The sequence below is a fragment of the Bacillus sp. 103mf genome, assembly GCF_900116295.1.
GTDB lineage: Bacteria > Bacillota > Bacilli > Bacillales > Bacillaceae_G > Bacillus_A > Bacillus_A bruguierae.
Map to the genome: position 1 here is coordinate 1 of NZ_FPAF01000011.1, position 115,343 is coordinate 115,343.

General features: G+C 34.9%; 112 protein-coding genes, 11 pseudogenes and 1 other annotated feature (1 of these 124 running past the window's edge). Of the genes and pseudogenes, 39 read left to right on the top strand and 84 right to left on the bottom strand.

The window, feature by feature from the left end; translation table 11 throughout:
• Window positions 1–1,082: amidohydrolase family protein (locus BM350_RS19310; protein WP_139207605.1), on the top strand; the 1,082-nt coding region annotated here is incomplete at its 5' end.
• Window positions 1,083–1,248: 166 nt separating this feature from the next.
• On the opposite strand, the pseudogene BM350_RS27690 reads toward BM350_RS19310, so the two are convergent.
• Window positions 1,249–1,329: pseudogene (locus BM350_RS27690) on the bottom strand (IS6 family transposase); the annotation flags it as partial.
• A 194-nt stretch (window positions 1,330–1,523) separates the two neighbouring features.
• On the opposite strand from BM350_RS27690, the pseudogene BM350_RS19315 reads away from it, so the two are divergent.
• Window positions 1,524–2,613, top strand: a pseudogene (locus BM350_RS19315) (low temperature requirement protein A).
• Window positions 2,614–2,717: 104 nt separating this feature from the next.
• Here BM350_RS19315 and BM350_RS19320 read toward each other — a convergent pair.
• From BM350_RS19320 to BM350_RS27045, 6 genes and pseudogenes are all read right to left on the bottom strand, one after another.
• Window positions 2,718–3,148 (bottom strand): annotated as a pseudogene (locus tag BM350_RS19320) (IS6 family transposase); the annotation flags it as partial.
• 52 nt (window positions 3,149–3,200) lie between these two features.
• Window positions 3,201–3,508 (bottom strand): annotated as a pseudogene (locus BM350_RS27695) (DDE-type integrase/transposase/recombinase); the annotation flags it as partial.
• A gap of 58 nt (window positions 3,509–3,566) precedes the next feature.
• Window positions 3,567–4,445, bottom strand: a complete 879-nt coding sequence (locus BM350_RS19335) for a LysR family transcriptional regulator (RefSeq protein WP_090913671.1) — start codon at window positions 4,443–4,445, stop codon at window positions 3,567–3,569.
• Window positions 4,446–4,676: 231 nt separating this feature from the next.
• Entirely contained in the window at window positions 4,677–5,120 is a 444-nt protein-coding gene (locus BM350_RS19340; RefSeq protein ID WP_090913669.1) for a MarR family winged helix-turn-helix transcriptional regulator, read from the bottom strand.
• Window positions 5,121–5,626: 506 nt separating this feature from the next.
• Window positions 5,627–6,817 carry an MFS transporter gene (locus tag BM350_RS19345; protein WP_090913667.1) on the bottom strand — a complete coding sequence of 397 codons (1,191 nt, stop codon included), beginning with the start codon at window positions 6,815–6,817 and terminating at the stop codon, window positions 5,627–5,629.
• The gene (locus tag BM350_RS27045; protein WP_170857739.1) at window positions 6,810–6,953 is read right to left on the bottom strand and encodes a hypothetical protein; all 144 of its coding nucleotides are present in this window, start codon (window positions 6,951–6,953) and stop codon (window positions 6,810–6,812) included. The genes BM350_RS19345 and BM350_RS27045 overlap by 8 nt, the downstream gene beginning before the upstream one ends.
• Before the next feature lie 233 nt (window positions 6,954–7,186).
• Between BM350_RS27045 and BM350_RS19350 the strand changes: the two genes are divergently transcribed.
• Both BM350_RS19350 and BM350_RS26435 read left to right on the top strand, forming a co-directional pair.
• A complete protein-coding gene (locus tag BM350_RS19350; RefSeq protein WP_170857743.1) occupies window positions 7,187–7,765 on the top strand; it encodes a TetR/AcrR family transcriptional regulator in 579 nt (192 codons plus the stop codon).
• 267 nt (window positions 7,766–8,032) lie between these two features.
• A pseudogene (locus BM350_RS26435) lies at window positions 8,033–8,119 on the top strand (recombinase family protein); the annotation flags it as partial.
• 508 nt (window positions 8,120–8,627) lie between these two features.
• Here the strand turns inward: BM350_RS26435 and BM350_RS19355 are convergent.
• The 4 genes from BM350_RS19355 to BM350_RS19370 form a co-directional block, all read right to left on the bottom strand.
• Entirely contained in the window at window positions 8,628–8,966 is a 339-nt protein-coding gene (locus tag BM350_RS19355) for a hypothetical protein (RefSeq protein WP_211482634.1), read from the bottom strand.
• 284 nt (window positions 8,967–9,250) lie between these two features.
• Window positions 9,251–9,895 (bottom strand): hypothetical protein, encoded by a 645-nt coding sequence (locus tag BM350_RS19360; protein ID WP_090913664.1) that lies wholly within the window; start codon window positions 9,893–9,895, stop codon window positions 9,251–9,253.
• Window positions 9,896–10,261: 366 nt separating this feature from the next.
• Window positions 10,262–12,358, bottom strand: a complete 2,097-nt coding sequence (locus tag BM350_RS19365) for a chitobiase/beta-hexosaminidase C-terminal domain-containing protein (protein WP_090913662.1) — start codon at window positions 12,356–12,358, stop codon at window positions 10,262–10,264.
• A gap of 355 nt (window positions 12,359–12,713) precedes the next feature.
• A complete protein-coding gene (locus tag BM350_RS19370; protein WP_090913660.1) occupies window positions 12,714–13,619 on the bottom strand; it encodes a winged helix-turn-helix domain-containing protein in 906 nt (301 codons plus the stop codon).
• A gap of 178 nt (window positions 13,620–13,797) precedes the next feature.
• Between BM350_RS19370 and BM350_RS19375 the strand changes: the two genes are divergently transcribed.
• Complete coding sequence (locus BM350_RS19375; protein ID WP_090913657.1) at window positions 13,798–15,567, top strand: M3 family metallopeptidase; 1,770 nt, start codon at window positions 13,798–13,800, stop codon at window positions 15,565–15,567.
• 414 nt (window positions 15,568–15,981) lie between these two features.
• Here the strand turns inward: BM350_RS19375 and BM350_RS19380 are convergent, their stop codons facing one another.
• On the bottom strand, window positions 15,982–16,221 hold the full coding sequence (locus tag BM350_RS19380; protein WP_090913655.1) for a DUF3977 family protein: 240 nt from the start codon (window positions 16,219–16,221) through the stop codon (window positions 15,982–15,984).
• 302 nt (window positions 16,222–16,523) lie between these two features.
• Between BM350_RS19380 and BM350_RS19385 the strand changes: the two genes are divergently transcribed.
• Window positions 16,524–17,006: a hypothetical protein gene (locus BM350_RS19385; RefSeq protein ID WP_090913653.1), complete on the top strand. Its 483-nt coding sequence runs from the start codon at window positions 16,524–16,526 to the stop codon at window positions 17,004–17,006.
• 511 nt (window positions 17,007–17,517) lie between these two features.
• Here the strand turns inward: BM350_RS19385 and BM350_RS19390 are convergent.
• The 4 genes from BM350_RS19390 to lysS all read right to left on the bottom strand — a co-directional run bounded on the left by BM350_RS19390 (window position 17,518) and on the right by lysS (window position 20,145).
• Entirely contained in the window at window positions 17,518–17,712 is a 195-nt protein-coding gene (locus BM350_RS19390) for a hypothetical protein (protein ID WP_244548046.1), read from the bottom strand.
• 15 nt (window positions 17,713–17,727) lie between these two features.
• Entirely contained in the window at window positions 17,728–18,159 is a 432-nt protein-coding gene (locus tag BM350_RS19395; protein WP_090913651.1) for a hypothetical protein, read from the bottom strand.
• Window positions 18,156–18,362 carry a helix-turn-helix transcriptional regulator gene (locus tag BM350_RS19400; RefSeq protein ID WP_090913649.1) on the bottom strand — a complete coding sequence of 69 codons (207 nt, stop codon included), beginning with the start codon at window positions 18,360–18,362 and terminating at the stop codon, window positions 18,156–18,158. The genes BM350_RS19395 and BM350_RS19400 overlap by 4 nt, the downstream gene beginning before the upstream one ends.
• A 229-nt stretch (window positions 18,363–18,591) precedes the next feature.
• Window positions 18,592–20,145 carry a lysine--tRNA ligase gene (gene lysS, locus BM350_RS19405; protein ID WP_090913647.1) on the bottom strand — a complete coding sequence of 518 codons (1,554 nt, stop codon included), beginning with the start codon at window positions 20,143–20,145 and terminating at the stop codon, window positions 18,592–18,594.
• A gap of 83 nt (window positions 20,146–20,228) precedes the next feature.
• Window positions 20,229–20,484 (bottom strand) — a binding site (T-box leader).
• Window positions 20,485–20,768: 284 nt separating this feature from the next.
• On the opposite strand from lysS, the gene BM350_RS19410 reads away from it, so the two are divergent.
• Window positions 20,769–21,335, top strand: coding sequence for a PadR family transcriptional regulator (locus BM350_RS19410; protein ID WP_090913645.1), 567 nt, complete (start codon window positions 20,769–20,771; stop codon window positions 21,333–21,335).
• Window positions 21,332–22,513 (top strand): MFS transporter, encoded by a 1,182-nt coding sequence (locus BM350_RS19415; RefSeq protein WP_244548047.1) that lies wholly within the window; start codon window positions 21,332–21,334, stop codon window positions 22,511–22,513. The genes BM350_RS19410 and BM350_RS19415 overlap by 4 nt, the downstream gene beginning before the upstream one ends.
• 501 nt (window positions 22,514–23,014) lie before the next feature.
• Here the strand turns inward: BM350_RS19415 and BM350_RS19420 are convergent.
• The gene (locus BM350_RS19420; RefSeq protein ID WP_090913642.1) at window positions 23,015–23,617 is read right to left on the bottom strand and encodes a DUF6241 domain-containing protein; all 603 of its coding nucleotides are present in this window, start codon (window positions 23,615–23,617) and stop codon (window positions 23,015–23,017) included.
• A 201-nt stretch (window positions 23,618–23,818) separates the two neighbouring features.
• Window positions 23,819–24,244, bottom strand: a complete 426-nt coding sequence (locus BM350_RS19425) for a hypothetical protein (protein WP_090913640.1) — start codon at window positions 24,242–24,244, stop codon at window positions 23,819–23,821.
• Between the two features lie 260 nt (window positions 24,245–24,504).
• On the opposite strand from BM350_RS19425, the gene BM350_RS19430 reads away from it, so the two are divergent.
• On the top strand, window positions 24,505–25,179 hold the full coding sequence (locus tag BM350_RS19430) for a recombinase family protein (RefSeq protein ID WP_090913638.1): 675 nt from the start codon (window positions 24,505–24,507) through the stop codon (window positions 25,177–25,179).
• Window positions 25,180–25,451: 272 nt separating this feature from the next.
• On the opposite strand, the gene BM350_RS19435 is transcribed toward BM350_RS19430, so the two are convergent.
• From BM350_RS19435 to BM350_RS19445, 3 genes are all read right to left on the bottom strand, one after another.
• Complete coding sequence (locus tag BM350_RS19435) at window positions 25,452–26,009, bottom strand: hypothetical protein (RefSeq protein WP_348272210.1); 558 nt, start codon at window positions 26,007–26,009, stop codon at window positions 25,452–25,454.
• Between the two features lie 474 nt (window positions 26,010–26,483).
• Window positions 26,484–26,843 carry a YolD-like family protein gene (locus BM350_RS19440; protein WP_090913634.1) on the bottom strand — a complete coding sequence of 120 codons (360 nt, stop codon included), beginning with the start codon at window positions 26,841–26,843 and terminating at the stop codon, window positions 26,484–26,486.
• On the bottom strand, window positions 26,840–28,105 hold the full coding sequence (locus tag BM350_RS19445; protein ID WP_090913633.1) for a Y-family DNA polymerase: 1,266 nt from the start codon (window positions 28,103–28,105) through the stop codon (window positions 26,840–26,842). Before BM350_RS19445 ends, BM350_RS19440 begins: the two co-directional genes overlap by 4 nt.
• 220 nt (window positions 28,106–28,325) lie before the next feature.
• Between BM350_RS19445 and BM350_RS19450 the strand changes: the two genes are divergently transcribed.
• The 3 genes and pseudogenes from BM350_RS19450 (at window position 28,326) to BM350_RS19460 (ending at window position 31,233) form a co-directional block, all read left to right on the top strand.
• Window positions 28,326–28,502, top strand: a complete 177-nt coding sequence (locus BM350_RS19450; protein WP_170857740.1) for a hypothetical protein — start codon at window positions 28,326–28,328, stop codon at window positions 28,500–28,502.
• 287 nt (window positions 28,503–28,789) lie between these two features.
• Window positions 28,790–29,704 (top strand): alpha/beta hydrolase, encoded by a 915-nt coding sequence (locus tag BM350_RS19455; protein ID WP_090913630.1) that lies wholly within the window; start codon window positions 28,790–28,792, stop codon window positions 29,702–29,704.
• 97 nt (window positions 29,705–29,801) lie between these two features.
• Window positions 29,802–31,233: pseudogene (locus BM350_RS19460) on the top strand (IS4 family transposase).
• Between the two features lie 260 nt (window positions 31,234–31,493).
• On the opposite strand, the gene BM350_RS19465 reads toward BM350_RS19460, so the two are convergent.
• On the bottom strand, window positions 31,494–32,663 hold the full coding sequence (locus BM350_RS19465; protein WP_090913628.1) for a serine hydrolase domain-containing protein: 1,170 nt from the start codon (window positions 32,661–32,663) through the stop codon (window positions 31,494–31,496).
• A 637-nt stretch (window positions 32,664–33,300) separates the two neighbouring features.
• Here BM350_RS19465 and BM350_RS19470 point away from each other — a divergent pair.
• Together BM350_RS19470 and BM350_RS19475 are read left to right on the top strand one after the other, a co-directional pair.
• A complete protein-coding gene (locus tag BM350_RS19470) occupies window positions 33,301–33,630 on the top strand; it encodes a PadR family transcriptional regulator (protein WP_002161817.1) in 330 nt (109 codons plus the stop codon).
• Entirely contained in the window at window positions 33,627–34,355 is a 729-nt protein-coding gene (locus BM350_RS19475; protein WP_090913626.1) for a VanZ family protein, read from the top strand. Before BM350_RS19470 ends, BM350_RS19475 begins: the two co-directional genes overlap by 4 nt.
• A gap of 346 nt (window positions 34,356–34,701) precedes the next feature.
• On the opposite strand, the gene BM350_RS19480 is transcribed toward BM350_RS19475, so the two are convergent.
• From BM350_RS19480 to BM350_RS19495, 4 genes are read right to left on the bottom strand one after another with little or no spacing between them, the layout of a single operon-like run.
• A complete protein-coding gene (locus tag BM350_RS19480; protein ID WP_090913624.1) occupies window positions 34,702–35,427 on the bottom strand; it encodes an ABC transporter permease in 726 nt (241 codons plus the stop codon).
• Window positions 35,428–35,429: 2 nt separating this feature from the next.
• On the bottom strand, window positions 35,430–36,152 hold the full coding sequence (locus BM350_RS19485; RefSeq protein ID WP_090913623.1) for an ABC transporter ATP-binding protein: 723 nt from the start codon (window positions 36,150–36,152) through the stop codon (window positions 35,430–35,432).
• Window positions 36,153–36,623 (bottom strand): DUF3021 domain-containing protein, encoded by a 471-nt coding sequence (locus BM350_RS19490; protein ID WP_090913621.1) that lies wholly within the window; start codon window positions 36,621–36,623, stop codon window positions 36,153–36,155.
• Between the two features lie 12 nt (window positions 36,624–36,635).
• Window positions 36,636–37,076, bottom strand: a complete 441-nt coding sequence (locus BM350_RS19495; RefSeq protein ID WP_090913619.1) for a LytTR family DNA-binding domain-containing protein — start codon at window positions 37,074–37,076, stop codon at window positions 36,636–36,638.
• A gap of 651 nt (window positions 37,077–37,727) precedes the next feature.
• Here BM350_RS19495 and BM350_RS19500 point away from each other — a divergent pair.
• Window positions 37,728–39,158: an IS4 family transposase gene (locus BM350_RS19500; protein WP_090913616.1), complete on the top strand. Its 1,431-nt coding sequence runs from the start codon at window positions 37,728–37,730 to the stop codon at window positions 39,156–39,158.
• A gap of 168 nt (window positions 39,159–39,326) precedes the next feature.
• Window positions 39,327–39,716, top strand: a pseudogene (locus BM350_RS19505) (DUF6262 family protein); the annotation flags it as partial.
• Window positions 39,717–39,812: 96 nt separating this feature from the next.
• Here BM350_RS19505 and BM350_RS19510 read toward each other — a convergent pair.
• The 3 genes and pseudogenes from BM350_RS19510 to BM350_RS19520 all read right to left on the bottom strand — a co-directional run bounded on the left by BM350_RS19510 (window position 39,813) and on the right by BM350_RS19520 (window position 42,156).
• On the bottom strand, window positions 39,813–40,481 hold the full coding sequence (locus BM350_RS19510; RefSeq protein ID WP_139207604.1) for a protein kinase family protein: 669 nt from the start codon (window positions 40,479–40,481) through the stop codon (window positions 39,813–39,815).
• Between the two features lie 63 nt (window positions 40,482–40,544).
• Window positions 40,545–41,158: pseudogene (locus BM350_RS19515) on the bottom strand (recombinase family protein).
• Between the two features lie 491 nt (window positions 41,159–41,649).
• On the bottom strand, window positions 41,650–42,156 hold the full coding sequence (locus BM350_RS19520) for a GNAT family N-acetyltransferase (RefSeq protein ID WP_006097033.1): 507 nt from the start codon (window positions 42,154–42,156) through the stop codon (window positions 41,650–41,652).
• Between the two features lie 599 nt (window positions 42,157–42,755).
• Here BM350_RS19520 and BM350_RS27050 point away from each other — a divergent pair.
• The gene (locus BM350_RS27050) at window positions 42,756–42,944 is read left to right on the top strand and encodes a hypothetical protein (RefSeq protein ID WP_090913612.1); all 189 of its coding nucleotides are present in this window, start codon (window positions 42,756–42,758) and stop codon (window positions 42,942–42,944) included.
• Window positions 42,945–43,314: 370 nt separating this feature from the next.
• Entirely contained in the window at window positions 43,315–43,782 is a 468-nt protein-coding gene (locus tag BM350_RS27700; RefSeq protein ID WP_244548048.1) for a hypothetical protein, read from the top strand.
• Window positions 43,783–43,827: 45 nt separating this feature from the next.
• Here BM350_RS27700 and BM350_RS27895 read toward each other — a convergent pair whose 3' ends face one another.
• Complete coding sequence (locus BM350_RS27895; RefSeq protein WP_348272211.1) at window positions 43,828–43,983, bottom strand: DUF3937 family protein; 156 nt, start codon at window positions 43,981–43,983, stop codon at window positions 43,828–43,830.
• Between the two features lie 257 nt (window positions 43,984–44,240).
• Window positions 44,241–44,365 (bottom strand): annotated as a pseudogene (locus BM350_RS19535) (IS6 family transposase); the annotation flags it as partial.
• 243 nt (window positions 44,366–44,608) lie between these two features.
• On the opposite strand from BM350_RS19535, the gene BM350_RS19540 reads away from it, so the two are divergent.
• Window positions 44,609–44,959 (top strand): ASCH domain-containing protein, encoded by a 351-nt coding sequence (locus BM350_RS19540; RefSeq protein WP_090913610.1) that lies wholly within the window; start codon window positions 44,609–44,611, stop codon window positions 44,957–44,959.
• A gap of 18 nt (window positions 44,960–44,977) precedes the next feature.
• Entirely contained in the window at window positions 44,978–45,418 is a 441-nt protein-coding gene (locus BM350_RS19545) for a hypothetical protein (RefSeq protein ID WP_090913608.1), read from the top strand.
• A gap of 392 nt (window positions 45,419–45,810) precedes the next feature.
• On the opposite strand, the gene pssA is transcribed toward BM350_RS19545, so the two are convergent.
• Together pssA and yeiL are read right to left on the bottom strand one after the other, a co-directional pair.
• A complete protein-coding gene (pssA, locus tag BM350_RS19550; RefSeq protein WP_090913607.1) occupies window positions 45,811–46,302 on the bottom strand; it encodes a CDP-diacylglycerol--serine O-phosphatidyltransferase in 492 nt (163 codons plus the stop codon).
• Between the two features lie 269 nt (window positions 46,303–46,571).
• On the bottom strand, window positions 46,572–47,270 hold the full coding sequence (yeiL, locus tag BM350_RS19555) for a transcriptional regulator YeiL (RefSeq protein WP_090913605.1): 699 nt from the start codon (window positions 47,268–47,270) through the stop codon (window positions 46,572–46,574).
• Between the two features lie 96 nt (window positions 47,271–47,366).
• Here yeiL and BM350_RS19560 point away from each other — a divergent pair, with 96 nt between their 5' ends.
• Window positions 47,367–47,789: a DMT family transporter gene (locus tag BM350_RS19560; protein ID WP_090913603.1), complete on the top strand. Its 423-nt coding sequence runs from the start codon at window positions 47,367–47,369 to the stop codon at window positions 47,787–47,789.
• A gap of 13 nt (window positions 47,790–47,802) precedes the next feature.
• Window positions 47,803–48,267 (top strand): DMT family transporter, encoded by a 465-nt coding sequence (locus BM350_RS19565; RefSeq protein WP_090913601.1) that lies wholly within the window; start codon window positions 47,803–47,805, stop codon window positions 48,265–48,267.
• A 10-nt stretch (window positions 48,268–48,277) separates the two neighbouring features.
• On the opposite strand, the gene BM350_RS27900 is transcribed toward BM350_RS19565, so the two are convergent.
• The gene (locus BM350_RS27900) at window positions 48,278–48,409 is read right to left on the bottom strand and encodes a hypothetical protein (RefSeq protein WP_280141401.1); all 132 of its coding nucleotides are present in this window, start codon (window positions 48,407–48,409) and stop codon (window positions 48,278–48,280) included.
• A 203-nt stretch (window positions 48,410–48,612) separates the two neighbouring features.
• Here BM350_RS27900 and BM350_RS19570 point away from each other — a divergent pair, with 203 nt between their 5' ends.
• Window positions 48,613–49,347 carry an alpha/beta fold hydrolase gene (locus BM350_RS19570; protein WP_090913599.1) on the top strand — a complete coding sequence of 245 codons (735 nt, stop codon included), beginning with the start codon at window positions 48,613–48,615 and terminating at the stop codon, window positions 49,345–49,347.
• A gap of 130 nt (window positions 49,348–49,477) precedes the next feature.
• Here BM350_RS19570 and BM350_RS19575 read toward each other — a convergent pair whose 3' ends face one another.
• The 5 genes from BM350_RS19575 to BM350_RS19600 all read right to left on the bottom strand — a co-directional run bounded on the left by BM350_RS19575 (window position 49,478) and on the right by BM350_RS19600 (window position 53,463).
• On the bottom strand, window positions 49,478–50,677 hold the full coding sequence (locus BM350_RS19575; protein WP_090913597.1) for an MFS transporter: 1,200 nt from the start codon (window positions 50,675–50,677) through the stop codon (window positions 49,478–49,480).
• Window positions 50,678–50,994: 317 nt separating this feature from the next.
• The gene (locus tag BM350_RS19580; protein ID WP_090913595.1) at window positions 50,995–51,432 is read right to left on the bottom strand and encodes a MarR family winged helix-turn-helix transcriptional regulator; all 438 of its coding nucleotides are present in this window, start codon (window positions 51,430–51,432) and stop codon (window positions 50,995–50,997) included.
• Window positions 51,433–51,720: 288 nt separating this feature from the next.
• On the bottom strand, window positions 51,721–52,350 hold the full coding sequence (locus BM350_RS19585) for a LysE family translocator (RefSeq protein WP_090913592.1): 630 nt from the start codon (window positions 52,348–52,350) through the stop codon (window positions 51,721–51,723).
• A 152-nt stretch (window positions 52,351–52,502) separates the two neighbouring features.
• On the bottom strand, window positions 52,503–52,793 hold the full coding sequence (locus BM350_RS19590; protein ID WP_244548052.1) for a VOC family protein: 291 nt from the start codon (window positions 52,791–52,793) through the stop codon (window positions 52,503–52,505).
• Window positions 52,794–53,127: 334 nt separating this feature from the next.
• A complete protein-coding gene (locus tag BM350_RS19600; RefSeq protein ID WP_090913586.1) occupies window positions 53,128–53,463 on the bottom strand; it encodes a helix-turn-helix domain-containing protein in 336 nt (111 codons plus the stop codon).
• Between the two features lie 381 nt (window positions 53,464–53,844).
• Here BM350_RS19600 and BM350_RS19605 point away from each other — a divergent pair, with 381 nt between their 5' ends.
• The 5 genes from BM350_RS19605 (at window position 53,845) to BM350_RS27710 (ending at window position 56,651) form a co-directional block, all read left to right on the top strand.
• Entirely contained in the window at window positions 53,845–54,222 is a 378-nt protein-coding gene (locus BM350_RS19605; RefSeq protein WP_090913584.1) for a GntR family transcriptional regulator, read from the top strand.
• Complete coding sequence (locus tag BM350_RS19610) at window positions 54,219–55,091, top strand: ATP-binding cassette domain-containing protein (protein ID WP_090913582.1); 873 nt, start codon at window positions 54,219–54,221, stop codon at window positions 55,089–55,091. The genes BM350_RS19605 and BM350_RS19610 overlap by 4 nt, the downstream gene beginning before the upstream one ends.
• Window positions 55,091–55,690, top strand: a complete 600-nt coding sequence (locus BM350_RS19615; RefSeq protein ID WP_090913580.1) for a hypothetical protein — start codon at window positions 55,091–55,093, stop codon at window positions 55,688–55,690. Before BM350_RS19610 ends, BM350_RS19615 begins: the two co-directional genes overlap by 1 nt.
• A 453-nt stretch (window positions 55,691–56,143) precedes the next feature.
• The gene (locus BM350_RS27705; protein WP_244548049.1) at window positions 56,144–56,404 is read left to right on the top strand and encodes a transposase; all 261 of its coding nucleotides are present in this window, start codon (window positions 56,144–56,146) and stop codon (window positions 56,402–56,404) included.
• Between the two features lie 91 nt (window positions 56,405–56,495).
• Window positions 56,496–56,651, top strand: a complete 156-nt coding sequence (locus BM350_RS27710) for a hypothetical protein (protein WP_244548050.1) — start codon at window positions 56,496–56,498, stop codon at window positions 56,649–56,651.
• Window positions 56,652–56,759: 108 nt separating this feature from the next.
• Here BM350_RS27710 and BM350_RS19625 read toward each other — a convergent pair.
• The 5 genes and pseudogenes from BM350_RS19625 to BM350_RS19645 all read right to left on the bottom strand — a co-directional run.
• Window positions 56,760–56,945 (bottom strand): annotated as a pseudogene (locus tag BM350_RS19625) (AraC family transcriptional regulator); the annotation flags it as partial.
• A gap of 166 nt (window positions 56,946–57,111) precedes the next feature.
• Window positions 57,112–57,948, bottom strand: a complete 837-nt coding sequence (locus tag BM350_RS19630; RefSeq protein WP_090913578.1) for an endonuclease I family protein — start codon at window positions 57,946–57,948, stop codon at window positions 57,112–57,114.
• 400 nt (window positions 57,949–58,348) lie between these two features.
• Entirely contained in the window at window positions 58,349–59,167 is an 819-nt protein-coding gene (locus BM350_RS19635; RefSeq protein ID WP_170857744.1) for an energy-coupling factor transporter transmembrane component T family protein, read from the bottom strand.
• 5 nt (window positions 59,168–59,172) lie between these two features.
• Window positions 59,173–60,867, bottom strand: coding sequence for an energy-coupling factor transporter ATPase (locus BM350_RS19640; RefSeq protein WP_090913576.1), 1,695 nt, complete (start codon window positions 60,865–60,867; stop codon window positions 59,173–59,175).
• 10 nt (window positions 60,868–60,877) lie between these two features.
• Window positions 60,878–61,429, bottom strand: a complete 552-nt coding sequence (locus BM350_RS19645) for an ECF-type riboflavin transporter substrate-binding protein (protein ID WP_090913574.1) — start codon at window positions 61,427–61,429, stop codon at window positions 60,878–60,880.
• A 401-nt stretch (window positions 61,430–61,830) separates the two neighbouring features.
• Between BM350_RS19645 and BM350_RS19650 the strand changes: the two genes are divergently transcribed.
• On the top strand, window positions 61,831–63,492 hold the full coding sequence (locus BM350_RS19650) for a M4 family metallopeptidase (RefSeq protein ID WP_090913714.1): 1,662 nt from the start codon (window positions 61,831–61,833) through the stop codon (window positions 63,490–63,492).
• 208 nt (window positions 63,493–63,700) lie between these two features.
• Here the strand turns inward: BM350_RS19650 and BM350_RS19655 are convergent, their stop codons facing one another.
• Window positions 63,701–64,924, bottom strand: coding sequence for a phospholipase D-like domain-containing protein (locus tag BM350_RS19655; protein ID WP_090913571.1), 1,224 nt, complete (start codon window positions 64,922–64,924; stop codon window positions 63,701–63,703).
• A gap of 337 nt (window positions 64,925–65,261) precedes the next feature.
• On the opposite strand from BM350_RS19655, the gene BM350_RS19660 reads away from it, so the two are divergent.
• Window positions 65,262–65,462, top strand: coding sequence for a DUF1657 domain-containing protein (locus tag BM350_RS19660; RefSeq protein WP_003198197.1), 201 nt, complete (start codon window positions 65,262–65,264; stop codon window positions 65,460–65,462).
• A gap of 200 nt (window positions 65,463–65,662) precedes the next feature.
• Here the strand turns inward: BM350_RS19660 and BM350_RS19665 are convergent, their stop codons facing one another.
• From BM350_RS19665 to BM350_RS27055, 5 genes are all read right to left on the bottom strand, one after another.
• Window positions 65,663–65,869: a hypothetical protein gene (locus BM350_RS19665; RefSeq protein ID WP_090913569.1), complete on the bottom strand. Its 207-nt coding sequence runs from the start codon at window positions 65,867–65,869 to the stop codon at window positions 65,663–65,665.
• Between the two features lie 48 nt (window positions 65,870–65,917).
• Window positions 65,918–66,343: an NUDIX hydrolase gene (locus BM350_RS19670; protein ID WP_348272212.1), complete on the bottom strand. Its 426-nt coding sequence runs from the start codon at window positions 66,341–66,343 to the stop codon at window positions 65,918–65,920.
• Between the two features lie 250 nt (window positions 66,344–66,593).
• Window positions 66,594–66,917 carry a hypothetical protein gene (locus tag BM350_RS19675; protein WP_090913565.1) on the bottom strand — a complete coding sequence of 108 codons (324 nt, stop codon included), beginning with the start codon at window positions 66,915–66,917 and terminating at the stop codon, window positions 66,594–66,596.
• Window positions 66,914–67,120: a helix-turn-helix transcriptional regulator gene (locus BM350_RS19680; protein ID WP_090913563.1), complete on the bottom strand. Its 207-nt coding sequence runs from the start codon at window positions 67,118–67,120 to the stop codon at window positions 66,914–66,916. The genes BM350_RS19675 and BM350_RS19680 overlap by 4 nt, the downstream gene beginning before the upstream one ends.
• A 133-nt stretch (window positions 67,121–67,253) precedes the next feature.
• A complete protein-coding gene (locus BM350_RS27055; RefSeq protein WP_170857741.1) occupies window positions 67,254–67,391 on the bottom strand; it encodes a hypothetical protein in 138 nt (45 codons plus the stop codon).
• A gap of 140 nt (window positions 67,392–67,531) precedes the next feature.
• Between BM350_RS27055 and fabZ the strand changes: the two are divergent.
• Window positions 67,532–67,969, top strand: a pseudogene (gene fabZ, locus BM350_RS19685) (3-hydroxyacyl-ACP dehydratase FabZ).
• A gap of 199 nt (window positions 67,970–68,168) precedes the next feature.
• On the opposite strand, the gene BM350_RS19690 reads toward fabZ, so the two are convergent.
• The 3 genes from BM350_RS19690 to BM350_RS19700 all read right to left on the bottom strand — a co-directional run bounded on the left by BM350_RS19690 (window position 68,169) and on the right by BM350_RS19700 (window position 69,598).
• The gene (locus BM350_RS19690; protein ID WP_090913561.1) at window positions 68,169–68,429 is read right to left on the bottom strand and encodes a YuzF family protein; all 261 of its coding nucleotides are present in this window, start codon (window positions 68,427–68,429) and stop codon (window positions 68,169–68,171) included.
• Between the two features lie 149 nt (window positions 68,430–68,578).
• Window positions 68,579–69,235, bottom strand: coding sequence for a bacillithiol biosynthesis deacetylase BshB2 (gene bshB2 / locus BM350_RS19695; RefSeq protein ID WP_090913559.1), 657 nt, complete (start codon window positions 69,233–69,235; stop codon window positions 68,579–68,581).
• Between the two features lie 12 nt (window positions 69,236–69,247).
• Window positions 69,248–69,598 (bottom strand): YojF family protein, encoded by a 351-nt coding sequence (locus tag BM350_RS19700; RefSeq protein ID WP_090913557.1) that lies wholly within the window; start codon window positions 69,596–69,598, stop codon window positions 69,248–69,250.
• A 252-nt stretch (window positions 69,599–69,850) separates the two neighbouring features.
• Between BM350_RS19700 and BM350_RS19705 the strand changes: the two genes are divergently transcribed.
• The gene (locus BM350_RS19705) at window positions 69,851–71,176 is read left to right on the top strand and encodes an ArsB/NhaD family transporter (protein ID WP_090913555.1); all 1,326 of its coding nucleotides are present in this window, start codon (window positions 69,851–69,853) and stop codon (window positions 71,174–71,176) included.
• A 35-nt stretch (window positions 71,177–71,211) separates the two neighbouring features.
• Here the strand turns inward: BM350_RS19705 and BM350_RS19710 are convergent, their stop codons facing one another.
• The 5 genes from BM350_RS19710 to BM350_RS19730 all read right to left on the bottom strand — a co-directional run bounded on the left by BM350_RS19710 (window position 71,212) and on the right by BM350_RS19730 (window position 77,156).
• Window positions 71,212–71,439 carry a hypothetical protein gene (locus BM350_RS19710; protein WP_090913553.1) on the bottom strand — a complete coding sequence of 76 codons (228 nt, stop codon included), beginning with the start codon at window positions 71,437–71,439 and terminating at the stop codon, window positions 71,212–71,214.
• Window positions 71,440–71,453: 14 nt separating this feature from the next.
• Window positions 71,454–72,713 carry a threonine ammonia-lyase IlvA gene (ilvA, locus tag BM350_RS19715; RefSeq protein WP_090913552.1) on the bottom strand — a complete coding sequence of 420 codons (1,260 nt, stop codon included), beginning with the start codon at window positions 72,711–72,713 and terminating at the stop codon, window positions 71,454–71,456.
• Window positions 72,714–72,914: 201 nt separating this feature from the next.
• Complete coding sequence (locus BM350_RS19720; protein ID WP_090913713.1) at window positions 72,915–74,120, bottom strand: multidrug effflux MFS transporter; 1,206 nt, start codon at window positions 74,118–74,120, stop codon at window positions 72,915–72,917.
• A 326-nt stretch (window positions 74,121–74,446) separates the two neighbouring features.
• Entirely contained in the window at window positions 74,447–75,895 is a 1,449-nt protein-coding gene (locus tag BM350_RS19725; protein ID WP_090913711.1) for a M36 family metallopeptidase, read from the bottom strand.
• 352 nt (window positions 75,896–76,247) lie between these two features.
• Entirely contained in the window at window positions 76,248–77,156 is a 909-nt protein-coding gene (locus tag BM350_RS19730; RefSeq protein ID WP_090913550.1) for a VanW family protein, read from the bottom strand.
• Window positions 77,157–78,214: 1,058 nt separating this feature from the next.
• On the opposite strand from BM350_RS19730, the gene BM350_RS19735 reads away from it, so the two are divergent.
• Entirely contained in the window at window positions 78,215–79,306 is a 1,092-nt protein-coding gene (locus BM350_RS19735) for a DUF3900 domain-containing protein (RefSeq protein WP_090913548.1), read from the top strand.
• Between the two features lie 420 nt (window positions 79,307–79,726).
• Here BM350_RS19735 and BM350_RS19740 read toward each other — a convergent pair whose 3' ends face one another.
• From BM350_RS19740 to BM350_RS19765, 6 genes are all read right to left on the bottom strand, one after another.
• Complete coding sequence (locus tag BM350_RS19740; RefSeq protein WP_090913546.1) at window positions 79,727–81,055, bottom strand: glycosyltransferase family 4 protein; 1,329 nt, start codon at window positions 81,053–81,055, stop codon at window positions 79,727–79,729.
• A 37-nt stretch (window positions 81,056–81,092) separates the two neighbouring features.
• On the bottom strand, window positions 81,093–82,148 hold the full coding sequence (locus BM350_RS19745; RefSeq protein ID WP_170857742.1) for a phosphotransferase: 1,056 nt from the start codon (window positions 82,146–82,148) through the stop codon (window positions 81,093–81,095).
• A gap of 5 nt (window positions 82,149–82,153) precedes the next feature.
• Window positions 82,154–83,329 carry a carboxylate--amine ligase gene (locus BM350_RS19750; RefSeq protein WP_090913542.1) on the bottom strand — a complete coding sequence of 392 codons (1,176 nt, stop codon included), beginning with the start codon at window positions 83,327–83,329 and terminating at the stop codon, window positions 82,154–82,156.
• Entirely contained in the window at window positions 83,319–84,644 is a 1,326-nt protein-coding gene (locus BM350_RS19755) for a glycosyltransferase family 4 protein (protein ID WP_090913540.1), read from the bottom strand. The genes BM350_RS19750 and BM350_RS19755 overlap by 11 nt, the downstream gene beginning before the upstream one ends.
• The gene (locus tag BM350_RS19760; RefSeq protein WP_090913538.1) at window positions 84,641–85,297 is read right to left on the bottom strand and encodes a PIG-L deacetylase family protein; all 657 of its coding nucleotides are present in this window, start codon (window positions 85,295–85,297) and stop codon (window positions 84,641–84,643) included. Before BM350_RS19760 ends, BM350_RS19755 begins: the two co-directional genes overlap by 4 nt.
• 291 nt (window positions 85,298–85,588) lie before the next feature.
• Window positions 85,589–86,140 carry a serine/threonine-protein kinase gene (locus BM350_RS19765; protein ID WP_090913536.1) on the bottom strand — a complete coding sequence of 184 codons (552 nt, stop codon included), beginning with the start codon at window positions 86,138–86,140 and terminating at the stop codon, window positions 85,589–85,591.
• A gap of 130 nt (window positions 86,141–86,270) precedes the next feature.
• Here BM350_RS19765 and BM350_RS27060 point away from each other — a divergent pair, with 130 nt between their 5' ends.
• On the top strand, window positions 86,271–86,468 hold the full coding sequence (locus BM350_RS27060; RefSeq protein ID WP_090913535.1) for a hypothetical protein: 198 nt from the start codon (window positions 86,271–86,273) through the stop codon (window positions 86,466–86,468).
• Between the two features lie 413 nt (window positions 86,469–86,881).
• Here the strand turns inward: BM350_RS27060 and BM350_RS19785 are convergent, their stop codons facing one another.
• Together BM350_RS19785 and cspD are read right to left on the bottom strand one after the other, a co-directional pair.
• Window positions 86,882–87,718, bottom strand: coding sequence for an exonuclease (locus BM350_RS19785; RefSeq protein WP_090913529.1), 837 nt, complete (start codon window positions 87,716–87,718; stop codon window positions 86,882–86,884).
• Between the two features lie 120 nt (window positions 87,719–87,838).
• Complete coding sequence (gene cspD / locus BM350_RS19790; protein WP_020062101.1) at window positions 87,839–88,039, bottom strand: cold-shock protein CspD; 201 nt, start codon at window positions 88,037–88,039, stop codon at window positions 87,839–87,841.
• Between the two features lie 518 nt (window positions 88,040–88,557).
• Here cspD and BM350_RS19795 point away from each other — a divergent pair.
• Entirely contained in the window at window positions 88,558–89,670 is a 1,113-nt protein-coding gene (locus tag BM350_RS19795) for a phosphodiester glycosidase family protein (protein ID WP_090913528.1), read from the top strand.
• Between the two features lie 53 nt (window positions 89,671–89,723).
• Here BM350_RS19795 and BM350_RS19800 read toward each other — a convergent pair whose 3' ends face one another.
• The 3 genes from BM350_RS19800 to BM350_RS19810 all read right to left on the bottom strand — a co-directional run bounded on the left by BM350_RS19800 (window position 89,724) and on the right by BM350_RS19810 (window position 91,462).
• The gene (locus BM350_RS19800; RefSeq protein ID WP_090913709.1) at window positions 89,724–90,344 is read right to left on the bottom strand and encodes an acetate uptake transporter; all 621 of its coding nucleotides are present in this window, start codon (window positions 90,342–90,344) and stop codon (window positions 89,724–89,726) included.
• 82 nt (window positions 90,345–90,426) lie between these two features.
• Window positions 90,427–90,828, bottom strand: a complete 402-nt coding sequence (locus BM350_RS19805) for an NUDIX hydrolase (protein ID WP_090913526.1) — start codon at window positions 90,826–90,828, stop codon at window positions 90,427–90,429.
• 178 nt (window positions 90,829–91,006) lie between these two features.
• Window positions 91,007–91,462 carry a ferritin family protein gene (locus tag BM350_RS19810; protein ID WP_090913524.1) on the bottom strand — a complete coding sequence of 152 codons (456 nt, stop codon included), beginning with the start codon at window positions 91,460–91,462 and terminating at the stop codon, window positions 91,007–91,009.
• A 129-nt stretch (window positions 91,463–91,591) separates the two neighbouring features.
• Here BM350_RS19810 and BM350_RS19815 point away from each other — a divergent pair, with 129 nt between their 5' ends.
• Window positions 91,592–92,344, top strand: coding sequence for a (S)-benzoin forming benzil reductase (locus BM350_RS19815; protein ID WP_090913522.1), 753 nt, complete (start codon window positions 91,592–91,594; stop codon window positions 92,342–92,344).
• Between the two features lie 128 nt (window positions 92,345–92,472).
• Here the strand turns inward: BM350_RS19815 and argH are convergent, their stop codons facing one another.
• From argH to BM350_RS19845, 6 genes are all read right to left on the bottom strand, one after another.
• On the bottom strand, window positions 92,473–93,981 hold the full coding sequence (argH, locus tag BM350_RS19820) for an argininosuccinate lyase (protein ID WP_090913520.1): 1,509 nt from the start codon (window positions 93,979–93,981) through the stop codon (window positions 92,473–92,475).
• 101 nt (window positions 93,982–94,082) lie between these two features.
• Window positions 94,083–95,162: a serine hydrolase gene (locus BM350_RS19825; RefSeq protein WP_170857745.1), complete on the bottom strand. Its 1,080-nt coding sequence runs from the start codon at window positions 95,160–95,162 to the stop codon at window positions 94,083–94,085.
• Window positions 95,163–95,310: 148 nt separating this feature from the next.
• Complete coding sequence (locus tag BM350_RS19830; RefSeq protein ID WP_090913516.1) at window positions 95,311–96,258, bottom strand: nucleoside hydrolase; 948 nt, start codon at window positions 96,256–96,258, stop codon at window positions 95,311–95,313.
• 108 nt (window positions 96,259–96,366) lie between these two features.
• Entirely contained in the window at window positions 96,367–96,654 is a 288-nt protein-coding gene (locus BM350_RS19835) for a hypothetical protein (protein WP_090913514.1), read from the bottom strand.
• A gap of 719 nt (window positions 96,655–97,373) precedes the next feature.
• Window positions 97,374–98,816: a sodium/pantothenate symporter gene (gene panF / locus BM350_RS19840; RefSeq protein ID WP_090913707.1), complete on the bottom strand. Its 1,443-nt coding sequence runs from the start codon at window positions 98,814–98,816 to the stop codon at window positions 97,374–97,376.
• 2 nt (window positions 98,817–98,818) lie between these two features.
• A complete protein-coding gene (locus BM350_RS19845; protein WP_090913512.1) occupies window positions 98,819–99,097 on the bottom strand; it encodes a YhdT family protein in 279 nt (92 codons plus the stop codon).
• 282 nt (window positions 99,098–99,379) lie between these two features.
• Here BM350_RS19845 and BM350_RS19850 point away from each other — a divergent pair, with 282 nt between their 5' ends.
• Window positions 99,380–100,864: an aldehyde dehydrogenase family protein gene (locus BM350_RS19850; RefSeq protein ID WP_090913510.1), complete on the top strand. Its 1,485-nt coding sequence runs from the start codon at window positions 99,380–99,382 to the stop codon at window positions 100,862–100,864.
• Window positions 100,865–100,961: 97 nt separating this feature from the next.
• Here BM350_RS19850 and fabG read toward each other — a convergent pair whose 3' ends face one another.
• Window positions 100,962–101,702 (bottom strand): 3-oxoacyl-ACP reductase FabG, encoded by a 741-nt coding sequence (gene fabG / locus BM350_RS19855; RefSeq protein ID WP_090913509.1) that lies wholly within the window; start codon window positions 101,700–101,702, stop codon window positions 100,962–100,964.
• Between the two features lie 123 nt (window positions 101,703–101,825).
• Between fabG and BM350_RS19860 the strand changes: the two genes are divergently transcribed.
• Window positions 101,826–101,984: a YfhD family protein gene (locus tag BM350_RS19860; RefSeq protein WP_302847794.1), complete on the top strand. Its 159-nt coding sequence runs from the start codon at window positions 101,826–101,828 to the stop codon at window positions 101,982–101,984.
• Between the two features lie 19 nt (window positions 101,985–102,003).
• On the opposite strand, the gene shc is transcribed toward BM350_RS19860, so the two are convergent.
• From shc to BM350_RS19890, 6 genes are all read right to left on the bottom strand, one after another.
• Window positions 102,004–103,863 carry a squalene--hopene cyclase gene (shc, locus tag BM350_RS19865; RefSeq protein ID WP_090913505.1) on the bottom strand — a complete coding sequence of 620 codons (1,860 nt, stop codon included), beginning with the start codon at window positions 103,861–103,863 and terminating at the stop codon, window positions 102,004–102,006.
• A gap of 102 nt (window positions 103,864–103,965) precedes the next feature.
• The gene (locus tag BM350_RS19870) at window positions 103,966–104,391 is read right to left on the bottom strand and encodes a divergent PAP2 family protein (RefSeq protein ID WP_090913503.1); all 426 of its coding nucleotides are present in this window, start codon (window positions 104,389–104,391) and stop codon (window positions 103,966–103,968) included.
• 78 nt (window positions 104,392–104,469) lie between these two features.
• Entirely contained in the window at window positions 104,470–105,399 is a 930-nt protein-coding gene (gene rarD, locus BM350_RS19875; RefSeq protein ID WP_090913501.1) for an EamA family transporter RarD, read from the bottom strand.
• Window positions 105,400–105,539: 140 nt separating this feature from the next.
• Window positions 105,540–106,310 (bottom strand): CPBP family intramembrane glutamic endopeptidase, encoded by a 771-nt coding sequence (locus BM350_RS19880; RefSeq protein WP_090913499.1) that lies wholly within the window; start codon window positions 106,308–106,310, stop codon window positions 105,540–105,542.
• Window positions 106,311–106,584: 274 nt separating this feature from the next.
• Window positions 106,585–106,827, bottom strand: a complete 243-nt coding sequence (locus BM350_RS19885) for a DUF1294 domain-containing protein (protein WP_090913705.1) — start codon at window positions 106,825–106,827, stop codon at window positions 106,585–106,587.
• 506 nt (window positions 106,828–107,333) lie between these two features.
• The gene (locus tag BM350_RS19890) at window positions 107,334–110,357 is read right to left on the bottom strand and encodes an efflux RND transporter permease subunit (RefSeq protein ID WP_090913497.1); all 3,024 of its coding nucleotides are present in this window, start codon (window positions 110,355–110,357) and stop codon (window positions 107,334–107,336) included.
• Between the two features lie 812 nt (window positions 110,358–111,169).
• Between BM350_RS19890 and BM350_RS19900 the strand changes: the two genes are divergently transcribed.
• Complete coding sequence (locus BM350_RS19900) at window positions 111,170–111,661, top strand: CarD family transcriptional regulator (protein ID WP_090913495.1); 492 nt, start codon at window positions 111,170–111,172, stop codon at window positions 111,659–111,661.
• A 661-nt stretch (window positions 111,662–112,322) separates the two neighbouring features.
• On the opposite strand, the gene BM350_RS19905 is transcribed toward BM350_RS19900, so the two are convergent.
• Both BM350_RS19905 and BM350_RS19910 read right to left on the bottom strand, forming a co-directional pair.
• Window positions 112,323–112,463 carry a phosphonate ABC transporter permease gene (locus BM350_RS19905; RefSeq protein ID WP_090913493.1) on the bottom strand — a complete coding sequence of 47 codons (141 nt, stop codon included), beginning with the start codon at window positions 112,461–112,463 and terminating at the stop codon, window positions 112,323–112,325.
• A 56-nt stretch (window positions 112,464–112,519) separates the two neighbouring features.
• Window positions 112,520–115,343: the 3' portion of a tubulin-like doman-containing protein gene (locus BM350_RS19910; RefSeq protein WP_090913491.1), read on the bottom strand. Its footprint extends 539 nt past the window's final position; the window shows 2,824 of its 3,363 coding nt (coding positions 540–3,363); its start codon lies beyond the right edge, outside the window; its stop codon occupies window positions 112,520–112,522.

Genomic DNA, 115,343 nt, shown 5'->3' on the forward strand with positions numbered 1-115,343 from the left:
ATCAATTAACTTTGCGTATTGCGTATAATCTATTTACGCAAAATCCAAATCATGAATATGAAGACTTTGCTTCATGGGCAAAAATTGTTTCTCCGGGTCAAGGAAATGATAAGTATAAAATGAATGGTGCCGGAGAAATGTTAGTATTCTCGGCAGCCGATTTTGAAAAATTTCAAATGCCGCGGCCCGAACTAGCTACGGTGATGGAAGCTGACTTAAAGAAAGTAATTTCTCTATTGGTGGAAAACCGTTGGCCATTCCGTTTACATGCAACTTATGACGAATCAATAACACGTTTCTTAAATGTTTTTGAGGAAGTCAACAGAGAAATTCCTTTTAATGGTCTACGCTGGTGGTTTGACCATGCAGAAACAATCTCAGATCGTAGTATGGAACGTGTTAAGGCTTTAAATGGCGGTATTGCCATCCAAGACCGCATGGCTTTCCAAGGTGAATACTTTGTTGATTTATACGGAAAGGAAGCTGCAAAACGTACTCCTCCGATTTATCGTATGCTAGACCTGGGTATACCTGTTGGCGCCGGTAGTGATGCAACCAGGGTTTCCAGCTATAACCCTTGGGTTGCTCTTTACTGGATGGTTGCCGGAAAAACCATTGGTGGTCTTTCGATATACGATGAAAAGAATAGACTTGACAGAAAAGTAGCCCTAGAACTATATTCCAAAGGAAGTGCGTGGTTCTCTGGTGATGAAGGTAAAAAGGGAACCCTTGCAGTAGGTCAGTTTGCTGATATTGCTGTATTGTCTGCTGACTACTTTACTGTGTCAGAAGAAGAAATCAAGGACCTTGAATCATTACTCACCATTATGGGCGGGCAGGTTGTTTATGGAAATGATGAATTTAAAAATTTATCACCTGAATTGCCGCCAGCATCACCTGACTGGGCACCGACGGGAGTTTATGGTTATGGTGGTGCCAACCTAGCCCACAATATACTTTCTCACGATGCTCATGATCACAAGTTACATAGTTGCAGTAACCCTCTCCATCAACATACTCATACCGTAATAAGAAAAGATGGAACTAAATGGGGTATTGGTTGTACTTGCTTTGCTTTCTAAGTCAGAACCACCGGTCTAATGCCGGTGGTTTTCTTTCTACAATAAGGGTTTGGGGCCGAGGACGGACCCAAATAGCAATGGTATTAAGATCATAATGGTAATATGGGTTTTGGTGCAAATAATATGTAGATCCGAAATAGCAGTGTATCCCTAACGGAATCTATTACTATGCGGTAAGACCGAAGAGTTGATTGATTAACTTGATTTGTTTTTTGACAGACTTCTCTCCTTGCAAAGTCTGTCCTTTTTATATCCACTATCTTAATCGCCTATTTTATACCAAGGGATGCAAATAAGAAACCTGAAGGATCTGTTTTCTCTTGTTTTATTAAAATTGGAGTAATATTTAATAAAAAAGACTTACCTATTTGCTATATTATTCCCTCTTCCAATCACCATATATTTCTAGTGTACTATTAACTATAAGGAGGGAGTGCAGAAATGGAAGAAAAGAAAGTGACGTGGTTAGAACTCTTTTATGATTTGTTATTTGTGGCGGGGGTGGCGGCGACTCATGTTTTACTTCATGTTGAAGATGGTCATATCCATGCAGAGTATTTAGTAAAGTTTGTCTTAATTTTTATTCCGATCTGGTGGGCTTGGGTAGGGCAAACCATCTTTGTTAACCGGTTTGGAAAGGATTTATTTCATCAACGAATCTTTTTGATCCTGCAAATGTTTTTTGTCCTAATAATGACATCAAGCTTATCAGCTGATTTTGATCCTTATTATCTTTCTTTTTTAATTGGCTATATTGGCTTAAGGGCCGTGACTGCAATCCAATATCTTGTTGTCCAGCGTATAGAAGAGGGAGCTCGAAAAAAAGCAGCACTCTTTTTAGGAAGATATTTTTGGATTGGAGTCGTTATTTCATTATTATCCGTCTTTTTTGATTCTTGGATTCGATATGCTGCGTTGTATTTGGGAATTCTTATCGATATTATTGTCCCACTGCTTGGAAGAAAGTGTTTAGAAAAGGTTCCGACAAATACAGCCCACTTGTTAGAGAGATTTGGTCTATTTTCCATTATTCTCTTTGGGGAAGCTCTTATAAGCACTCTTGTGGTCATTCAACCCAAACAAGGAAATTGGGATTCAATAAGCTTTGCGATCATTTCATTTATCCTCATTATTTCGATGTGGTGGCAATATTTCGATAACATGGAGAAGAAACTCGACAAGTCTAGACAAACTTCCGGTCAAATTATTATTTACGGTCATCTGTTTATTTTAATGTCTTTGAGTATGGTTGCAGCATCCATTAGACTATTATTTTTACATGAGGTCTATTATTCTTTTATCCTATATTTTGTTTTTGGTTCTGTATTGCTCTATTTCCTGTCAACTACAATTGTTTTTCATCAATACAGGTTTGAACAACACCGTTTGAAAATTTATCATTTATGCTTGTTTTTAGGGATTTTAGCAGTCTTTTTTGTTATTAATTTGATTGTAGTAGTACCAAATATTGTGATAATAGGACAATTAACCCCTATTTTTTATCATCTATGCTAAATTAACAACTACATAAATGGTTCTGGTGCAAAGATAAAATAAAAGAGAATATAGTTTATATATTTCTAGCTGAATTCTATTTTATGCTGTAAGCCCAAACAATCGATGGATGAATTTTTTCTAGTTTTGAACAGACTGATGCCGTAAATCCATCTGTTCTTTTTTAATCATATGCATAGCTTCCACTCCTGCAAGAATGGATGTAGCTGTGCCAAAAGACTTGGACCTTAACATAGAACGAACACGTTTCTTAATAAAACGATGATCTTGCTCTACTATGTTATTCAAGTACTTTTGTTGTCTAAGTTGCATACCATCAGGTATGCTTTTTCTTTTTTTAGCTGTTCAATTGCTATAGGATAAGCTGGATTCTTATCGACTGTTATAACACGAGGCTTTGAAACATGAAAAGACCGTAAAGCTTTCTTGAAAAAGCGCTTTGCAGCCTTCTGGTCTCTTATTTTGCTTAGGAAAAAATCGATTGTGTTTCCTCTCGAATCAACAGCACGATACAGGTACATCCATTGACCTTTTACTTTAATATATGTTTTAGCGACCCCGCCCCCCTAAAAGGGATTGTACTTTATGCTGAAACCCCAACAATTAATGGATGAATGCTTTCTGATTTTGAACAGACTGATCTCGTAAATTAATCTGTTCTTTTTTGATCATATGCATGACTGCTAATCTCAAAATAATAGATGTAGCCGTGTCAAAAGACTTGAACCTTAACATTGGAAGGGCTCAGCTCTTAATAGAATGAGGAACAGGTGCATATGAAAAGATACTTGGCTGATTTGATTTTTCCATTTTTCCTTAAATAAAAAGTCAATGGTATTCCCTTTTGAATCGACTACACCACACATATAAATCCACTGCCCTTTGACTTTAATATAGGCCTCATCCCAAGACTTATAGATTATTTTCAATTTTCCTGAAATTTTTACACTAGAATCATTATTGTTTCTATTATACTGATACTTTTTCAAGATCATTTAACTTCTGCATAAAGATACGTGCTGCAAAACTTAAAAATTTATCATCAAAGTGAATAAGATTAATATCTTGACTTGGTGTTGGATCAACAATACGAACTATGCTCAAGGAATCATTATTAACAAAATCAACCAGTGAGAGTGGTATTATGGCAACCCCATGTCCATTGCATACAAGACTCAATAGAGAAATAGAAGATTTTGTTTCTATATTTGCTACAGATAAAGATAACCCTAAATTTTCACAATATATCTTAATTGATTCACGACAACTGCTTGAAGTCATTATTCTACTCAGCCCTACTAATTCTCGAAAAGAAACAAATGATTTTTTATTCAAAGGATGATTTTTTGGAATCACAAGGACGAGCTCTTCGCTATACAAAAAAGTGCTTGTTAATGTGTCTGGAGTTTGAAAACTACGTGTGATCCCTATATCAATATTATTTTCAACGATTTGATTTACAGTAACTTCTGATTCTATGATTTTTACTAAGATGTTGGGATAATGTTGTTGAAATTGCATAATATAAGGTGTTAAATAGGTGAGGTCCTCTAATAACCCTCCTATAGTAATCACGCCTCTTTTCACACCCTTTAATTCAAAGATCTCATTATGAACCTCATCAAATAGCTGCATGATAAATTTACCTTTATCCAATAGTAACTTACCTGCTTCTGTAATTTTGATACCCCTTCCAACTCGATGAAATAAAGGTGTATCAATTTCACCTTCTAACACACGTATTTGTTGACTTAAAGTCGGCTGTGAAATACCTAGAACTTCCGCAGCTTTAGTAAAACTACCATTATTACAAACTTGAATAAAATACTCTAAATGACGTAGTTCCATTCTTAATACCCACCTTCCGCTTTATGAAAGATTCACACTTAAAAGAACACTATGTATGCGTTGGCATAACAACTATCTTTCTTTCTTATACTAATTGTAATCCCATGATTTCTTCATTTTGGAAACCAATAAATGTACTACATTTATTGGTTTCCCCCCTCCTGTTTATTTACTTTTCTTTAATTTATATTTAAGTAGGATATTACTAATTCGAGATATATGTTCAAAAATTTATAGTTCTTGCGCATAATAGCCTAATTTTTTCAACTGTTCGATCATCACTTTTTTCTCACCAGAGTCCAAACCACCAAATATTTGTCGAATCGCCTGTTTATGCTTAGGGAAAATAGTATCCATCAATTCAATACCTTCTGGAGTAATTGACGCATACGTGACACGGCGGTCTTTAGGACATGGTTTTCGTATTAATAACCTCTTCTTTTCCAACTTATCAACTACATACGTGATACTGCTACTTGCAAGTAATATTTTGTCTCCAATTTTTTGTATAGGCTGATCGCCTTTATTGTATAGTAACTCAAGAACTGCAAATTCAGTTGGATTAAGTCCATAACTTTTTATATCTTCTTCAATACGCTTTGTGATTGACTGTGCTGCTCGTGATAATATAACAAATAACTTTAAAGATAAATTCTCATTATTAATCAAACCCACAATTACCAATCCTTTACAAAATATCTCGAATTCAAGATTTATTATATGATTATCAAAATATTATGTCAATAATTCAGTTTAGTTCTATCAAACCACTTATAATTTATTTCTCAACATGAGACGTACGGAGGCGTAATAAAGTGAAACTTTAATCAGTGGGGGTTTTCTTCATCCCCCACTGATTATTAGTTGAACCAATCGGGCTTTTACGGGCAGTTTATCTCCCACCTAACTTCTTTGCTTTCGCCGAATTTTGAGGTGGGAGTATTACTGCCCGTTAATGCGGGATAAATCAATTGGTAATATATAGACATCTCAATTGCGTTATTTCTTTTAAAGAGAGTTTGTTTTCTGACACAAGCTCTTTTTTTATCATATCCTACATAGAATTCAGAAACATTTTACCTGGTGAGTTTTGTACCCTTACAGCGATAGAGACCAAAAATCTGGTTCTGGTGCAAAACCTCAAAACAATTGCAATTAATCTCTAAAGTTTGATTAAAGAACTATTTTTCTGTAGCAAAATAAAGCAGTGCTATGACCGGAAAAGCGATTCCCATCCATAATGCTACACTCCATCCACCTGAGGCGTATGCCCATCCTCCGATAGAGGATCCAATAGCACCACCCAAAAAGAAAATAGCCATGAATAACCCGTTTAATCGACTACGAATTTCTGGCTCCAAAGAAAAAATCAAACGTTGACTAAGCACAAGGTTTGCGGACACTCCCATGTCCAATAGAATAGCTGCAACTACTAGAACAGCTATTCCGACGGGCGAATTACTCCGAATCATGAGTGGTAGTAATAAAGAAGCGATGACAACAGCGAGAGCTATCCCAGTGGCAATTCGAGTCCATCCACGATCAGCTAGACGTCCTCCTACTGGCGCAGCTATCGCACCCGCAATCCCGACAAGTGCATATAGTGCTATAGCTTTCTGAGAAAAATGAAAAGTAGGGCTAGACAATAATAACGGAACAGTAGTCCAGAATAAGCTGAAAGTCCCGAATACACACGCATGATAAATCGCGCGACGGCGTAAGATCGGGGTAGTTCGCAGTAATTGCCACATTGAACCGAGTAAAGCGGTATAATTTGTGTTTGCCATTGGCCTCCTAGTAGGAAGTACTTTTAATAATATGATCGCTAAGGGAACAATTACTGCCGCAGACAAGGCAAATATTGCATTCCATCCCCAGATGTCAGCTACTAGGCTTGATATCGGACGAGAAAGCATGATACCAAGTAACAGACCACTCATGACATTGCCAACAACGCGGCCACGTGTAGCTTCTGACGCAAGGTATGATGCAAAAGGTACGAGCACTTGTGCTGCGACCGATCCCAACCCGATGAAGAATGAAGTCACTAAGAACAGTATTCCGTGTTTCACAAATACTATGGCAGTCAGGGCGACTGCACTTAGAAGTAACGATATAACTACCAGCTTTCGGTTTTCAACAATATCTCCTAAAGGTACAAGAAATAGTAAACCGACAACATATCCAATCTGGGTTAGCGTTACAATCAACCCAGCACTACTAGTAGAAAGCCCAATTGCAGAGCTAATTAACCCAACCAAGGGCTGTGCATAGTAAAGATTAGCTACAATGATACCACATGCAGTTGCGAGAAGTATGGTTAACCCTGCTGAAATATCTTTATCAATTGTTTGATTTTTTAAATTAGACATAGTTAACTCCTCCTATACCATTATCCCGAAGTTCTTGAATTATCTTGACAAATGTTGCAGCGGCATCAGTGGCCATTGTACTAAATTGAGTCTGAACTGCATCCCACTCTTCTTTCAAGACTTTCAATTGTGCCATCTCTTTCTTCTCCTTTTCCATGTATTTTTAGTAATAAGTTCTTGTGGAGTCTTAGGCTTAGTTGCATCAGTTAACATTGCAAGATTTCTTAACAATTAAATACTAAACGTTTAGTTCATTAATTAAAACAAATAATATACTAAACGTTCAGTTTTGTAAATGGGTTATTTTATTTTTTATTCAAATTAAGTATACTAAACGTATAGTTTATATTTTTGGAAGGAATGATTAATGTGCAAAGTAAAAGAGGTCGGCCGCGTAATGTCGAAACGCATAAGTCTATCCTTTCCGCATCCTATGAGTTATTGCTGGAAAAGGGCTTTAAAGCGGTCACGGTCGATAAAATTGCAGATCGTGCTAAGGTTAGCAAGGCCACGATTTATAAATGGTGGCCTAACAAGGCAGCCGTGGTAATGGATGGTTTTCTTTCTGTTGCCGCTGCCAAATTACCTGTGCCTGATACGGGCTCGGCATTGAATGATATTCTAATTCACGCCACGAGTTTAGCCAGTTTTTTGACAAGTCGGGAAGGGACCATTATTACAGAGTTAATAGGCGAAGGGCAGTTTGATTCAAAATTGGCGAAGGAATATCGTACCCGATATTTTCAGCCCCGTCGACTCCAAGCTAAGCATCTTCTGGAGAAGGGAATTCAGAGAGGAGAATTGAAAGAAACTCTCGATATTGAATTAAGCATCGATCTCATTTACGGGCCGATTTTCTATCGTTTGCTCGTAACTGGCGAAAAGTTGGATGATTCCTATGTGCATCATTTAGTGATGAGCGCATTTGAAGGAATCCGATTGACCTGAATAACATTCGAACAAAAATTTATTTACCACGAAATTGCCGATTCTCCACTCTCCTGATATAATGCGTCATGACCTTTCATCGCTTTAATATCGCTGAGCGATATCGACCACCGGAGAATCGAAGAGCACTTTTTGAATCTATACCTGACTGATAAACTGGGTTTCCAACCATATTAATGGATTGGATGGTGTGTGAATTTAGAGAGTATTGAAGAGCATTATACGGATACAAATTTATCTTAAGTTGATGGGCATGGGACGGTACCCCTATTAGAAAATCACTCTTATAAGCAAGTTGAGGAGATAACAGGAATTAGCGAGGGCACATTGATTCGAGCGAAAAGAAAAGCGTAGATATAAATAATGTATGTTATTGTATCCCTTGTATGTTAGGAAGAACAGTTGATGAAAAAAGAAAAACACAAAATCATATTTCATGAGAATATATACACTAAGGGACCCAGAGTACCAAATCCATTAAAGTTGAGTCTTAGCGAACAATAAGAGATGAAATGAAGGTACTTGAAATCAAAGAAATTGATATTTTTCAGATACGTGTATAACTAAGTCATAGTCATACATCATTTACCAGTAAGTTTTTGTAATTAACTCTGCATAGGATAAAGAAAAAACACAAAGAATCTAGTTTTATTAAAAATCAAGAGAATAGTTAGAATCATATTCATCAATACATTTTTATTTAATGTCACTCATTATAAAGCATAAAAAAGATGGATAGATGAACAATATAAAAATCTGTTCAATCTATCCTTTTTTGTACTACAAATGAGCTATTTACCACAACAAAGAACTTGTATTTTGTTGTACTAAAGCACTCATTAGCTTGATAAGAAGCTTTCTTTTATTGATATTTAAATGGGAAGTTCTTTATTAATTCATTGAATTTATTTTCCCATTGTAAAAAATCTGAAATAGGCAATTCCCCCCAAAACTGTAGTCCTGACATTTCAAATGAAACTGATATAAAGTATGTATCTCCTTTTTCCTCATCACCAAACCAGCAGGGAGAAGTGGTTTGATTTCCCATATAAGATGGCAATATTTCATACACCTTCCCTAAAGCTTCATACGTTTTATTATTAAATTTATCTTCATCAATCATATAGACTCTTTCAAACTCTATTATGTCGTTAACAACAACATAACTGTTATTATAATAATGTTCGTCTTCTACAACCATATCCGCAAAATATACCCTCCTTTGATTAACTTATACAAGTTTTTTTCCCTCCATATTCCACCACATGTGTCACAAATTTCTTTAGCAAATATATTAATACCTGTGTAAACGTATGAAAAAGGACGAATAAGATTGTCTGTGTCCAAATGATGGGGGCTAATCCGGTAGCATTTCGACCATACAGAGTAAATCTTTTACTTTTAACATCGAGATTTACTTCTCGCTACATGTTAAATTGTTTTGCTATATAATCACCATTTTTATTGTCACCAGTCTATTTAGGATTAACAATTATGCGTAACTTCTAGCTCATTATTGGCATATATTGTTCCGTAAGTAGCACAAAGTAACATACCACCACAAACCTCGCTACTCACTTGAAAGTTAATGTTATCTTCATATGTATCTATGCTATCAGCTCTAATTGTATCTACAAGTTTTTTAAAATCAAGAACTGGTAAATATTTCGCTATAATTTCATAGCTTGATAAATTATCTTCATTATTATATGCGTTATATTCCTGAATTTCTTTATAAATCGGACTTGGACTATACGGATCATGTTTCAATTGTCCATTTTCATCTTCGAACTTTTTTATTTCTTCTTTCACTATATAATCTGGATAATCTTCACTGCCTTCATCTTCATCACAAAATTCCCAAAATGGATATTCTATATCACATAAGTGCGTTATAATCCACATTAGAAATTGCTCATTTATAAAACCCGCATTTACTTCTAACTCCTTGAATCTATTACCATAATATTTTGTAACTTTGTCTATCTTCTCTTCTTGGGACATATCATCCGTCGCCCCTGTTATATCGCATCCATCTAAATTTATAAAAATGCTATTGAACTTACCTAAAACACCTAAATCAACGGTTTCACTCCAATAGGCTTCACCATCTCTATCGATTTTTATCATAATATCCTCCATTCTGCTGCTATCGCCTCAAACTCACGTTTCCAATTAGCTTTCTTTCTTCGTACTCTCTTACAATATCTGTACGTGATTTGCCATTCACATAAAGCTGAACCATCTGCCGTTTGAACTCATCTGTAAATGCTCGATGCTCACGTTTGCCCATAACGTTCTCTAATGATTTGTTTTTCTAGAACTTAATAACTGTCCAATCCAGTGTAGCCTATTCAAATCAACCATATCAAGTCTTTGCATCCTGCCAGAAGGAAAAAAAGCTTATAGATATAGAGCCAATAGGGCCTTGTCTATAAGCTTTTTTACTTTATCTAACCAAAATAAACATCACTTTTTAAACAGGAATCATTCTACTTATTTTACAAGAGTTTGGACTAAAACAGGGTCGTGGTCGCTTGCACGGCCATGCTTTTCCATAAATCCTGAATTAATATGGACAATGTCCACCTGCGTATTCGCCGCCATATTATTTGATACAAGAATATGATCAAGCACCTGTGCATTTCCCTGATAGTTCTTGGTATAACGCTCTTCTGCTGGAATCTTCTCAATCATATTGGTTAATACATTTCCTTTTAATGCTTTTAAAGGCTCGGAGAACTCAAAATCATTAAAATCCCCTAATAAAACAATATTGGCATCTTCCTTCTTTGAATGAATATCCTTCACAAAGCTATTGACGACATTAGCCATTTTTATTCGCTGCTCTTCACTATGAAATACCGGAGGCTGTATTTTTCCAAATAACGGATAGTCTCCAAGCTTTGAGTTAAAATGGTTAGCAACTACAATAACGTCTTTCTCATTAAATTTGAACTGTGCTGCTAATGGTTTTCGACTTGAACAGAAGGCTGGATTGATTGGGTCGATGCGGCCAGGATTTAGAGTCAGCTTATTGTTTTGAAAGTGGACTGCTTGTGTCGCTGTTCCTTTTGTGCCTTTTATAAGTGATACACGATCCGGATTATACATAAATCCTACACGAATATTTCCTCCAGGCTCACCACCATCCGCTTTGTCTTCTGGTGCAATATCAGTATAAGTGTAACTAGGTCCACCTAGAGACTTAATTTTAGTAATCAATACTGCTGCACTCTTGTTTGCATCAGTCGTGCCGCTGTCTGTTGGTCCATCATTATCCTGTACTTCCATCAGTCCGATAATGTCCGGTTGTTTCATGTTCTTTACAATTGCTTCTGCTAGTCTTGTGACTTTTGTATCATCCGTTTGAGTTGAAAAATTTTCTATATTATAAGAAGCAATGGTTAATTTTTTTCGATTAGGAGTGATAGTCGTTGTTTCGCGTTCATTTGAACCTTGTACAAGCTTTGGTAATTCTTCTCTTTTACTCAGTACTTTAAAGTTACTGTAGCTATAGCTAATAACCCCTTTTATCGACCCTTCAAAGCGATCGCCCATTTTAGTTATAAAGCTTTTGTCATTAATATCGATGAAGATTCTTTCGGGGTTAAAGTCATTTTCAGATATACGCAGACCCCCCGCCTTTGTATTTGTATTCATTGTTCCCGGAATAACAACAATTTCACCGGAATTCTGTGGCGCAACAATTTTTGCATTTTCTATTTGGACAAGCATCCCCTCTAAGCTCTCATAGAAGTCAATTCCATCTTCCTCAGGATCAAAAACAGAAAAGCTGTCATTATCGATTACCTCTGCAGGCGGGATACGGTCTTTACCGATAACAACCGGTGCTGGGAGCTTCTGATTGCTTGCGGTAACTTGAATGGAGCTTGCATTAATTTCTGTTACAGGCAGGTCGGTTTTAAGTTTATCCTCGTAGCCCTCTAATACCCATTCCTTAACTTGGCCGCTGACTTTTACGACATCTCCAACTTTTACTCCATGAGGCATTTTATAAACTAATATACCTTCAGCTGTTTTATCATTTTTATCAGGCGTTAATTCCTGCATATAGAAGTTATTGTTATTTGCTACAAAGTTTACGATCCCAACAATATTTGTTACATTTTGCCCCTGATACGGAGAGTAATGCCCCTCCCCCTGAATGTCATGAATGCTGATAACATTCTTTTTAATGGTGTAATGAAAAGAAGCTATCTCACTATTCTCTAGGCCCGTTTTTACAGCGATGGCTTTAATTTGTACTGCCTCTTTTATAGTTATTGGACCGGTATATTTTGTACTTGATTCCGTTGGAGTACTGCCATCAGTTGTATAATAGATGGTGGTATTAGGAGCCTCAGTTGATAATGTCACTTCCGTCCCGGGTTTCACTGTTCCTGGAGCAGGAGAGGCTTTTATATCCTGAACCCTTTCCCTCGTTAAGATTCCGCTATTATTAGCAATGGTATCTGTAACCGAAATAATTTGTGCCGCATTCGAAACGTTTGAATTAGATAGAGTAAAAAAACCAAAGGTCATTACCAGAATGAGTAACAAGCTGAATGTTTTTTTTCGTTGTTTTTCCATCTTCTTTTATCTCTCCTAATACTATTTTTCATGTTAATCATTACTTTTGGATTAATTATTAAGAATATGCTCTATTCTTTTATCTCACCTTAATCCTGGTTTACAATTCCCTATTAAGTGTCTGTTTATCCTCTTCTCACTCTGGAATTTTCTGTACTTATCTTATTTAGGAGTACTTTATTTCCCCTCTAATACTATTACAAGTTATATTCTCCTTACTTTTAACTTAATGCATGAAATACACCTGTTTTTCAGAAAAAAATAACCTCTTACGGATATCACATCCGAAGAGGTTATTTTTTAATTAAACTTTATTTCAAATCTACATATTTAGCACTTGGTTTCACAGACAATACTATACATCAGCATATTGAATAAAATCTATCATTTTCTCCTTTAGTTCAGAAACAAATTCTGTACGTGTACTGAGATAAAATTGATTATTACTAGATAGATGTACACGTATAAGGTTTGCTGATCGCAATATCATCAGGTGATGATGGAGGTTTCCTTTAGCTCCGCCTATATAATTTAATATATCCGTAAATTTATATTTATTTCTTGAAAGGAGCTGAAGTATATCTAAACGTTTTTGATCTGCAAGGGCTTTTGAAATGTTAAATATTTTTTCTCTTGGTTCTTCAAAACTTACAGGATACCACACAAACATTTTTTCTTTAAAAATACTAAAAGTATGGAGCGGACAAAAGTGAAGAGAAGGAATTAGAACAACATGCTTAATTGTTGGAATTTCTATTTTAAGGCCAGTCGCAAACTCTTCTACCAACTCTTCTGGTGAATATGTTTCGGCTTTTTCACTAAATTTTGAAGCCTCATTAATTATTTCTTTCTCTGTATTCTCAAATTTAAAGTACTGGTTATACCACTCCGACAGGAAATAAAAATAATTTTTTTTTTGATTTTCTAGATTAAGTAAAAGGTGAGAATCTTCTTTTTTTAAGTGTGGTGCTAGTAATTCATACAATGTGGTTATTGATACTTTCTGGAACCAATTTAAAAATGAATGAATATCACCTTTTTGAGGACACCCTTCAATTATTAAGCATAGCACATCCCCAAACGATACATCTTCAAATTGTTCAAGTTTACTTTTATATTGGTCAGTTAGTTTAGCGTTAACTTTTTCAATCCAACTAGTACCTTTATACAAATATTTTAGATTTTTCCTTCTTTTATATAATAAAAAACTTAAAAGTAATTCATAAACTATTGAATCATCCACTGCTACACGATATGACATTACTTACCTCCCTCTCCTATTAGGATATTAATTATAGAATATCAAAATATGCAACATTCGAACAAGAATAATCATTCTAAATTTATTTTCATTTTTATATTTTTCTGATAATATTGAACTTGTAATTTAGTTCTTAATTTGAAGAACTAATACGATAATACTATTGGAGGTTGTATTTATGAATCAAATTCCTCATAATCCTACACGCTGGGACTTACAAAGATTATATCCAAATGAATGTGATCAAACTTTATCTAATGAATTAAACGAAATTAAAATTTTAATTCATTATTTAAAAGAAGAGACTTATTCAAAATTTAACAGTGAAAGTTTTATTGATAAAAAAATGCTGCAGAGCTTCTCCGATGTCCGCAGCAGGCTTGAAAAAGCAGAATACTATTGTTACTGTCTTACTTCTGAATCAAAAGATCATTCTATTCCTACTTCATTGCATAACAAAATAACTTCCCTCAAAGATGAAGCTCATTCTTTATTGTCAGATTGGCAAAAATATATAAGCAAACTTCCTGCTGAAACCCAAAAGGAATGGTATAGCCTTCCTTTTATGCAACCCTTTATTTCTGATTTATCTACTAACATTTATACTGGTATTGAAGAACAAATTATAAATTTTACAAGAAATGAATTAAATCATTGGAAAGATATGTACACTCAGCTTAAAAATAAATTAGAGATTGAATTTATTTCTGATGATAATAAAAAAGTAGTTTCTTTTAGTGAAGTGAATGATTTAGCTATGAATCATGATGACCCTATCAAAAGAATGAAAGCGTTTGAGCTTCTAACAAGTAAATTGGATAAGGAAAAGGATCTTTTTGGTGCCGTTTTTAATAACTTTGCACGATTACGGTTGTCTCAAAACTGCGCCCTACAAAAAGACGATATATTATCAGATTCTCTTCATTTGAATGGAATTTCTCAAAAATCACTCTTTACAATGTGGGAGACAATAGATAAGAATTTTAAAAATTTAACTCGTTTTCTAGACTTTAAAAAGAATAATGTGGAAAAGTTAACATGGCATCAATTAATGACTTCTCAACAAAATAAACAAAGAAAAATGTCTTTTTCAAAAGCTGTAGAAGAAATATTCAATTCATTTAAAATTATTGATGATGAAATTGCTCACTTTGCACTTCATGTAATAACAGATGGTTGGGTAGATGCAGAACCAAGAACGAATAAACCTCCTGGAGGTTTTTGTGCGCCCTTTCTAAGTGAGGGAGAATCTAGAATTTCTTTACGATATAACGGAACTATAGAAAGTGCAAGGATACTAGCACATGAAATAGGACATGCATGGCATTTTAAACAGTTAAAAGATGCTCCCTCTCTTTCTTTTTTAGAAGAACATTTTCCAATGAGTATCGCAGAGTGTTCATCTATTTTATTTGAATTAATTTTTGTGGATCATTTAATTACCGTTACGAGTGATTTGGAAGTTAAACAATCTTTGCTTAACTATAAAATACAAAGTAGCTTAAATTATTTAATGGCAGTTCGAGGATCATTTATATTTGAACAACTTTTCTATGAAGAAAGTAAAGATGGTCCATTAAGTTCCATTCAAATAGAGGAGTTATCAATCGAATCTCAGAAAAGAGCCTATGGTGATAGCTTAGAACAGTATCAACCTTTTGTTTGGATAAAATATGGGCATTTTTATGAACCTAACATTCCTTTTTATAATTATCCTTATACTTTTGGCTATCTATTAAGTTTAGGTCTGTTAGCCATTGCAAAACAGGATGGTAGTGAATTTAATTCGAAATATAAAAGGTTCTTAAGTGAAACTGGAAAAAGGCCAGTTGAAGAATTAGTATACCATTACTTTAATATTGATCTTTCTAATCCAAAATTTTGGCAGCAATCTATTAATCAAATTATTAAGGATATAGAAGAATATATTCATCTTTCAAATAGTTAACTTAATCCAGTTCATTTCAAAGGTAGAATAATTTTTTCGTACCCAAGATAGTAAATTTTCAAGTTCCATAAACGGTCGTTTATGGAACTTGATTTATTTCTACTCAAACAGAGCCAAATACTATTCAAATCTAGAAACCCCTAGGACCTGCTAACCAGTTTATTGCTAAATTGTTTTTTGTCTTCCTTTGTTTTTAAATATAAGTAAAATCCATAATCAGTCATAACGGAAGCATATTTCCATTCTTAAACCCTCACATACTAACAAATCAAATTCTGTTTTATGTAGTACTCCCCTCATAGATAGTTTTCTCATTTTAATTTATTTTTTACTATTTTCCCCAACAACAACATTGATTCTTCCTCATTTGGAATGTGAAGCAAATTATTTTTAATAAAATCTCTCGCTCTCTACTTATCTCCTACTTACAATCCCAAAAATAAATTTGAATTCATTACGGTTCTTTTTTATTTTCTTAAAACCTTCTTTTGTATCTATAATGAAACAAGTTTCCCTTACCCAACATCTCATATATGCCGATTCAAAATGAATTGGCTTCACAATACCACGCTGCTCCGTCTCAGTTCCGTCATCATATTCTATTTCTGTCCTAACAAGCCACTTATTTCCGATTCCAAATTCAATATATTTCAATTGTAATTCTCCTTATCAAAATACTTATCAGTTTCCACATTAACATAATTATATTATGTTAACTTCTGTTTCTTATATTGATTTTCTCTTTTGGCCATACTATTTGTTCTATGAATGGAATATAGAATCCTTCTTTTATTGCTCATTAACAAACCATAGTCATTCCATTTGGGACACTGACTATCATCAAAACTAGCAAAGCATTGTCATAAGAAGCATTTTATGAAAAGATATAAATGACCAAAAATACAGAATAATCATTTTTTAAAGTTAACTTCAAATATTTTAAGGAGGTAAAAATTATGCAGCACTCTATCACTGAAGACATACTAAAAGACCTTGAAAATAAAGGAATTATTGAACCTTTCGGCTACTATAAAAGCCTAAATGGCGGAAGCAGCAGTACAGTTGGCGTTATTACATATGACGATACTCCCTTATATGTAGTGAAAATGAACAAGCCTAATGTCTTACAAGCTGAATCACTGTTTTTGAATCGCTACCGAGACCAGCATTTATTTCCGCAACTCATGTATATGGATCCTAATGACAACTACATAGTTTATAAATATATGACCGGTTCAACGAATAATCGCAAAAGTAATAAACGTACTGTACTAACTTTCCTTTCATCACATATAATAAACTCTTATCATCCAATGTGTGATGAAAACAAATGGGGATGGGTAGATGCGCCAGAATCAACATGGGGATTATTTCTACATACTCGCATTACCGAAGCTTACGAAACCATTCAATCCCACTTAAATACTGAAGATCATTAACTCATTCGGAACATCGTAACGAATCGGCTGAAAAGAAATAAGAATGATACACCTTATCTAATACACGGGGACTTTGGTTTTCATAATTTCCTTTTTAGCGATGAACAATTAGTTGGTGTTATTGATCCTACTCCAATTGCAGGGCCTCCCATTTACGACCTTGTATATGCATTTTGTTCAACGCCAAACAATTTAGAATTGCATGTTATCCAACCAGCTGTTTCTCTTCTAAACAATTGGCAGCCTCAAAATGAAATAGATTTATATGAGGAAATATTACTAGGTTTATATTGTCGCATCGCTACTTCCATTCGACATCATCCAGAGGATTTACCACGATACATTGTAGCGTGGAATAGATGGAAGGTTGATACTGGTTTGAAATAAAGTCAAATATTAATTGAACGTGCATTTACTGTAAATAAAAGGAATCCATTTTGAAAAAAGGTTCAAAATGGATTCCTTATTAAAGCATCTGACATTTTAGAATACGCTATCTTCAAATGCTTCCTTAATTTTTACTTTGTTGATAACATTGTTTACACAAAATTTCTTTCGCATGTTTTACTAATACTTTATCTAACACCCCAACTGGCATTAACGATTTAGTTGGTAGATTCAACCGAGCAACAAATTCTTCTCCTTCAATAATTTCCTTAGAACAAATATAACAAACTAGCTTTTTTTCTTTAAAAAATGACAACAATTATATCACTACCTTCTACTCATCTTCTAACTCCTGTACTTGCTTCACTCTTAATTTATACGCATAAACAATTGGTATAAAACCACAGATAAATATAATAGCTCCTATTAATAAACCATCTCCCCAGCCAAAGTTGAGTGTAATTGAAGTAAGATAAGCAAAAACTGCCACAATAACAGTTAATACGACCATGCCAATAATAAATGATTTCTTAGGGTCTTTTATTTCTTTTTCATGTTCTACACCGATACTCATCGATAAATAACCAGCTACAACAGTGGTTAACATAAATACCATCCAAAGAGGATTCTCACGCATCCTCTCCATTCCCCCTTGAATAAAATCGTAGCCAAGAATACATAAAACCCCCATTGTTTGGACAATATAAGCGATTTTAATATTTTGTAAATTTCTTAAAACGAGTCTTTCATCTGTAATTTTTTTCATTCAAAATCCTCCTGATCCACCCAAAATATTTCATCTAATGTTGCATTTACGGCATAGCAAATTTGTAAACATAACTTTAATGACGGATTATATTTCCCTTTTTCAATCAGGCTAACCGTTTGTCTTGTAATACCGACCGCATCAGCAAGCTGTTGTTGTGTCAAATCAACTTTTACGCGAGCAACCTTTACATGATTTTTCATATAACACCCTCCACTTAAAATGTAATATATATATTCCTTTATGTAAAGTATAATTTACATAAAAATAACAGTTCCTCCGTATCTCAAGGTAGGAGGAACTATCATTTTGAAAGGTATCTTCAATTTATAAAATTTCTTTCAAAAAAATAAGAAATAATTTTTAACAAACATTATAAAATAAAAAATATTGTTTATGGATACAACCTTATCTATTCACATGCTATTTTTATTAAAAATCTAACAAAGAAACCATTCGCTCAATCCCTACTGCCTGAATGAATAGCGGCAATCGCGGACCAACTGAACTATTCAAAACAAGCATATATACCATATGAAATAATAATTTTTGATTGGCTCTCATGATTTTCTTATCCTCATCATGACAAATTGCATATATTTTCTCCATTAATTGATCTATCTGCTGACTATTACGAAGTATGTCACAAAATTCTTTTAACCACTTTTTCTGAATCTCATCTAATGTTTCATAGTATTCGATATCTTTCTTATCATTTATACGAATCATTTTTTGTGGATTCCAATTTTTAATCCAATATTCTACCCGATCGCTTATTTTCTTAATATCTGTTACGGTATATTCCTCATCTGTTTTACTAAGCACACTTTGTAATGCCTGCACATGAAAGTTTACTAATGGTAAGACACCTGCTACTTGGTTAAATTTCGGAAACACTTCATTTTCACCATTAACTTTTGATAATTCAAGTGAAGAACATATATCTTTATCTTGTAACGTTCCATTTCGGTAATTCTCTTGAAACCTTTCATATTCAGAATAATTTCTAATCACATCTTCATCTAGACCAATGTTAAAAGATGCATTTGGTTTATACTTCGAAAACATAAAGAGGATAATTTCAGGCAAATATATATTTAGTAGTTCGTTTGGCGTTATAATATTTCCAGCTGAGCTAGACATTTTTTTATGATCGCCTTTTATTCCTATAAATTCATAAGCTACATAACTAGGAGCTTCATAGTTAAAAATCCTCCTGGCGATTTCTTTTGATACGTTATAACTCCCTGTTTCTGATGAGTGATCTCTTCCTCCAGGTTCGAAAATGACATCTTCAACCATCCATCTCATTGGCCAATCTATTTTCCAATTCAGTTTCATATTATTTGCACTCATCACTGATAATATTGAATGGTTTCCACAACTACAAACATATTCAATCGTTTTATTTTCTTCATCAAACTTTTTTATTTCTGTATGATCTTTTCCACAATTCTCACAATATAGTGCAATTGGGTAGAAAGCATTTTTCTCTTCTTCTGAAATATCACTCGTCTTAAATTTCATGACTATATCATATATTTCTTTTCTTTGTTGTAATGCATGAAGAATGTGCTTGTTATATCTACCAGTTCTATATTCCTTACTCTGATATAGAAACTCCACTTCAATCCCAAAGGCTGCTAGAGACTTTTCAAATTCTTTTTCAAAGTGTTCTGCATACGACGTATGACACCCAAAAGGATCCGGAATATCTGAATACGGCAAACCAATATATTTTTCAAAAGATGGATCAACATTTTTAGGAACTTTTCTAAAACGATCATAATCGTCCCAAGAGAAAATAAAACGTGTTTTCTTCCCTAAGTCTTGTAGCGCTTTTATTACAAAATGTGTTGTTACAATCTCTCGAAAGTTCCCTATATGAACTGATCCCGAAGGACTAATTCCTGACGCGCACACAAAAGTATCTTTATTTGGATACGTATTAATTAATTCATTTGCTATTTTATATGCCCAGTGCATACCATCACCTCTTCATAAAATCATTTCAATTCTTTTTTGCCTTTTTCCCAAATAAAAAAACTCCCACCCCCAAGATTATAAATCTTGAGGACGAGAGTTATGCTCATCGTGGTACCACCTCAGTTTATTGATATGTCACCATATCAACCTCTTCGGGTACGGCAAATTGCGTATACCCTATCTCTATAACGGGAGAACCCGTCGCATTACCCCTAATCATCTTAGTTCCATACGAAGCTCCAAGTCTTTTTTCATTAAGAACGCTATCCCCCCTTCTCAGCTACCGGAGTTCTCTGTCACATAACATTTCTTAATTACTCTTCTCTTCATCGCTGCTAATATTTTCAATTTTTTAATTGCATTAATAATAATCAGAAAAATAATTATTGTCAATCATTTCTTCTGATTATTATTTGTATCAGGTTGCACCGCTTCACTAGTAGTGCACTTAAGTTAAACATTGAACTACCCCCACCTACCGTTTCGTGCTTGAGGTGGCGGTCTTCTCGCCAGATATGATAAATTACGTACCAAATCTTGACAAAACAGAAATTATTCAATAAGCTTACATTAATACTAAACGTTTAGTATTAAATGTTTTCTATCTTAACGGAGGGATAATGATGACAAGATTAATGGTACTTGGTTTATTAATGCAGTATGGCCCTATGTCTGGCTACGAATTACAGCAAGCCATGCAATCTGCGCAAACTGATACATGGGCAGGTGTTTTCCCTGCTTCTATTTACCACGCTTTAAAAAAAATGGACAAAGAAGGGTTAGTAGAACTAGATACTGTTGAAAAAACAGGAAATCGTTCCAAAGCAATATATAGTATCACACCAGCTGGAAAAGAAGAATTTCACAGGTTAATGATTGAATCTTTTCAGCAATCTTCGGTAATTTTTCCAACTCATCTATATACAGCACTAACTTTTTTCACAGCTGATGCAGTTTCTATCGAGAAAATTACAGTTGCTTTGCGAGAACAAAAAAAAGAAATTATAAACATGTTCGAAAATATGAAAGCAGGACAATCGATTAAAGAGAAAATGATTGACGTTCCTGAGCATGTAACTCTTATCTTTGAAAATATTTATGAACAATGTGAGATGCAGCTTCGTTTTATCGAAAAGCTAGAAAAGAAGTTATCTATATTAGAAGAAAAGACCAGAAAGGAGGAAAAATGATGGAATCTCAAGTAAAAATGTCTCGACTGCAAAAAGCTGCTTTATGGGTTGTAGCAGTAGCTGTCTTTACTGACATGCTTATTTATGGAATGATCGTGCCGATCATTCCAAGCTACGCAAAAACACTTGGGGCCACGCAAGCTGAGATTGGCTTTTTATTCGGCAGCTATGCCATTACGTTACTTCTCGCAACCCCAATTTTAGGAGTGCTCTCTGATAAAGTAGGAAGAAGACTCCCTATGATTCTAGGTTTATTTGGATTAGCAGCTGCAACTATATTATTTGGATTTGCGAACAGTTTTTGGTTATTGATTGTAGCACGAATGCTACAAGGTATATCTGCAGCTGCAACATGGACAGCTGGGTTAGCCCTTCTTGCAGATGTATTCCCTCTGCAAGAACGCGGGAAAGCAATGGGGATCGCTCTATCCGGCCAAGCAATTGGGATGCTTTTAGGACCAACTATCGGCGGCTTTCTTTACCAATGGGGCGGCTATCACTTACCATTTATATTCGCAGCAGCAATCGCACTTATTGATGGGATATTACGAATCACATTGCTTCATGATGAACCGAAACAAGATACAGAGCAACGCGTTTCTTATCGTTCCATCTTAAAGATGCACTCTTTATTTATGATTATCGGAATTATTATAATTGGAGCTGCCTTGCCTAGCGCTTTAGAACCGACTCTTCCTTTATATTTACATAATGTTTTACACGTAAGTTCAGGAACAATTGGACTTTTATTTGCTGTTCCTACTCTCGCCTATGGGTTTACTGCTCCAGTAATTGGGACACTGTCAAATAAGCTTGGCAGAAATCAAACAATGATTATTGGACTTATTATTGCTGCTCTATGTTTTCCATTCGTAACACTCGTTCCTAATATGATCACTGAAATATTTGTTCTTGCTGTGCTAGGAATTAGCTTCAGTTTCTTACTAGCACCCGCCCTGCCAGAACTGACATACCTCGCAGACAAAAATGGAATTCGTGCATACGGTACACTCTTTGCTATCTATAACACAGCATACTCTATTGGCATGTTCTGCGGTCCAACCTTAAGCGGCAGCCTATCAGATTTATTCGGATTAACAAATGCATTGTACACTTTTAGTCTTATTCTTCTATGTTATCTTGGTCTGTTTTTTTTGAAAATCAAAAAACAAACGTGACTATCCTATAACGTATTTTTAAAAGATTTAACGTTAGATTAAAAATGTAGCCAAGATATTATCTTTTCTTCTTTGTTCATTCTAGTATATTTAAGTGTCATTTTGAGTGTACTACGATTCAGTATTTCTTATAACATGGCTACATCTTTTGTTTGCTTCTCGGGATCCTGCCACATCACCATCAAGCTAAAGGAACGAGTTATCCCCAAACAATAAATACGAGCAAAATGCAAAAAATTTTCGTTCTGGGGGTGGTATGAGAGTTTAAGTTGATGGGCATGGGGTGGGACCCCATCGCCATCAACTTAAGAAATTGATTGTTCCCCAAAACGAAAAAAATGAGCCAAATTCTTATAAATAGCTGTAAAAAGGTAAAATTCTCGTTATGGGGGTGTCTTAAAATCTTAGCTTGATGGGCATGTGGTGCTACCCCAAAAGGAAATACCGTAATACGGAGTTAAAACATTTTACTTCCTAGTGGAGTGAAATTTGGTTTCATTTCTACAACTTTCCCTGTTTCCACTCTTTATTATGAATATCTAATCCTTCTTGACCAAAGAAATGGAGAATAAACTCTTTTTCATCGCTATCAGTTTTTTGGGCTAGGTTAGATCCCTCCGCACTTTGCTTTTTTCCAAAACGTAAATAAAGAATTTCTCTATAGTCTTCAACTGCAGATTCGAAATTTCCATCGTACCATTTGTTCAGAATAGATTCATATTTTGGTCTTTCATCATTATTGATAACATTTAAGTTGTTTTTTAAGTATTGAATGTTTTCTTTGGTCATTTGAAATCGACCTACATTACGGGTACCAGGAATATGAAGATTATTCCCATTGAATGTGAGTTTTTGGAAAGACATATGTATCATCATGTCATTTATAGTTTGCTCGTTTTGGATTTCTCCAATAGACTGAGCTGCTTTAGATAAATCATCATTGCTAACTACATAACTATCTTTTTGTTGCTTTTGAATGGTTTGAACTTTAGGTTTTTCCTGAACTTTTTCTTCTACTTTTTTATTATTATATGTTAGAGTGATGTACGTTCCTACTGATAAAGTTACTAAAACAATTACACTATAAGTAATTTTCTTTTTCATAATAAATCCTCCTGCGAATATCTTTAAAAACTGATTTCTTACTCTAATGTGATGAAGGGCCGCTAATCCTAATCAGATTAACTAAATCTTCTTCGAATTCTTTCACTAAAGATTTAGGATAATTTATTAAACTTTAGTAATTTTTAGGCGGGTATTTAGTCCGTATTAATTCGTGAGAGACACTTCTCTAATATTCCCTTATTATGAATATATAATATTACTTATTTCATCTGCTAAACGATAATCAATTTTCAACTGAAAGCCAAAAATCCTTAAAATTTCTTCACTGTGTTTTTTCATTTTTTCATCTTGGAATAAATTATTTTCAAATTGCCATGCATGACGAATCTCATGATACAGATTACCAATTAAATTAATGACTTCTGTAGGATTCCTTTTTAAGTCTTGAAAAAGGAATAAAAAAATTTTAATTTTGCCCTCTTCACAAATAGTTAAGCCCGCCGTTTCTATTTCACCATTTAATATTTGTTCATAATGCTCTCTCTTTAAATTAGGCTTATTATCACGCTCTCTTTGAAGTTTTTCTCGGGTCTCATAAAAGTATATAGTGAAATTAAAAGACATATATTCTTCACCTAATAGCGCAATACATTTTTTTATTTTCATTTCTAAACTCTTATTTAATTGTCGTATATTTACCTCACAACCATTCCTTTCCAATTATTCTGATTATAACAAATAGTGTTCTGTTATGCTTTTTTATGTACAAATATTTCTTGAGACTTACCTGTTTGTAAAGGTATACCTTTATAAACGATTAAAGAGCATCTATGAAACATTGAAATATCAAGTTTGTAAAGGTGAAAAAATCATTTTATAAACGTTTATTTTCGGTTAACACCTTTATAGACAAAAGTGGTATAATTGTGATAACAAATGTAAGGAGAATATCAAACATGGCGAATATTTATGGATATATACGTGTAAGTACAAAAGATCAAAATGAACAACGCCAATTACATAAGATGATGGAACGGGGGGTGGAAGCTCGACGTATTTTTGTCGATAAAGCAAGTGGCAGACATTTTGATCGTCCTCAGTATCAACTACTACGAAAAGTATTAAGTACAGGTGATATTGTTTACATAGATGCTTTAGATCGTATGGGACGTAACTATGATGAAGTAATTTCGGAGTGGAAATACATAACAAGGGAATTACAAGCTGATATTGTTGTTTTAGAAAACGAAACTTTGTTTGATAGTCGTAAATTTCGTGATATGGGTGATATGGGAAGATTAATGGAAGACCAATTTTTATCTTTGCTTTCATATGTTGCAGATCAAGAACGTAAGAAAATTCATCAGAGACAGGCTGAGGGGATTGCGGTAGCTAAATCACAAGGTAAACATTTAGGTCGTCCTCAGTTTAACCTTTCAACACTAAACCAAAAGCAATTACTTATAATAGAAGAAACATATCCAAAATGGAAAAACAAAGAAATAACTGGAATTCAATTTATGAAACTGTTAGAACTGAAGAAAAACACTTTTTATAAGATACTGAAAGAGTATGAAGAAAACAAATTACAAACTAAATAAAGAAAATGAGCCGAATATTCCTTAGAGTAGGAAATTCGGCTCATTTTATGTCGAAATTTGCTTAGCGTATATTTTCGTTAAAATGTGGGCGGTACCCCATGTCCATCAAGCTAATATTTTAGAGTATCCCCAAAACGAAAATTGTATCTCTTCATAGTTGTTCATGAAAATCCAGTTCATTTTTTTCATTTTGTGGAACAATTAGTCTCTTAAGTTGATTGGCATGTATGGTGACCCCATTTACTAAATATATAATTGTGCTCTTTTTATTTCTAATTTGATTTTACGGTAGCCGATGAGGCTTCGTCATTCCATATTCTTTCCCCATCACCCATAGAGCTACTTAAATTATAAAGAGCTCCTGTATTCGCTAGTCCAATCGCTCGACCATTCCCATCAAAATCTTCATATATAATTGTATAATCTCCATGGGCATGTGTACGAACAGAAGAAATAGAATCATTAGAATCCCCAGTGAAATTAAAAATTTTCACAGGATTTTTACTTGCAGGTATATTTATAGTAGCCCCGTTACCATCAGCATCTTTATAAAAAGTCGAATGTATGGCCGTTCTATTTATCACTAAGCTACTATTATTCGGGTTATTTCGATTAACAGGATGTTCTTTTAAGTAGTCTTCAAAATCGGCTTTGTTTTTAAAATCAATTGACATTTGTGGTCCAATCATTCCTTTAATCATTACTTGATAAGGTGCAACAGATTTTGGTAGAGAAGCTGCAGAGGCCTCTGAATTAGATACACCTAGCACTAGAGTTCCAGCTAATAATGCTGTAGAAAGTACGCCAACTATACGTTTCAATATCAACACTCCTTTAAGGTTTATAATACATATTCTATACGTAACATCATAATTTTTAGAAGTAGTGATATTAAATTCACCTAGTTACATTTTAGAAAGTTTCTTTGTCTACAAGGGGTCACCTTATCAAAAAAAGAAAATTGTACGTTAAGCGTAAGGATAATTAAATAAGTTAATATGAGCCGAGGTTAAAATGTCGTTTTGTTAACCACAAAATCAAATTTCCTCATTTTGCGAAACTGGTGAATCAGTAGTAAGATGTACTCGACTACTACTCATTTTGGCCTTTCCTTATTTTAGCTCCGCATTTGCGGGGCTTCTTTTTAATAACGGATACGCTGCCATCAGTTCCCGGATTTTATAATTTAAGACAAAATGAATAACTTCACTCAGTTAAAGTGAAGTTGTTTTTTATATAAATATCACTTGGCCATAGAATAACCACTAATGCTTATACCATAAAAAAGTTCCATTATTGGGTTTCTAATCACTATTTTTCACTCCTTGCACATCAACAATGTCAATAAACTTAAAAGTAAATTTATTATAAAATGCGTCTGTACATACTACAGATTTGTTCAAAGGATCTATGTCAATTACAGTAATATAGCTTGTAAGTAGATGCCCATCCTCGTAATAAGTAATTATTATTTCTTCTTCTGAAAGTAATGAGCATAATAGCCTATTTTCAATTATCTCTTTAGCATCTTTGGTTAATACTGGCCGTGATACTTTCATTTTTTCCTCAATGATTTTACTAATACCAACAAACTGTTCTGGTAATGCAGAAAACGGACTCCATTTCACCATTCTCCTACCCTTTGGCATATTTGCGTTATTCATGCTTTATGTCCTCCTAATAATGTGTTTTTGTATCTTGTAGTAGCGCTGTTTGTATAAGAAATTCCTCTTAAAATACTGTTTTTCCCAAACTTTGTACGTATTTCATCCATTACTTTCGTTAATTTCATTTCTTTTTCACGTTGTATTACATTATCAAAAAGCGAGAGTTGTTCTTCTCCCTCATTCACTAAATTTGTTAAAGAAAGACTTATTGATCTAATTGGTTCACCAGTGTATAGGTCATGTGAAAAATATGTACAAATACGGTAAATATCCATTGTTAGATTGGTTGGTCGGCTTAAAGTGTGAGTTTTTTTGATACCACTACCATAAATTTTGCTGTAACCAACTGAAAAATGAAGTGTTTGAGCGAGTTTGTTCAATTTTCTTAATCGATAACAGAATTCTTCAATATGTTCTAAAAGAACAATTGGAAATTCTTCTATTGAGTAATCCCTCATTAAAATTTGACTCTTACCAACAGAAGTTTTCGTTGGTACATATTTTTCAGAAATACGACTAAAATCAATCCCATTGCTATGAAGATGCATCTCTTCACCAATGACACCAAAACTTTGTTTTAAGTATTTAAGAGGATAGTTAGCTAAATCTCCAATCGTATGTATTCCTTTTCGGTTTAATTTTAATTCTGTCTTATGCGAAATTCCCCAAAACTTATGAAGGGGACGTATTGGCCACAATTTTATAGGCACATCTTCGTACTTCCAGTATGCAATACAGTCTTTGTTCTTCTTTGCTTCTATATCGAGAGCGACCTTGCTCATTAAAGGGTTAGGTCCAATTCCTATTGTGCATTCAATCCTAGTCCGTTCATAAATTTCACTTTTGAATTTTAGTGCAAATTCATACGGATCATTAGCAAACAAATGAATACTGTCTGTAATATCCATAAAAAATTCGTCAATTGAATACTGATGAAAATCCTCAATAGGAACATATTGTAAAGCTAATTCAGTTATGTAATTTGAACATTTGATATAAGTTCCCATCATCGGATTGACTACGAGGATGTCTTTTTGACGTGGTAGTTCATATAGTCGAGCCATCTTCTTGATTCCTAATGCCTTTAATGGTGGAGTCGCAGCAAGGACAATTGAACCTTGTCTATTTACATCACCAACTACAGCAAGTTTAGTATACAAAGGATCTAATCCCATTTTGATGCATGATACACTTGCATAAAAACTACGAAGATCTACACAAAAAATAATTCGATTAGGTAATAGCGAATAATCATACAAGGTAATTTCTCCAAATAACAAGAACGTTTGTGCTTATTGTACACGAACCTATGTTCTTTTATAAAGGTTTTTTTTCATAAAAAAAGAGCAAGATCTTTTGATTTAGCTCAATTAATAATTGGAGGATTTTTACTGAGTACATGCATATATTTTAATTGTAAGCCATGGAAAGAGGAGTGATGGCACAGCGATATATCAATATGAATTTGATTTTTCTGTGATGTATAGCGACAGAGTAACAACTGTACAATTCACAACAGTTCCAGCACATTCATTAGAATTTGCAAAAGAAAAATTAAAAACAGAAATTAAACGAAGAATAGATAATTGTGAAATTATGATTCATTCCGCAAGCTTGCAAGTTTCAGAAGACGAAAAGTATAATATTGTGATCTAAATCCTTTGAGAACCACCCAAGGGATTTTTTTATCCTTTATGTATTTAGTGTGGGTAGGACCCCATACCCATCAAGCTAATATTTTGAAGTATCCCCAAAACGAAAAAATGAACTGTCATAGACAACAGTAGCAACATAGATTTTTCGCTTTTAAATAAGGAATCTACTGAATTCTCTAAAAGTATGGAAAAATTCTAGATATGTAAGAGATCAGAGGCTACTCTCTAGACATACTTTAAACTCTCAAGAATAATGAAGATGTACCTAAAAAGTGGGAGGCATCATATATGATAAATTTAAATGATTTGGAACCTGGCATTCGGACCTTGGTCGCTCAATTCATAGAGGCTGATCGACCTTCGGCAAGACAGCAGAGCTTTCATGAACGCCGACAAGGATATTTGAATACAATTGATCTTGCCGGAGAAGCCATGCCTGTATGGAATATTATTGATCAAACAATTGACGGCTTACCGCTTCGTATTTATAAATCGTCGGATCAACTCAATCTTCCTATTCTGATTTATTATCACGGTGGCTGTTTTGTCAGCGGCGATTTCGAAACTCATGATCGTCAAATGCGTCGGTTAGCTAACTTGAGTAAATCCCTCGTTATTGCCGTCGGTTACCGATTGGCACCGGAGCACGTTTATCCAGCCGCACACGACGATGCGGTTAAAGCTACATATATTGTCCGTCAGTATGCTTCGGCTTGGGGGGGAAATCCAGACAATATTACTCTCGCAGGTGACAGCGCAGGCGGACATCTTACTCTAGTTACTTGCCTTCGCCTTAAAACGGAAGGCAAGTGGCTTCCCCAGCGACAAATTCTTATTTATCCGATGCTGGACGCGAACGGTTTAAGCAATAGTTATAAGGAATTTGGAGACGATTATTTGATTACTCGAGATATGTTGCTTAGTGGTTTTGAAGCCTATTTATCTAATCTGCCTTCCAATCATCCAGAAGCTAGTCCATTATATCGAGAAGATTTTACCGGTCTTCCAGAAACTCACATTTTAACAGCAGAATTTGATCCTCTTGTCGATGAAGGTGAGATGTTGTATCGCCGTTTACTAGAAGCAGGCGTAAAAGTACAATGCCGTCGGTACCTCGGAGTAAACCACGGATTCTTTCAATTGGCTGGTATCAGTCCAGCTGGTAAGAAAGCGATTGAGGATGTTGCATCTATTGTCAGGTAGGTACTATTTATTAAATTAAGGAATGAGATAACTCCTTAAAGCAAAAAAATACGCTATTCTTTTTGTAGAAATATACCGAAAGGATGGCGTTTTTAATATGAATTTATCGATTTCTGATGAACTACAATTATTTTCTAAAGAATTACAACGACATATGTCACCTGATGCTTTAGAGAAATTAGCTAGAGAAATAGGATTTGTTCAACGAAAAAGTAAATATCGAGCACAAGATTTAGTGGCTCTTTGTGTTTGGCTAAGTCAGAACGTAGCGTATACTTCACTTACGCAATTATGTAGTTCGATTAGAAGCTAACACCGGTATTTCTATGAGTCCAGAAGGACTCAATCAACGTTTTAATTCTCAAGCTGTTCAGTTTTTACAACAGCTCTTAGCACATTTACTTCATCAACAATTTTGTTCTTCTAGCAAGATTCCAATTTTGTATACAAATTATTTTCGGCGTATTCGTATATTGGATTCTACCCACTTTCAAGTTCCAGATAAATTCTCTTCTACATACCAAGGTGCAGGAGGAAGTGGTCAAAATGCTGGTGTAAAAATTCAATTAGAGTATGATTTACTAAGTGGTCAGTTTCTACATGTTCATGTAGGCTCAGGAAAACACAATGATAAAACGTATGGATCTACTTGTTTAACATCTCTTCAATCGAACGATGTATGTATACGGGATTTAGGATACTTCGACTTAAAAGACCTATATACTATAGAAAAGTGTAATGCTTATTTTATTTCGAGATTAAAGCTCAATACACGTATATATCAGAAGAATAAAGAGCCTGAATACTTTCAAAATGGAACAATAAAAAAACACTCTGAGTACACCCAATTAGATATGGAGCAATTCATTGACCAATTACAGTCAGGTGAAACATATGAAATTCCTGAAATTTACATTGGAATGTATCAAAAGCTTCCTGCAAGACTAATTCTGTATAAATTAACTGAAACGCAAATGAAACGTAGACAAAAGGATTTAGCCTCTAAAGAGCATAAGAAGCAAATTACCTATAAAGAACGCAGTAAGAGGCTTAGTGCAATTAACTTTTACATTACAAATATTCCTTTGGAATATCTCCCAAAGGAACAAGTATACGATTTTTACTCCTTACGCTGGCAAATTGAACTTATCTTTAAAACATGGAAATCATTTTTTCGTATTCATCACTGTAATTCTGTAAAATTAGAACGACTAGAATGTCACCTATACGGACAGTTAATAAGTATCCTTCTTTGTTCCTCCACCATGTTTCAAATGCGCCAATTACTCCTCATCAAGAAGAAGCGAGAATTAAGTGAGTATAAAGCAATTTATATCATAAAAGATTATTTTCAACCTATTTATCAATCCTTACAAAAAGGCACCCAAGAATTAACAAAGATCCTCTTTCGTCTGTTCAATCTCTTACAGAAAAACGGACGAAAATCCCATAGGTATGAGAAGAAAACAGTCTTTGATATCTTGGGTGTCGTATACAACTTTTCTATGTCTCACAATCATGTAGCATAATCCAAAAAATTGAAACCCGATAGGGTTTATTTGGTATGCAAATCTTTAAAGAACTTACACTGGATCTTTAGAAAAAAGAAAAATCACATGTGAAATTAAACTTATATAAGCTTAGCTTGATGGCGATGGGGTCCCACCCCATAGCTATCAAGCTAATATTTTGAAGTGTCCCCAAATTTTTCTTGAAAATAAGTTGGGGCTTTTGAAACAGAAAAGTATATTTTTAACTATGAAAACTACGATGAATTTTTCCTTTTTTCCTACTTGCTAAATTCAGCAAGTAAAATATTTTTAAAAGGATTAGGACTGTCAGTTCTACCCAAACTATTCCAATTGACGACCAACGTATGCTTGCCTCCAAGTTTACCTCCAACAAGAGTAGTAAACCCTAGAATGCCACCTGTGTGTCCCCATATCGAGACACCGCTTGGAAGCTTAGTTTCATAGATTCCAAGACCATATCCATCGATTCCTTCTTTTCCTGTAGGAACTGTAGTAAGCATTTGTTTTAGTTGCTGTTCTTTCAGTAATTTGCCACCGAGCAAGTAAGAGAAGAATTTGTTTAAGTCGTCAGCAGTAGAAATCATATCTCCAGCAGAGCTACCTGCACTTGGGTTATAATAAGTAACGTCTTTTAGCTCACTTGCTCCGTCTGGTTGGACATATCCACGGGCATGGTTAGTGCCTGGAATAACACTTGAGTTGCCTGGTAGGAATGTATTCGACAATTCAAGTGGTTCAATAATCCGATTTTCAATCTCTTCCGCATAGCTGTTTCTGGTTACTTTTTCAATAAGAATGCCCAGTAATACGTATCCTGTGTTTGAATAAGACCAGCCATCTCCTGGGGCAAAGTCTGGAGGCAGAGAAACCCCCATCTTCACTAACTCTTCAGCCGTATACGATTTTTTTGTATCCGTAAAATCAGCGTCTTTTGACCTTGAGTATTCAGCGATACCACTTGTATGGTTCAATATCTGCCGGATAGTAATCTTGTTACCATCATATCCATTTCCTTGAATGACACCAGGCAACCAGTTTTCGATGTAGTCGTCTAGATTCAGGCGATTCTCTCCAGCTAATTGAAGTACAACTGTTGCGGTGAACGTCTTCGTCACACTCCCAATGCGAAAGCGAAAATCTGTTTTCATTGGTTTCTTGGTTCTCAGATCCGCTATCCCAGCGGCATACCCCCACGTTTTTCCACCCTCAGAAGTTTTAGCAAGTATCCCCGGGTATCCAAGTTGCAATGTATCCCGCATTGCTTGCTTGACGGAAGTATGATCTCGTTGAGTATTTGTTTGTAACGAACTAGATACATTTTGAGTGGGCTCTGCTTTTACAATTGAGGTTGGTGTTGTATATAACAGGGAACTTCCAGCTATTAAAAGGGCCAGACTTGCACATGTAATTTGACTACGTATTTTCATATGGCATTCCTCTCCTCTATTCATATTGTATAAGTGTTTGCTTACTGTTCCTTACTTCCTGACAAGACTTAGGGAAAGGCCCTCACGCATATAGATTAAAGCCCCAGTACAAAGGTATCTATCAATACCAACAATTTGAGCCAGTTAAATCTCCATCCCTTCTATAACAAAATTATTCAAAGGTATGAAAGCATATTATGTACCCTTAGTTATTGTTAGGATTAACACAACATGAGACATAGCCCCAACCCATATTTTACTTTATTTATCCATGATATGTATTGAGAAAGAATATAAATTCGAATCCTTTCCGTACCCCAACTATTGATCGTTTTTTTCACCTATTATAATTAGTTATTTAGAATTTCATAATAAAAAACTGTAAAAAAATAACGAGTCCCTTAACGAACAGGAAGTGGTTTAAAAATATGTCTAAACGCACAATTATCTTTTTTTGATATGGTGACCCCATCGCCATCAAGCTAAGATAAGTGTATATACCCAAAACAAGTAAAAAGAAAATTTCATGCAATTAAGCGCTTATTAGCATCTTTCATACTGAAAGATGTTATTTTCTATTTTGTTATGTTGTTTTACGACATATGTCGTGTTACGATATTGTTCAGGGGGTGAAAAAATGGATAAAGAGATGATGAAAGGAAGTATTGATATACTTGTGCTCTCTATAATTTCTCACCATGATACTTATGGTTATGAAATTATTCAAAAACTTAAAGAACAAAGCAATGACGTTTACCATATGAGTCAAGGTACACTATATCCAGCACTCAAACGAATGGAACAAAAGAAGTTGATTGAATCTTACTGGGGAGAATCAGAAACAGGAATGAAGAGAAAATTTTACTCGATTACTGTGGCTGGCAAGCAGGAACTAGAGAAGAAATTGGATTATTGGGGACAAATCACTGCACTTATTCAAGCTTGCAGGAAAGGGGACTTCGCATGAAAGATTTTGAAAATTACATAGAATGTATTGTGGAAAATACTAATCTAGATAGGTCATCCCGAGACGAGCTGGCTTTAGAATTACTTGATCATCTCACTAGTTTAAAAGAAGAATATATTAAAAAAGGGATGTCTATTGAGCAAGCAAAACAAATGGCGATACAACATTTTGGAGAACCAAATTCTATTGGAGGGGAGCTTCAAAAATCTATTTTTCCATATGAAAAATTCATAAAGCGTTCTGTATGGTCTTTATTTGTTGCTTATATATTGTTCTTTATTTGGTATCAGTACTTAGGAAATGGCTTTGGGCGTGAATGGTTTTTTGGGATTATTGAACAATTTTCAAGAAATCATGATGTAATGTGGTTGCTTCGCACTTTTATTGATATTACACCTTTCTATATGCTTTTTCTTCATAACAACATACCTGGTTATTGGATAGTTCATGCAGTTAAACCAATTATCTTATTGATTCCATTGGGATTTTTAATTCCTATTCTATTTCATAGGTTCCGTTCTTCTAAAGCAGCTTTTATGCTCTTTGTTAAATTAACTTTAATCATTGAGTTGTTGTATATTGTCATGTTAGTAGGTACTTTTGACACTACTAGTATTATTTGTCATTTGGTTGGCCTCTTAGTTGGATTTATGGGATGGAAATTACTACAAAAACTGCAGGTTAAAAAATTCCTTACACCATCTAATATGAACTATGTGAAGTAAAAATTTTATTGTGATTAATTCACAGAGGATCTTGGAACCAAATAAAAAATGTACAAGAATTTAATAATGGTTTGTCTTTATTATTCAGGTAGCATCACCTCTTTAGAAAACAGAAAAAATCTAGTTGAACGGACTTTTACTTAATCTTAGGTTGATGGGCATGGGGTCCCACCCCATGCCCATCAACCTAATGTTTTAGATCACCCCCAAAACGAGAATTCTATTCATTTTTGACTACTGATAAGTGGGGGATGTTAACTACAAAACCCCTGACTGGAGTAGCGCCCCTATAATACGGATTTACAACGTTAAGTTGTTTATAGTATTAAATATGAATGAAATTTAGTTAGCTTTTCATTTTTCTCTTAAAGCCCCAAACAGCAATTAAGAAGATAATTATCGTATAGCCAACTACCCATAATAATGGTACAACAATATCTCTGTACTCACCAGATAAAGCAAATCGTGTAGCATCAACTGCATGAGCAAATGGTAATGCATAACCGATTGTTTTAAAAGTACCACCAATTATATCTAACTTAAACCAAGTTCCACTTAACCACGTTGTAAGATTTACGAATATCGCAAAAATCCCACCGACCTGTTTGTCAGTGAAGAACGTTCCGAGTAGTAAACCAAATCCAATGTAAAGCGTTGCAATGATAACAAGCAGAAAACTAGCAAATATTACATTCGTACTAATAGATAAACCTAAGAAAAATGCAGAAATAAAACAAATAACAATTTGAAGAAATACAACAGGTAATAGAGGGAGAGTATACCCAGCAATATAATCTGTCGCAGTCATAGGGGAAGCGAAAATTCTCATTAAAAACGAACTACTTTTATCCTTTCCAATCAGCATCCCTGAAAATAACGTAGCGAACGAAAAACTGAAAACAATCACTCCTGGTGTTAAGTTTTCTATGCTATAAAGTTCAAATGGCATATTTTTCTGCATGATTGAAAAAAGACACATGATAATAATCGGAAGTACAATCCCAAATACAAGTGTCAAAGGGTCTCGTAAAATCTCTTTACGATTACGCGTAGCAAATGCTAAAGTTCTCATAGTCAAGCCCCCTCTTCAGTTAGCTTAAGGAATATATCCTCTAAGTAAGATTCTCCCGTACTCTCTTTTAACTCATCAATCGTTCCAAGTGCACGCAACTTACCATCGTGCATGATCCCAATACGATCAGCAAGTGCTTCTACTTCTTCTAGATAATGTGTCGTTAAAATAGTTGTGATTTTCCCCTTTAACTCAAGAAGTGTTTTCCATAAATCATGTCTCGCACGAATATCCAGCCCTAGTGTTGGCTCATCTAGGAAAATAATTTCAGGTGACGAAATAAGTGCCATCGATATGCTTAATCGGCGCTGCAACCCACCTGATAATGTTTTAGCTTTATTTTCTGCTCGCTCCAAAAGTCCAAACTTCCTCATCATTTCCACCGCTTTTTGCGTAGCGTCTTGCTTCTTGCTTCCATATATACTTGCGATAAATTCTAAATTTTCTTTTACAGAAAGATTCGGAGCTACCGCAGTTTCCTGTGGCGAAATATTTATTTTTTGTTTTACTGCCGTTGGGTTCTCGACAATACTATCCCCTAACATCAGAGCGTCTCCACTTGTAGGTGTAAGCAAGCAGCTAAGCATTTTAATCGTCGTTGTTTTCCCGGCAGCATTTTGTCCTAGAAGTGCAAAAAATTCTCCCTTCTCAATCGTCAGTGAAAGATTATCGACAGCTGTATGCTCTTTATAATTTTTTGTTAAATTCTTTATAGCAATGGCCATTTATTCATCACCTCTCCCTTCTAATTGTTTCGATTGAATCGCAGCATTAATTCGTTTGATATCATTCTTTGAAATCATGTATTGAATAACCCACGTGACAACATACGTACCTAAAAAACTAATAAAAAAAATCATTGTGCTTGTGAATGTTTTTGGCATCCAAAGCAGTGTCACTATTGGTACCCATACCAATGCTGTTATGCAAAAGTGAACGATGTACTGTTTCAATAGACTCCACTTCGCTATTTCAAAAACAAGAGAACTTGTAGCGAACGTGACTCCAATGATCCCTGTTAACATTATTTGTACAATGACAGCGGTCATCTCACTAACAAAGAAAGAGCGAAAGTGATCCACAACTGATATATATTCTCCATGTCCTAATTTGAGTGAAATAAGGATTTGTACGACTTGTCCTATAATCACGCCGATGACAAAACCACCAAAAACTCGATTTATTAAATTTTTCACGATGTTTTCACCTCATATTCCGAACAATTTCTTAATTTTTGAAACATAGCGTCGAGAAGCATACGTTTTGATATTACCTGCTAATAAAACGCCAATTGTTCCTGTTATACTAATATCCATATTCGTAATCATTTTAATGTTAACAATCTCTGAGTTTGAAATACGAACGAAAAATTGACTATTTAGTTTCGCTTCTAGTTCATATAACCTTGAACGAACCGTATAGATACCAGCAACAGTTTGGAGAAATACCTTCTGTTTCTCCGCATAGATTCTGACGATATCTTTACATTCGACTATTTCAACACCTCTTTCTGAAAATACAGCCAATGAATCCATACGAGCCTCTGAGAGCCGTTTCATAATATCAGATATCTCATCTGTCATTTTATCTGTAAGAATGATAATTTTCGGTTCTTTATAAGATGGGTCTATCGAAACTTCAAACTTCACTTCACCACTTCCCTTTCGCTCGCTCTAAATATAAAAGCTATTTAAGTTACTGTAAATGGATTTTCGATAATCGGTCGTTTTCACACGATAACTGGTCAAAATACGAATATAGCAATTCTTTTTAGATGCTTCAGGAACACATTCTCCTTATTTACAATAAAAAAGTGCACGAAGACAGGCACTCTGTGTACTAATCCAATATATGTATTTCTTAATAAAAATCGTTTTTGAAAATTTTTCCATATAGGTAAATAGCCTGTATGAAAGGCTTTATAATATTCAAAAAACTATATCTTTATGAAAAGCTTTACCCTATTAATAAAATGAACTTTTTTATATTTCTATTATACATGAATAAAAAAACGGCACTTTATTTTGTGGCGTGTGGCTCTAACTAAATAATTTTATTGTTTTTTAAGGGACTTTATTATTTATGAACATTATATTTTCTTAAGTGAATTATATTTATATCTGTTAGTAAAGACTATGTGAACGAAGAAACCCTTCAGAAAATCTGAAGGGTTTCTAGATGCATTAAATACTAATAGGGATATCATCCCATCGCTATCAAATTGAGATAAATTTGTATCTAAATATTATGAAAAACGCTATTATTTATTTAGAAATATATAGAAAGGATGGCGTTTTCATATGAATCTATCAACTTCTGATGAACTACAATTATTTTCTAAAGAATTACAGAGATATATGTCACCACATGCTTTGAATGAGTTAGCTAGAAAAGTAGGATTTGTTCAACGAAAAAGTAAATACCGCGCACAAGATTTAGTATCCTTATGTGTTTGGTTAAGCCAAAATGTAGCTCATACATCATTAACACAATTATGTAGTCGATTAGAAGTAAACACAGGCATTTCTATGAGTCCAGAAGGACTCAATCAACGTTTTAATTCTCAAGCTGTCCAGTTTTTACAACAACTCCTAGCACGTTTACTTCACCAACAATTTTGTTCTTCTAGCAAAATTCCAACTCTATATATAAACTTTTTTCGTCGTATTCGTGTATTAGATTCTACACATTTTCAGGTTCCAGATAAATTCGCTTCTACATATCAAGGTTCAGGAGGTAGTGGGCATAGTGCTGGTGTAAAAATACAATTAGAATACGATTTACTAAGTGGTCAGTTTTTATATGTTCATGTAGGTTCGGGAAAACATAATGATAAAACGTATGGTTCTACTTGCTTAACATCTCTTCAATCACATGATGTATGTATACGAGATTTAGGATACTTCGATTTAAAGGATCTACATACGATAGACAAGTGTGGTGCGTATTTCATTTCACGATTAAAGCTTAACACTCGTATATATCAGAAAAATAAAGAGCCTGAATACTTTCAAAATGGAACAATAAAAAAGCACTCTGAGTACGTCCAATTAGATATGGAGCAATTCATTGACCAATTACAGTCAGGTGAAACATATGAAATTCCTGAGATTTATATTGGAATGTATCAAAAGCTCCCTGCAAGACTAATTATGTATAAATTAACTGAAACGCAAATGAAACGGAGACAAAAGGATTTAGCATCTAAAGAATATAAGAAACAAATTACCTATAAAGAACGTAGTAAGCGACTTAGTGCTATTAACTTTTACATTACAAATATTCCTTCAGAATATCTCCCGAAAGAACAAGTATACGATTTTTATTCCTTACGATGGCAAATTGAACTTATCTTTAAAACATGGAAATCGGTCTTTCGTATTCATCACTGTAATTCTGTAAAATTAGAACGACTAGAATGTCACTTATATGGACAATTAATAAGCATCCTTCTTTGTTCCTCCACCATGTTTCAAATGCGCCAATTACTCCTCATCAAGAAGAAACGGGAATTAAGCGAATATAAATCGATTTATATCATAAAAGATTATTTTTCACTTATTTATCAATCCTTACAAAAAGACACCCAAGAATTAACAAAGATATTGTTTCGTCTGTTCAATCTTTTACAGAAAAATGGACGAAAATCTCATAGGTATGAGAAGAAAACTGTCTTTGATATCTTAAGTGTCGTATACAACTTTTCTATGTCTCACAATCATGTAGCGTAATTAAAAAATTTGAAACCCGATAGGGTTTATTTGGTATGCAAATCTTTAAAAAACTTACACTGGATCTTTAGAAAAAAGAAAAAGTCTCACGTGAAATTAAATTAAAACAGGCTTAACTTGATGGGCATGGGGTCCCACCCACATTTTAACGAAAACATACGCTAAGCAAATTTCGACCGTGAAGAGCAACTAAGGCAGCTACACGAAAAAAGGAAACAGACAACTATAGCTAAGGTTGAGGAAGCTATAAAACGTCTAACCAAGAGCTCTAAAGCAATTAACTTCAATAGTGTGGCAGAAGAAGCCGGAGTGAGTAAAGCCACACTGTATAACCATACAGAGCTCAAAGAACGCATCAATTTCTTGCGAAATCAACAAGAAAAAGCATTTGTGGACTCTAGGATTAAATGGGACGAGAACAATCAAAATGCCGTCATCGCTTCTCTTAAAAGAAGAATTGAAACGTTAGAGAAAAAGAATAAAGAGCTTGAAGAAGAAAATAAGCAATTGCGTGAAAAAGAAAATGAAAAGCTTACTGATTACTTCATGAAGTTATAAAATTAGGACCGTACATATTAGACATATCTAAAATGTACGGTCCTTTTGTTTACTAGTGGTTCACTTATCTAACCTAAAGATAAGTATGTGGTCCTTTTACAATTTGAATTTCTTTTTAAGCTTCTTATATTTTCTATATGAACGTCTAACAATGTTTAACATGAAATACGGTATTTTAACAGGGAAAGGCAATTTATAAATGAAAGGCAAGTAAAATGTAAAATATGCCTTTTCTAGGTCTCTCCACTTACTATCTTCTTTTGTTTTTAAGAAATCAGATACATCGACTACATATCCCCTTCCGTTTTCCATCATCACATTTTTCCCGTGAACATCACAAGGAGTTAATCCTTGTTTCCTTGCATACTCTAAAGCTTCATTGATATCAAGGATTACCTGCTTAGGAATTTTAATCCCCTTATGAATAGCATCGTATAAGGTAATTTCTTTTAAACGTTTCAATACTATGAAATTTTCTCCTTTATATATAAGCTTCGAATAAGAAGGATGATTTCCGATTCTTCGGTATACTTCTGACTCTTTTTCAATTCCTTCTCCTTCTCGCGCGTAAACTTTCACTACCCAATCTTTGTATTCTTTGTGCATAAATACTGCGGCATAATTACCTGTCCCTAAACACTTCCAAAGTCTAGGAATATCTTTAACTACTACAGGCTCGAATTCATCCTCACTTCTTATGCCTACCTCTTTTAATAATTCGTCCTTTATCAATCTCACAAAACTATTTATACTCATCATTTCCACTCCGGTTTTGTTAAAAGGGGTCCCATCTACATTTTAAAATGAATATGTCAAAACATATACATTTTAATTTTCCTCATACTGTTTGGCAAGTTTATAAAATGAAGAACGTTTGATTCTATATTTTTCCATAGCTCCTACGGCTGTAATTGAACCGGATTTCCATTCCTTATAAGCATCCGTAAATTCTTCTGTTATTTCGATAGGCGGACGCCCTAAACGTTTACCTTGTTTTCTGGCAAGAGCAATTCCTTCAGCTTGACGTGGTTTAATATCAATGCGCTCTTTTTCTGCAAAGGCAGATAATATTGTAAGTGTTGCTTTTTTTGAATTGCGCTCTGAATAACACCATTTGTACTTTCTCCAGTGTAATTGACGTTAATATAGGGTTCCTTTATAAATTGTAAATTTACTCTATGCTTTTCATAGTACCTAAATTCTTCTAATGCATCATTCATATTTCTCCCAAGTCTTGTTAAGGAATCAAATACAATGGTATCTTCCGCACGAACAAGACGTTTTAGCATTTGATAGTTCTCTCGCTCCATATTTTTTCCAGATTCTTTATCAATGAAAATATCCCGATCTTCTATCCCTAAATCCTTCATATTCTGAATTTGTCGTTCTTCGTTTTGATCTTTACTTGAAACTCGTACATAACCAAATTTTTTATGTTTCATATACTACACCTCACTGGTAATTTTACCAATTATGTCTGTAAAAGTGTATAAAATAAATAGATGTCTGTAAAGTTCGAAACAGACATTTATAGACGTGGTTTTTTATAGTTTTCTATTTATCTGTAAAGGTATACTTTTACAGATAACTCAAGGGACTAACTTAACACCAAATACATGAAAGTAAAAAGTGTATCTAAAGGTGTGCCTTTTGAAGCGCGTAGAAAAAGGAACCCGTTGTGGATTCCTTTTTGTTTTGTAATGCTTTTATGAAACAGCTTACTTTCTTAAAAAGTATTTTTCAACTTGTTTAAAATATGGAATTAATTATTGAAATTGATTTGAAGACTGTAATTTTTCTTTTATCAATAAAGAAAAAATCTCACATGAAATTAAAATTATATAAGCTTAGCTTGATGGGCATGGCGTACCGCCCACATTTTAACGATTTTATAAGCCAAGAGATTCTGATTTAAATGATGCGTTCTGAGACACTATTCTTCTTCTAAAATAGAGTAATAATACTCATCCCACCATTCATTACCATGTGGTATACACTTCCTGAAATAGCCTTCTCTTCTCATTCCAATCTTCTCCATCACTCGATATGATGGGGTATTCTGTGGCTGACATGTAGCTATAATTCTATGTAATTTCATTTCCTTAAACCCATATTTCAATGTAGCTTGTGCTGCTTCAGAAGCATATCCTTTATTGAAATATTTAGGATTGAACACCCAACCAATCTCATAAGTATGTTCACCAAAATATTTATGAAAAACAATATGACCAATTAGGATATTGTCATCTATTAATACCACAGGAAAGTTCTTAGCATTTTCACCAATGTTTTCATTAACAAAGTTTCTTGTATCTTCTTCAGTAAAAACCCCTTCGGGTATGTATTTCATCACATTGATATCTGATGTATACTCATGGACAGCTTGCCAATCTTTGAACTCAAATTTTCGTATCAATAATCGTTCTGTCTTTACAAACATTTACTTTTCCTCCTCAAAAAATCGTAACTTTATTTCAAATCCACATTTAACCCCAAAAACAAATAGAACTTGTAGGAATCCCTACAAGTTCTATTTAGTCTCAGGTGAATATAAGGGACAAACAAACCATCTTACAGATTCATCATAGAAACTACAGGGGTAATGCTTTGACAAGTTTATTATATAACAAATATTAACATCCATAGATTTTAATTTTGAAAATTATGTGAATTAAGAAAACAAAATGGTATATCATTTTCTCTACCTAAAAAATTTAAAGTTATTTTGTTTAAATAACTTTAAATTAATATATAAATCATAATAAATTAGTGAAATTATAAATATAGGTAAATAAAGAAGAATATAGTATTCTTACCTAACTACCTATATTTATATTTAGGTTTAATTAACTATAATAAAACTAATTTCATGTTATAGATAAGTATAATTTTTCAACACATACACAGTACGACCATTTCTATCATTTATTTTGGGAAAAGTTTAATTTATATATTTTTCACAAAAACAAGATATAATTCTTATTGAAGAGCAATTTGTAAGTCACATTGAAATATGTGATAACTTACGTGGGCTAAGGAATGTATATTCAAAAAGAGATAATGCAGGTAATTAAAGTGTTCTTATCTCTTTTTTACTTATATAATGAAGAAATTTATTTGGAAAAAGTAAACAAACAATTATTTGAAGAATATGATGTACTATTCTTTCAGACTGATATTTTATTCCTTACAGTATCAAAAGAAGGTACTTTATCAAAAGCTAGCTAGTGGTATTGGAATATTTAATTAATGTCTACTTTATTGAATTTCATTTTTATTGTGTAGTTTCTATATAACAGAGAAAAATGCACCCTATTTGGATGCTTACATGATTGTTTAGGTTCTGTTGCGATGCGGTGGCTTGGAGAAGGTTGAGAGTAGTCTTGACCTTGAATTGATTCATTTCGAAATTCCCCTTTCGTGAATGTTTCTCCCATCCCCTTTATAAAGCTCGATTACTTCGAAGGCTCAAGTTCCACTAGGGTTATTAGTAGGAGTAATGGGGATTTTTTACTAATATACCGGAATTTAGTGTACAATTCAAAATTAGGATAGTATAATATTTGATGTGTAAAATATATTAAGGGGAGGATTAATTATGAAAAAAATTATGGTAGCAATATTATCTATAGTTTTTGTTTTTAATGCTTTTATTACTACTACTACTGTTTCTGCTGCTGGGTTTTTGAAATATTACGCAGGTAAAGATGGTTACTGGGAACAACATTCATCAGGTAATTGGCAGTTTATCAATAAAAATACTCGGATTCCAATACTATATGGTTGGGTAAAAGGTCAGGACGGCTATTGGTATTTCATTAATTATCATAGCATGATTTACGCTGGTGATGGTATTACGTCAAAAGATGGTTGGAAGATGCTAGATGATAGATGGTATTTGTTTGCTGGCGATGGAAAACTAGTTCAGAAATCTGGTTGGGAATGGTCGGCTAATGCCGAAAAGTGGATGTACTGGGTTCCTGGAGATTACGGTATAGCGACATCTGAAACTCTTGTGATTGATGGGAAAGAATATTCTTTTGATAGATTCGGTTATTTGAAATAAAGGTGAAAGCATCCATAAAGGGTGCTTTTCTTTGTTATATTGAAATTACACATTAAACGTGAATATGAATGAAATGGACAACTGGATTACAGATAAAGAGACAAATAACCACAAACCAAGTCGAATTCCTTTTTTATTTTTAAACATATAACACCTCTTTAAATTAAATAAACATAATATTAAAATCATTATATTAAACATCCATTTTTCTGTCAATTATATTTGTAACTTGTCTAATTAGCGTACCATCCCATCATTATCAAGCTAAAAAGAACGGGTTACTTCAAAACAATAAAAACGAGCATAATGCACAAAATTTTCGTAGACAACTATAGAGAGATAAAGTGAAACTTCCATTTTGGGGATACTCCAAAATATTAGCTTGATAGTGATGTGTTGTGACTCCGTTTAGTAAAATAAACTTATCACACAATCTTTCACTTAAATGTATTGTTAACTCGTTCCTCCATCATTTCCACCAAATCACGAAAACTGAGGTTGTACCGTGTAGATACCATCTCACGGTTAGTAAAATAATACCAGGCAGATAATGCTTCCATTTGAACAAATTTTGATTTTCCATACCGATTACATCCCTTTTTTTTGAGTACTAGTATCAATATGTCCAAGATTCAGAGATTAATTGCTATTATCTCGAGGTTTTCGCACCAAAACCAAGGGCTGCTTTTTCCCATTATTGGCGTTTATCATATAAACATTGTACAAAAGTTTGTTATCCCTATTAAGTAGAAACTTGCTATATAGAATAATTTTTTTATATGATAAAGTGGGCTTATGCTTAAATGAAAAAAGGAGAGTGACCCAGATGACAAACCAAAATGAAACGAACGCTTTACCACCAAAAACATGTACGATTGAACGTCTCATCACGATTCAGGAGGACATTGAAAAAGTGCTTGCAGGACATAAAACAGCTACTCGCCGCAACGGGAGATATGCGGATGTCGGGGAAGTAATGGAGCTTCAAGGTCACCGGTATGTTGTGGAGAAGGTCTATTCGCAGTCACTTGGCGAATTGACTGATGAGCATGCCCGTCAAGAAGGCTATACGAATGTGGAGGAATATAAGCACTCTATCCTGTCTCTTCACCCTGGCATGCCATGGCTGCCAAATATGAGAGTTTGGGTTCATGAATTCCGTCCCATCGAAGGTTAATGTGATATAAGGATGGACATGTTGTATCGACTGCTTCTGTATGTACATATTTTCAGTGTAATCTTATCCATCGGCCCATTTTTTGTATTGCTTCCGCTCATCAAAAAATTGCGGGCTTCAGAGGCCGGAACACAGCAGGCTTATCTGGATATATTCCGATTTTCGGTAAGGCTGGCCAAGCATGCCGGGCATGTGCTGGTTGCATCCGGGGTTCTGCTTGTACTGGCGGGCCCTTGGACTTGGAAGACCCCTTGGATAGTGATGACCCTTATTCTCATGGCGAGTTCATTATTTTTCCTGGCCCGCGCCTTTTCGCCGACCATTCGGAAATTCGGCGAAAAGGGCCAAGACAAGGACGCCTTGATTCAATTGTTGCGGCGTTCTGTTTGGATTTACATTGTTCTTTTAATGGCGATGTTATGGTTCATGGTGACAAAGCCTGCGTTGTGGCAGGGATGATAGATCTAGGGCGAATAGCGGCTTGGTGTGATTGCCGTTTGAATTCGCCGGGCGGCATGGAACAAGGACAAGCCAAAACTGGCTTGTCCTTATTGTAATTACGCTTTGAAGAGGTGATGGAATAGCCTTTTACGATCTGGGCCTACTATCTCATCACTATCAAGTTAAGAAATACATTCTTCCTCAAAACGAAAAAAATGAACTAAATTTCTATGGACAACTATGAAAGGATGAAGTTTTCGTTTTGGGGATACTTCAAAATCTTAGGTTGATGGGCATAAGGTCCTGCCACATTGCCATCAACCTAAAAAAACGAGTTACCCATAGGGAAATATTCTCGTTCGGGGGTATTAAAAGATCTTAACTTAATGGGCAAGAGACGGTACCTCCCCTTAAAGTTTTTTAAACCTAATTGGACTTACCATTAAGAGAGCGAGGATTAAGGTAATCCATGCATTGCTATATGAAAACAACCCCATACCAGCCAATGGTAATCCAGCAGCTGGAATAGGTAATCCCTTAAAATATCCAATGGTTGGTTTAACACTAAATTTAGCTAATCTTAATGCACCCATTGTTGGAAAAAGGATAAATGCCAAAGAAGTTAAAATAGATGGTGCCGCTATCGAATGAAATAGAAGTGCAGGAGCAACGCCAAAACTAACAATATCAGCTAAGGAATCCAATTCTACGCCAAACTCGCTATTCACTTTTAATTTTCTTGCAATCCTTCCATCAAAAAAATCTAAAACAGCCGAAAAGAAAATAAATATGGAGGCCGCTTCCAAAAAGCCGCTCATATTTAAGCTGATTGAAAAAACACCGCATAATAAATTTCCAATCGTAAATAAATTAGGTACAGATTTTACTATCCAATTGAACAAAGTTGTCCCCCCTAAGTTGATTAAACTTCCTATTTATGTAGCATTTTCTATATATTCTTCCGTTATTCTTAAAAATACATGACCAGTGTACGCTAAGCAAATTTCGACAAGAAAAAAGCCGATTTTCTGTATGTTAAGGAAAATCGGACCAATTGCCATTAAAGCAGAATTGCCTAAAGGAAGATCGAACTTATTTCATTTTTTATCGTATTTTCATCATTAATGAAAATCATCTTACTCTACTCACAACTTCACTTACAAACATATATTTAATTTTGTTTATAAACATCTGCCGCTAACTCTTGCAATAAGGACTCGTCTATTACTTTGAAATAACTCTCCTTCTTCTCTAACAATCCTTTATCACAAAGAATATTTAATGTTCGCAGTAAATGCCGATAGCTCGTTCCTAATAACTCCGATATTTCCGTTAAATTCCCTTGAAATATCATTGTTTTTTCTTCCTCTCCTACCCTCTCACCTGTCGCAAGAATGTAACTCGCTAATCGATTCTCAAGTGGATAAAGTAAATTAATGGAACTATTTTGTGCAAGTCTAGCGAGTTTATGGGCTAACGAATCACAAATAAAACTTAAAAAGGTTGCATCATGAAGTAAACGCGTTCTAATTTTTTCTAAGGGAATTCCAATGCAATATGAGTCCTCTATCACTTGAACATTGGAAAACGTTTTTTGAGAACGAACTAATTCTACATCTCCCATGACTTCAAACCCATTATAAAAAGTTAATAATAACGATTTACCGTTACTTAAAGTCGTATACACCTTTGCTTTTCCCTCTACAAAAAAGTAAAGATAATGAAGTGTTTCATTTTCTCTACATATATATTCATTCTTTTTAAATAACAACAACTCCATTACAGACTTTATGTCATGACTAAAAAAATCTTCAATATTATTCTTTTGAATATACACATCTAACTTCTTCGAATCATATATTTTTTTCATAAATTCTCCAAATCCCCTCTTTACTATGACATATGTCATAATACACGATACTTCAATCATGGTAAATTAACTTTAAAAATGCAAGGGGGAAACACTATGTATAAATTGCTTTCCGCACTTATCGGTGCTCTCATCGCACTGATGATTCCACTAAACGGCATCTTAGCAGAAGTTATAGGAAATTATAACGCTAGCGTTCTTATTCATATTGTTGGATTAATTGCGGTTATTATCATTTTAATAGTAGGGAAATTTAAAATTAAGATTCATAAAGAAATTCCGCTGTACTTATATAGTGCAGGAGCTATCGGGGTGTTCACCGTACTCTTTACTAATGTTAGCTTTTCAACACTCGGTGTATCTTTAACAATCGCTTTAGGTTTACTCGGTCAGTCGATCACTTCTATTATCATCGATCATTTCGGATTATTAGGAATGCAAGTTGTGAAGTTTGAAAAAAAGAAAATGGTCGGCTTATTACTGATTGCTTCTGGAATTGTTGTTATGAATATTTTCTAATGGAGGAGAAATGATGTTATATATATGTATTGCCATTTTAGCTGGCTGTTCCATCGTAATCGCAAGGGTGATTAATGCAAATTTAGCAACGCAAATTGGAATTTTCCAAGGAACTTTTTTCAACTATATTACTGGTCTCGCTTTTTCGTTGCTATTTTTAGTTTTTAGTAATGAATCTTTTAACATGTCCTACACAACATTGCAATCCATACCGCTTCTTGCTTATTTAGGTGGATTAGTAGGTGTTATAGTAATTGGGTTATCGAACTATATTATTCCTAAAATATCTTCCTTCTATTTGACATTACTCATTTTTATTGGTCAGTTAAGCATGGGAATTATCATTGATTTTTTCAATTCACATGAACTATCAATCGGTAAGATAGTAGGTGGTTTGTTAGTATTAATGGGACTCACATATAATTTAATCATTGATCGGACCGATATACCTGTTCAAGATAAGAAACAAGCTTATTAACGCTTGTTTCTTATTCAATTATGTGCATAATATTTTCTAAATCTAAACTGGATAATACCAACTGACCGTTTTCCAATTTCTCTGTCCTCAATCGTTCTAAATTAAAATAATAACGAAGAGAACATTCAGCAATTCCAGTCACCTTATAAACCTCCTCCCCTTTCAAACAGTTTAATTTCCCCAAATGACTTTAACAATAATTGTTAAAGGAAAATTAAACCAGTATAAAAACTAACATCTTTTTTTACATATGCTAGAATTCTATTTAGAGATTCTAGTCAAATGCATTTATTTTCAGTACCGTTTCAGAAGGAAAAATATACTTTTAATTATAGGAGGACTACTATGAAACGTAGAGAGAAAGAGCAGTTTGTACAAATCAGTGGTTTCAAATTATTTACAAAGTTGTATGGAGAGCAAACAGACAAACCTACCATTATAATGGATGCTGGATATGGAGACTATTCTAAAGCTTGGAGTTCAATAATTACTGAAATCTCTATGCTAACGGAAGTGTTTGTCTATGATAGAGCTGGATTAGGAAAAAGCGAAAAAAGTCCTAATCCTAGAACGAGCCAAGAGATGGTAGAAGAATTGAACCAACTTCTAATAAAAATGAAGATACAACCCCCATACATATTAGTAGGTCATTCTTTTGGTGGAGTAAACATGAGGATATATGCTACAAAGTATCCTGACAACGTCGCTGCATTACTTTTGATTGATTCTACACCAGAAGATTATAAAGAAAGATTTCTTCCCACAATGTCAAAAGAATTTCAACAAGCATATAACAACCAATTTATTTATGAAAGTACATACGATGAATTCACTGCAAGTCTAAAGCAACTAAAACAAACAAAACAACAATTAAATGTTCCCTTGATTGTTTTATCAGCAGGAAAAAAAGATTATTATTCTAAAAAATCTCAAGAATTATGGAATGAAATGCAAAAAGAGATTCTTGAGATATCTACAAAAAGTGAGCTTATAATTGTAGAAGATAGTGCCCACTATATACAAAACGATGAACCATTTGTAGTAATTGATGCAATAAAGCGTTTAATTAATAACTTCTAAATTGAATTAATTATATTTTTTGTTAATCCCTTAGACTCTTTAGTTTAGTAAAAGGAGAGCATATTGTATACATGACTAATATGCGCTCTCCTTTCTTCTTTCTAACAAAGAAAAACTTACTCTTTCTTATTTAATAACTTCTTTTCCTCATAATCGAATTTTCTATTATTAAGAAATGAATAATTGGCAGTACTAAGAAACTAGCAATTGCACACAATATACCAATAGCTAAAAATGTTTGTCCGCCTACCAATAACCAGGAAGCACCGGCAGAGGCAAACATCATTCCCATATACATTGCTGAGCTATTCAGAGCCATTACGGTCCCCCTTACTTTGGGGCTTAATTCTGAAATTAAGGCTGTTAATGAAGATTGACCAAATCCAATTGATGTACTCCATAGTACATGTACAATCATTGCAAATATTACATGTTCAGTTAACAAAGAGAAACTAATAACTCCAATTGCAGCGATAATAGTAGCAATTGAACCAACTGCTTTTTTACCGATTTGATCTGCTAATTTACCACCTATGACGTTGCCTATAATACTACCGGCTCCTGCCAAAAAAATTACCATTCCTGTTTTTTCTACACTAAAATCAAAATTCTCTTTATAGTAAACTCCAATATAAGAAAATATACCTTGTAAACTAACAGTCCACAAAAAAGTAGATAATAATGCAAAGAACACAGATGTATTGGTAAAGGCTGTCTTTATTGCAGAAATCATTGCTACTGATGCAGAAACTGGAATTTCATTTGTTGGTGGCGTTTTAGGCAAGATGCCCATTATAATAAATGCAACCAACATTGCTAAAACCCCTATACTATAAAAAGTCCATTGCCAATTACCAACAGAAGTTAAAAAAGCCCCAATTGGTACACCTAACACAGTAGAGCCAACCATAGCCCCCATCATCATTCCCATTGCTGTGCCTCTCATATTATAAGGTACTTTATCACCTATTAACGCAAAAATACTTGGCATCACCATAGCCCCTGATAAGCCTGTTAATGCACGAAAACCCAAAATTGTATGAAAATCTTGTGATAGTCCTGTACAAAAAGTTCCAATTGAAAATATGATCATTCCTGTCACAATCATTTGTTTGCGCCCAAATTTATCAGAAATCGGGCCAAAAAATGGAGCAGTTAATCCATAGAATAATGCATAAGAGGTAATTAACCACCCTCCCCTTTCCATTGGTACTGCGGTAGCTTTAGCAATATCAGGAATTAAAGGTGATACCACTAAAGAATCCATCCCAATAAAAAATGCTACAATTGCTAGTAGAATTAACATAGGTTTCATTCCATTATCACTCACTTAAATCTCTCCCTTAGTTTCTGATTTTATTTCACATATGAAATAAATACCCAAAAATATACTTCATATATGAAATATTTATGTAAACAAAAATGCAACTATTATATTATATAAATCCATTTTGATTTTTCGACATATACATTGCTGCTATGCAGAAAAAAAGGAACCTACACTTGCTCTTTCTCCCTTTGTGTTCACTTCACATGTGGCAGAAAAAGACCCTGACCGCTTCTATGCACGGTCAGATGCTCTCGTCCACCTAAAAAGAATGGTTTTATGGCGTTTTTTAAATTTGGATTTATATAGTTACACTTTTGTTATTTCTTTTCAACGTTTAATAAATGAAGTTTATAGTCTTCAAGAATTTCTGATAATGTTATAAATTTTTCTTCACCAAAATAAGAAAAATTTTCTTTAAGGAATGCTTTGTATTGAACATTTACTTTTTCTTTCGTTTCTTTACCTTTTTCAGTTAAATATACGAATGTTTCTCTTTGATCAGCTGGGTTTTTAGTAGTTGTTACAAAGCCATCTCTTTTCATTCGTTGAACCATAGTAGTAACATTACTAGGAGCACAACCAATTTTTTGTTTTAATTCAGACATCGAAGTTTTTTCTGATTCTGATAACACTTGTATAACTCCAAATTGAACTACACTAATATCGAATTGTTTCAATTGATTCTCGAGATTATTTTGTAATTGATGATATACATCTCTAATTAAAGCATATAATTCCCTTGCCGTTATTTGCATAGAAAACACCCTTTCTTCAGAGAATAAAGTCTACACTAAACAAGTCAAATATAAATAATTATATTCCCAAACATTTATCTGGAGTTTTACAACTATTTCTATGTATCTTCCACATTTCTCTAAAAGTTAACATATAATTCATATATGAATTATATGTTAACAATACATAACTGTCAACGATTCGCAATATCGTAATAATTTAATATATCACTTTGCAAACTTAGCTATCTTTAAACTAACTCATATATTATAGCAAAAACAAGAAACAGTAGCTTAAAACCTCTTATTTTATGTAAAAAAGCCCTTCATTAAATTGTACATAGACCATAAACCAAACATTAATATAATGAATCCAGAAATACGATTCACAATATTTAACGGGAAATTTTTCATTCGATTCATCAATATTCCTGTTACACTGCTAAGAATTAGCCACCATAATGTAGAACCCAAAAATACTCCTAATACTACGACTAAGCTAGTTATTGTATCATTATTCGAATTAGACATTCCAAGTCCAGAAAAAATGGCTAGGAAAGATAATATAGTTACTGGATTTGTAATAGTTAAAAGAAAGGTTGAAGCATATGCTCCAAAAACATTATTACCATTGGCTTTAGCTGATATTTTGGATGGTTTTGAAACAAAAATTTTCAATCCTATATATAATAAAAACACACTACCAATGAAGTGAATCCATCCTTGTTGTTCAACTAAAAAATTAGTTATAAATGTTAAACCGAGTCCAGCAATCAGCCCATACAGCCCATCAGCTGTTGCTGCACCTAAGCCTGACATAAAACCAATACATTTTCCGTACTCCAATGTGCGTCGTATACATAAAATCCCAATAGGTCCAACAGGAGCAGCTATACTAAGCCCAATGATTAATCCTTTGATAAACAATTCAATGACCAACTTATTCTCCCTCCGATATTAATACTATCCTTTTATGTGTCTTATTCTCATTTGCGCTAGTATCGTACCACCAAACAAAGTGGAATTTTTTCTATTTTGTGAAATGCTAAAAAACTGAAAGTAGTGAAAGAGACCGTTATCAACGGTCTCTTTCATTGACATTGTACTTCACTCATTAAAGCATGAGTATTACTTTCTGTATCTTTAAAGAATGTCATCCATGTTTCTATTTGTCCCATTTTCGATACAATATGCGGTTCATCAATAAAAACAATTTCTTTACTTAATAGATCTCCATAAGTCTTTTTAATTTTTTCAACTTGAAAATAAATGACTGAACTAGATTGAGCAAATTCCTCTTTTTCTGGGAGACTTAAAAAGAGGCGTAACCCGTTACATTCAAAGAATGCCATACTATCAGTTTTAAATAGAATGATTTGCATTAACTTATGAAATTGTTCTTCATAACCAACTGGATTATTCTCAAGAATAGGTAATTTCAAATTTTGTTATTCCAGCTAGTAAAGTTTTACTTGTATCATAAGTTTTTTCAAAGAATTCGATACAACTCTTATCCTTAAAAGGATCGCTACGAAGTCTATTGTTTGCTTCTCTTAATGAGTTTAAAATTTCCTCTGCAAATCCATCTTTTCCGAAATAATTGAACCTGAAAAGATTGTTATCCACCATCTGGGGCCAATACATGAATTTTTACTAACCATTACATTTGCTGAGAAAGAAGGCAAAACCGAACTTATATGGCAAATGCTCCACAAATCAGTTAAAGAATGCGAAAAAGAATCTCATTTTTGCGTCATTATAAACAAAAGAATCATTACTTTTATCTAAGTAATCATATTTGGCCGTGATCGTTGTATAATTTGGAACTTTATAACGAATACATCCACTTTCAAAACCGATAGATTCTAAATATTCATACAAACCAGAGACATATTCGTTATACACTTTTCGTTCACATCCAAACGATTTTTCTAATTTCGTTACTTGTTCAGGTGTGGGAAAAATAGCGTATCGAAATGCATAGGTAGACCATCCATCCGGTAACGACTTTTTTGTTCCTTTTATATGCACACCCTCTTTTGTGGTTGCCATATACATTCTCCTTTCTTTCGTATTTTCATATTTATTATATCGCATAGTCTCAAAAGTACATACAAAGAACATATGTAGGCGATCGCCTACCGAAAATTCATCCCCCACCTACTCGCTGGGCTACGCCTTTCTCGCTCCTTGAGGAAGGGGACTTCTTTTCGGAAAGTATGTTAAAAGGATGATTCAATTGAATTTAGAAAAAGCGTGTTTTGATCAATCTTTTTTCAAAACACGCTTTTTCTATTTGTTCCTTTATCAAGGTTTATTAAGTTAATTTAATCAAACTTTATTTTAAATATACACTTGAAATATTTCCCAAGAGGTATTATACTCTTATATAACACCAGTATACAATAACACTATAAATGAAAGGAGGACGTCATGAAGTCAGCTCTGGATAGTAACCGTCCCATTTATCTACAAATCAAAGAGGCCATTGAGGAGGATATTCTTAACGGGCGGTTGGCACCTGAAGAACAGATACCCTCAAACAGCCAGCTTGTCAGCCATTACAACATAAATCCCGTCACTGTACTGAAAGGGATTAACCTTCTGGTGGATGAGGGAATAATTTTTAAAAAGCGCGGGCTAGGAATGTATGTGAGCCCCGATGCACCTGAAAAGCTTAAAAGACGCTTTTCAGGTGCATTTTTCCAGGAACATGTAGAGCCTCTTACGGCCCTGGCAAAGCCCCTGGGCTTTACCCTTCGGGAGATTCATGAAATGATCGATAGTGCGTGGAAAGGAGAAAAAAAATGATTAATATTGAAAATGTATCGCTTAAATACGGAAATACCCTTGCACTCAATAATATAAGTTTAAACCTTCCCGAGCAGGCAATCTGCGGGCTGATTGGCAGGAACGGTGCAGGAAAAACCTCACTTTTGTCGCTGCTCAGCGCCTACCGCAGACCATCCTCAGGAACAATAACCATATCCGGCGAAAATCCTTATGAAAACAGGACCATAATGCCACAAATCGCCTATATCTATGACAATCAGAATGAAACAGAAAATGCCTTACATGTAAAAGACTTGTTTAAAATAACGGCTGCGCTCCGTCCTAACTGGGATGCCGCCTATGCAGAAAAACTTATGAAGCTGTTTGAAATACCGATGAAGAAAACAATGGGAGCCTTAAGTCACGGTATGCGTTCAGCGGTACATGTGATTATCGGGCTAGCTGGACAGACGCCGATTACCATTTATGACGAAGCATATCTCGGCATGGATGCCGCCGTACGCAAGCTGTTTATCAGCGAACTTTTATCAGACTATACGCAGAGGCCAAAGCTTATTTTGTTTTCAACACATTTTATCAATGAGATGGAGGGGCTTTTCAGCGAAGCTATAATTATTAATAAGGGACAGGTAATTGCCCACGACGACTGTGATACCCTGCGTTCAAAAGGAACAGCCGTAACAGGATTTAGCGAAGCCGTAGACAGCTTCGTTAACGGTCGTGAAAGCTTGTTGCAGCGAACCTTAGGCCGGCAGAAAGAGGCTGTATTGTTCGGGGAGTTGTCAGAACAGGACCGCCTTGACGCCGCAAAAGCAGGTCTTGAATTCTCTCAGCCCTCGCTGCAGGATTTATTCATCTACATGACCGAAAAAGGAGGAAAAGAGTAATGATGAAAAAAGCTTTGAAGCTTCTGCTATCAACACAGGCTAAGGCCACATGTTGGTTTATAGGCATCTATGCCTTGACAATGGCTATTCTTATAGTGTTTTCTAATGTAATAATAGATGATACTTTATTGATACGAAATTCCATCATATATGCTCCTAAAATATACCTTCTGGTAATGGGAATTGTATATCCACTGGTTGCAACAAAACTATATGTGTCACGGGGCCTGACCAGAAAACAGTTCTTTTGGGCCTATACTGGAGCAATGAGCATTGTATCACTGTTTCTGCTCATACCGATTTTAGCTTCAATCATTTACTTTGATAACATTTCACTGTTGTCTGTAATTACACATTATCTGCATATGCCGCTGTTTTTTCTCATAGGCTGGAGTTCTGTGGTGGGTTTTCAACTCCGAAAATGGCACATGGCGATATTTGGGGTTTTAGGTGCTGTAGTGATGTTTCATGCCATGACTACTTTACCTGGAATTCTTGCTTTATCGGAACTGGCAGTATTAGGCTCTGTGTTACTGTTATTAGCTGCAGTGTTACTAATTCTGCCGCGCATCATTTCTCAAATTCCGTTGAAGGTCTGAGCGGTCTTGGGTCCGCCATATAATTCAGAATATAATGAGACTGAAGATGCCTTCCGCCTCGTTGAAACGTGGCAAAAAAAAACGCTAACGTTCGCCGCTTCGCATTGAACGTTTAGGTGTCTGCCCATACTCATATTGTATGCCGTGGGCACCCCTGTATTTTCAGGGCTTTTGTGTCACTCGTCAGTTGAACAAGAATTAAGTGATGTTAGGATTAAGATCATATTTTCATTATTCCATTAAAGGCGCGATTGTGGAAAAGAAGTAAAAGATCAATACATATTAGTAATGTCTAATATGTATCGATCTTTATTTTTTTGACTTTTTACGATTAAGGTCTTGATAAAAAGATTTTTCAAAATGAATTCTTCTTATTTACCGTAAAATACAGGTTTGTGAGGTATTTTTGATCAAACTTTATTTCAAAGCAACATATTGTACTCTTTTCCTTTTATGAGCGATAACTGGACTTGTACTCTTATCGGAGCGATTGGTGATGTTGAACGATTTAGTACATACAAAGAGTTCAAAAAGTATCTCGATGTTTCGGCTGAAAATAAACAATCAGGAACATCAGTAAAGGGGACAAGAATGACCTTTAATGGTGTTCGAGATGCACGTCGTGTACTCTTTCAAATGGCGATGATTATCATTGCGATGAAAAAACAACCAATCCGTATTCAGTTCCTATTATCATCGTCTAGTAGAGCGTAATATGAATGGGAAAACAGCAATTGGACAATATGTGTGGCAAAATTGCCAAAATCCTTTATATGATGTTTAAAACAGGGCAAAAATATGACCTTTGAAACACGCACAAGCAACAGGTATTCCTTGTAATTCTGTTTATGATAAAAGAAAAAAGGGTATCAACACGGAGAAATTTTATCAAGAAGCATCAGAGCTTGCCGGGGATTCAATATTTGGCGATGTTGAATTAATTGAAACAGAGGAAGAATAAGATTAGCCTGTAAGTGTTTTAAAAAGTAAAAAACAGCTGTTTTCTGCACAAAAATAGTGCTATTTCCAAGAAGAATTTTTTATTTTCTTCTTGGAAAGCACTACACTACATTGTATAAGACCCTTCATTAAGAAGTAAATATCTACTTTCCTCGACAGCAAAAAAACCTTTACTAGTCCTGTAATGTGCTTTTCCATTAGAAAATGTTTTAATAGATAATTGGCCATTCCCTTCCCAATAAAACTGCTTACTTTTTGCATGTAAAACAAAATTAGTAGAATCCATATAATTCATAATAACGTCTCCGTAAGTATGTGATTATAATTTTCAGATAACTCGATTATACATAATAATGGAAGTTTAGCCACAAACCTTTTACTTTCCTAATGAAGAGAGAGGAGTGGTCATAAGGACCACTCCTTTCTCATGTTTATATTTTTCAAACTATAATTTTACTTATTTATTTCCAAATTTCATTTGCCCATTCAGGATGATCAATAAATGGATTCCGGTTATGTTGATACTTTGTATAGATTATTTCATTACGATTTCGCTCAAAATCATCAACAGGATCTTGTTCATTCCATTTTAGTAAAACAGATAGCTTTCCCATATAAGGAGCTTTGTTATTGTTTACTTTATCATTTAGTTCCAAATCTACTTCACGGTTATCCCCTTCATAACGAACAGCCATGTAAAATAACATTCTAGCAATATCACCTTTTACACTATCACGAGGCTCCCAGGAATCACTATCATATTTACATTCTGTTGCTTCTGGATGATTCACACCACCGTTATCAAAATCCAAATTTCCACGTGAACTATTTACAGATACATCTGTAGCTCTTAAATGATGAAGATCCGTTCCAGGCCCTGCAGCCGTCCCAAACTCACCGTGAGATTTCGCCCAAACATGCTCTCGGTTCCAATTATCGACTCCTGAACCACTTGTAAATTTCCCTTGCGAACGCCCTGTATATAAGAGAAGTACATTATTTTTATTATTTGGATCTTCATCAGTATCTCTTAGCGCTTCCCAAACTGCACTGTATGATATCTTTGTATGATTATCAATAATATTATGAAGTTCCTTTTTTAACTCTAAGCCCGTTTTCCCCTTCATGCTATTATAATATGTATCATCATAATTAGTTGAAGTTACCCCTTGATTTATTTTTGAAGACGAAGAAACTCCTTCACCATACACGGTATCTGTAAATGATAAGGATGAAGAACCTAAAATAAAAAATGAAGAAATAGTAAAGATAGCAAGTTTTGTATTTCGGAACACCATATACACAAATCCCCCTTTAAATTTAATTTTTACTCATTAGCAAAAACAATTCTTTAAAAATATACTTTAATAATAACCTATATTTTTCAATTTATTTATGCAATTATGCATATTTAGTTACTAATTAAGAACCTACAAAGAAAACTACACAACAAAATGTTTGGCATCTAGAACCGAAATAACAATCAGACTTTTTTATAATTTATCGAACTTTATTTCAAAGCCATAGCTGATAATAAAGCCGTTCATTTTTACTGTCTAAAATACAAGAGCCTACAGTCATAGAATTCATTATAGGCCATTAAAGAATAGAGAAATTAGATACATCAATTAATTGTAGTTATAGTTATCGTTTATATTCTAGAGCCTATTTACAAATTTGCTAATATACAGTTACTATTCATAAAGGATACCAAAACGAATGAAAAATTGTAACTTTTAAATAAATAGCGATAATCAAAACACAAATCCCAATAAGAATCGTCATATAATCAAGAGACTGCATTTCCGTTCTATAGTACCAAGTTCGTTTCTCCTTTTTTCCAAAACCTCGTAAATCCATAGCATTCGAAACGGTATCAATTCGATCCAATGAATTGATTACAAGTGGCCAAAAAATCGTCACTCGATTTTTAATGCGTTGAAATAGAGTTGCTTCTCCTTTATGAAATGGAATCCCCCTTGCTTCCTGCGCATGTTTAATGAGTTCATATTCTGTTTGTATGTTCGGAATATAGCGCAGTGCAATATTAACTGCATAGGCAATTTTATAATGCAGTCCAATTTTGTTTAAGCTGCTAGCAAATTGACTTGGATGTGTTGTGTAAATAAAAATAAGTGTAAACGGTAATAAGGTAAAATATTTTAATGATAGTGTCATTGCATAAAAAAGAGTTTCTATTGTAATAGTCGCATAACCAATGTGGAGAAGTGGCGTATATGTACCAGTTAGCTCCGATCCATGTGTTGGGGTAATCAATAAAATCATGATGGAATTCAGAATACTAAATGTGAAAATAACACTAAAAATAAGTAATATACTACGCGTTGGGATTTTTGCGATACCTAACAGTGTGCAGCCGATTAGAAATAAGAATAATAAAATACGAAAATCAAAAAATAGGAATGTAAGAATCATCCATATAATAAATAGGATGAGCTTTACAGCACCATCCATACGATGGAAATAGGATTCACCTTCTATGTATAATGTCCCCATCTTACTCATGAACGGTTCCTCCTTCTTGCTTCCATATAAGATTGAACAAATTGCTGCGGAATTGGCATGTTCCCATGTTTCGCTAGACGGGTAAGTGAGCTCACGCGAAGGTTTGCACGTTTTAAAACACACTCATTCGCCAACACGGTAGTTACTGCATCATCTGCAATAACTTCTCCATTATGTAGCACAATCGCGCGATTTGCGTATTCTATCGCTAAGTTCATATCATGTGTAATCAATAAAAAAGCAAGTCCACGTTTTGCTAATTTTTGTATAAACATCATAAACTCTTTGTAGTGAAAATAATCTTGTCCTGCAGTGGGTTCGTCTAAAATAATAAGTTTGGGACTTGTAACAAGAATCGAGGCTATCGTTAGACGCTTTTTTTGTCCATAACTTAATGCTTGTACTGGCCATTTTCGAAATGGATACAAACCGCAAATTTGTAATGCATGTTCTACTTTTTTATGCATTTCTTCTGAAGCATTCTTCAGTTTTAAAGCAAACGCAGCTTCTTCCCAAACCGTTGCTTGTGTAATCATGTGATTCGGGTTTTGCATCACATAAGCGACGACCTCTCCCCGCTTTCGGATTGACCATCTTGTCATATCCGTTCCTTCTAAAAGAATTTTACCTTGATGAGTTTTTTTTATTCCCGTCATAATATGAGCAAGTGTTGATTTTCCAGCACCGTTGTTTCCTAAAAGAGCGCGTACTTCTCCTTTGTATATAGACATAGATACATCCTTCAATGCAAAATTTCTATTTGGATATGCAAATGATATATTCTCTATTTTACATAGACATTCTTTTTCGAGTATTACTGTATGTATCGGATTTTGTAACATCCATTTTGATAGCGTTTCGTGTAATGTATGAGAATTAACATTTTCTATCGGATAAACTTCTTCGGTCGAGAGTGGATATTCCAATGTTTTTAATGCTTCTATGTATACAGGCTCCCTTAGCCCTGCTTTTTGTAAAACATTTGTCCGTAATATTTCAAGCGGTGCTTCGATTGCAATAATACGGCCATTTTCCAAAATAATAATTTTATCTAAATCAAGATCGAGTATTTCTTCAATGCGATGCTCAATAATGATTATTGTTTTATTCGTTTGTCTATGAATCTTTTTCATAAGTTGAATTGCTTTTTCGCTGCTTACAGGATCTAAATTCGCTAAAGGTTCATCAAACAGCAAAATCTCGGCATTTGTAGCTAGTACGCCTGCAAGAGAAACGGACTGTTTTTGTCCTCCTGATAAATCGTGAGGGCTATGTGAATAAAACTTAATCATGTCTACCTCTTCAAGTGAACGTTCTACAATTTGCTTCATTTCCCTTTGCCCCGTACAGTCATTTTCCATCGCAAACGCAACGTCTTCTTCAACCGTTAATCCGATAAATTGAGAATCTTGATCTTGCAGAATCGTTCCTACATGTTCACTTAACTCAAATATACTCGTATGTCTAGGATCTATACCACATACAGAAAGGCTCCCTGTACTTGTCCCTTCATAAGAAAAAGGAATGAGCCCATTAATACAATGAGCTAATGTAGATTTTCCCGACCCGCTTCGCCCAGCGATTAACACTTTTTCTCCAGGATAAATATGAAAGGTAATATCCTGCAAAGTCGGTTCAGCTACGCTTTTATATTGAAATGTGAATTCTTCAAAAGAAACAATCGGTTTCATATGCATCTTCCTACTTCTCGGCCTTTAATTGTGTATTTTTTTTATTCGCCTTCGCAAGTCCTAACACGATTGGTAAACCGAGGATAAAGAACACGAGAACATCTGCGATAATCGCACCACCTACTTGAATAGCAATTTTATCAAACGGTTCGCCCATAATGAAAATGTCAAATATACCAGCAAAGACGATTCCTAAAAGAATACCAATTACACCCGTAATAGAAAGGTAAACGATATCTCCCTTACTATACGTTCCATTTTTCACACTAAATGCAGGGCGCTTTTGGACAAACCCCATAAATAAACCAATGATTCCTGAACTTAATACCCAGCCCCACCAAATGCCCCAACCAGCAATAGCATCTGTAATTGTATGACCGATAAGTCCAATTAATAAAGCTGCAATGGGTCCAAAGATAGCACCGAAAATCGTTAATAAAGCAAGTGCTGGTTTAATAAAAGTATTCGGCGCAATGGAGAATCCCCATAATCCTAATACACCATATATGGCTGAACCAATTCCAATTGCAACAACTAGCTTTGTAGAAAGTTTTTGATTCATTCATATTCCCCCTCTCATTATATAAACTTACTCTGAATAACTTCTATCATTTATATAGATGCTATCACTTTTATATGCTGAAGCGACGTGAATTATGCTTATATGTATCGTTTTAAAAATACCCTCTTTGCATTACGTAGGGCAAAATACTGTCCCCTACGATTTGCACATTTACTTGTGAATAATGTTTAATAACAACTATAGTCTAAAACACTCAATCGCTTTGCACGTTTTCTAGAGTTGCAATTTCTTCTTTTGAAAATCTAAATTTTTAAATTGTTTATCAAAACGCAAGAAAACTTGAGAAAAAAATTATTTGAATTTTCAGTATTTTAATAATAGAAATTTAATGTTACTATAAATCTACTCTTTTAAAAATTTTTGTTAGGGGGCAAAAAATGATGAAGAAAAAGAGTTTAGCGTTTGTGTTAGCAGCGGGAATGGCAGTGACAACGTTCGGGGGGACAAGCTCTGCGTTTGCAGATTCAAAGAATGTACTCTCTACAAAGAAATACAATGAGACTGTCCAGTCTCCAGAGTTTGTAGCAGGTGATTTAACAAGTGCGTCTGGGAAAAAAGCAGAATCGGTTGTATTTGATTATTTAAACGCTGCGAAAAAAGATTATAAACTAGGCGAAAAAAGTGCAGAAGAATCTTTTAAAGTACAAAAGGTTGTAAAAGATCCTGTAGGAGAAGCAACAGTTGTCCGTTTACAGCAAATGTATGAAGGTGTGCCGGTATGGGGTTCTACTCAAGTAGCTCATATTGGGAAAGACGGTGTATTAAAAGTTGTATCAGGAACTGTTGCACCTGATTTAGATAAGAAAGAGAAGCTAAAAAATAAAAATAAAATTGACGGAAAACAAGCAATTGCAACTGCACAAAAAGATTTGGGGCTGAATCCAAAATATGAAGTAGAGCCGTCGGCGGACTTATTTGTATATCAAAATGGTGAGGAAACAATATACGCATATGTTGTGAAACTAAATTTCTTAGATCCAGAGCCAGGAAACTATTATTATTTCATTGAAGCTGATAATGGGAAAGTACTAAATAAATACAATACAATTCATAATGCTAATACTGAGAATAATGCACCGATTCAACCTGTAACAGGAACAAATAAAGTGGGAACAGGTAAAGGGGTATTAGGCGATACAAAATCTATTAATACAACATTATCTCGATCTAGTTATTATTTACAAGATAATACACACGGTGCAACAATTTACACATATGATGCAAAGAATCGTACTACACTTCCAGGAACTTTATGGGCAGATACAGATAACATCTTTAATGCTACCCGTGATGCAGCAGCAGTGGATGCACATTATTATGCAGGTGTAACATATGATTATTATAAGAAAACGTTTAACCGCAACTCTTATAACGATGCTGGTGCACCGTTAAAATCTACAGTTCATTATGGAAGAAATTATAACAATGCTTTCTGGAATGGATCCCAAATGGTGTATGGTGATGGTGATGGATATACATTTATTCCATTTTCCGGAGGAATTGATGTTGTCGGACATGAGTTAACGCATGCCGTTACAGAATATAGTTCAAACCTGATTTATCAAAATGAGTCTGGTGCATTAAATGAGGCATTTTCTGATATCTTTGGAACATTAATCGAATACGCTGATAACCGCAATCCAGATTGGGAAGTTGGTGAAGATATTTATACACCTGGTACAGCTGGAGATGCGCTTCGCTCAATGAGCGATCCAACAAAGTATGATGACCCAGATCATTATTCTAAACGTTATACTGGAACGAGCGATAATGGCGGCGTTCATACAAATAGCGGTATTATCAATAAAGCTGCTTACTTGTTGGCAAATGGCGGTACACATTACGGTGTAACCGTAAATGGTATTGGCAAAGATAAAGTAGGTGCAATTTACTATCGTGCAAATACAGTATACTTAACTGAATCTGCAACTTTTAGTCAAGCGCGCGCTGGATTGGTACAAGCAGCAGCTGATTTATACGGCGCAAACTCTGCAGAAGTGGCAGCCGTGAAGCAGTCATATGATGCAGTTGGTGTAAAATAGATTTCACTCCCCTTTATATAGTGAAAGAGGCTGTCCCAAAAATGAAACTTTTGGGACAGCCTCTTTCATCTCTAAGTACAAATTTAATGATACCAAGATTCTCACTTAATAGAAAATCCACAAGCTAAACCTCTTCGCTTGTGTCAGTAATTTAATTTATTCTAATAAAATGCAGTTTACTACTCCTTAATATAAAAATACTTTGTTTTCACAAATAATACTCAAACATTTTTGCAACCTTTTCCTTCATTTTTTCTTTTATAGATAATTGATTGACGTCAGAGGATGTTACTCGCTTTGAATTTTGTAAGTCTGCATTAATGACTGGCTTTATTTTCGAAATATAGACAGGGTCATGGATATAACAGTTCATTTCTTCATTTAAATGAAACGAGCGCGAATCAAAATTCACGGTCCCGACCATCAATACTTTTTCATCAATCAAAAATACTTTACCGTGTAACACTCCCTTTTTATAACCATATACTTCTATTCCCTGTTTTAATGCTTTTCGGATATATGGATACGCTGCTTCTTTAACTAACAGTGCATCCGAATGAGGTGAGAACAGAATTTTGACACGGACTCCCCTCTTTCTTGCATCTACTAATGCATTCCAAATAGTTCTGTCTTTTGGTATAAAATAAGGTGTTAATATAATGATGGACTCTTTTGCTTGTTTAAACAGCATTGCATAATCTTGCCCAAGTTTTTCTCCGCTATAATATGCAGTAAATCGATGCGAGGTTGCTCCCTTTTCCTTTATCGCACTGTGTATCGGAATCGGTTTCTCTGAGTTTTTCTTCCAGTCTAACACAAATTGGTGTTCTAGATCTTGAACTCCTTCTCCTCGTATTTGAAGGTGATAATCTCTCCAGTAACCAAGTTTTTCTTTTTCTCCCAAATACTTCTTCCCAATGTTAAATCCGCCAATGTACCCAATCTTTCCGTCAATAATTGAAATACGACGATGATTCCGATGGTCCAAAGAAGAAAGATAAGGGAAAGCAGGCTTATTGTAATACGTAAAATGCACTCCTTTTTTAACTAATAATTCTCTTTCCTTTTTCTTTAGTAAAATTCCACCTAGCCTGTCCACTGCATAGTATACTTCTACACCTTCCTGACTTTTTTGCCTCAATAACTCTAGAAACTGATGACTTACTTTATCATCAGCAATAGAGAAAAAGTTAATATGCACGTAATGTTTTGCATTCTTTATATCTGAGAATAATTGATTGTTTAACTCTTTCCCGTCTGTATACATAGTAATATCACTTTGACGAATAGGGTATTGGCTAGGCTGCTGGCCAAATCTTCCACTTTTTTCAGCTGCTGTTCTGTCAATTTCATCCCAAACAAGCAAAACAAAACATAGGCCGATAAATACAAAGAGGAGTACCAGGAAAGTTTTTCCTATCTTTTTCAACATATTTAATCTCCTTTATATATTATCGTTTTCTTTCTGTTAGTTTTTGTTATCGGGACAAAACTATTCCATATCCATCCATGAAGTTAATCTTTATCGTAGAATATATAAATAAATTACGTTCTTACATGGTAGATTTTTCTTATGAATATTCTATTCACATTAAGTTAACATAACACCACTTAACGGTATTCCATGTAGCTATTAGCTAAAAAAATCCTCCTTCGAATAATTAACTGTAAAATTTCTCATTCACATAACCCTAAAATTGGAAATCGTACTATGATAACAAAATAGGCATTCTATATTTTGAAGTACATTTACAAGGAGGAAATACTACATGACAGTAAGCACTAAACTTAAACAAACTATCGCTGGATTAAAGAGTGCTCAAGCATGCCTAGAAGGATTTGTTCTTGATACTGATAACCAGCAAGCAAAACAATTATATAAAGGTGCAGCACAACAAACTCAAGAAATTATTGAATCTTTAAATCCTCGTCTTCAGCAAATTGAACAAGAAGAGCCTCAGTACAAGTAATAACATAATACCTTTCACATAGAATATCGTCCACATGGAAGAGTGTTCAGCTTAGATAACGATTATCAAAATGATGATTACAACTAAAAGGTCTCACCACATCACTATCAAGAAAAGAAAAGCAAGTATCCCAAAACAAAAAAACGTACATTTTCATCTGAAGATGTACATTTTTTCGTTTTGGGTGTGTTATAAAATTCTTAAGTTGATGGATGTGGATTTAAAAGTAAACGTAAAGTAATTCTAAAATATACAATATATTTTTGTGTCATAATATACGCCATAATTGACGGGGAAGCGATACTTTTAGGAAAGACAGAAACTGGCATATTGGCTGTTACAATCGGCGTGGATATCTCATCTAATTCACACTTACGACAAGCGTATACATAAATACTAATTTTCACTATGTATCCTACCTAATCTGTTATCAATAATAAAACCTTCTCTTGATTTTATCGGATACCTTCAAATGCATAAAAAGCCTGTATGTTATCCTTGTCACAATTCATTTTTAACATCTCAAATAAAGACGGCATGAATTCTTTTATGGTTTCACTATTTGCCCATCTAACTTCAACAATATCATGATCTGGATCATTAATGTTTATTTCACCATCAATAATCTTTGCATAGAAAGTAATGATTAAAGCATGATGACCTCGTTCTTCAAAGAGCATTTCCCTAACAGAATGTAATCTATCCACAGCAATATTGAATCCTGTTTCCTCTTTTACTTCGCGAATTACAGCTTGTTCTAAAGTCTCATTTCCCTCAACTGCCCCTCCAGGAAGACCCCAATAAAAAGAATCACCCTTTATGTTTTTAACGATTAATATATTTTCATTATTATCATAAATTAAAGCTGAAACTACATTCACTCTTTTCAAAAACAATTCCCCCTATTTAAAGCATATTCAAAAGTATTCATATGTGGGCATTTAAAGAAAATACAACCCTCTAAATCTCCACTTTAAAATACTTTTCCTTGCATTTACTCTTTTTAAATGTTTATCCTTTGTTTAAATATTAATCCATAACTTATCTGGGTACAGCGAAGTAACATAACCAATATGAGTTACCCCTTTTATAATTTTTTTGTTTGTTCATTCCTTCTTACTCCACAATAAACTATATTCTTTTGTCGTAATATTTTACAGCAAAATACTCTACTATATTCCGTGACATTATAAACAAAGATATAATAAGAAAAATATTGGATAATGTAACTTTAATGTTTAAGTCAACCACTGTTCCAAGAAAAAAGCCTAACAAAACTAACAACGAAATTGAGTTATAGAATTTGATAGTAACGTTATTCACTTTAATTAAAATTAATTTCCATCTTTCATCATTTTTGTAAGATATTTTCATTTCCCTTCTTGTACGATCGTTTTTCCATATGAAAAATCCTAAAATAATCACTACAGCTAAACCAAAGAAATTAATAGTCATTGTTCTTCCTCCTCAAATAAAAATACATCTACTATACTTACATCAAATGATTTTGCTATTTTAAATGCAAGTTCAAGAGAAGGCGTGTATTTATATTTTTCTATTGATATTACAGCTTGTCTTGAAATACCAACTTTTTCTGCCAAGGTTTCCTGTGTCCAATTTCTTTCTGCTCTTAAAATCTTAATTCGATTTTTGATCAAAAATAAAAACCTCCAATGTAATCACTTGCTTACATTTATTGTAATCCTAAAATTACTTTTTGTAAACAAGTGATTACATTTATTTGTTTTCGATTTCTGTTCTGGTTATCCTACTAACTTGTCGATATCCGGACTATTGTCTTTTTTTGATTTCTTCATTGCGCGCTATGACAGAAACCTTGTGACTATGCTTTATACAAAGTAAAAAATTTGTTAATTTCTTTTCAGATACATAGGTACCAATAGCTGTAATTCTTGCTTTTGACCTCATTTGTTTGTCCCCCTTTACTATTATTATCCTCAGTATTATGATCTAATATTAGTATCAGATTCTAATATATATATCAATTATTAAAGATGAAAATAATGGTAATTAAATGACACTTGTGAAAGCATAAAGGAGAGGGATTTATGTTCAATACTCAACAAATTAAAGAAATCATTCCACATCGTTACCCGTTTCTATTAGTTAATCGCATTCTTGAAATAGAGGAAGGAAAACGCACAGTTGGAATTAAAAATGTTACTGCTAATGAAGAATTCTTTAATGGTCACTTTTCAGATTACCCAGTAATGCCGGGTGTTCTAATTGTAGAATCGTTGGCACAAGTAAGTACTGTTATTATGTTAATGAAAGATGAAAATCGAGGAAAGATTGGGTTGTTTGCTGGTATTGATTGTTGTCGCTTCAAGAAACAAGTTCACCCTGGAGATTAATTACGTTTAGAAGTAAAAATAACAAGAGTTCGTGGCTTAATCGCAAAAGCAAATGCTCTTGCTACAGTAGATGGAGAAATCGCTTGTGAAGCAGAAGTTACATTCGCTCTTTACAACACTAAGAAAGCCTAAAGATTCATTATAATCTTTATCTTCTTTTCTATAGAATTTACTCTTTTTCTCTTACACAAAAAATCACCTCTTAAGATAGCGATATCTCACGAGGTGATTCTTATCAAACTTTTTTATAAACCTACAATACATCACAATCAACTTCCTGGTTATTACCATCATTACAAATGTATAAAAGATAAAGATTATTTCATCCCCATTATCCTTCTGGCGTGATCCAAACAATTTGTTGCATCCGAATAAAGAACGGTGTATCTTCTTCTTCAATCACAATATGGTCTGGTTTAACGGCCCTTAACATGCCCTGCAAGCTGCCGCGCATTGTATCGACAACAACATTTTTCCCAACAATCATTTGTAACGTTTGCACAACATACGGATCCACACTAGAAATTACTTCTCCGCTTAACTGATAACCATTTCGAAACTCTCCGTACACATCTTCTTTTGAATAATCCATTATTATCCCCCTCTTTCTACAATTCGTTTGTATTGTATGAAAGGAATTAGCTAGATGTGCCTATGTAAAAAAGAAACGAGATGCCATCATTTTCAGCATCTCGTTATGTTTCATAAGCTAGAAGGTTTGCTGGTTCTAGTTTATGATTTTCATTTATACGTCCAAAATTGCTCAATTTGCAACCGTTTTGTCGTCGCTGGGTCCTGCTTTTTCAGCTTTGCTTCCATTTCTTCTAACATCGCTTCTGTTTGCGAACGATGCGCACGAAGCGCCTCTAATTTTTGCGGTAATACATTGCTTATATCATTAACTACATCTGGCTTTCCTAGTACTTCCTCACGATTTTTCGTGATAGCTACCGCATGAATAACTGGACGTTCTTCTTTTGGCATACGTTCTACTGCACGAACAGCTGCGCGTCCAAATGCATTGTGATCTGGATGTACACCGTGCTCTGGGTAGAATGTGATGATTAAGGAAGGATTCACATCACGAATCACTTCTTCAATTTTATCTGCTACAAAATCAACGTCTTCAAACTCTAATGTTTTATCATGGAAGCCAAGTAAGCGTAAATCTTCAATTCCCATCGCTTGGCAAGCTTCTTCTAATTCCCGTTTTCGAATGCTCGGAATCGTTTCGCGATTCGCAAATACGTTTTTCCCCATGTTACGCCCCATTTGCCCAAGTGTTCCACAAGCATACGTAACAGGAACTCCATTATTTCGATATTGACGAATTGTTCCTCCCGCCGCAAACGATTCATCATCTGGGTGCGGAAATACTACAAGTACATGTCTTTCCATAATCTCCACTCCTTATGCAAATGGCGTTAAACTTAATTGCAGCGCAACTGCTAAACGCCCTTTTTCATCATGACCTGCTAATAAAAGACGATTTTTCTCATCTTTTTCCCAATGTGTCACACCTTCTGCATATACCCAGCCGTGCTCCATTTTTAAACCTATGCGATATGGATTCGTCCCTGTAATCTTACCGCGTTCAAAACGAATCACTGCGTTACGGATGAACGCCCCAACTGTCATTGCTTTTTCATTTACATGTGAAGCATATGCACCGTTTGTCGTCTCTAAATGAAGATATACATCGTGATTTAGAAAACGTTCAATTTCGTTTTGTACGACAGAAGTATCTGTAATTATTTCCATCGGATTTCACCTCTTTTAACCAGTTTACGAAAAAATAATGTAAATTGCTATCTCTTATAATAGAGGACAATGATTACTTTGCATACTTTTTTGCTTTTCATTTTTTATATTTAATACGGTATGTGAAATTACTTATCTTTTTTCATTTCTTTCTATATGCGAATTTGCTACAATAAAATTTATGCAGAGGGCTACATTTCGACATTTTTATACACAACTATGTATAGGATACTTAAAAAGAAGGTGAACACATTGAATCATTCAGCACATGAAGTTGCAAACTGGCAATACTATTTTGCCATTGCTGTATTTTTAATTACATACGGCTTTATTATCTCTGAAAAAATTAATCGTGCTGTCATTGCTTTACTTGGCGCTGCCATTATGGTGATTATGGGAATTGTAGACTTACATACTGCCTTTACTACACATATTCAATGGGAAACGATCACTCTGTTAATAGGAATGATGATTCTCGTACATATTACAAGTCAATCTGGTATCTTTGAATATGTGGCAATTAAAGCTGCAAAAGCAGCCGGCGGAAAGCCAATTCGAATTTTACTGCTTCTATCCCTCTTAACCGCAGTTGGTTCTGCCTTTTTAGACAATGTAACAACGGTTTTATTAGTTGTACCTGTTACATTATCAATTACACGTATTTTGAAGGTACCTCCTGTTCCGTTTTTAATTTCTGAAGTATTATTTTCTAATCTCGGCGGAACAGCAACGCTTATTGGCGATCCTCCAAACATTATGATTGGATCTGCAAATAAGCATCTTGATTTTAATGCATTTTTGCTGAATTTAGCACCGATCGTTGCTATAATTTCTGCCGTTACATTACTTATTATATATATCATGTATCGTAACAAATTAAAAACAACAGACGAACAAATTCAGAAACTGATGTCTTTAAATGAAACTGATTATATTCGCGATCGCAGCTTACTCGTTAAGTCTTTATCCATTTTAGGACTAACAATACTTGGATTCATTTTTCATTCTATTATTCATGTTGATGCTGCCGTTATCGCTCTACTTGGCGCTGTTCTTTTAATGTTAATTGGTGTAAAAGAGCATGAAATAGAAAATGTATTTGCGCATATTGAATGGGTAACGATTTTCTTCTTTGCAGGTTTATTCGTTCTCGTCGGCGCGCTTGTTGATATCGGGCTTATTTCCTCACTTGCTAAAAAAGTATTAGACATAACAAATGGGGATATCGGCTATGCATCTATCTTAATTTTATGGGTATCCGGGGCAGCTTCTGCCACAATTGATAACATTCCGTTTGTCGCAACGATGATTCCGCTTATTCAAAACTTAGCAAGCGGACTTGGACTTGGGGCAGATTCTCCGCAAATTGAAGTATTATGGTGGGCATTATCACTTGGAGCTTGCTTAGGAGGAAACGGTACGCTAATTGGTGCTTCTGCCAACGTCGTTGTAGCAGGTATTGCCAAACGTGAAGGATGCGGGTTTTCGTACATGGATTTCTTAAAAATTGGGTTACCATTAACAATTGTTGCACTACTTTTATCACATGCATATATTTATTTACGTTATTTAATGTAAAAAGGTTTGCGGCATGAGCTGCAAACCTTTCTTTTTCACCAAAAAATACCAATAATTGCAAGACCACCTAAAATGATACCGCCAACTTTGCCAACCATTGTTGGTGTCCATTCAATTCCCTTTTTCATTTGTACAACTGGTCTTTCATGCCGCAGTTGCTGCACTTCTGCTTGCAGTTGATGAATGGAACCATGCAACTCTTTCACAAGCTCCTTTAGTTCTACTATTTCTTCTTCAGCTGACTTCTTTTTTTCTAAATTCATTTTCAATACCCCTTTTAAATCAATAGATTAAATAATGTTGGATTGTGATTGATTTCCATATAACGTACACCTTGTTCTTCCATTCTTCTAATAAGAGGCTCATAATCTTCTTTTTTCTGCAGTTCAATTCCAACTAGTGCCGGGCCATTATCTTTATTATTCTTCTTCGTATACTCAAAACGAGTAATATCATCATGAGGTCCGAGCACGTTATCTAAAAACTCACGCAGGGCACGTGGTCGCTGTGGAAAATTAATAATAAAATAATGCTTCAGCCCCTCATAAATTAATGATCTTTCCTTTGTTTCCTGCATCCGATCAATGTCGTTATTGCCGCCGCTCACGATACAAACAACTGTCTTTCCGCGAATTTCGTCTCGGTATAAATCAAGCGCTGCAATCGGCAATGCACCAGATGGCTCTGCAACAATCGCATTTTTATTATAAAGTTCAAGTAGTGTTGTGCACACTTTTCCCTCTGGCACAGCAATAATATCATCTAGTACGCGTTTACAAATTTCATATGTAAGATAACCAACTTGTTTAACTGCTGTTCCGTCCACAAACGAGTCAATATGTGGAAGCGTGACAACCTCTCCTCGTGCAAACGCCTCTTTCATCGAAGCAGCACCTGCTGGTTCCACCCCAACAATTTTCGTTAAAGGACTAATCCCTTTTATGTATGTTCCAACTCCTGCTGCTAAGCCTCCTCCGCCAATTCCCATAAACATGTAATCAATCGTACAATCCGTATCATGTAAAATTTCTACACCAATCGTCCCTTGTCCTGCAATGACATGGGGATCATCAAACGGATGAATAAATGTTAACCCATATTCTTCGCAGTATTTCACAGCTTGCTCATAAGAGCTGTCAAATGTATCTCCTTGCAACATTACCTCTACGCAATCCCCTCCAAAAAAGCGTACTTGTGATACTTTTTGACTTGGTGTTGTATTTGGCATAAAAATCTTAGCTGGAATCTGTAATTTATGGCATGTATAAGCTACGCCTTGTGCATGATTACCAGCGCTAGCGCAGACAATTCCTTTTTCCAAATCTTCCATCGGTAAACTACTAATACCGTTATAGGCACCTCGTATTTTAAAAGAACGAACAACTTGTAAGTCCTCTCGTTTTAAATATACGTTACATTGATATTTCTCAGATAAAATTGAATCGCGCTCTAAAGATGTATTTCGAATTACGTCTTTTAACGTATTATACGCAACGAGAATATCTTCAATTTTGATCATTTCTTTTACATGTTTCATATCTTTGACCGCCTCACTGTTGGATTTAAAAAGTTTTGCTTTACATTATACAGAATAATCTAAATTTTTAAAATGATGTTTAAATAAAAAATGAACCAACATATTCACTATGTTGATTCATCCTTTCATGATGGCGTTTCCACTTTAGTATAATTGCTCTTTGACATGTACAAAATTTATTCTTTTTATCTCATTATTGTATTAAAGTTTTTCAATACTTTTCCGTCTCGTTAAAATAATGAAGCTAAGCATCGCACCGATATGACAACAAACAATTGTTATTCCCATCGGTACAGCTGTATGCTCTCCTTGAATCCCAACTAAAGGTGCTACCACAGCGCCAGAGATAAAAGGTAACAGTCCTAATAAAGCTGCGGCACTTCCTGCTGCTTTTTGCTGATTTTCCATCGCTAACGTAAATCCAGTCGTCCCAACAATCCCGACGCTAGAAACAATCATAAAGAAGCAGATTAACACCCCTATTAAAGAAGGTGCCAATAAAATAAGAAGAAGAAGAGTTATGCCTCCAAACAATGCTAAAAGAAGTCCCGTTACTAATAGAGTACGTTCATTCATTCTTCCTGCCAAACGCCCTGTAACTTGCGATGCAATAATGATACCAAAACCGTTAATCGCAAAAAATAAACTATATAATTGCGGCGAAGCACCAAAAATATTTTGAATCACAAACGGTGACCCTGAAATATACGCAAACATCGCTGCTGTAATAAATCCTTGCGAAAGTGCATATCCCATAAATACACGATCTTTTAATAAGCGTTTATAATGAGATAGGCTCTCTCCCCATCCACCTGCGGTTCTTTTTTCTTCGTGCAATGTTTCTGGCATGATAAAAATAACACTTAATAACATAAGTCCACTTAATATACCTAATACAATGAATACCCAGTGCCAAGAAGCAAAGCTTAAAATTTGTCCCCCAATAATAGGTGCGAAGATTGGAGCAGCTCCGTTTACTAACATTAAAGTAGAAAAGAATTTCGTAAGCTCTGATCCTGTGTATAAATCTCTCACAATCGCACGCGAAAGTACAATCCCCGCCGAACCAGCTGCACCTTGAATAAAACGTAATACAATTAGTACCCATACAGACGGTGTTAGCGCACATAAGAATGACATAGCCGCATAAATAACAAGGCCAATTACAATCGGTTTTTTCCTTCCTTGGCGATCACTCCATGCGCCGACCCATAATTGACCTAACGCAATTCCTAACAAACATGCAGTTAAACTTAACTGCGTAAGTGCACTTGTCGCATGCAAATCGTCTGTTAAAGCCGGAAAAGCCGGAAGATACATATCAATAGAAAGTGGCCCAATTGCAGATAAACTTCCGAGAATGATAGCTAAAATGATTCGTTTATCTTTTGCAACTTGTACTTTCATTTGTAATTCTGTTTGCAATCATATAACCTCCCTTTTTCTCCCGCATTAGCGTGCAGAATGAAGCAAACTCCCATTACTAGAAGCTTCATTTTATTATGTTTCAAATTACATATATCCTTTTCACCTGCATCACTTCACAAGAATATAGAATAACAAACCAGATGTAACTATTTTAGTTACATTTATGTTTATTGTCAATAAATTTACCCGATATTTTTCTAATTCAAACATATATAAAAGGATATCAACAGATGTCGATATCCTCTTACCTTCTAGATTTTCAGCTCAATTCCCTTTACATTTTGTATTTTCTCACTATTATCTTTCTAGTTTGTACTAATGCCTCGCGCTTCCCAAATACGATCAATTTCTGCACCGTGCGCTCCTCCATAAAGAAGGGCATCCGCTTGCTTAATTGCTCTCGCACCGTCACGGAACGTAGCATTAGGAGTAAGAGACCAATGCGATTGTAAAATAATTTTTGTCGCAATATCCCGTCCAAAAGCCTGCGCCATATCATACTCACCTTGCGACCATATTTCGCCGTCATCATGAACTTCATTTACAATATCTTTCGGGTACACTTTGTTGTTATCTAATCTACGAAGGCAAGTTGGATTCGTATTGGAATAAGAAGTCGAATCCCATTCTCCAATACACGCTTTTCCATAACCTGTATCTGATACAGCATCTTCATAAGTAGCTCCTAAGAAATCTCCAAAGCCTTCTCCCATTGCTCCGCCTTCCGAAGAATTCCCAAATCCAGGAACTTGATTATCTTGAATAGAATGACCATATTCATGAGCAATCACCCCTGCATCTTCTGCATCATCAACTCCGCCAGAACCGAATGTCAGTGCCTGAGTCGACGGAGAATAAAAAGAATTATCTGCTGTAGATGTATTTACATTTGCTTTAATAGAACGGTTGTTAATATTATTAAGCCCAAGTTGCTGTATATATCGTTGCAAAGTATCGATGTGATAATATGCCATAACATCTTCAAATCTATCATTTGAACGTGTGTAATTATATTGAAGAGATGCGGAATATGTTTTCACTTTTGATGAAATTGTTACATACTCACCAGCCAAATATCCTGATCCATTCAGCCCTTTTAAAGTAACTGTTTTCAATTGATTATTTAAAGCAGTTGAGTCTACATCATTATTATCTGCTAATCCAGCTAAACCTCCACTTGTTACTACAGGGTTTGGTAGAAACACTTTCCCTTGTCCTTCTGCTTTTCGGTTTAAATCTTTTTTCTTAAGTAATTTTCCATTTTCCGCATCAATAAATGTTTCCCAAGCACCAAGTGGCTTTTGAGAATGGATGACAACCCGATACACTGGAATTGCGATACCTTCTTCGATTATATATCCGAACTCACGCGTAGTCGGAGCCCATAAACTTGTATCTTCTGCTTCAATATACTGAGTCGATTTACCTTCTGCTTCCTTTTCACTCAGCTTTTGCTTAATTTGTTTGACACTCTGTACAGGAAGGTAATCTGAAACTGCTAGTCCACCTTGTCCTTCTTTATTCAGCGTAACCGTTACTTGTCTAGAAAATACAGGAGCTCCATTTACTGTTTGTTGAAATCTAACATAAGATGCCACCTGTGTATCTGTCGTAGAAACATATTGCAAGTCTGACAAATCCGACTTCAAAGCATACTGCGCAGCATTCGTTTTTAAATATTCGGTTGCCTGTACTTGAGGCGAAACCGCCTGTACCTTTACTTGTGTTTCCTCTACTGCCGAAGCAGTGGACATAATACCAAAAACCAAAGGAATTGCAGTTGCAACCGCGACAACTTTTTTCAACAAAACTATCACTCCCCCAATTTTAAAATTATTTCGAACGTACGAATAATTCTATAGGAGATAATATTTTACCTTTCTATTTTATACAAACCTAACAAATGAAAGATTTTCTCAATAATTTCGTAGAAAAAGAGAATATTTCAAAATCTATCATTCATAATACATAGACATAATATTTTATTAAAACTTAAAAGAACAAAAAGGTGCTTACACAAGAAGCACCTTTTTTGTATTCATCATAATTCAGCTATTTATTTCCATTCACTTCTTTTAACAAGTTTCCTAAAAAGAGTAAAATAACCTATACAGCATGTACCTCTGCGATTAATTTCTGACCATCTATGAACATGACAAGCTTCACTGGGTTATCGCTTGCATTCTCGAATACTAAATCTAAATACGGATATGCAATCGTCGCATCTCTGCCTTTAGGCACATAACCTACTTCTTTAGAGTGGGTTGATCTCTCTACCATTTTTAATCCAGCTTGATCTGCAGCGTTAAACAATGTCGAAGAAGTTTGGCATACACCTCCGCCGTATCCATCAACTAATTTACCATCTACTATCTCTTTCCCTAACTGATAACCTTTATCAGGTGTAGTATCTCCAACTAAAGAATTAAAGGAAAATCTATCTCCCTTGCCTAATACAACCCCATTGACAGTGTTTGAAGACAAACGGATATTTTCTATTCTACCACCAGTAGAACCTCCTAAATTTGTTTCAAATCTCCCTATTACTGTTCCATTGCCTCTTCCAGCTTCTGCTGTTGCTACAGGCTTCTTCTCTACAATTGGCAACTGATAAGAAGAATCCCACATTCCGGCATTCATCAACTTGTCTATTAACTCTTTTTCCATTAATTCGTAAGAAGGCTTTCCTTCTACCCATGTACCATCACTCTTCATACGAGAAGGAACCATCTTTGTATCTACACTCTTTGCAATCTCGCTAACAACCTTAGCAACCTCTTTTTTAAATGTCTTTTCATCTTCGAAATAACCTAAACTTGCTAAGTCTATATTTTTCACTTCTTTTCCAGTTCTACCATCTACTAAACTTATACTTTTATTTACCTCTGCTTTTGCTTCTACAGCATGATCCCCCGCCCCGCTTACTAACGCAACTTCGCTGACTTTCCCACTGCATCCGCTAACTACACTTAAGCATAATGTACCTAATACTAAACTTTGAAACTTACGCAACAATTTACTCTCTCCTTCTATTCTCTATCTTTTTTTCCATTTCAAACAATTCTATGTATGTATAATTACATTACTTCTTAATATAAATTTTATGTATTACTCTATAAATACAAATTAAAAAATCGGCATAAAAGCCCTCTTTCTTTTTAGGCGGGCGAGAGCATCTGGCCATGCATAGAAGCGATCAAGGCCCTTTCCTGCCACATGCAAGGTTTTTTAAAAAAGGAGCAAGCAAGTAGCGGTCATGTTGTATTCTGCATAGTAGCGACTTACAAAGAAAAGCGGAGCCGACTGTTTAGGACCGTTGACTAAGGGTGCTTTCACACAGAAGGTGTTTTTTACCTTCTTGTATGGAAGGTTCTTAGACATGCGGGGCCTAGGAGGCATAGCTAGACAAAGATGTTAAAAAATTAAAGTGGATATATATAGAATATTTCTCCATATTTTAAATTACTCTTTTCTTTCATAAAAGTCTACATATATTTCCTTAAAAATTTCTTAACTCTGCTAAAAATTTAACCAACCTTTTCCATCCATTATATACCAAAGTATACAATGAGACAATTTTTATACAACCGATATTTTATTATACCAATATTACGTAAAAATGTAATGAATAATGATTCTAAAAAAACGAGATATTCTATACATATGTGTTCGCCCTGTCAATCATTCACAATTACACATATGGAGGCTTCATTGACGGAAGTTTTACTTTATCCCGCTATTCGTGGGCAGTAATACTCCCACCTCAAAATTCAGCGAAAGCATTGTCCAGCTCCAGTGGCTAGAATGTTCGGTGGCTTCGCTTCTTCCTATGAGGTAAAAACCCCCTCTACGTCAGAAGCTCCATCCCCCTCACATTCTGAACCAGCCACTTCCGCTTTTCTTAAGAAGTTAAGTGGGTGATAAACTGCTGGCATGCGCCCGATTGGGAGGGTTAATAATCAGTGGGGGATGAAGAACCCCCCACTGATTATAGTTTCACTTTATTAAATTGACGAATGTTTTCTCCATCTCTATACTGAAAAGAGTTAACGAAATGAAACAAGGTGATAATCATGGATTTTGAAATAAATTTTCTTTCCTTTTACGTTGTACAAGTAGACGGACAAGGTGAACAAGCAGACAAACGTTATAAACATTTTCAAACATTAGATGCAGAAGAATACGAAGACAGTCCATTAAAAGATTTTCTAGATGGTGAATTATTAAAAATTTCGAAACGAAAAGTAGATCGTCACCCAAAAAGTGAACAAGTCCCAACAAAAATTGGCCGCTTCATTGTTGAAGTTGGACATGAATTTGATTCAAACCCGAACTACAACCTATTTAACCGTATTCGTTTTGCAGAAACGAAAGAAACATTTAAAGATACAAATGAACCACTCGTCTATACATATATTGATACAAGTGCTGTACGCGGCGGTGTATTTCTCGTTGTCCAAGCAAAGCTTCGCAAATACTTTGACGATCCATTCGTCTTTGTAATGAAATGTGACTTCGAACCAAAAGTTGCTTCTATTTCTGATGAAACAACGCTAATTCGAAATGTGGAAATGGCAATCACAACGAAAAACATGAAGTCGATTCAATATCCATACATGCCAGAAGAAGGCATCGTGGAAGTAGGCGAGCTAAAAATCCATCAAGCATCACACGCCCGCTACTTCGAGGACTTCTTAAAATTCGTTGAGTACGAGCGTTCTATGCCTGAAATTATGAAAACACAAGTTATGGATATGGTATACGACCAAATTGAAGACGTGTTTGAAGAAGGTACAGAAGAACGGGAACAATTCGACCAAGCGATGGAAGTATGGGCTGCGAGTCCAAAGCGTGAAATTATGGAGCATTTCACAACAGAAGAAGTAATGGAAGCTACCGCACAAATTGTGGAGCATACCCCTGAGATAGAATTAAAACTAAAGGCCGACCATATTTCTGTGAAAGCGTTGCTTGCGGATTTTGGAGACCAAATTCATATTGCGAAGGTTAATGATAAATATGTACTAATGATTGAAGCGGATACACTTACGTTTGAGAAAGGCTTCTCTCCGATTGAGTTTTTGAAGCCGGATGAGCTGCAGGATGTGATTGAGCGTATTGAGAAGAAACAACAGTATGGGCATGGTTTAAAAGAAGATATATAGATACCATAAACATGATTTAAAACGTTTTTGTGACCAAAATCTATGTTCTTAAATCTATATAAAGGTTTCCTTTTTCTTTTTACTCATCTTAAAGAAGATTCGATCCTGTTTTGGATTCCTTTTTTAAAAGGATATATTAAATATATTGGTCATTTCTCAAAAGTCGGTGAACCCGACTTTTGAGAAATCCCTCTTTTATAAACTGAGTCATTATTCCTCCTATAAATGAATCCTCTATATATACAAATTAAAAAACGACATAAAAGCCCCTTTCTGTTTAGGAGAGGACGAGAGCATCTGGCCGTGCATAGAAGCCGTCAGGGCCTTTCTCTGCCACATGCGCGGTTAAAAGGTTATGTTGTATTCTGCATAACAGCAACTTATATGTCAAAAATTAAAATGGATTTATATATACAGATTCTAAATATTGCTCATAAAAGAATAATAGATTCTTTCTATCTTTGAAACCATTACATCTTGAGTTAAGTGTTGTCGTGAATAGACCTGAGCTTCTCTTCCTAATTGTTCACGCAAATCCTTATTCGTTAAAAGCAACTTAAGAGCATCGGAAAGCTGTTGCACATTGCCTGGTTCACAAATGATCCCTGTTTTTCCGTTTTGAATCATTTCTGGTATACCGCCGCAGTTTGTTGTAATAATAGCTTGACGAGAAAACATAGCTTCAATAACTGAAATTGGAAAGTTATCGTTAATGGTAGGTAAAACATAGATTGCAGAAGACGAAAGAATTTCTGGGATATCTGTTCTTCTGCCAAAAAATTTAATATTATCAAGACCAAGCTGTATGACTTGATTTTCTAACTTTTCTCTCATGACACCATCACCAACAATCCATACCTCTACATTAGATAAATCTTGTTGAATTTGCGAGAGTGCTTTTAGAAAAATATCATGACCTTTTCTAGGAGAAAGGCGGGAAATACAGGAAATTACAAGATTATTATTACACTCCTGTTTAGACATAAAATCTTGCTGAAAATGTATACCTGTATGAACAGTAATCAATTGTTCTGTCTTTGCCCCGTAATCTTTTAAAGGAGGATGAAAGGAATTGCTGATCGTTATGATTTGATCAGCCGCTCTTATTCCCTGTTTTTCAATTTCACTGAAATACGCCTCTTCAATTGATCCTTTTTTTATTTTATCAAATTTCACTCGGCTCTTTGTGAAATGCCCATGCGGTGTAAAAAAAAGTGGTTTCTTATATGCTAAGTTTAGTTGTCCTAATAAAAAGACAGAGAATAAATCTTGTGCATGAAACACATCATATTTCTCTAGGCTTCTTTCTCTTAAGAAAGACTTAAACACATTCAAAAAACTCGTGTTTTTTATAATTTTTTCATTCACTATACCATATCGTTGTAACATAAAATCTCTTGCGCATTGTGCAGCCTTCGGAATGTCTTGCTCTAAATGAACTGCCGTCATTTGAGTAGGAGAGATGACATCTACGTCATGACCATACTTTTCAAAGCCTGTTTTTAAAGAAGTAATATAGTTTGATAATCCCCCTGTATTAGGATATTTCAAAAATGTTACATAAAGAATTTTTAATTTATTTGTGTTACTTAGTATACTACCTTGTTTGATTCCAAACGTCTGAAACGGTTCGATTATATAATCCTTTTTATGATCTATTTGATAGTATTCATCCATGATTTTTAGTAGACTCGTATGGAAAGGGGAATTACATTCATTTCGCTCTTCCTTTGTTGTATTCAGAAGCATCTCCTCCTAACTCAGCTAATGATGAAAGTTGTATATACTATAAACCTAATTCGCTTCCCCAAGTAGAAATTTTTTCAAGATGATATGGCAATAATTCACCACCGCGGTTATCAAATATTCTTCGCAATTGGGTATGCAATCCCTTTTCTAATGTTCTCTGCAAATAGGCCATTTTATAAAGATTAATTGGCTTTGTTTTAAAGTTTATGCCATTCTTCTGCATTTCTTTTGCATAGACTTCCACACAATGTGTACGAATTTCTTCTGCATTGTTCTGCCAATCTTTTCTGAAACCTAATAATATTTCAACTAGAACAACCATATCAAACCAGACAGGTGCATATTTAGTTGACTCCCAATCGATAAACTGGATATTCCATGGTGCATGTAGCGTTACATTATTGCTGCAAATATTTTGTAAATGAAGATCGCCATGCGTTATCGATGAACCATTTTTAAATAGTTCCGGAAAAAAATCTGGTCCCTTATTATATAATTTTACTAGCGATTTATAATAAGGTTTAATAATTCCCCTTAACTGGTCGTCTTTCATTCCATCATCGAGAAAATCAATCGTCTTTTCAATGTTTTTAGTTCGATCACTCCTCATGCGGCTCGATTCATAAATAGGGAGCCAATATTTCCAAACATCTTTATGCTTTTTAATATTGTCTTCAAATGTGTGTGCGTGAAGTTTAGCAACAGCAGGAATAATGTAATCAAAATGTTTCGGGGAGAAGGTAATCTGACCGCGTATTTGACGTACAAACTCCATAAATATCCATGTCTCATTTCCAGTTTGTTCAATATGATATATTTCAGGAAGAAATTCTTTCAATATAGGATATGCTCTACCGTACATATTAATCTCTATTTCATTTTTGTAATCTGCTGAATTATATATTTTTAAAACAATAGGATAGTAATCAGCTTTTGATTGAATAAATATTTTGTAAATGCTACTTCTTCTTGTTGATTTTAAACACTCTATTTTATCAGGATCAATTGCAACTCTCTTATCCATTGAATAAGAGAGTTTTTCTGCAATTTTTAACTTTTCAAAATGACGGGATAATATTTTTGCCTCGTACAATGTGTTCATTCCTTTCGCTTTCGTTTCCAGGCGTTTTTCAAATGAGACCATGTGCTTCTGATGAACGGCATTGGATCATCCCATGCAAACAAAGCATATTCCTTTTTACCGCGCAACCCTTCATAAAAATCTTTCAACGTCATTTCAGCTCTTTTTTTCTTATAGCGGAATGTTAAATAATACCGCACAAGATAGATCCATTTGATACCGTCTATTTGTTTAAGTCTTGGCGCTGGATTTTGCTTCGTTAAATATAAATAATACATGTAAACAAAATCGATGCCGGCAGGTCCTGTCAGACTGTGAGTTAACCAAAAACGAGGGTTTATTTCAATAAACTTATAAACGCCATCACGAGGGTCCTTTTTAAATTCTGCCATAGCAATACCTTTAAGATTAATATTTTTAAAAAAGGGTAAACATATATCTACTAATTCTGGAACTTCTTTACTAACGATATGAGCTCCTGTTCCAAATTCAGCTGGGAATTGATGATTCTTTTGTAAAGAAAATAATGCTAGTAGCTCCATGTTATCGTCATAAAATGTAGCAACTTTATAAAAACATTGATTGTCACCAGGAATAATTTCTTGAAGAATAAGCTTTCCGTGCTGTTGATACGATTTATACTCATCTCTAAGTTGGTCTGGATTTTGTATAAGAATTGCCTTTTGGTTTATCTTTTTTCGAAACTCATGACCCAGAACCGGCTTTAATATACACGGAAAATCAAAGCTTAATATCGCTTCTTCCAATTGTTCTTCCGTCTCAATCTCATACGTTTTCGGACACGGAATATTATGCTTAGTTGCCAGTTCATACATTTTATGTTTATTTAATGTTTCCTCAATCAACGAATGTTCAGGAAACAAAAATAAATAGTAGTCAGACAGCTCCATTCGATATTTTGAAATAAATACTACATAATCATCGGCACCTGTATACAAAACAGGTTTCAATTTAAATTCTTTAGCTAGGTTGATTAGAAAAGTTAATAATTCTTTTTCTTCAGATAAAGGACTTGGGCATACTCCACATGAAGCAAGGCGTGACTTTCCTATTTTATAAGGTTTCTCTACGTCAAATGCGTAAACACTGATTCCTTTTCTCGCCAAACTTCTAATAATTCCAATTCCATTAGCACTTAAATCCAGCACAACTGCTGCATGTTCATGATTCATAGAATCCTTCCTCATCTAAACACTTTTTGTAGATTTGTTCGATATTTGCTATCATTGTCTCTCTAGTTAAATACTTCTTAGCGAACTTTCTTGCATTTTTACCTAACTGCTCCCTAGCCTGTTGATTTCCAATGACATATTTCAATGCCCGCGCCAGTTTATTTGCATCTCCTGCTTCAACAAGGATACCTGTCTTAGAGTGATTAACAAGTTCAGGTATACCTCCCGATGGCGTCGATATGACACAAATTCCGCTATGCATGGCTTCAATAATAGAAATAGGTAGGCTATCGTTTAAAGTTGGTAGTACAAAAATATCAGTTTTACTTAAAATGTCTGGAACGTCATCTCTTTCTCCTAAAAACTCTACCATGGAAAGATTCAAATTATTAACTTGCTCTTCTAACGTATGTCTCATCTCACCATCTCCGACAACGAGCAACTTTACATTATCTGTATATTTCCTTTCCATTTGTGACAGAGCATCAAGCAATATATTATGGCCTTTTCTTGGACCTAATCTAGCCACGCATGTAATAACAATTTTTTTATGTGCTGATGATGTATTTTCTGTACGATACTTATCAGGATAATCAATACCCGTCAACACAGTTGTCATATTCTTTTGTTTTGCCTCCAACTGTATTAATGGACGGCGAAATGAATCACTGAGAATAATAAGATGATCAGCAAATTCAATGGCCTTTCTTTCTAATGCCGTATGATAGAATTCTTCCAGCGAACCCTTTTTAAATATGCCAAACTTTAACCGATTAAAAGTATACATTCCATGAGGTGTAAAGAGCATTTTTTTTCCATAACGTTCGTTAATTCTTCCTAATATATTAGCTGTAAATAAATCTTGCGCATGAAAGATATCATATTTTTTAAAGTTAATATTTTCAAGTAGCATTCTTTCGTATATATACATATTTCTGTGATTTTTGACAATTGTGTTATTATAACTTCCATAACGCGTTTTAAAAAAATTTTTTAATTGCGGAACAACTACTTCACGCATCTTTTCCACTCGGCTTTTAGAAAATTGATTAGGAGAGATAATGTCGACGTGATGTCCCTGTTTTCTTAATCCTTCACTAAGTGCCGTAATATAATTAGATAATCCCCCAGTATGAGGATAGTCCCAAAATGTAGCAATTAATATTGAAAGATTCTTCTTTTTAGACACCTTTTTCTCTGTATAACGTTCTTGCACTGTACTCTTCTTTTTTTGTAATGAGAATGATTGAATTCCAAAATATTTATCCATTGTTTTGATTACATAGGGATATGGGAACTCAAATCTCTTTTTCATTGCCAGATCCTCCTTATCACTTCGAACGCTTCGGCATATGGTACGCCAATCGTCATTCCCCTTACTCTTCCTAAATATTGAATTCCTTCGTATGAACGAGGATGAGGAAAATCTCTCATTTCTACATCATAATGTTTAAGCGCCGCAATCTTCGAATCCATTTGATTGGTAATGTTAACAAAGTAATTAGGCTTGAAAGATTTATCATTCGTGTGGATATTCCACTCACTAGAGGAAACGGTTTCAAATGTAATCAATTCTATTGGTTGTTGGTTTGGTAGAGGGCGAGTCGCAGTCAAAACCGCTTGAAAAGTAATATGGTGATCGATATTGAGATCTCCATAATGATGAGTGAAGATTTTGCTTGGTTTATAGATTTTTATTAATTGTTCTATTTCTTTCGTTAATTTGTGCAATGGAATTAATTCCAACTCTAAATTAGCATGTTGGAGGAATATCACTTCTTCAATACCAATCGCCTTATTTGCACACCGGCCTAGCTGCTGTATGTGATGAGCTTCCTCTTTTCTTCCTAGAGCAGTAATGATTGAAATTACCTGATGCCCTTCTTCTACTAACCTTTTTAAAGTCCCGCCTAATCCTAATAATTCATCGTCGGGATGTGCGCCAATGACTAAAATACACTCTTTCATTAGTATTTTCACTCCTTGTACTACCTAATTTATGATTGATGCTGCAAAAAGAAACTGTCATTAGCGGAAAACTGGTTTTTATTTATTATTAATAACCAATAGTTCAGCTATATATTTATATGTGTATTTCCCCCTCTGTGACAAAGAAAACTTTTTATCACAGATGAAAGTTACTTGCTAATTAGGCACATACAAGCAGGTATCGTCCACAAATTTCGGAAACGAAGTAATTAAAAACACAGGAATAGTTTTGTTTTAATATTAAAATATCAAGTCCCAGACACTTCGTTTTTATTGATGCTTCGTCCATGTATTGTAAACAGAAGGCTGTATTTTCTTCACATCTTTTAAAAATTCCTTTTCCAATCCAAATTTTTGAAACCCCTTTAATAACTTACCAGGTACTTTACTATTCGAAGTAAAAGCTCTCTTATGGTCAATGACTTTTAGCTGACCTTGTTCATTTATTAAAACGTGTCTCACTTCCGTGTCCCATCTGGTAAATCCTAAATTTTTGAATTCACTTAACATTGTTAATATTTTCCCAGTTAATTCTTCTGTAATTTTTTGTTCTCTTTTCAAGTGACGTGCAAGTGAAATTCCATGTATATACTCCATAACAATATAATTTTCCCCATATTCATAAAGTCGTGGAATAATCGACGATGATTGTCCAATTACAAGAGCTTTCAACTCTTTTTTTTGAGTTTCTTCCAGAAAAAATATTTTCACACATTTATCATGGCTTAATTGATATACTTCCCCATCCTTCCCACTCCCAATGAGCTTATATTTTTCTATATCTCTTCTACTTACTCTTCTTTTATTGAAGTATGATTTCATTTCATTTCTCCTTAATCGGGATTTCGTAATTTTGTAATCGCTTTATCTCATATTCTATGATTCATCACTCTCATATGTACCCTAAATTAATATATATTTTTATAAATTGATTCAATTTGAAAAAGGAGTAGTGGTTGATGAGTGGTGGGATTTCTTTGTTTTAACAGGCGGCGCACTGCATGTGGTAGAAAAAGGCCCTGACCGCTTCTATGCACGACCAGATACTCTCATCTCCCCAAAAAGAAAGGGGTTTTATGTCGTTTTTCACTTGTATATATACATGCTTATGATTAAACAAATTAATACTATTTTATCAAACGTTAAGTGAAGAAAATTATTCTTTCTAGTATTGAAATATTCATAGGAAGATTTCTTCGTTTTCATTCCATTTACTTATTTACTGAACCATTTTCGGTGGTTATTCAATTACTGAGTTCAATAAAATGAAACTTCCATCAGTGATTCTCCACCTATCTTCTTTAGAAATGTGGAAGCGGCTCGCTCAGAATGTGAGGGGGATGGAGCTTCTGACGTAGAGGTGTTTTTTACCTCGTAGGAAGCAGCGAAGCCACCGAACATTCTAGCCACTGGAACTAGACAACGTTTCTCTCTGCATCTTGAGGCGGGAGAATAGCGGGATAAACGGGGATTCCTTACTATTAATAGCATGGATGAGCATTTTACAGTTGATCATTTCCTGGTTATTTTTAGGGTCAAAAAGGAGCGCATTCTAATGGAGGATTACTTTTGGTTATTCATCGCTGCCAATATTTGAAGTTGCTGTTTAGGTTTCTTTAAAGCAGTATTAAAATAATTTTGCAACAGAAGTAAGGTTGGATTATCAAAATGATATTGTTCTAATACATTCTCCCATGTCTTACTCTTCATGAATGTATTCCATGTCAAGCGGCAATGTCCACTTCTCTTTACCTCTTTAAACACCCATCTCTTCATTTTCTTTCTACCCTTATCAGTCAAAGCGCCATTTTTCACAAGAATGAGCTCCACATTTCTCTTATACCGTTTACGAATGTCCTTTTGCTTAGCTGCTGTGAGAAAAATATTTGCCGTGTTCTTGGCATCGTCGAAAGCGCGATGTTGTTTCCCTTCCCATTCTAAAGCCAATTGTGCTACTGCAAGTTTCAAACTGGGTGGATTTACAAATAATTCTTTATATGCATGAAATACAAATCTCTGTAAATCAAATCTTCTTTCTTTCTCAAGATTAGGACATTTCACATTATATCGTGCACAATCTTCTGTTAAAAATCCATAATCCTCTTTCCCCCACGTTACAAGCATATAATCCTCTCCAAGAAACTTACGAAATTGCTCAATTACTTTCGGAAATTTTTCTGCACCTTTTACATCTTGTTTTGTAATTCCTGTTAGCTTTGTTGTATGACGAGATAGGGATGCCATTGGTTTCACTAATGAAGAAAAGACCTCGATGATGCTCATTGTACTTACTTCAATCTTGATAGCTCCGATATCAACAATTTCCGTTGGAGCATCCGATTGATACGGTCTAAAATTTCGTTCAATATCGAATACAATATAATACTTTGGTTCATACATACCCCATACCTCTTCCTTATCTCTTCTTAACAGTATATCCCTTATTTCCAATATGTATTAACACCCACTCATATTTAGAGTATTAAAAAAGAGAAGGGAGTCCCTTCTCTTTCACTTCAATTATTTTTTTACTACGTTAGTAGCTTGTGGTCCACGGTTACCTTGTTCAACTTCGAAAGTAACTTCTTGACCTTCTTCTAAAGTTTTGAAGCCGTCGCCTTGGATAGCTGAGAAGTGAACGAATACGTCTTCTCCACCTTCAACTTCGATGAAACCGAAACCTTTGTCAGCGTTAAACCATTTTACTTTACCGTTTTGCATGAAAAAATCCTCCTAAAATATGTACCTTAATGTACATGTCCATTTTCAACCACTTTACAAATAATCATCAGATATAAAAAAACTGTAACCTGGAGAAGATTTAACATTGCTATCCCCTCTGAAGTTACAGCTTATTTAAATCTCTATGGTATTAAAAGTAAAATGGTTTAACTTCACTATACACCTTTATTAACATAAATGCAAATTTTTATTTTTAAAATTTATGTCAAGGGTACCTTAACACCCATTACTTCATATAATTCATGACGTGAACGAATCACAAACTCTGTTTTTTTTATTTCCCTCTATTTTGTCTATGTCTTTCTAAATGAGATTCACTTATTTCTTCCGTCATTATTAATCTGACCGTTTTCATTGTGATTTAACGATACACTTTCATATTTTTCTCTTGTCAAATTGTTTATATCATCATATTGTAAAGGAATCTACGCTATTTAAATAAGCAGTGATTGCACCACAAAAACTAAAAGCTGAATTATTTAAGAGGAGTTTTCAGAATGAAAAAGTATCTAAAAAATGCAATAAAAATATTTTCCATTTTATTGCTTATTTTCATTGTAATTGGTGCTGGTGTTTTGTTTGGTACGCCGTATGGACATAAATTACGTGTAATTGCTGCGGAAAGTATCCTAACTTCACAACACCGTGATTTAGCAAAATTCACTTTTTTATCACAACAAGAGTTGAATGATATTTCAAATTCAATTAATAATCCAAAATGGAAAAACAGCCAATCCGATGGGCTTCAAAAATTTACAAAACAACAATTAGAAGCAAAAAAACATATGCCGCTCCATGTAAAAATTGAAACCGTTCAAAAAAAATATGAGGATCATTATTTTGAAGGCAAACTCATGACAATTAGTAATCCTTTTAATGTAAAACTTGTAACACAGCAAGGTACACAAGGTAGTGATGTTGGTGAAAAAATTTACGTAATGGCAAAGCGGAATCATGCACTTGCTGCGGTAAATGCAAGTGGGTTTTCAGATGAAACAGGACATGGTGGCGGTAAAGTTGGTCTAGGCATTGTGATCGAAAATGGACAAATTATTCATACACCTGAAAATGATAATACGCCAGCTATTATCACCGGTTTAACAAAATACGGACAAATGATAACAGGCGACTACTCTGCACAACAATTGCTGAATAAAAATGTTGTTTCTGCAGCTGGTTTTATGCCCCAACTTATCGTAAATGGTGAAAAAATGCTTACGAATGACGGTGGCTGGGGATATGGCCCGCGAAGCATTATGGCTCAAAAAACAGATGGCTCAATTATGTTCCTTATCGTAGATGGTAGACAACCTCACAGTATTGGCGCTTCTTTAAAAGATTGTCAGGACCTTTTATATGACAGGGGTGCTGAAAATGCGATGGCTATGGATGGCGGTTCTTCTGCAACTATGTATGCCTTAGGAGATATATTAAATATCCCTTCTACTTTATCTCATAAATCTCGTTATCTTCCAAACTGTTGGGTTGTAACTACTAATAAAAATCAAAAAGTGGATGTTACAATTGACGGTCACCCAGCAGAAGCTTCGAAAATTGCAGAAGTTATCGGAACATCTGCAGTTGCTTCTCATGAAACAAAGAGCAGTTAAGTATCCTACAGATACTTAACTGCTCTTTTCTGTTTCATTTATGCTGTTATTTTTTATTTTTTGAAGATACCGAATGGCTTACCAACCGGTAATACAACTTTTCCGAAATGTATGTTTAATACGGCTGCTGCTGATCCGTAGAATGAAAGCAGTGAAATAAGCAGTTCAGAAATTGCTGCTAATTTATGCATTGCATGTGGCATAACACCTAAAGTACTAAATGAAAGGCCTATAAATAAGAAATCAATAAGTACAAAAATCGTAAATAATACTTTATGTGTTTCCATTGCGCCAATTGTCATAAACAAGCTAAAAATTAAGTAACCAACAAATGCTACTCCAAGTTGTTTTGGATCCACAGTTGCTGCTAATTTCTCACCAAATACGCCAAGTTGAATTAGCCATGAAGTACCAACACCAAACCAAAATAATGCAAATCCACCAAACGCTGTTGTACCGAATGTATTATTGTGCTTTGCATCGTTAATGCAAGCAAATAATTGAGCAAAACCTCCTAAAAAGATCGCCCATGGCAATACAAATGAAACACCACTTGTTAAGCCAAGTTTTTGTGAGGACGCAACAAGTGTAACCATTGCAAGTCCAAATAAGCCTAGTGCAGACGGATCTGCTGTTGTCATTTTCACATGATGTGTAGTTTGCTTTTCCATAATACCCTCCTGATTTAAACACATACTTGAATACAATACTGAAATCAGAGGGTACTGTCAATCTTTTTTATTACATTCACACAAATTACATATTTTCAAACAAACAATATACATATTCCCCCACTTCTAACGGTTTAATATTTATATTTAGTACATCCTTTATCGGTACCCATATCGGAATATATTCACCACGCTCCCTATCATTTTGTATATATTCCTCACCTTTTCCACTACCAAACGTACCACCTGCAATTGTCGCTTCATAAAAGTATTGTGTCCCATTGTAGTTCACCTTCTTTGCAAGCCGCTTAATATGTATATGTATCCCAAGTTCTTCATATACTTCTCTAACTGTTGCTTCTTCTGAAGTTTCTCCTTCCTCAATTCCACCGCCTGGAAAAACATAGTAAACCTCTTTATCCCGAATCCGTTTTATAAGAGCTAGTTTTCCTTCTTTTACAATAATTGCTGCGCCTCGATTTCTCATTTTTATAACATCTCCTCATAATATTATTTTTTGTCTATTTCTGCCTCTTTCAGCAACTTCATTCATTGATAAAGTAAAACTTCCATCAGCGGGTTCTCTCTTCTCTCTCAATCTTAATATAGGGGTTTTACTGCCCTCGAATAGTAGAGATAAAAAAACTAGACAACATCGTCTAGTTTTAAGATAAAGAAGATCGTAAAAAACCAAAGCGTATGGCATGCTCTATTTCATCTGTCATCGCTCGAAAAAAAACATCTCGAACTGCTAAGTTTTGCGTTAGTAAATACGCATTCCGATAGTCTTCATACGCTTCTAGTTCATCTTCATACGCACGTTCTAATCCTTCTTTATAAGAAGAATATTGCGTTTGCATCACTTGATACGTCGGCTGTTTCCCCGTTAATGTTGTAAACAATTGTATAAATTGCTGTAAATGTACTTTTTCGTCTTCTAATGCATGTGCAATATCTTTTTTATGTTTCGCATTTGGCGCTTCTTTTACAAGCCGACTATAAAAATTAATTGCAGCAGCTTCACCTTTAATGGCTTCTAAAATCGCTTGTGATACTTGTTTATAAGTTCCTTCATATACTCGATATAATTGATTATACGAGTTAGGATTTACATAGTACATGTCTACTCCCCCTCAAAACAATGCATTACTTTATTATATGTAGGGGCAATTATTTCGTTCAGTTTCGTTTCGCTTAAACAAAAGAATGCCTTATACTAATACATGTATAGGAAAAGGAGAGATAATCATATGCGTTATGTAATAGTAACAGGAACTTCTCGCGGTTTAGGTGAGGCAATTGCCACGCAATTATTAGAACAAGAGACGAAACTCATTTCTATATCACGTAAACCAAATGAACAACTCATTGAAAAAGCAAAATACCTTACTATTCCGTTTGATTTTTATTCGTTTGATCTACAGGAGATTCATCAAATTGAATCATTCATGGAAAAGATTTTTTCAAATATTGATGTAACAAACGTTTCTTCTATTCACCTTATTAATAATGCTGGTATGTTAGCACCCATGAAACCACTTGAGCGGTCAGAAAGTGAGCAATTAATTGCAAATGTTCATGTGAATTTAGTAGCACCTATGTTACTTTCTTCAGCGTTTATGAAACATACGAAAGGCTGGAACATAGATAAACGTATTATTAACATTTCTTCTGGCGCTGGACAAAAACCGTACTTCGGCTGGGGAGCATACTGCACAACGAAAGCTGGTATAAATATGTTCACGAAATGTATTGCGCTAGAGGAAACTGACAAAGAATACCCAGTAAAAGTTATTTCTTTTGCACCAGGTGTAGTAGATACAAACATGCAGGCAGAAATTAGACAAACACCAAAAGAAGATTTTATTCAGGTTGAACGTTTCTTAACTTTGAAAGAAAATGATCATTTACTTTCACCAGATTATGTAGCAAAAGCTGTTATTGAATTATTAGAAACAAATCATTTCGATCAAGGTGGCATTATACGTATCGATGAGCAATAGAAAACTCATTACTAGCGAGTTTTCTATTGCTTAGATTCTAAAAATAATGGAGTCGTATCACTATAATCTCTTCTTTCCTAAATATATAGTGATATATTGGCGATTTAAAAGGGAAAACCTTCTTCATTTTATGAGTTTATAATAGTTGTAACAATTGTATTGACTTGTGTTTCAGCTTCACTAAGCTGCTTCTTTACATCCCTTAACATTTGTTCCTGCCCTGCAACATTGTCTTTTCTTTCTCTAATCATCCGTTGCATTTGCTCTCGGCTCGGTCCTCCGTATACGTTTCTCCTTGCAACAAAAGAATAAGGGGAAATCATTTCTTTCCACTCTTCTTCTGCTAGTACAACCTGTAGTTCATTTTGTAAATACACATTAATATCGGCAAGGTTTAGTTCATGTAAATCTTTTTTCTGTTCTTCTGAAAATTTTGCTATATAGCTAGCTACGTGGTGGGCACGGCGAAATGGAACATCATACTTCCGAGTTAATGAATCAGCTAATTCAGTTATCGTAATTGCATACCTATTTGCACGACTTTGCAAAATTTCCTTTTCAATTTTCATTGAACGTACCACCGCATTCATTATACGAACAACTCGAATTGCTTTCTCAAACCCTTCATATAAATGAGGCTGTAAATCATCTTCTGTATCAACTATATCTCCAAATGGAGTATTATGAATCATTTGAAAAACCGTAAATGCTTCTCCCCAAATGCTACTCGCAAGAGATCTTGCATGTTCAATGGATACTGGATTTCGTTTTTGTGGCATAATACTGCTAATTTGCACATAAGGATCTGCAACTGTAATGCCACTATATTCTTTCGTAGCTAATAATAAAAAGTCTTGAAGCCATCTACTTGTATTTGTCATCATTATCATAAGTGTGCTGCTTGTTTCTAATAAATAATCAGTGCTTGCAATCGCGTCATATGAATTTTCAATTACTTTTGAAAAGCCAAGAAGATCCGCAACGCGCTTTCGATTAATTGAAAAACTTGTTGTAGCAAGTGCTGCCGCTCCTAAAGGAGATTGATTTACAGCACGATACGCCCTCCATAACCGCTTCATATCACGCCCCATCATATCATAAATGGCAAGCAAATAATGTCCAAACGTTGTTGGCTGAGCTGGCTGTGTATGCGTATATGCTGGCATAATCGTTTCCATATGCTCTTCAGCCTGCTCTAGAATACCCTCTTGTAGTAACATAAAATGTTCGATGTATCGTAATAAATAACGTCGTAAGCTCATCCGATACATCGCCACCCCCATATCATTTCGACTTCGACCAATATGCATATTGCTAATACTATCACTGTTTGCTTCTTTTTGAATCAGATGCTCAACTAAAAAGAAGAGATCTTCATACTCTTTACTATATACAAGCTTGTCTAATGGGATAGTTTTTACTTTTTCTACTGCCGTTACAATCATCTTAGCATCTTGTTTTTTTAACAAACCTTCTTCTTCCAACATAATGACATGTGCATGATGAATACGAAACATATCCTCCAATAAATAATTTCTCTGAAAATAGAATATGTGCTGTAATATACAATCTGCATATGTCTTACCAGGAAAGCTTACTCCTTCCCGTTGCAAAAACTCCTTGTTCCCCTCCTGCATTTCAAATAGCTCCCCTCGTCTATTGATTATTAATCATCATACCCAACTACTTAAAATAATGTGTTTATCCAAAGAAAAAAACCGATGCATACACATCGGTTTTACTTAATAATAGTTGCTTTATATTTATCACTTTGTAACATTTGAAAATGCAAATTAAGTAAATGTTTACGTAATTCAGCACTGTCGTCTTCATTTACACCATTTGCCAAAAAGACAATTTCTGTGCAGTTCCCCTGTTTGTCTGTTGCATATACAGCTTTAGATAAAGACCATGGTGTATAGCCATTTTTTTGACCGGCATGTCGAAAAACTTGGCGATACTTTTTCCCTTGCATATCTGATTCTACAAGTTGTGCCCATTCTTTCTCTTCTTCTTTTGTAAGATCCCTCTTATGATTTGCTTTCTCTAATAAAATCATATAATCATTCGCAGAAGCGGCCGGAAACCTTTCAGACCATATTTTTTCATATTTTTCTCCTAAGAAAAGCGGAATTTCATTTTGCAACTGCGAACCTTTTTTCTTTAAACGCTCATGCATTAATATCGCGCATTTACGATATTCTTCTTGCGACATGTTTTTCAACTTATGTTCTAGTTGCTGTTTTGGAACATGTAATTCCTTGTGTAAATATCCCGGAATATACAAAGACGCAACGATCGGAAATAATGGCTGATGTGACGGTAATGCCAGTTTATTTATGTTTGCATTAATATTGTCGATACCAAGACGCTCCATTAAATACTCTGTATTTGCATTTGAGCTAAATTTCATCATTCCTTTTGCGATTTCTTCTAATGTAACTGCATTTTCTTCTATGAGTCCTTTTTTCATTAAAACTTTTTGCCATCTTTCATGAGCACCGCCATCTGTATTTGGAATATAATAACGATTAACTTCTTCCAATGATACAAGCTGATTTGGATCAATTTTTCCTTCTCCTACTTGTTTTGTAAATTCTAATGCTACAATAAGCTTCATTGTACTCGCTACAGGTAATACAACATTAGGATTTACAGAATAAACCAATTTATCATTTCGTTTTACTAACAATGCGCTGTTTTTTTGCTCTTTATTTTCTTCTACAAATGATGCAACATACTGCGCATCATCATAATTTGAACTCCATACTTTTTTCACTAAAAAATTACCTGAGATAATAAATGCGAATAAACCAATTATCCCCACACATAATCCAATTGTTCTCAAATGGAATTCCTCTCCTAAATTTTCTCTTTTAATCTATTATATAAAATTCATATTCAAAACAATAGAGGCGATCTTTTTACAGATCGCCTCTATTGTAACTTGTAAACTTGCATATTGTCTATGTCATAATTCGAATGAAATCTCCAAGAAATTGTTTGTAGTGTAATTTCCAGCCAATTCTTACCCAATTTTTCATCGCCTCTGCACTTGGCTGCGGTCTAAAATCAGCAATACTTTCTCCTTTTGCAAGACCATCTACGTCAACTTGAACACGACGATATACATATTCCATCAAAGAAGGATTTACAGCAGCCATCATTGTTAAAACATCGTGAATCGGACTTCCCCCTATTTTTGGATTTAATTTTTTATAGGCTACGTAATAATAATTAAAAATTGGTTCAATCAATTCACTAAAATTTGTTTTTGTCTTCTTTGCAATAGATGTAACAGTATGAGGAGTAATGATCGCTTCATTTGTTACATTTAGCGGGATTAACGTAACATGTTTAGCATATTGCATGACTAAATTTGAAGCAATCGCATCTCCGTGAAAATTTGCTTCTGCAACAGGAGTAACATTACCTGGAACAAGAAATCCCCCGCCCATTATGTAGTACTCTTCTACACTTTTCATCAATTCTTTCTCTAAAATAAAAGCCGTTGCTAAACTTGTTGAACGACCTGTATCAACGATAATCAGCTCTCCTTTATACCTTTTAATAACCTCAAATATTTCACAAAATGGTTTCACATTTGCCTTAATTGTTTCAGGTGGACGAATAGGACCTAATCCTTCTTGTCCATGTATTTCTGGATAATATGTTATAAATTCTCCTGATAAAGGAATCTTTGCCCCATTAATAATGGGAATATCTTCTCTTCCAGCTATTTGCAATAAATATGCTGCATTATTCGTCGCTTGTTCTTGTGTAACGTTTCCATATCCTGTTACAATGCCAACAATATCAATATCAGGATGTAATAAACCGTATATAATTGCCAATGAATCATCAATACCTGGATCTCCAAGAAACAGTACTTTTTTCAAGGCATTCAACTCCATCCTATCAATTGCTATTACTATATGAATAAAAAAAGTGTACAGAAGTAAAATATAGGCGTTTTTTATCTCATATGAAAAAAATTATAAACAAATTATGAATAAACTTAGCTAAGACCTTTGAAAAAGTTTCAATTGTTTCATATAATCAATAGCCTTAGTTTTATTCTTTTGCTGAGAAACATATTCTGCTTCGTTTGTAACTCTATAATAGTTATTAAATCTTTCCTCTGAGAAAATGCCCTCAGAAATCGCTTTTTTAACTGCACAGCCAGGCTCGGTTGTATGAGTGCAGTTAGAAAACTTACACTTCATGGATAATTCTACTATATCTTCAAATCCATTATCTAAGTTTTCTACAGAATTTATTATTTCAGATACCTTTTTATTAAATTTCATTTTCCAACTCCTCTTACCTGTATCTTATAAATTTTCTGAATCATCAATTTATTTCATCATATATAATAATAAAATATCAATTTTCAATATTTATCTTTAACAGATCCATTCAATGAAGGCACCCGTTAGTTAAAAAGGCTTTGTCTATCGATCTCAATACGTTCCTTTAATATTTTATACATTATAGACCACTTTTTTAACTCTGAATATACACATAAATAAAAATTAAAAAATCGACATAAAAACCTCTTTCTTTTTAAGCGGGCGAGAGCATCTGGCCATACATAGAAGCGGTCAGGGCCTTTTTCTACCACATGCCAGGTTTAAAACAAAAGGAAAAAGCAAGTAGCGGTCATGTTGTATTCTACATAACAGCGACTTATATGTTAAAAAACAGAAATCGATATATGTATAGTAAATAACGTAAAAAAGAGGTTCATCACCGTAACATGGGGTTGATTTTTTAAAAGTGAATCATTTTCAATACACGGAACGGAGAGTGGCGACTCCTGCGGGAATAGCGAGGAAAGTGAGACCCCGCAGGCTTGCCGAGGAGGCTCCCTCTCGCCCGCGGAAAGCGTCCACTCGGAGTAGAGTGTACATCTATCTAAATGTCACCCCCGTCTTTTGGTGATAAACCAAAAAAGAAGAGGAACTATGCTCTCATATTTGACATAGTATCCTCTTCTAATTATCATACGTTTCATGATATTCTCTTTTTATCCAATTTGTTGCAACTTACGTGAAAACAACATGCTTCCTATAATATAAGCAATAAGCGCTAAACAGACTGGAAATACGACCGTATGAACACCAAAAGCATTAGGAAGCAGCAAATGAAATCCCATATAAGAACCTACTCCAACAATAATAGAAGCAAGTGCCCCGGCAGCATTCCCTTTTCTCCAATATAACCCAAGTACAAGCGGCCAAATAAATGCTGCTTCTAAACCACCAAAAGAAAATAGATTTAGCCAAATTAAAAAGTCAGGTGGTTTAATCGCCGCAGCATAAACAAGCAATCCAACAATTGCTGTAATCCAGAGCGTTCCCCTTTTTACTGTTCGATCTGCAGCATTTTCGTTTATATAATTTACATAAATATCTTTAATAATAGAAGAACTCACAAGTAACAACAATGAGTTCACTGTCGACATAATGGCTGCCATTGGAGCTGCTAAGAAAATACCAGCTAGCCAAGGCGGCAATACTTTCATCGCAAGCAACGGCATTACTTTATCTGGTACATTCACTCCTGGCAAAACGACACGAGCGAATACACCTGTTAGATGCATACCAATCATAATTGTCCCAACAACTACAGTGCTGATAATTAAAGCTTGATGCATCGCTTTTGAATTTTTATAAGACATAGCACGTACGCTAATTTGCGGCAAGCCAACTACTCCAACGCCAATTAAAATCCAAAATGATGACACATATACTTTTGTTAAACTACCATCTGCTCCAAACGGCGTAATAAGATTTGGATTAATCTGTACAAGCTCGTGCATAATATTTGAAATACCGCCGCCTGCAACAATTGTACCAATTAAAATAATTGTCGTACCAAGCAGCATAATAAGGCCGAGAATTGTATCTGAAAGCGCAACAGCACGAAAGCCACCAATTAACACATAAACAAGTACAAAAAACGTAAAAAGAAATAAAGACGTTGTATAAGAAAGACCTGTTAATGATTCAATTAATCTTCCGCCGCCAACCCACTGCGCAACAGTTGCTGAAAACAAGAAAACAATAATACATAATGCCGATAAAATAACAACAACTTTACTATTATATCTTCCTTTCAAGTAATCAATTAACGTAATAGCTTCCATTTCCCTTGCAATAATCGCAAATTTCTTTCCAAGTACAGTTAATACAATATAACCCGTTACAACTTGAATAGATGCCAATAGCACCCAACCAAGGCCAATGTTATAAGCAATTCCAGGCCCACCGATAAAGCTACTCGCACTTCCGTACGTCGCAATCATTGTCATTGCTAATAATAATCCACCAAGTTCGCGTCCACCAAGAAAATACTCTTGCAAAAATTTGTTATGCGCAGTCGCTTGAACACGTCTCGATGCGTATACACCAATTAAAAATACAACAATAAAAGATAACATCATTGGAATAATAACATACCAGTTCATTTTCATTCCTCACTCTTTTCTTCCTCGTCAAACGAAACATCTTGAAATACGAAACGAACAACAAAGACAATAAGTAAAACCATTACAACAAATCCCACTATACAACTATAAAAGAACCAGGCTGGAAATCCTAATATGTATGTATACTCTTTTGGATTGCCACTACCTAATCCATATGCAAAACCGTACCATAACAGAAAGTTGATAACAGCAAGTCCAATTCCAATCCACGCTTCACGATGTGCAATGCGAAAACGCGGATCATCATGATGTCGATTCATTTCTTTTCCCTCCTTCCACGATGTACTATTGTAACATTCTTTGTATAGTTTTTCCTACAAAAAAGCAAAATGAACAGATTTCACAAAAAACATTGGACTTACATTGAAAAATTACATATTTTTAACAATTACAACATAAATAAAGATTGAAATTTCTGATTCTTTAAGTTACGATTGAAATTAGATGTCATTCACCTAGTTTATCTAACACCTCCTCTTTTATTTGGAATAAACGCAGTATTTTGCTGCGTTTACATTATATATTTTTAAGGGGGTTATACAATGAGTCAACTAGCTGTGAACCTTCATGAAAAAGTAGAGAAATTTTTACAAGGAACAAAAAAGTTATATGTAAACGGAGACTTTATCGAAAGCGCTTCTGGAAAAACATTTAAAACACCAAATCCAGCAACTGGTGATACGTTAGCAGTTGTATATGAAGGCAGCCGTGAAGATATTCATAAAGCTGTTATAGCAGCACGCCTGGCATTTGATGAAGGTCCATGGTCTCGTATGAGCGGTGCCGATCGCAGCCGCCTCATGTACAAGCTTGCTGATTTAATGGAAAAACATAAAGACGAACTTGCACAGCTTGAAACATTAGATAATGGAAAACCAATTCAAGAAACAACGACTGCAGATCTTCCTCTTGCAATTGAACATATGCGTTATTACGCTGGATGGGCAACAAAATTAGTTGGTCAAACAATTCCTGTTTCAGGAGATTATTTTAACTATACACGCCATGAACCAGTTGGTGTTGTTGGTCAAATTATCCCTTGGAACTTCCCTCTTTTAATGGCGATGTGGAAACTGGGAGCAGCACTAGCAACTGGATGTACCGTTGTATTAAAGCCAGCGGAACAAACACCTCTTTCCGCGCTATATTTAGCTGAATTAATTGAAGAAGCTGGATTCCCGAAAGGTGTTATTAACATTGTACCTGGATATGGTGAAACAGCTGGTCAAGCTCTTGTCAGTCACCCTCTCGTTGATAAAATTGCTTTCACAGGCTCCACTGAAGTTGGAAAACACATTATGAAAGAAGCATCTCAATCTTTAAAACGTGTGACATTAGAGCTTGGGGGCAAATCGCCAAATATTATTTTACCTGATGCTGATTTGTCTCGTGCAATTCCAGCTGCACTTTCAGGCGTTATGTTTAATCAAGGACAAGTATGCTGCGCTGGATCTCGCTTGTTCATTCCAAAGAAAATGTATGATAATGTTGTAGCAGATCTTGCCTTATATTCAAAAAGCTTAACGCAGGGTGCTGGATTGGATCCACAAACTAATATTGGTCCCCTTGTATCAGAAGAACAACAAAATCGAGTGATGGGCTATATTGAAAAAGGAAAAAATGAAGGCGCAGAAATATTAGTTGGCGGAACGAAACCTTTCGAAAATGGTTATTACGTTTCCCCAACAATTTTCGCAGCTGTACAAGATGAAATGACGATTGCGAAAGAAGAGATTTTCGGTCCTGTCGTTGCTGCAATGCCATTCGATGACATTGATGAAGTGATTGAACGTGCTAACAAATCAGCATATGGATTAGCAGCTGGTTTGTGGACAGAGAACATGAAAAATGCCCATTATGTTGCAAATAAATTACGAGCTGGAACGGTATGGGTAAACTGTTATAACGTCTTTGATGCAGCCTCTCCATTTGGAGGTTATAAACAATCGGGTCTTGGACGCGAAATGGGTTCTTATGCGTTAAATAACTATACAGAAGTAAAAAGTGTTTGGATTAACTTAAACTAGAAAAAAGTCTTGCCAATCGGCAAGACTTTTTCCTTATCTAAATCTAATAAGATTGATGAGCGTTTTCTATCAACCGTTCACCGATGGAAGTTTTACTTTATACTTGTAATCCCCCGCTTACATTTAACACTTCTCCAGTAATATAAGAAGCAAAGTCTGATGCTAGAAAGGCCGCTGCGTTCGCAATATCTTGCGGCGTTCCGATTCGCCCAGCTGGAATCGCGGCGATCATCTTTTCCTTTACTTTGTCCGGTATAGCTTTCGTCATATGAGTATCCATAAATCCCGGACAAATTGCATTACATGTAACACCAAATCCAGCTGCTTCTTTTGATGCTGTTTTTGTTAATCCAATTACACCTGCTTTCGCAGCAGCGTAATTCGCTTGACCGATATTTCCCTGCCAACTAATCGAAGAAATATTAATAATGCGTCCATATTGTTGTTTACGCATATGTAAAAGCGCGGGTTGCATGCAGTTAAATACCCCTGTTATATTTACTTGCAGCACTTGTTCCCATGCTGTTTTTTCCATTTTATGCAGCATTGCATCTCGTGTAATCCCTGCATTATTTACTAAAATATGCAATGCACCGTATGTTTGAATGGCATACTCAATTAGTGATTTTGCATCTGTATGACTGCTTACATCACAAACATACGCTCTTACATCATATCCTTCCTGCAACAATTGAGTTGTCGCACTATTTAGAACTTCTTGATTCATATCACTTAGCAATACTTTTGCTCCCAAAGCGCCAAATACACGCGCAATTTCTTTTCCAATTCCTTGCGCCGCACCAGTGACAACAGCTGTTTTCCCCTCTAAAAAGTTCATTTTTTCTCCCCACTTTCCAATATATATTCTATATATTTCGTCTTATGTATGTCATTTTCCTTTTTGTATAAAAAAGTCTATTTGTGTCACACTATAATTGCAACTTAACATAACACAAGGAGATTGTGTAAAATGAAGAAAAAGAATGTACAACAAAACAACGTATCTGACGGTATTGATGTTGCATTTTCTCGAGAACTTGCTGATCAAGATGACTTAGAAGCAGAGGCGCGTGCAGATGCTGCAGATGCACGTCAAAAACAGCAACGAAACAAAAAATAAACCGAGAATATGTCTCGGTTTATTTTTTGTATTTTTTTACATAATGTGCCAAGGTGAGTAAAGGAAATAAACGATGATAACTATGATAACGAATATAAAACTCTCCTGGAAGTCCTGTTCCAGTCGGGTATTCAATATTATGAAAAGAATGCTCTAACAAATAATTGATTCCGTTTTGAATGCTTGCTGTCTCTGTATCATGCACAGTAATAAGTGCATCTAGAGCCCATGCAGTTTGAGAAGGTGTACTAAAAGACATGGAAATAAACCGTTTCTCCTTACTGCTTCTACACGATTCTCCCCACCCTCCATCGCGATGTTGAATCATTTCTAACCACCGTACTGCTTTTTCTATTGCAGGATGATTCTTTGGCAAATCATTTGCCCGCAGGCCTGTTACAGCAGCCCATGTGCCATATATGTAACAAACTCCCCATTTTCCATACCAAGAACCATTTTGTTCTTGATTACGTAGAAGCCATTGCACCCCGCGTTGTAAATCATAACTGTTTATTTCATTCGATGCATGCGTTCCAAAAAATTCGAGCACCCTTCCTGTTATATCTGGTGTAGACGGATCGAGAATTATATCTTCTGCACTATCGAGAGGAATATGCAGAAACATATGCTTATCAACATTCTTCTCAAATGCTCCCCAGCCTCCATCTTTGTTTTGCATTCCAAGAATCCAATGTATCCCTTTATCCCAAGCTCGTTTTACTTTCTTATCTTTCTTCGCCATAGAAGTAAGTGAACGCAGCGCTGCTGTTGTATCATCACAATCTGGTACAATGGTATTCGTTTCGGTAAATCCCCATCCACCAGGAGGTAAAGCAGGTGCATGAACATGCCAATCCCCATAAGAAGTATGCTGTTTCTTTAATAAAAAACGATTTGCTCGTTCAATCATCGCATCATCTTCTGACACATTTGCTTCTTGCAAAGCGTAACTTAAAAGAGCAGTATCCCATACTGTTGAAGGTGAGTTTTGTAAATGAGCACCATTCTTTGTATTCCATATGTACGACCGTAACCCTGATACAGCTTTCTCAATAATAGGAGAATGTATAGAATGATCGAGGGCAAGGAGGGCGTAAATCATATAAAAAGTAGCGCTTGCATAAGTGTAAAGTGTTCCATTTCCTTCTATTCGTTCTAGCATAAAACGTTCCGCTGCTTTATATCCTTTATGATGAAGTGTATATGGATACGAAATCAACTTTTTTCCTTCCGATAAAATTGTTTGCCAAACTGAAGAGCGTTTAGAATGAAACCAATTTGATTTATTTGCACTCACTATATGATTCAAATCAGGAATATCAATTTCATCTACTACAAATTTCTTATTCAAACAAATAATCGTAGGCACGAAATGGATACGAGCAGTATTACTCACCTCATACATACTAAACGGGGATTGATCCGGTAGAAAGAAAAAAGGCATAGGAAAATGAAAAAATGGAGGATAATTGCATTGTCCATGCAATGCTAACATAAACTTCGTCATAAAATGAGCATTTGTAATTCCACCTTGTTCGCGAATAAATTGTTCTGCACGGCGCATAATTCTGTCTTCTTTCTTATATTGCAAAGAAGCTAACAATGCAGCATAAACTTGAATGGTAGCCGAAAGATTCCCATTTGGCTCATCTTCATACAACTTCCATATTCCTTCATTTGCTTGCAAAGAAGTAAGCCTTGCTACAAATGGCTCTATTTCTTTTTCTTTTCTTAACATACGTAACAAGAAAATCATCGTGCAATCCGTAAGCGGGGATCCTTCAAAACAAAAACGCCATGTTCCATCTCTTTGCTGCAGCGTACGTAACGCTGTAACTTGTCGCTCCATTTCGTTTTTTACTTTGTCATACAATAGCATATAGATATCCCCCCTTCTTCACTGAATCCATATACGATATTCAAAAACATACGTAAATATGTGTACAACAAAAAGCAAAGTAAGATTCATTCCTTCCTTTGCTTACGAACAATAACAAATCGCAACAACAATTCCTAAAAGCGCCCCGATCACGACTTGATATGGTGTATGACCAACAAGCTCATTCAATTTTTTATACTCCGTTTGTCTTCCATGGAAAAAATCATTTAAAATTTTCGCTTGTTTACTAACGGCAAGTCTCACTCCGGATGCATCGTACATGACAATAATCGCAAAAATCGTCGCAATAGCAAAAATTGAACTCGTCATTCCTTCTTCAATTCCGATTGCTATTGCTAATGCTGTGACGGTGGAAGAATGAGAACTCGGCATTCCGCCAGAAGCAAAAAACTGCGCAAAGTCAAATTCTCTCTTTTTTACTAAGGTGATGATAACTTTTATAAGTTGCGCTAAAAACCATGCAATGACCGCAGACATTAATGGGTTGTTATGTAAAATTGTTTCCATAATTCACACCTCACCGCTTATAATGGAATATCTTTACTTTCATTATAAAGAAAACGGCATACATAATACTATGCCGTTTTACGAAACTTTTGCAGATTTATTTTTTATAAATTTCGGCTGCTTATTTAACATAAATTTTGTTTTTGCTATCGAAAAGATAAATAACGCAATCCAAATAAAGAAAAATGCCGTCATGTGTACAGTAGTAAAATGTTCATGGAAGACGAAAATTCCTAATATAAGACTAATTGTTGGTGCAATATACTGTAAAAATCCGACCATTGATAATGGAATAAGCTTTGTACCTTTTGCAAAATATAAAAGCGGCAGTGCAGTAACAATACCAGCCCCTACTAGAAGTAATGTCGATGTAAGCGAAACCACTCCAAATGAACGCATCCCCTCGGCACCTAATATTCCTAAATATACGAAAGCTATCGGTGTTACAAGCATCGTTTCCATTGTCAGCCCAATCATTGAATCATAATCTAATAATTTCTTTGATAAACCATATAAACCAAACGTACATGCTAACGAAATGGCAATCCATGGAATCGATCCATAGCGAACGGTTAAAATTGCAACTCCAAATGCAGCTAACCCCACAGCAATGTATTGCCAAAAGTTGAGTTTTTCTTTTAAAACAAGCGTGCCAAGTAAAATACTAACAAGCGGATTAATATAGTAACCTAGACTCGCTTCAATAACATGATTATGATTAACGGCCCATATGTACACAAACCAGTTCCCGCTAATTAATATAGAAGCAATAGTTAATGACATGAATAATTTAGGACGTTTAAAAAGCTGTACAAACTCGTTCGTAAATTGGCCAAAACGTTTGCAAATAAATAAAACGAATAACATAAAAACGAATGCCCAAACAATGCGATGAGCTAAAATTTCTTCTGCAGGAACGTCGTCTATTAATTTCCAATAAAGCGGCAGGATTCCCCACATCATATATGCACTTGTCGCATATATCATCCCTTTTTTTTGCGCTTCCATTTAACTCTCCTCTTTTCTTTTTTCTTCATTATAAAATGTCCTTTTATTACTTTACAATTTTCCGCTACATAAACTCTTTATAATATTCAAAAGAAAAGAGCATGTTTTAAAAAGATTAAATAAAACATGCTCTTCTTGCGTTAAATTGAATGACTCTTATAAAAAGGACTATTTCTTTTTATTACCAATTTATACAAAATAAAAACGAAAATTCCAAAAATAAGAGTTGCAAAGGCTGGTAAAATCTTATCATTTGGCACGTATACGCTCCAAAAAGAATTAAGAAGCGCATGAAGAATGAGACACATAAAAATACTTTTAGTTGCATTATAAATTGTAGTTAGTAAGAAGGATACGGCGATTATCGTAATTGTAAAGGATATAAAGTTCCTTTGAGATTGGTTCGTGCCTGGAATGAACCATAACGGCAGGTGCCAAACAGCCCATATTATGCTCACAATCACCGTACTAAAAAATGCCGAAAACCTTTTCTGAAGGGCAGGTTGTAAGAACCCTCTCCAGCCAATTTCCTCAAGTCCGCCGCCAATGATCATTATCGGAAAACTAAGTAAAGCCACGTATAATGGCTTTTGCATCGTTGCTCCATCAAATATCGTTGGCAGATAACAGCTAATAAAAGCTAGAACAATAATCAAAATATACCATGCAAAATGATATTTAGGATTAACAATATTTTTGATAAAAACTCTAAATTCTTCTTTCGATCCATATTTTTTCTTTAGACTAATTTCAATGATCGCTGGCATGATCCCCCCGAAAACAAACAATATCATTGCTAATGGAGTTCCAAATGTAGTAATGTTCAATTTTATTAAGCTAATTAATATCCCCCAAAGTCCCCACGTAAATATGAAAGTGCATATTAAATATCGTTTAATATCATTATCCATCTACCTGCCCCCTTTGTATTAATTAGAACACAAACTAAGAAGGAATAAAATACCATACGTAAGATTAAACAAACAACTTTTCCCAAGAAACATCTATACTCAATAAACACATTTCTGGAGAATAAAGAATTACTTAAAACCTGCTTAACTTCTACATTTAAATGTATCTCCTTCTTGAACTAAGCTAACTGTATCAACAATAAAAAAACTGAAATCCTTTCTGTATTAAGTAAGGATTTCAGTTCATCTTTTTTCAATACGGTCAAACTTTATTTTAAATCCACACATATACTCCCAAAGCAGCAAGTAATGGAATACCAAACACAAACTTATTTTTGTGTGTCTTATGATGAAATATATACATTCCAATCCAAGCTCCAATTCCTCCCCCTGCTGCTGCAATTAAAAATAACGTACTCTCTGGTGTACGCCACTGCTTCTTCTTAGCTTTCCTTTTATCTAGTCCCATCATTATAAAAGCAAAAATATTAATAAAAACAAAATAACTCCATTTCACCATACTATGAAAACCTCTTTCATACATTTTTCAAACTATTCGTCCTACACTCACTAGGTAGTAAACTTCTTACTGACGAGAATTTCAATCTATTATACACTCATTTTGTTTTTAAATTATATAAATACAAATAAAAATTCTTTTTAAGATGGACGAGACTATCTGGCCGTGCATCGAAACGGTCATAGCCTATTTCTTCCACATGCAAAGTTTAAAACAAAAAGAGTAGGCGACTGCAGATCACGTTGTATTCTGCATAGCAGCGAATTATATGTTGCTAAATCAACATGTATATAGTATACGAAAACATCCATGGTAATAATATTATGAATTGCGTATAAACGAGTGAACAGAGATCGTATAACTATAAGAAAACGAATAGAATAAACTACTTTATAAAACAAATAGAAATCAAAAAATGCCAAAAAAATTGGCATTTTCTTTGACATAATCTTTTTTCAACAAAGTGAGGGGAATGGAAAAAAGTTTTCCATTCCCCTATTTCTTTACGCTGTCTCTTCTACCTCCAAAACCGCCTTTTTCTTTGTGAATTTCCGCTTTATCATATCCATCACATAATAAGTAGTCGGTACAATAATTAACGTTAAAAGCGTAGATGTTAATAAACCCGAAATAACCACAATGGCAAGGGATCGAGAAATGAGTCCTCCATCAGTAAATAACGCTAGCGGCATGAGTGCTCCAATTGTAGCAAGGGCCGTCATTAAAATCGGACGGAGCCTTGTTGCCCCTGCTTCTAATACAGCTTCCTTTATAGGCATTCCTTGCTTTTCATTTTGCATAACGCGATCCATCAACACGATGGCATTCGTAACAACAATTCCAATCAACATGAGGAACCCAACAAGCGCAGGCATACCTAAAGGTTCGTTAGTCATATATAATCCAAGCAAACCACCTGTAAAAAGGAATGGCAGGGAAAATAAGATTGCAATTGGAGCTATTACATTCCCAAATGTCACTAGCATAACCATGAAGACAAGAACAACCGCGATCCCCATAGCAACAATCATATTTTGAAAGCCTTCATTCATAGCTTGCGACTGTCCCTCCGAGCGGTATTTTACTCCTTTTGGTAAATCTAGATCCTTTAAACGTTTGTCTACCTCTGCTTGAACGCCAGAAACGTTATCTGTCGTAAATCTTGCGCTTACTTGTACATACTCTTGTTGATTCAAACGGTACAACGCAGAAGGCCCAGGCTCTTCAGAAAGTGTCGCTACATCCGACAACTTTACCTGCTGACCAAGAGGGCTCGTAATCTTTTGACTTGTAATACTTTCAATAGACGTAAGATTATCGCTTTTTAAACCTACATTCACAGAAGTCGTTTTTCCATCTAATTGTACTGCTGTAATATTTTCACCAGAGATAATTCCTCTTACAAAAGCGGCAACCATCATCGGATTCAGACCTTTTTCTGCTGCTTTTTCTTCATTAATTGCTAGATTAAGTTGCGGTTTTACTGCGGATAAGTTTGTTTTCACATTGGATAAACCTTTTATATCCCTTATCTTCTCTACAATTTTATTACCGGCATTCTCCAGGTCTCTAGCATTCCCCCCATCCACAATAAGAGCAAATTGTCCTCCTGTTATACTGATTGGTGTCAAAGTTGTTTCAATATCCGTCCCCACATTTTTCATCTTTTCTTTTACGTCTTTTTCAAAAGTTGTTACTTCTTCTTTTGTCATGTTATCCTTCAGGTCAATAGATAAACGAACCCTTTCTCCTGAAACGATCGTTTGATAACTTTTTACACTCACTTGTTTACTAAGAATACTTTCCATATCCTTCGCCACACTGTTCGCTTTATCAAGTGAAGTTCCAACAGGCAAATCTGTTGTTAAATTATATGAGACCGCCTTTTCTTCAGGTAGAAAGTTTTTTGGAATCATCGGCACAAGTAATAAAGATGAAGAAAATACAACGAAAGCCAAAATAAGCGTTATGACCTTTTTCTGCATCGCCCAGCTCAGCATACGTTGATATGTTCTCTGTAACATTGTTTCTTGTGGTTCCTTATGTTCCAAACGCAATAAAAACAATTTAGCAAGAAGTGGTACAACTGTTAATGAAACAAATAACGAGAATGCAAGTGCCACAATAATTGTAATGCCAAAAGGTGCGAAGAACTTCCCAATAATTCCTGGTACGAACGAAAGCGGACCAAATACCGCCATAGTTGTGATTGTTGAAGATGTAACCGCGCCGCCAACTTCCTTAGCAGCCTCAAGAACCATGCTTTCATCACGCTGTTTACTATTTAACGTTCTTCGGTAAATGTTTTCAATCACTACGATAGAATCATCAATTACCCGACCAACTGCTACCGCAATACCTGCCAGCGTCATCATATTCAAACTGTATTGTAAATACTTCATTGTAATCATAGCCGCTAACACAGAAAGTGGAATCGATAATACCGCCACAATCGTAGCTCTCACATTACGCAAAAATACAAATGTTACGATGACAGCAAATAACGTTCCAAGCAACACTTCCTTAAGCATGCTGTTAACCGATTTTTCCACCTGTTTCGAGCTATCATACAGCTTAGTCAATTTATATCCATCTGGCAGTTGTAAATCGGATAACTTTTGATTGATTTGCTTTACAACCTCAACCGCGTTCGCTCCTGGCTGCGCTTTAACTGATACAAGAACAGCAGGTGTATCCTTCAATCTTGTATATATCGTTTCTGTCTTACTTCCATACTCCACAGTTGCCACATCTGATAGTTTTACTGTTCGTACTTCTGTAGGACCTGGCACCATCATTTCCACATTTTTTACGTCAGTAAGTGATTTCAGTTTGAAGTCCGCTTGAACATTTAACGTTTTTTCATTTAAATTGACCTGCCCCGCTGGAAAAGAAAAGTTGTGGGCTAAAAGTGCCTGCTTCACTACGTCATAAGTAATATTTTTTTCTTTCATTTTTTCAGCATCAAGTTTAATAGATAACTGTTTTTCCGTTTCACCGGAAACATCCACCTTACCTATATTTTCAACAGTAGACAAAGCCGTTTTAATTCGTCCGTTCACATATTGCGAAATATCAGCTTGCTTAGCATTATCTGAAGAAATGGCAAAAGTAAATACTGGCATCTGTGAAGGACTATCTTTTATAATGACAGGCTTCCCTGCCCCGTCCGGTAATTTTAGAGACGCAACGGCATTTGTTACATCTTTCTCTGCCTCATCCATTTTCCGATCCATGTCAAATCCTAAAATAGCAACTACGCTATTGCTGTGGGATTCAATATATAAATTATCGAGTTTTTGAATATTAGAGAGTGCAGTTTCTAACGGTCTCCCTATATCTTCTAACCCTTGATCTGGTGTGGCACCCATATAAGGAACCTGTATGACTATATATGGAATATCAACATTTGGCATCTGCTCCATTTTCATCGTTTTAATAGAGTATATTCCCCCAACAACGATAAAAATCATTGCAAGAAAAACAACACCTACATTTTTTAAGGAAAAGCGAATCCAAGATCCCATCTCCATTCCCCCTGTTCCCTTGTGTTTATTTATCAAACGAAACGCTCTGACTGATATAATCTCATATAAATTGCAGTCTTTTCCCCTGATTTTGAACCATACAAAAAAACAAATTTCTAGCAGGCTTTCTTAATATACGAACCTCATATTTAAGTTTCTATTTTTACTACGACTACCACGATAATGTACAGATATAGAATATAAATCAATTTGTTTTTTAATATTTCTATATTTCTGACTTTTAAAAACAGATTCATTCTCCTTCTTTACTAAATAACTTCCTGTCATTATTAGAAAAGATTATAGCTTTCATACATTTTTTTAATAACTATCGTCAGTTCCCCCCTCTTGTCCTCCTTTTTAAATTGTAAATTTTATCCTGTAAATGTTAACCTAAATATGTACACTTTCGCTTGTTTAAGAATGTACACAATTACTCTTTCTCTTCGCTAAAATGACTCTTAATTCGATATGATTGTCCCACAATGCTAACGGCAGTGGCGTGGTGTAATAATTTTGTATCTTGGAAAACTTCATCCCCCACTGATGGTTAGTTGAACCAATCGGGCTTTTACGGGCAGTAAGACCCCCACCTTTACCATTGAATGAATCATATTTTGCTCACGTATATCAATTTCATAATTCGTTAGGTTTACCAGTGCTTCTACGAATGTATGTAGCAGTAATTTTCTTTCATCAAAAAAAACATATAAAAACAAACTAAACCTATTGACTCTGATAATTATTTTGTGATATTATAATAAATTTTACTTATCATCTTATATGTGATAGAATTAAGAAGGTTACCACATATGGAGGTGGATTATTTGTTTCAAATTGGCGATAAAATTGTTTATCCAATGCATGGAGCAGGTGTGATTGAAGGTATAGAAGAAAAAGAAATTCTAGGCGAAAAACAAAAATATTATGTAATAAGAATCCCCATTAGTAATATGGAAGTAATGATCCCCATGAAAAAAATGATCCAATCACGCATACGACTAATTGCCGATATGCTCACGTTAGAAAATGTACTACTGATTTTTCAATACGGCGAATCAGATAACTCACTCTCATGGAAGCAAAGATATACTCAAAACATGGAAAAAATGAAGAGGGGTGAAATACAAGAAGGTGCTGAAGTAGTACGTGACTTAATACGCAGAAATAAAGTAAGGGCGCTTAATACAAGTGAAAAACAAATGTTAGACAACGCACAGAAAATTTTAATTAGTGAATTGAGTTTAATTAAAGGAATTACTGAAAATCAGGCAATTGATTTGTTAAATACGAAAGTCGGCTAGGTAAAGAAATCCTTTTAAAACCGGTTTGAACTTGATTTTAAATTATATAAGATACCTAAAACGACAAAATAGCCTAACATCTATTTTGTTTTTTTGCTTTATGTACCTCAATATGATATGATTACAAATACGGTTTGATTATAGGAACATTATCCTCTAAGAAAAAATTCTTTTTCCTCTAAATGAATTATTCTCACCACTTTTTATTCTCATACTTCTAAGTATACGATGAGGTTCATTTATCCAAGCATTGTTTTTGGATATCCCGATTCATACTGGCACGGTCATCGGAGCCGTAAGGACGAAAGAGAGGTAGGGCTTTCGTTGTTTTGAGGTTTCAAAAACGATAATGAACATTTACTGTTCTTATCTTCCATTTTAACGTAAAAACGATAACAAATTTAAATATATGCTTATATTTGCTTGGTTTATATAAATAAGAGACACACCTTTAGTAACATTTTAAAGGTTGTTTATATGAAAACAATCAGGACAGTAAAATGGTTTAATAGCGAAAAAGGATTTGAATGTACGAAGTACCAAATGATAGTAATGTTACAGTAAATTGCATTCAAACAAGTTAACAGAGGTCAAAACCTAAGAATGTTGTAAAACTATAAGAAAACGAAAAGAACATGCAGGTTAACCTGCATGTTCTTTATTATTCTTCTACAGTTTCATTTTCTTCTTTAATAATACCGTTATCAATAGATTGAGTATCTTTATTCTCCATACAAACCATTGCGTGATAAACTTCTGCATACAATCCAAACACTTGGTACACACTTCCAAGAAACGGCATAAGAATCCCTCTTTTCAAAATAATACATTCCAAAGTTAAGGATTCCCTATCTTTTCTTAAACATTCGTTTTTGTATCTTCCTCTTCGATTTGTATATTAAGAAGATGTAACCATTTCTTATATGGTGCACTGTTAGGATCTACAAATTCTTTTGCGTATGAGCGATTCCATAGTTGTTTTACAAATAAAGCTGCTTCTTTTTTAGCCGCTGATTCTGCACCAGTCCCGTAATAAGTTTTAAAATACTGTTCAATTTCATCCATAAGTAATCGTAATAACTCATCCGAAGTTTCTTCTAACGTTGAATCATATTTCGCTTCCTTATCATACATTAAGATAATGTCTAAAATATTATGAACATGTTCTTTTCGAAGCCACCTTATATCTTGCGCACCTAATACAAATGAATGTGTATACAAATGTCCTCCATGTTGCAACGCTTTTTCCTTCTCTTCTTCAAAACGAGAAATGATGTTTTCATATATAAATGGATTATGAAGCAAGGCACGGTGTAATTTATACCCTTCATTCGTTACATTTTTCCCCATCGATTGAATAAGAGAACTTCGGCCCACTCCGTTATATTGGTAAACGAACTGACCATCTACCGCCGCAAGGCTAATCCAGCGATATATATATGCATATAATAAAGCGCGATTACATTTCTCATAATCTAACTTCGTTTGCGTTGCATTTAAATCTGGCATAAACGCTGGCAAATGCCAATATTTATCGAGATGAGGCGTTAAATTTGATTTACGAATGTTTAATTTATTTACGCGGCGATAATACGCTTGAAAGTAGTCTCCCTTCTCATTCACATAACCATTTACAAGATGTCCGGACGATAACTTCGGAAAATCTTGTAGCGATAACCCGTAATGTGCGCGATAACATACAATTTCATACGGCGAAAAAGCTTTATCAACAGTTTCTTTTTCTTGAAACATTTCTTGGAGCGCTTCTTCATTTAATTCTTGATGAACAAATGGATGAATACCCCAATATTGTAATTCACGGTGATGCGCAACTTTTGGTATAAATGGACTTGCTAGATGTAATAAATCTTCTACTTTTTCACTGACATACTCTGTCATATCACGCCTTTGAATAGCAGCTTCTTTTCGAAGCGCTTCAATAATATTTAATTCTAGCTTATCTCTGTATCGTTCTTTTAGTTCCTTTTCACAATACGTTAAAATGTGTTTTCGATAAAAATCTTCTACTTTTTGAGATTGCCCTTCCTCCGCCCCTGCTTCCCTGCAATATTCTCGATATAAACTCATATAAATTTCAGCAGATATCTCTTTTGGCAGCACACCATTGTTTACATGGTGATGAATATCGTTCCATATTTCTTCTTGCATTCGTTCATCTGCTAATACGTATACATTTGTTGGATTCGTTTTCCCTTCAAATTCTTTACTTCGCTTTTGAATATCTAATAATAAATTTTCACGTGTTTCTTGTAAATTATCAAAGAAACGCTCCCAATATTGAATCATTTTATCTACAGCTTGATATAAAGATTGATACACAAGTTCTAGCAACATTTCTTTTCGGTACTCATTTAACTTGTGTACATATTGGGTAGCGATATCTTGAAATTCTTTTCGGAATACACGCTGTTCATTATGAAATACCTTTCCAATCCACCCCTGCTGCTGTGCGAGTTCAACACGTCGAACGGCCGTTACCGTTCCTTCAATATTACTTACATTAAACTTTTTATCGTAATTTTGAACGAGATTACGCTTTTGCTCATTATTTTCGTGCAAACGATTCATTTTCTCCGTTAACAATTTACGAATTTCATATAACATATACCTTGCAGCAACAGGATGAACGGGATCAGTTTTCTTCAAAAACCATGTATTTAACTGATATGACTGTCCCTCTGAACCACTTGGCGTAAAACGATCTGCTTCAATTATGTCATATACCAATGTTGTTACATGCTCATGTACACGGCTTGGGATTGCATACGCATATAACCGCACCGCATGGTCTACTCGTGCGACTTCTCCTTTCATTTGCTCGGCAATTTTCAACTTTGCAGCCGAAATTTTACACTCACGCTGCAAACGATTTAACTCTTCATCTTTTTGCACCGTACGCTGTACATAACTTTCTACTGACTCGAGAAACAATTTTGCTTTTGATATACCGATTTTTCCACCTTCTGCCCCTTCACGTGCTTCATAGTACATTTGTTTATAAAATACATGTGCTTGTTCTGGACGAGTCGCTAAATGTTCTAAATCCTCTAAGAAACTTTTCCCTCGCTCTGGTTTTTCACGTTGCATGCCGCGGCGAACATCTTGCTCATACCGACTTTTCTTCTCTAAAAAGAGTCGATCTAAATGAAGCCATGATTCATCTAGCCCTTGTACCGCCCATCTCAAAGCACAATAACGAAGAACATTTTCATATGGATAAATAAGTTTCGCGACTCCCGCCCCGCAATAACGGGCTTTACCATTTGAATCAGCAAGTTGCTGAATTTGATTATCTTCCTGCGCAAAATGACTCGTTGACATTGGACTAAATAGTTGTAAATAAATCGTATTTGTCATTTGTTCCATATAGTCAGACAAGCTATTTAAATGATGTCCATGTAAATTTTCATAATCATATAAAAAGCAATAATTATATGGTAAGTGATGTTGCATAATTGTATGATTTGTACGACCATCTTCATCCACTTGATCAGGCCTGTATTCTAACTCAATTGTAACGCCCCCGCGGCGTGATAATTCTCCTGTAGATCCTAATGTAATAGCGTGCAATTCTTTTAATGATGCATAGCCGTTTGCTTGCACTGCTTCAAATTCTTTCCCGCTTATTGTACGCGTCTTTACGAGAGCGTCAGGAAGCAAG

Coding starts and splice junctions, on each gene's coding strand:
- BM350_RS19335 (WP_090913671.1), bottom strand. CDS start 4,445: ATGGAACTACGTCATTTAGAGTATTTTATTCAAGTTTGTAATAATGGT.
- BM350_RS19345 (WP_090913667.1), bottom strand. CDS start 6,817: ATGTCTAATTTAAAAAATCAAACAATTGATAAAGATATTTCAGCAGGG.
- BM350_RS27045 (WP_170857739.1), bottom strand. CDS start 6,953: ATGGCACAATTGAAAGTCTTGAAAGAAGAGTGGGATGCAGTTCAGACT.
- BM350_RS19355 (WP_211482634.1), bottom strand. CDS start 8,966: ATGGTTGTAGAAGACGAACATTATTATAATAACAGTTATGTTGTTGTT.
- BM350_RS19360 (WP_090913664.1), bottom strand. CDS start 9,895: ATGATAAAAATCGATAGAGATGGTGAAGCCTATTGGAGTGAAACCGTT.
- BM350_RS19365 (WP_090913662.1), bottom strand. CDS start 12,358: ATGGAAAAACAACGAAAAAAAACATTCAGCTTGTTACTCATTCTGGTA.
- BM350_RS19370 (WP_090913660.1), bottom strand. CDS start 13,619: ATGTCATATCGTGTAGCAGTGGATGATTCAATAGTTTATGAATTACTT.
- BM350_RS19375 (WP_090913657.1), top strand. CDS start 13,798: ATGAATCAAATTCCTCATAATCCTACACGCTGGGACTTACAAAGATTA.
- BM350_RS19385 (WP_090913653.1), top strand. CDS start 16,524: ATGCAGCACTCTATCACTGAAGACATACTAAAAGACCTTGAAAATAAA.
- BM350_RS19395 (WP_090913651.1), bottom strand. CDS start 18,159: ATGAAAAAAATTACAGATGAAAGACTCGTTTTAAGAAATTTACAAAAT.
- BM350_RS19400 (WP_090913649.1), bottom strand. CDS start 18,362: ATGAAAAATCATGTAAAGGTTGCTCGCGTAAAAGTTGATTTGACACAA.
- lysS (WP_090913647.1), bottom strand. CDS start 20,145: ATGCACTGGGCATATAAAATAGCAAATGAATTAATTAATACGTATCCA.
- BM350_RS19410 (WP_090913645.1), top strand. CDS start 20,769: ATGACAAGATTAATGGTACTTGGTTTATTAATGCAGTATGGCCCTATG.
- BM350_RS19415 (WP_244548047.1), top strand. CDS start 21,332: ATGATGGAATCTCAAGTAAAAATGTCTCGACTGCAAAAAGCTGCTTTA.
- BM350_RS19420 (WP_090913642.1), bottom strand. CDS start 23,617: ATGAAAAAGAAAATTACTTATAGTGTAATTGTTTTAGTAACTTTATCA.
- BM350_RS19425 (WP_090913640.1), bottom strand. CDS start 24,244: ATGAAAATAAAAAAATGTATTGCGCTATTAGGTGAAGAATATATGTCT.
- BM350_RS19440 (WP_090913634.1), bottom strand. CDS start 26,843: ATGAATAACGCAAATATGCCAAAGGGTAGGAGAATGGTGAAATGGAGT.
- BM350_RS19450 (WP_170857740.1), top strand. CDS start 28,326: ATGTATAGCGACAGAGTAACAACTGTACAATTCACAACAGTTCCAGCA.
- BM350_RS19455 (WP_090913630.1), top strand. CDS start 28,790: ATGATAAATTTAAATGATTTGGAACCTGGCATTCGGACCTTGGTCGCT.
- BM350_RS19465 (WP_090913628.1), bottom strand. CDS start 32,663: ATGAAAATACGTAGTCAAATTACATGTGCAAGTCTGGCCCTTTTAATA.
- BM350_RS19470 (WP_002161817.1), top strand. CDS start 33,301: ATGGATAAAGAGATGATGAAAGGAAGTATTGATATACTTGTGCTCTCT.
- BM350_RS19475 (WP_090913626.1), top strand. CDS start 33,627: ATGAAAGATTTTGAAAATTACATAGAATGTATTGTGGAAAATACTAAT.
- BM350_RS19480 (WP_090913624.1), bottom strand. CDS start 35,427: ATGAGAACTTTAGCATTTGCTACGCGTAATCGTAAAGAGATTTTACGA.
- BM350_RS19485 (WP_090913623.1), bottom strand. CDS start 36,152: ATGGCCATTGCTATAAAGAATTTAACAAAAAATTATAAAGAGCATACA.
- BM350_RS19500 (WP_090913616.1), top strand. CDS start 37,728: ATGAATCTATCAACTTCTGATGAACTACAATTATTTTCTAAAGAATTA.
- BM350_RS19520 (WP_006097033.1), bottom strand. CDS start 42,156: ATGTTTGTAAAGACAGAACGATTATTGATACGAAAATTTGAGTTCAAA.
- BM350_RS27050 (WP_090913612.1), top strand. CDS start 42,756: ATGTATATTCAAAAAGAGATAATGCAGGTAATTAAAGTGTTCTTATCT.
- BM350_RS27700 (WP_244548048.1), top strand. CDS start 43,315: ATGAAAAAAATTATGGTAGCAATATTATCTATAGTTTTTGTTTTTAAT.
- BM350_RS27895 (WP_348272211.1), bottom strand. CDS start 43,983: ATGTTTAATATAATGATTTTAATATTATGTTTATTTAATTTAAAGAGG.
- BM350_RS19540 (WP_090913610.1), top strand. CDS start 44,609: ATGACAAACCAAAATGAAACGAACGCTTTACCACCAAAAACATGTACG.
- BM350_RS19545 (WP_090913608.1), top strand. CDS start 44,978: ATGTTGTATCGACTGCTTCTGTATGTACATATTTTCAGTGTAATCTTA.
- yeiL (WP_090913605.1), bottom strand. CDS start 47,270: ATGAAAAAAATATATGATTCGAAGAAGTTAGATGTGTATATTCAAAAG.
- BM350_RS19560 (WP_090913603.1), top strand. CDS start 47,367: ATGTATAAATTGCTTTCCGCACTTATCGGTGCTCTCATCGCACTGATG.
- BM350_RS19565 (WP_090913601.1), top strand. CDS start 47,803: ATGTTATATATATGTATTGCCATTTTAGCTGGCTGTTCCATCGTAATC.
- BM350_RS19570 (WP_090913599.1), top strand. CDS start 48,613: ATGAAACGTAGAGAGAAAGAGCAGTTTGTACAAATCAGTGGTTTCAAA.
- BM350_RS19580 (WP_090913595.1), bottom strand. CDS start 51,432: ATGCAAATAACGGCAAGGGAATTATATGCTTTAATTAGAGATGTATAT.
- BM350_RS19590 (WP_244548052.1), bottom strand. CDS start 52,793: ATGCAAATCATTCTATTTAAAACTGATAGTATGGCATTCTTTGAATGT.
- BM350_RS19600 (WP_090913586.1), bottom strand. CDS start 53,463: ATGGCAACCACAAAAGAGGGTGTGCATATAAAAGGAACAAAAAAGTCG.
- BM350_RS19605 (WP_090913584.1), top strand. CDS start 53,845: ATGAAGTCAGCTCTGGATAGTAACCGTCCCATTTATCTACAAATCAAA.
- BM350_RS19610 (WP_090913582.1), top strand. CDS start 54,219: ATGATTAATATTGAAAATGTATCGCTTAAATACGGAAATACCCTTGCA.
- BM350_RS19615 (WP_090913580.1), top strand. CDS start 55,091: ATGATGAAAAAAGCTTTGAAGCTTCTGCTATCAACACAGGCTAAGGCC.
- BM350_RS27705 (WP_244548049.1), top strand. CDS start 56,144: ATGAGCGATAACTGGACTTGTACTCTTATCGGAGCGATTGGTGATGTT.
- BM350_RS19630 (WP_090913578.1), bottom strand. CDS start 57,948: ATGGTGTTCCGAAATACAAAACTTGCTATCTTTACTATTTCTTCATTT.
- BM350_RS19635 (WP_170857744.1), bottom strand. CDS start 59,167: ATGGGGACATTATACATAGAAGGTGAATCCTATTTCCATCGTATGGAT.
- BM350_RS19640 (WP_090913576.1), bottom strand. CDS start 60,867: ATGAAACCGATTGTTTCTTTTGAAGAATTCACATTTCAATATAAAAGC.
- BM350_RS19645 (WP_090913574.1), bottom strand. CDS start 61,429: ATGAATCAAAAACTTTCTACAAAGCTAGTTGTTGCAATTGGAATTGGT.
- BM350_RS19650 (WP_090913714.1), top strand. CDS start 61,831: ATGAAGAAAAAGAGTTTAGCGTTTGTGTTAGCAGCGGGAATGGCAGTG.
- BM350_RS19655 (WP_090913571.1), bottom strand. CDS start 64,924: ATGTTGAAAAAGATAGGAAAAACTTTCCTGGTACTCCTCTTTGTATTT.
- BM350_RS19660 (WP_003198197.1), top strand. CDS start 65,262: ATGACAGTAAGCACTAAACTTAAACAAACTATCGCTGGATTAAAGAGT.
- BM350_RS19675 (WP_090913565.1), bottom strand. CDS start 66,917: ATGACTATTAATTTCTTTGGTTTAGCTGTAGTGATTATTTTAGGATTT.
- BM350_RS27055 (WP_170857741.1), bottom strand. CDS start 67,391: ATGAGGTCAAAAGCAAGAATTACAGCTATTGGTACCTATGTATCTGAA.
- BM350_RS19690 (WP_090913561.1), bottom strand. CDS start 68,429: ATGGATTATTCAAAAGAAGATGTGTACGGAGAGTTTCGAAATGGTTAT.
- bshB2 (WP_090913559.1), bottom strand. CDS start 69,235: ATGGAAAGACATGTACTTGTAGTATTTCCGCACCCAGATGATGAATCG.
- BM350_RS19700 (WP_090913557.1), bottom strand. CDS start 69,598: ATGGAAATAATTACAGATACTTCTGTCGTACAAAACGAAATTGAACGT.
- BM350_RS19710 (WP_090913553.1), bottom strand. CDS start 71,439: ATGAATTTAGAAAAAAAGAAGTCAGCTGAAGAAGAAATAGTAGAACTA.
- ilvA (WP_090913552.1), bottom strand. CDS start 72,713: ATGAAACATGTAAAAGAAATGATCAAAATTGAAGATATTCTCGTTGCG.
- BM350_RS19720 (WP_090913713.1), bottom strand. CDS start 74,120: ATGAAAGTACAAGTTGCAAAAGATAAACGAATCATTTTAGCTATCATT.
- BM350_RS19725 (WP_090913711.1), bottom strand. CDS start 75,895: ATGTCCACTGCTTCGGCAGTAGAGGAAACACAAGTAAAGGTACAGGCG.
- BM350_RS19735 (WP_090913548.1), top strand. CDS start 78,215: ATGGATTTTGAAATAAATTTTCTTTCCTTTTACGTTGTACAAGTAGAC.
- BM350_RS19740 (WP_090913546.1), bottom strand. CDS start 81,055: ATGCTTCTGAATACAACAAAGGAAGAGCGAAATGAATGTAATTCCCCT.
- BM350_RS19750 (WP_090913542.1), bottom strand. CDS start 83,329: ATGAATCATGAACATGCAGCAGTTGTGCTGGATTTAAGTGCTAATGGA.
- BM350_RS19755 (WP_090913540.1), bottom strand. CDS start 84,644: ATGAAAAAGAGATTTGAGTTCCCATATCCCTATGTAATCAAAACAATG.
- BM350_RS19760 (WP_090913538.1), bottom strand. CDS start 85,297: ATGAAAGAGTGTATTTTAGTCATTGGCGCACATCCCGACGATGAATTA.
- BM350_RS19765 (WP_090913536.1), bottom strand. CDS start 86,140: ATGAAATCATACTTCAATAAAAGAAGAGTAAGTAGAAGAGATATAGAA.
- BM350_RS19785 (WP_090913529.1), bottom strand. CDS start 87,718: ATGTATGAACCAAAGTATTATATTGTATTCGATATTGAACGAAATTTT.
- cspD (WP_020062101.1), bottom strand. CDS start 88,039: ATGCAAAACGGTAAAGTAAAATGGTTTAACGCTGACAAAGGTTTCGGT.
- BM350_RS19795 (WP_090913528.1), top strand. CDS start 88,558: ATGAAAAAGTATCTAAAAAATGCAATAAAAATATTTTCCATTTTATTG.
- BM350_RS19805 (WP_090913526.1), bottom strand. CDS start 90,828: ATGAGAAATCGAGGCGCAGCAATTATTGTAAAAGAAGGAAAACTAGCT.
- BM350_RS19810 (WP_090913524.1), bottom strand. CDS start 91,462: ATGTACTATGTAAATCCTAACTCGTATAATCAATTATATCGAGTATAT.
- BM350_RS19815 (WP_090913522.1), top strand. CDS start 91,592: ATGCGTTATGTAATAGTAACAGGAACTTCTCGCGGTTTAGGTGAGGCA.
- argH (WP_090913520.1), bottom strand. CDS start 93,981: ATGCAGGAGGGGAACAAGGAGTTTTTGCAACGGGAAGGAGTAAGCTTT.
- BM350_RS19830 (WP_090913516.1), bottom strand. CDS start 96,258: ATGGAGTTGAATGCCTTGAAAAAAGTACTGTTTCTTGGAGATCCAGGT.
- BM350_RS19835 (WP_090913514.1), bottom strand. CDS start 96,654: ATGAAATTTAATAAAAAGGTATCTGAAATAATAAATTCTGTAGAAAAC.
- panF (WP_090913707.1), bottom strand. CDS start 98,816: ATGAACTGGTATGTTATTATTCCAATGATGTTATCTTTTATTGTTGTA.
- BM350_RS19845 (WP_090913512.1), bottom strand. CDS start 99,097: ATGAATCGACATCATGATGATCCGCGTTTTCGCATTGCACATCGTGAA.
- BM350_RS19850 (WP_090913510.1), top strand. CDS start 99,380: ATGAGTCAACTAGCTGTGAACCTTCATGAAAAAGTAGAGAAATTTTTA.
- fabG (WP_090913509.1), bottom strand. CDS start 101,702: ATGAACTTTTTAGAGGGGAAAACAGCTGTTGTCACTGGTGCGGCGCAA.
- shc (WP_090913505.1), bottom strand. CDS start 103,863: ATGCTATTGTATGACAAAGTAAAAAACGAAATGGAGCGACAAGTTACA.
- BM350_RS19870 (WP_090913503.1), bottom strand. CDS start 104,391: ATGGAAACAATTTTACATAACAACCCATTAATGTCTGCGGTCATTGCA.
- rarD (WP_090913501.1), bottom strand. CDS start 105,399: ATGGAAGCGCAAAAAAAAGGGATGATATATGCGACAAGTGCATATATG.
- BM350_RS19880 (WP_090913499.1), bottom strand. CDS start 106,310: ATGGATAATGATATTAAACGATATTTAATATGCACTTTCATATTTACG.
- BM350_RS19890 (WP_090913497.1), bottom strand. CDS start 110,357: ATGGGATCTTGGATTCGCTTTTCCTTAAAAAATGTAGGTGTTGTTTTT.
- BM350_RS19900 (WP_090913495.1), top strand. CDS start 111,170: ATGGAGGTGGATTATTTGTTTCAAATTGGCGATAAAATTGTTTATCCA.
- BM350_RS19905 (WP_090913493.1), bottom strand. CDS start 112,463: ATGCCGTTTCTTGGAAGTGTGTACCAAGTGTTTGGATTGTATGCAGAA.